Origin of the sequence: Halomonas caseinilytica (genome assembly GCF_001662305.1) — a bacterium.
Taxonomy (GTDB): domain Bacteria; phylum Pseudomonadota; class Gammaproteobacteria; order Pseudomonadales; family Halomonadaceae; genus Halomonas; species Halomonas caseinilytica.
In genome coordinates this window covers 109,736-204,960 of record NZ_BDEP01000007.1, presented here as the reverse complement: position 1 = coordinate 204,960, position 95,225 = coordinate 109,736, and the positions used below count along the sequence as shown (strand labels likewise).

At 64.4% G+C, this 95,225-nt stretch carries 92 protein-coding genes, 1 tRNA gene and 1 pseudogene (1 of these 94 cut by a window edge); 63 read left to right on the top strand and 31 right to left on the bottom strand.

Features of this window, described 5'->3' with window-relative positions:
* The first annotated feature begins 144 nt into the window (after nt 1–144).
* From A9O65_RS05510 to A9O65_RS17160, 10 genes and pseudogenes are all read left to right on the top strand, one after another.
* Nucleotides 145–354 carry a hypothetical protein gene (locus A9O65_RS05510; RefSeq protein WP_064701566.1) on the top strand — a complete coding sequence of 70 codons (210 nt, stop codon included), beginning with the start codon at nt 145–147 and terminating at the stop codon, nt 352–354.
* Nucleotides 355–358: 4 nt separating this feature from the next.
* Nucleotides 359–559 (top strand): hypothetical protein, encoded by a 201-nt coding sequence (locus A9O65_RS05505; RefSeq protein ID WP_064701565.1) that lies wholly within the window; start codon nt 359–361, stop codon nt 557–559.
* Nucleotides 556–900 carry a hypothetical protein gene (locus A9O65_RS05500; protein WP_064701564.1) on the top strand — a complete coding sequence of 115 codons (345 nt, stop codon included), beginning with the start codon at nt 556–558 and terminating at the stop codon, nt 898–900. The genes A9O65_RS05505 and A9O65_RS05500 overlap by 4 nt, the downstream gene beginning before the upstream one ends.
* The gene (locus A9O65_RS05495; RefSeq protein WP_064701563.1) at nt 897–1,292 is read left to right on the top strand and encodes a hypothetical protein; all 396 of its coding nucleotides are present in this window, start codon (nt 897–899) and stop codon (nt 1,290–1,292) included. Before A9O65_RS05500 ends, A9O65_RS05495 begins: the two co-directional genes overlap by 4 nt.
* Nucleotides 1,293–1,372: 80 nt before the next feature.
* Nucleotides 1,373–2,158 (top strand): Rad52/Rad22 family DNA repair protein, encoded by a 786-nt coding sequence (locus A9O65_RS05490; RefSeq protein WP_064701562.1) that lies wholly within the window; start codon nt 1,373–1,375, stop codon nt 2,156–2,158.
* Complete coding sequence (locus A9O65_RS05485; protein WP_064701561.1) at nt 2,151–3,029, top strand: hypothetical protein; 879 nt, start codon at nt 2,151–2,153, stop codon at nt 3,027–3,029. The genes A9O65_RS05490 and A9O65_RS05485 overlap by 8 nt, the downstream gene beginning before the upstream one ends.
* 39 nt (nt 3,030–3,068) lie before the next feature.
* Nucleotides 3,069–3,188: pseudogene (locus A9O65_RS17645) on the top strand (recombination-associated protein RdgC); the annotation flags it as partial.
* Between the two features lie 4 nt (nt 3,189–3,192).
* The gene (locus A9O65_RS05480) at nt 3,193–3,654 is read left to right on the top strand and encodes a recombination-associated protein RdgC (RefSeq protein WP_437438256.1); all 462 of its coding nucleotides are present in this window, start codon (nt 3,193–3,195) and stop codon (nt 3,652–3,654) included.
* Between the two features lie 9 nt (nt 3,655–3,663).
* Entirely contained in the window at nt 3,664–4,173 is a 510-nt protein-coding gene (gene ssb, locus A9O65_RS05475; protein ID WP_064701560.1) for a single-stranded DNA-binding protein, read from the top strand.
* Nucleotides 4,174–4,387: 214 nt separating this feature from the next.
* A complete protein-coding gene (locus A9O65_RS17160; protein ID WP_139180673.1) occupies nt 4,388–5,122 on the top strand; it encodes a hypothetical protein in 735 nt (244 codons plus the stop codon).
* 327 nt (nt 5,123–5,449) lie between these two features.
* Here A9O65_RS17160 and A9O65_RS05465 read toward each other — a convergent pair whose 3' ends face one another.
* Complete coding sequence (locus A9O65_RS05465) at nt 5,450–6,556, bottom strand: histone deacetylase family protein (RefSeq protein ID WP_064701558.1); 1,107 nt, start codon at nt 6,554–6,556, stop codon at nt 5,450–5,452.
* Between the two features lie 442 nt (nt 6,557–6,998).
* Between A9O65_RS05465 and A9O65_RS05460 the strand changes: the two genes are divergently transcribed.
* The 3 genes from A9O65_RS05460 to A9O65_RS05455 all read left to right on the top strand — a co-directional run bounded on the left by A9O65_RS05460 (nt 6,999) and on the right by A9O65_RS05455 (nt 8,700).
* Nucleotides 6,999–7,217 carry a hypothetical protein gene (locus A9O65_RS05460; protein ID WP_064701557.1) on the top strand — a complete coding sequence of 73 codons (219 nt, stop codon included), beginning with the start codon at nt 6,999–7,001 and terminating at the stop codon, nt 7,215–7,217.
* Nucleotides 7,218–7,390: 173 nt separating this feature from the next.
* A complete protein-coding gene (locus A9O65_RS17555; protein ID WP_074749316.1) occupies nt 7,391–7,705 on the top strand; it encodes a helix-turn-helix domain-containing protein in 315 nt (104 codons plus the stop codon).
* Nucleotides 7,612–8,700 carry a tyrosine-type recombinase/integrase gene (locus A9O65_RS05455; protein WP_064701556.1) on the top strand — a complete coding sequence of 363 codons (1,089 nt, stop codon included), beginning with the start codon at nt 7,612–7,614 and terminating at the stop codon, nt 8,698–8,700. The genes A9O65_RS17555 and A9O65_RS05455 overlap by 94 nt, the downstream gene beginning before the upstream one ends.
* Before the next feature lie 7 nt (nt 8,701–8,707).
* Here A9O65_RS05455 and A9O65_RS05450 read toward each other — a convergent pair.
* The 6 genes from A9O65_RS05450 to bioB all read right to left on the bottom strand — a co-directional run bounded on the left by A9O65_RS05450 (nt 8,708) and on the right by bioB (nt 13,345).
* A tRNA-Leu gene (locus A9O65_RS05450) sits at nt 8,708–8,792 on the bottom strand.
* A 45-nt stretch (nt 8,793–8,837) separates the two neighbouring features.
* On the bottom strand, nt 8,838–9,551 hold the full coding sequence (gene bioD, locus A9O65_RS05445; protein WP_064701555.1) for a dethiobiotin synthase: 714 nt from the start codon (nt 9,549–9,551) through the stop codon (nt 8,838–8,840).
* A gap of 1 nt (nt 9,552) precedes the next feature.
* Nucleotides 9,553–10,362 carry a methyltransferase domain-containing protein gene (locus tag A9O65_RS05440; protein WP_064701554.1) on the bottom strand — a complete coding sequence of 270 codons (810 nt, stop codon included), beginning with the start codon at nt 10,360–10,362 and terminating at the stop codon, nt 9,553–9,555.
* Nucleotides 10,359–11,087: an alpha/beta fold hydrolase gene (locus A9O65_RS05435; protein ID WP_064701553.1), complete on the bottom strand. Its 729-nt coding sequence runs from the start codon at nt 11,085–11,087 to the stop codon at nt 10,359–10,361. Before A9O65_RS05435 ends, A9O65_RS05440 begins: the two co-directional genes overlap by 4 nt.
* Nucleotides 11,084–12,241 (bottom strand): 8-amino-7-oxononanoate synthase, encoded by a 1,158-nt coding sequence (bioF, locus tag A9O65_RS05430; protein ID WP_064701552.1) that lies wholly within the window; start codon nt 12,239–12,241, stop codon nt 11,084–11,086. The genes A9O65_RS05435 and bioF overlap by 4 nt, the downstream gene beginning before the upstream one ends.
* A gap of 6 nt (nt 12,242–12,247) precedes the next feature.
* Nucleotides 12,248–13,345: a biotin synthase BioB gene (gene bioB, locus A9O65_RS05425; protein ID WP_064700457.1), complete on the bottom strand. Its 1,098-nt coding sequence runs from the start codon at nt 13,343–13,345 to the stop codon at nt 12,248–12,250.
* Nucleotides 13,346–13,416: 71 nt separating this feature from the next.
* Here bioB and A9O65_RS05420 point away from each other — a divergent pair, with 71 nt between their 5' ends.
* The 5 genes from A9O65_RS05420 to A9O65_RS05400 all read left to right on the top strand — a co-directional run bounded on the left by A9O65_RS05420 (nt 13,417) and on the right by A9O65_RS05400 (nt 17,908).
* The gene (locus tag A9O65_RS05420) at nt 13,417–14,115 is read left to right on the top strand and encodes a ComFC family protein (protein WP_064701551.1); all 699 of its coding nucleotides are present in this window, start codon (nt 13,417–13,419) and stop codon (nt 14,113–14,115) included.
* 63 nt (nt 14,116–14,178) lie between these two features.
* On the top strand, nt 14,179–15,165 hold the full coding sequence (locus A9O65_RS05415; protein ID WP_064700455.1) for a serine/threonine protein kinase: 987 nt from the start codon (nt 14,179–14,181) through the stop codon (nt 15,163–15,165).
* A 188-nt stretch (nt 15,166–15,353) separates the two neighbouring features.
* Complete coding sequence (gene folE, locus A9O65_RS05410; RefSeq protein WP_064700454.1) at nt 15,354–15,911, top strand: GTP cyclohydrolase I FolE; 558 nt, start codon at nt 15,354–15,356, stop codon at nt 15,909–15,911.
* An 8-nt stretch (nt 15,912–15,919) separates the two neighbouring features.
* Complete coding sequence (gene folX, locus A9O65_RS05405) at nt 15,920–16,330, top strand: dihydroneopterin triphosphate 2'-epimerase (protein WP_064700453.1); 411 nt, start codon at nt 15,920–15,922, stop codon at nt 16,328–16,330.
* 105 nt (nt 16,331–16,435) lie between these two features.
* Nucleotides 16,436–17,908, top strand: a complete 1,473-nt coding sequence (locus tag A9O65_RS05400; protein ID WP_064701550.1) for an NAD-dependent succinate-semialdehyde dehydrogenase — start codon at nt 16,436–16,438, stop codon at nt 17,906–17,908.
* 218 nt (nt 17,909–18,126) lie between these two features.
* Here A9O65_RS05400 and purH read toward each other — a convergent pair whose 3' ends face one another.
* From purH to dsbD, 7 genes are all read right to left on the bottom strand, one after another.
* Nucleotides 18,127–19,707: a bifunctional phosphoribosylaminoimidazolecarboxamide formyltransferase/IMP cyclohydrolase gene (gene purH / locus A9O65_RS05395; RefSeq protein WP_064700451.1), complete on the bottom strand. Its 1,581-nt coding sequence runs from the start codon at nt 19,705–19,707 to the stop codon at nt 18,127–18,129.
* 62 nt (nt 19,708–19,769) lie between these two features.
* Nucleotides 19,770–20,102: a DNA-binding transcriptional regulator Fis gene (fis, locus tag A9O65_RS05390; protein ID WP_064700450.1), complete on the bottom strand. Its 333-nt coding sequence runs from the start codon at nt 20,100–20,102 to the stop codon at nt 19,770–19,772.
* Nucleotides 20,099–21,157 carry a tRNA dihydrouridine synthase DusB gene (gene dusB / locus A9O65_RS05385; RefSeq protein WP_073292157.1) on the bottom strand — a complete coding sequence of 353 codons (1,059 nt, stop codon included), beginning with the start codon at nt 21,155–21,157 and terminating at the stop codon, nt 20,099–20,101. Before dusB ends, fis begins: the two co-directional genes overlap by 4 nt.
* Nucleotides 21,158–21,224: 67 nt before the next feature.
* Complete coding sequence (gene prmA, locus A9O65_RS05380) at nt 21,225–22,139, bottom strand: 50S ribosomal protein L11 methyltransferase (RefSeq protein WP_064700449.1); 915 nt, start codon at nt 22,137–22,139, stop codon at nt 21,225–21,227.
* 99 nt (nt 22,140–22,238) lie between these two features.
* Nucleotides 22,239–23,579, bottom strand: a complete 1,341-nt coding sequence (gene accC, locus A9O65_RS05375; protein WP_064700448.1) for an acetyl-CoA carboxylase biotin carboxylase subunit — start codon at nt 23,577–23,579, stop codon at nt 22,239–22,241.
* Nucleotides 23,580–23,607: 28 nt separating this feature from the next.
* The gene (gene accB, locus A9O65_RS05370) at nt 23,608–24,075 is read right to left on the bottom strand and encodes an acetyl-CoA carboxylase biotin carboxyl carrier protein (protein ID WP_064700447.1); all 468 of its coding nucleotides are present in this window, start codon (nt 24,073–24,075) and stop codon (nt 23,608–23,610) included.
* 136 nt (nt 24,076–24,211) lie between these two features.
* Nucleotides 24,212–26,134 carry a protein-disulfide reductase DsbD gene (gene dsbD, locus A9O65_RS05365; RefSeq protein ID WP_082920117.1) on the bottom strand — a complete coding sequence of 641 codons (1,923 nt, stop codon included), beginning with the start codon at nt 26,132–26,134 and terminating at the stop codon, nt 24,212–24,214.
* A gap of 189 nt (nt 26,135–26,323) precedes the next feature.
* Here dsbD and A9O65_RS05360 point away from each other — a divergent pair, with 189 nt between their 5' ends.
* On the top strand, nt 26,324–27,343 hold the full coding sequence (locus A9O65_RS05360) for a DUF2333 family protein (RefSeq protein WP_064701549.1): 1,020 nt from the start codon (nt 26,324–26,326) through the stop codon (nt 27,341–27,343).
* Between the two features lie 104 nt (nt 27,344–27,447).
* Here A9O65_RS05360 and ppa read toward each other — a convergent pair whose 3' ends face one another.
* Nucleotides 27,448–27,978 (bottom strand): inorganic diphosphatase, encoded by a 531-nt coding sequence (gene ppa / locus A9O65_RS05355; protein ID WP_064700445.1) that lies wholly within the window; start codon nt 27,976–27,978, stop codon nt 27,448–27,450.
* Nucleotides 27,979–28,209: 231 nt separating this feature from the next.
* Here ppa and A9O65_RS05350 point away from each other — a divergent pair, with 231 nt between their 5' ends.
* Nucleotides 28,210–29,934 carry a bifunctional protein-serine/threonine kinase/phosphatase gene (locus tag A9O65_RS05350; protein WP_064701548.1) on the top strand — a complete coding sequence of 575 codons (1,725 nt, stop codon included), beginning with the start codon at nt 28,210–28,212 and terminating at the stop codon, nt 29,932–29,934.
* Nucleotides 29,935–30,059: 125 nt separating this feature from the next.
* Here the strand turns inward: A9O65_RS05350 and A9O65_RS05345 are convergent, their stop codons facing one another.
* Complete coding sequence (locus tag A9O65_RS05345) at nt 30,060–31,319, bottom strand: 6-phosphofructokinase (protein WP_064700443.1); 1,260 nt, start codon at nt 31,317–31,319, stop codon at nt 30,060–30,062.
* Between the two features lie 223 nt (nt 31,320–31,542).
* Here A9O65_RS05345 and mpl point away from each other — a divergent pair, with 223 nt between their 5' ends.
* The 3 genes from mpl to A9O65_RS05330 all read left to right on the top strand — a co-directional run bounded on the left by mpl (nt 31,543) and on the right by A9O65_RS05330 (nt 34,217).
* The gene (gene mpl, locus A9O65_RS05340) at nt 31,543–32,925 is read left to right on the top strand and encodes a UDP-N-acetylmuramate:L-alanyl-gamma-D-glutamyl-meso-diaminopimelate ligase (RefSeq protein ID WP_064700442.1); all 1,383 of its coding nucleotides are present in this window, start codon (nt 31,543–31,545) and stop codon (nt 32,923–32,925) included.
* Nucleotides 32,915–33,535, top strand: a complete 621-nt coding sequence (locus tag A9O65_RS05335; protein ID WP_064700441.1) for a flavin prenyltransferase UbiX — start codon at nt 32,915–32,917, stop codon at nt 33,533–33,535. The genes mpl and A9O65_RS05335 overlap by 11 nt, the downstream gene beginning before the upstream one ends.
* A 61-nt stretch (nt 33,536–33,596) precedes the next feature.
* Entirely contained in the window at nt 33,597–34,217 is a 621-nt protein-coding gene (locus A9O65_RS05330) for a LysE family translocator (RefSeq protein ID WP_064701547.1), read from the top strand.
* Between the two features lie 12 nt (nt 34,218–34,229).
* On the opposite strand, the gene A9O65_RS05325 is transcribed toward A9O65_RS05330, so the two are convergent.
* From A9O65_RS05325 to A9O65_RS05315, 3 genes are read right to left on the bottom strand one after another with little or no spacing between them, the layout of a single operon-like run.
* The gene (locus A9O65_RS05325; RefSeq protein WP_064700439.1) at nt 34,230–35,633 is read right to left on the bottom strand and encodes a bifunctional DedA family/phosphatase PAP2 family protein; all 1,404 of its coding nucleotides are present in this window, start codon (nt 35,631–35,633) and stop codon (nt 34,230–34,232) included.
* A gap of 15 nt (nt 35,634–35,648) precedes the next feature.
* Nucleotides 35,649–36,599, bottom strand: coding sequence for a GGDEF domain-containing protein (locus A9O65_RS05320; RefSeq protein WP_064700438.1), 951 nt, complete (start codon nt 36,597–36,599; stop codon nt 35,649–35,651).
* Nucleotides 36,592–37,452: a hypothetical protein gene (locus tag A9O65_RS05315; RefSeq protein ID WP_064700437.1), complete on the bottom strand. Its 861-nt coding sequence runs from the start codon at nt 37,450–37,452 to the stop codon at nt 36,592–36,594. Before A9O65_RS05315 ends, A9O65_RS05320 begins: the two co-directional genes overlap by 8 nt.
* Before the next feature lie 99 nt (nt 37,453–37,551).
* On the opposite strand from A9O65_RS05315, the gene A9O65_RS05310 reads away from it, so the two are divergent.
* The 11 genes from A9O65_RS05310 to lipB all read left to right on the top strand — a co-directional run bounded on the left by A9O65_RS05310 (nt 37,552) and on the right by lipB (nt 47,963).
* Nucleotides 37,552–38,865: a glutamate-5-semialdehyde dehydrogenase gene (locus tag A9O65_RS05310; protein WP_064700436.1), complete on the top strand. Its 1,314-nt coding sequence runs from the start codon at nt 37,552–37,554 to the stop codon at nt 38,863–38,865.
* Nucleotides 38,846–39,535 (top strand): nicotinate-nucleotide adenylyltransferase, encoded by a 690-nt coding sequence (nadD, locus tag A9O65_RS05305; RefSeq protein WP_064701546.1) that lies wholly within the window; start codon nt 38,846–38,848, stop codon nt 39,533–39,535. Before A9O65_RS05310 ends, nadD begins: the two co-directional genes overlap by 20 nt.
* Nucleotides 39,536–39,671: 136 nt before the next feature.
* The gene (rsfS, locus tag A9O65_RS05300; protein ID WP_064700434.1) at nt 39,672–40,043 is read left to right on the top strand and encodes a ribosome silencing factor; all 372 of its coding nucleotides are present in this window, start codon (nt 39,672–39,674) and stop codon (nt 40,041–40,043) included.
* A complete protein-coding gene (rlmH, locus tag A9O65_RS05295; RefSeq protein ID WP_064700433.1) occupies nt 40,040–40,507 on the top strand; it encodes a 23S rRNA (pseudouridine(1915)-N(3))-methyltransferase RlmH in 468 nt (155 codons plus the stop codon). Before rsfS ends, rlmH begins: the two co-directional genes overlap by 4 nt.
* A 33-nt stretch (nt 40,508–40,540) precedes the next feature.
* Nucleotides 40,541–42,436 (top strand): penicillin-binding protein 2, encoded by a 1,896-nt coding sequence (gene mrdA / locus A9O65_RS05290; RefSeq protein ID WP_064701545.1) that lies wholly within the window; start codon nt 40,541–40,543, stop codon nt 42,434–42,436.
* 1 nt (nt 42,437) lies between these two features.
* Complete coding sequence (gene rodA / locus A9O65_RS05285) at nt 42,438–43,598, top strand: rod shape-determining protein RodA (protein ID WP_064700431.1); 1,161 nt, start codon at nt 42,438–42,440, stop codon at nt 43,596–43,598.
* Nucleotides 43,599–43,671: 73 nt separating this feature from the next.
* Nucleotides 43,672–44,727 (top strand): lytic murein transglycosylase B, encoded by a 1,056-nt coding sequence (gene mltB / locus A9O65_RS05280; RefSeq protein WP_064700430.1) that lies wholly within the window; start codon nt 43,672–43,674, stop codon nt 44,725–44,727.
* Nucleotides 44,724–45,620 carry a septal ring lytic transglycosylase RlpA family protein gene (locus A9O65_RS05275; RefSeq protein WP_064701544.1) on the top strand — a complete coding sequence of 299 codons (897 nt, stop codon included), beginning with the start codon at nt 44,724–44,726 and terminating at the stop codon, nt 45,618–45,620. Before mltB ends, A9O65_RS05275 begins: the two co-directional genes overlap by 4 nt.
* Nucleotides 45,621–45,673: 53 nt before the next feature.
* Nucleotides 45,674–46,903 (top strand): D-alanyl-D-alanine carboxypeptidase family protein, encoded by a 1,230-nt coding sequence (locus A9O65_RS05270; protein ID WP_425292855.1) that lies wholly within the window; start codon nt 45,674–45,676, stop codon nt 46,901–46,903.
* Between the two features lie 110 nt (nt 46,904–47,013).
* Nucleotides 47,014–47,328: an HP0495 family protein gene (locus A9O65_RS05265; RefSeq protein WP_064700428.1), complete on the top strand. Its 315-nt coding sequence runs from the start codon at nt 47,014–47,016 to the stop codon at nt 47,326–47,328.
* A gap of 2 nt (nt 47,329–47,330) precedes the next feature.
* Entirely contained in the window at nt 47,331–47,963 is a 633-nt protein-coding gene (lipB, locus tag A9O65_RS05260; protein WP_137055307.1) for a lipoyl(octanoyl) transferase LipB, read from the top strand.
* Between the two features lie 99 nt (nt 47,964–48,062).
* Here lipB and lipA read toward each other — a convergent pair whose 3' ends face one another.
* Both lipA and A9O65_RS05250 read right to left on the bottom strand, forming a co-directional pair.
* Nucleotides 48,063–49,130 carry a lipoyl synthase gene (gene lipA / locus A9O65_RS05255; RefSeq protein ID WP_064700514.1) on the bottom strand — a complete coding sequence of 356 codons (1,068 nt, stop codon included), beginning with the start codon at nt 49,128–49,130 and terminating at the stop codon, nt 48,063–48,065.
* A gap of 153 nt (nt 49,131–49,283) precedes the next feature.
* Nucleotides 49,284–50,273 (bottom strand): LysR family transcriptional regulator, encoded by a 990-nt coding sequence (locus A9O65_RS05250; RefSeq protein ID WP_064700513.1) that lies wholly within the window; start codon nt 50,271–50,273, stop codon nt 49,284–49,286.
* Nucleotides 50,274–50,460: 187 nt separating this feature from the next.
* Between A9O65_RS05250 and A9O65_RS05245 the strand changes: the two genes are divergently transcribed.
* From A9O65_RS05245 to A9O65_RS05220, 6 genes are all read left to right on the top strand, one after another.
* The gene (locus A9O65_RS05245) at nt 50,461–51,273 is read left to right on the top strand and encodes an ATP-binding protein (protein ID WP_064701543.1); all 813 of its coding nucleotides are present in this window, start codon (nt 50,461–50,463) and stop codon (nt 51,271–51,273) included.
* 104 nt (nt 51,274–51,377) lie between these two features.
* Nucleotides 51,378–53,624 carry a DUF3141 domain-containing protein gene (locus A9O65_RS05240; protein ID WP_064701542.1) on the top strand — a complete coding sequence of 749 codons (2,247 nt, stop codon included), beginning with the start codon at nt 51,378–51,380 and terminating at the stop codon, nt 53,622–53,624.
* Nucleotides 53,625–54,014: 390 nt separating this feature from the next.
* On the top strand, nt 54,015–56,651 hold the full coding sequence (gene topA / locus A9O65_RS05235; protein WP_064701541.1) for a type I DNA topoisomerase: 2,637 nt from the start codon (nt 54,015–54,017) through the stop codon (nt 56,649–56,651).
* On the top strand, nt 56,648–57,121 hold the full coding sequence (locus A9O65_RS05230; protein ID WP_064700423.1) for a DUF6586 family protein: 474 nt from the start codon (nt 56,648–56,650) through the stop codon (nt 57,119–57,121). Before topA ends, A9O65_RS05230 begins: the two co-directional genes overlap by 4 nt.
* 204 nt (nt 57,122–57,325) lie before the next feature.
* Nucleotides 57,326–57,970 (top strand): L,D-transpeptidase family protein, encoded by a 645-nt coding sequence (locus tag A9O65_RS05225; RefSeq protein WP_064700422.1) that lies wholly within the window; start codon nt 57,326–57,328, stop codon nt 57,968–57,970.
* A gap of 199 nt (nt 57,971–58,169) precedes the next feature.
* Nucleotides 58,170–58,433, top strand: a complete 264-nt coding sequence (locus tag A9O65_RS05220) for an Lpp/OprI family alanine-zipper lipoprotein (RefSeq protein ID WP_064700421.1) — start codon at nt 58,170–58,172, stop codon at nt 58,431–58,433.
* Nucleotides 58,434–58,545: 112 nt separating this feature from the next.
* Here A9O65_RS05220 and A9O65_RS05215 read toward each other — a convergent pair whose 3' ends face one another.
* Both A9O65_RS05215 and mfd read right to left on the bottom strand, forming a co-directional pair.
* On the bottom strand, nt 58,546–59,613 hold the full coding sequence (locus A9O65_RS05215; RefSeq protein WP_258027401.1) for a L,D-transpeptidase family protein: 1,068 nt from the start codon (nt 59,611–59,613) through the stop codon (nt 58,546–58,548).
* 125 nt (nt 59,614–59,738) lie between these two features.
* Nucleotides 59,739–63,185: a transcription-repair coupling factor gene (gene mfd, locus A9O65_RS05210; protein ID WP_064701540.1), complete on the bottom strand. Its 3,447-nt coding sequence runs from the start codon at nt 63,183–63,185 to the stop codon at nt 59,739–59,741.
* Between the two features lie 182 nt (nt 63,186–63,367).
* On the opposite strand from mfd, the gene A9O65_RS05205 reads away from it, so the two are divergent.
* From A9O65_RS05205 to nqrM, 8 genes are all read left to right on the top strand, one after another.
* Nucleotides 63,368–64,831 (top strand): glyceraldehyde-3-phosphate dehydrogenase, encoded by a 1,464-nt coding sequence (locus tag A9O65_RS05205; RefSeq protein WP_064700419.1) that lies wholly within the window; start codon nt 63,368–63,370, stop codon nt 64,829–64,831.
* 295 nt (nt 64,832–65,126) lie between these two features.
* Nucleotides 65,127–66,476 (top strand): Na(+)-translocating NADH-quinone reductase subunit A, encoded by a 1,350-nt coding sequence (locus A9O65_RS05200; protein ID WP_064700418.1) that lies wholly within the window; start codon nt 65,127–65,129, stop codon nt 66,474–66,476.
* Nucleotides 66,476–67,702, top strand: coding sequence for an NADH:ubiquinone reductase (Na(+)-transporting) subunit B (locus A9O65_RS05195; RefSeq protein WP_064700417.1), 1,227 nt, complete (start codon nt 66,476–66,478; stop codon nt 67,700–67,702). Before A9O65_RS05200 ends, A9O65_RS05195 begins: the two co-directional genes overlap by 1 nt.
* Complete coding sequence (locus A9O65_RS05190; RefSeq protein ID WP_064700416.1) at nt 67,702–68,514, top strand: Na(+)-translocating NADH-quinone reductase subunit C; 813 nt, start codon at nt 67,702–67,704, stop codon at nt 68,512–68,514. The genes A9O65_RS05195 and A9O65_RS05190 overlap by 1 nt, the downstream gene beginning before the upstream one ends.
* Before the next feature lie 2 nt (nt 68,515–68,516).
* Nucleotides 68,517–69,185, top strand: coding sequence for an NADH:ubiquinone reductase (Na(+)-transporting) subunit D (locus A9O65_RS05185; RefSeq protein ID WP_064700415.1), 669 nt, complete (start codon nt 68,517–68,519; stop codon nt 69,183–69,185).
* Nucleotide 69,186: 1 nt separating this feature from the next.
* Nucleotides 69,187–69,804 (top strand): NADH:ubiquinone reductase (Na(+)-transporting) subunit E, encoded by a 618-nt coding sequence (gene nqrE / locus A9O65_RS05180; protein ID WP_064701539.1) that lies wholly within the window; start codon nt 69,187–69,189, stop codon nt 69,802–69,804.
* 69 nt (nt 69,805–69,873) lie between these two features.
* The gene (gene nqrF, locus A9O65_RS05175) at nt 69,874–71,106 is read left to right on the top strand and encodes an NADH:ubiquinone reductase (Na(+)-transporting) subunit F (RefSeq protein WP_064700413.1); all 1,233 of its coding nucleotides are present in this window, start codon (nt 69,874–69,876) and stop codon (nt 71,104–71,106) included.
* A gap of 170 nt (nt 71,107–71,276) precedes the next feature.
* On the top strand, nt 71,277–71,531 hold the full coding sequence (gene nqrM / locus A9O65_RS05170) for a (Na+)-NQR maturation NqrM (protein ID WP_064700412.1): 255 nt from the start codon (nt 71,277–71,279) through the stop codon (nt 71,529–71,531).
* A 54-nt stretch (nt 71,532–71,585) separates the two neighbouring features.
* On the opposite strand, the gene A9O65_RS05165 is transcribed toward nqrM, so the two are convergent.
* The 6 genes from A9O65_RS05165 to leuS all read right to left on the bottom strand — a co-directional run bounded on the left by A9O65_RS05165 (nt 71,586) and on the right by leuS (nt 77,691).
* The gene (locus A9O65_RS05165) at nt 71,586–72,017 is read right to left on the bottom strand and encodes a DUF488 domain-containing protein (protein WP_064701538.1); all 432 of its coding nucleotides are present in this window, start codon (nt 72,015–72,017) and stop codon (nt 71,586–71,588) included.
* Nucleotides 72,007–72,984, bottom strand: a complete 978-nt coding sequence (locus A9O65_RS05160; protein ID WP_064700410.1) for a PA2778 family cysteine peptidase — start codon at nt 72,982–72,984, stop codon at nt 72,007–72,009. The genes A9O65_RS05165 and A9O65_RS05160 overlap by 11 nt, the downstream gene beginning before the upstream one ends.
* Nucleotides 72,985–73,001: 17 nt before the next feature.
* A complete protein-coding gene (locus A9O65_RS05155) occupies nt 73,002–73,391 on the bottom strand; it encodes a PA2779 family protein (protein ID WP_064701537.1) in 390 nt (129 codons plus the stop codon).
* Nucleotides 73,392–73,529: 138 nt separating this feature from the next.
* Nucleotides 73,530–74,585, bottom strand: a complete 1,056-nt coding sequence (gene holA, locus A9O65_RS05150) for a DNA polymerase III subunit delta (RefSeq protein WP_064700408.1) — start codon at nt 74,583–74,585, stop codon at nt 73,530–73,532.
* 10 nt (nt 74,586–74,595) lie between these two features.
* Nucleotides 74,596–75,087, bottom strand: coding sequence for an LPS-assembly lipoprotein LptE (locus A9O65_RS05145; RefSeq protein ID WP_064700407.1), 492 nt, complete (start codon nt 75,085–75,087; stop codon nt 74,596–74,598).
* 21 nt (nt 75,088–75,108) lie between these two features.
* Nucleotides 75,109–77,691: a leucine--tRNA ligase gene (gene leuS, locus A9O65_RS05140; protein WP_064701536.1), complete on the bottom strand. Its 2,583-nt coding sequence runs from the start codon at nt 77,689–77,691 to the stop codon at nt 75,109–75,111.
* Between the two features lie 218 nt (nt 77,692–77,909).
* On the opposite strand from leuS, the gene A9O65_RS05135 reads away from it, so the two are divergent.
* Entirely contained in the window at nt 77,910–78,431 is a 522-nt protein-coding gene (locus tag A9O65_RS05135; RefSeq protein ID WP_064700405.1) for a zinc ribbon-containing protein, read from the top strand.
* A 5-nt stretch (nt 78,432–78,436) separates the two neighbouring features.
* On the opposite strand, the gene A9O65_RS05130 is transcribed toward A9O65_RS05135, so the two are convergent.
* Entirely contained in the window at nt 78,437–79,777 is a 1,341-nt protein-coding gene (locus tag A9O65_RS05130) for a hypothetical protein (protein ID WP_064701535.1), read from the bottom strand.
* A gap of 80 nt (nt 79,778–79,857) precedes the next feature.
* Nucleotides 79,858–80,754, bottom strand: coding sequence for a LysR family transcriptional regulator (locus A9O65_RS05125; RefSeq protein WP_064701534.1), 897 nt, complete (start codon nt 80,752–80,754; stop codon nt 79,858–79,860).
* 156 nt (nt 80,755–80,910) lie between these two features.
* Between A9O65_RS05125 and leuC the strand changes: the two genes are divergently transcribed.
* The 14 genes from leuC to A9O65_RS05055 all read left to right on the top strand — a co-directional run.
* Nucleotides 80,911–82,350 carry a 3-isopropylmalate dehydratase large subunit gene (gene leuC, locus A9O65_RS05120; RefSeq protein ID WP_064701533.1) on the top strand — a complete coding sequence of 480 codons (1,440 nt, stop codon included), beginning with the start codon at nt 80,911–80,913 and terminating at the stop codon, nt 82,348–82,350.
* Between the two features lie 3 nt (nt 82,351–82,353).
* Complete coding sequence (gene leuD, locus A9O65_RS05115; RefSeq protein WP_064701532.1) at nt 82,354–82,998, top strand: 3-isopropylmalate dehydratase small subunit; 645 nt, start codon at nt 82,354–82,356, stop codon at nt 82,996–82,998.
* Nucleotides 82,999–83,202: 204 nt separating this feature from the next.
* Nucleotides 83,203–84,282 carry a 3-isopropylmalate dehydrogenase gene (gene leuB, locus A9O65_RS05110; RefSeq protein WP_064701531.1) on the top strand — a complete coding sequence of 360 codons (1,080 nt, stop codon included), beginning with the start codon at nt 83,203–83,205 and terminating at the stop codon, nt 84,280–84,282.
* A gap of 103 nt (nt 84,283–84,385) precedes the next feature.
* Nucleotides 84,386–85,498 (top strand): aspartate-semialdehyde dehydrogenase, encoded by a 1,113-nt coding sequence (gene asd, locus A9O65_RS05105; protein ID WP_064700399.1) that lies wholly within the window; start codon nt 84,386–84,388, stop codon nt 85,496–85,498.
* A 210-nt stretch (nt 85,499–85,708) separates the two neighbouring features.
* Nucleotides 85,709–86,644 carry a tRNA pseudouridine(38-40) synthase TruA gene (gene truA, locus A9O65_RS05100; protein WP_064701530.1) on the top strand — a complete coding sequence of 312 codons (936 nt, stop codon included), beginning with the start codon at nt 85,709–85,711 and terminating at the stop codon, nt 86,642–86,644.
* Nucleotides 86,637–87,278: a phosphoribosylanthranilate isomerase gene (locus A9O65_RS05095; RefSeq protein WP_064700397.1), complete on the top strand. Its 642-nt coding sequence runs from the start codon at nt 86,637–86,639 to the stop codon at nt 87,276–87,278. Before truA ends, A9O65_RS05095 begins: the two co-directional genes overlap by 8 nt.
* Before the next feature lie 53 nt (nt 87,279–87,331).
* A complete protein-coding gene (trpB, locus tag A9O65_RS05090) occupies nt 87,332–88,546 on the top strand; it encodes a tryptophan synthase subunit beta (RefSeq protein ID WP_064700396.1) in 1,215 nt (404 codons plus the stop codon).
* Between the two features lie 9 nt (nt 88,547–88,555).
* On the top strand, nt 88,556–89,359 hold the full coding sequence (trpA, locus tag A9O65_RS05085; RefSeq protein WP_064700395.1) for a tryptophan synthase subunit alpha: 804 nt from the start codon (nt 88,556–88,558) through the stop codon (nt 89,357–89,359).
* A 78-nt stretch (nt 89,360–89,437) separates the two neighbouring features.
* Nucleotides 89,438–90,469, top strand: a complete 1,032-nt coding sequence (gene accD, locus A9O65_RS05080; protein WP_064700394.1) for an acetyl-CoA carboxylase, carboxyltransferase subunit beta — start codon at nt 89,438–89,440, stop codon at nt 90,467–90,469.
* A 10-nt stretch (nt 90,470–90,479) separates the two neighbouring features.
* Nucleotides 90,480–91,787, top strand: coding sequence for a bifunctional tetrahydrofolate synthase/dihydrofolate synthase (folC, locus tag A9O65_RS05075; RefSeq protein ID WP_064701529.1), 1,308 nt, complete (start codon nt 90,480–90,482; stop codon nt 91,785–91,787).
* Nucleotides 91,784–92,467: an SPOR domain-containing protein gene (locus A9O65_RS05070; protein WP_064700392.1), complete on the top strand. Its 684-nt coding sequence runs from the start codon at nt 91,784–91,786 to the stop codon at nt 92,465–92,467. The genes folC and A9O65_RS05070 overlap by 4 nt, the downstream gene beginning before the upstream one ends.
* A 5-nt stretch (nt 92,468–92,472) precedes the next feature.
* Nucleotides 92,473–93,051, top strand: coding sequence for a CvpA family protein (locus tag A9O65_RS05065; protein WP_064701528.1), 579 nt, complete (start codon nt 92,473–92,475; stop codon nt 93,049–93,051).
* A gap of 59 nt (nt 93,052–93,110) precedes the next feature.
* Complete coding sequence (purF, locus tag A9O65_RS05060) at nt 93,111–94,628, top strand: amidophosphoribosyltransferase (RefSeq protein ID WP_064701527.1); 1,518 nt, start codon at nt 93,111–93,113, stop codon at nt 94,626–94,628.
* A gap of 9 nt (nt 94,629–94,637) precedes the next feature.
* On the top strand, nt 94,638–95,225 hold the beginning of the coding sequence (locus A9O65_RS05055) for an O-succinylhomoserine sulfhydrylase (RefSeq protein WP_064700389.1). The gene runs 639 nt beyond the window's last position; only the first 588 of its 1,227 coding nucleotides appear in the window; its start codon is at nt 94,638–94,640; the stop codon falls past the right edge of the window.

Below are 95,225 nucleotides of genomic sequence, written 5' to 3'. Positions count from 1 at the left end.
GGGCCGGGGTATCGCAGCCCTGAACAACTGGCGGGAAGCGACAGAGCCGGTTTCCCGATGCATCCGCATCCCGGCGAGAGCCGGTCATCGATTCCCCCGATTGCCGCCTCCGGGCGGCTTTTTTGACCCCGAGAGGAGGGCGATATGGAACCGAATCTTCGAGAGCGGCGAGCCCGGGTCATCGAGGCCCGCCGCCAAGCCCGAGCGAAGGGCAAGGTCATCAAGGCGCCAGAGAAGCCCATCATCGGCTGCCGCTGGACCGAGCCCAAAGACCCGGCCAATGCGGCGCGGGCTGCTGATTTCTCCCGGCGCTGGCATGGCCAGGCCGAGCCATTGATCCAGCTCTACAGGTGACGACATGAACATGGACATCAATCTGCATGGCGTCGAGCGAATAACTCTTGTGGGAGTTCGCGAGGGGCGCACGTCGGACGGCGTGTATTACACGGCCACCCTCACCATCGAAGGCCGAGACGGGGAGACGAGCACGCTGACGCTGTTCGCTGACGACCCCGAGAGCCTGGCAATCGACTACCGGGAACAGCAGGAGGCGGCATGAACAGCATTGCACGAATCGGCACCGACACCATCGCTCCACGATTCCCGCATCTCCACCCGGACGCACTCGACGAGCGTGATCGCGAGGATGCGGCCATGAAGGCGTGGGTCGAAAGCTACATCACGGACTGGGCAGACGGCGACCTCTACGACACCGGCACGACGTACAGCGGCCCACAAGACGCTTTCATCGAACGCTATGGCGCCGCCCTGGGCGAGATCATGCAGGCCGTGCGCTCCGGCGATGACGAGCAGATCAAGCACGTCGGCAAGCGGATCGGGCGGGCGATGGAGCAGATCGTCAGAGAGCAGGCAGAAGCGAAAGCAAAGGAGGCGGCATGAGTGACCAGCCCAGCCGGGTCTACCCGGAATATCACAAGGAAGGCGTGCGCTTTCAGCTCTACAGCGACGGCACGGTCATGGTTTGGACCAAGGATCTGGAGCCGCGAGAGCTCGGAAAGCTATCCGTCAGCGGTGAAGACCGGCCTTGGATTCCGAAACACAAGAACTTCAACAGCCTGTGCCGCCAGTGGTTCAGGGAAGGCGACGTGGACGATCTGGTGTCCGAACAGCGCCGCATCTCGGACGCTCGGGGCATGAAGCGGAAGGCTGGCGAGGATCTGTACGAGGCGCTCAACGATTTACTCGCAGCAGTAGAGCGGAGTGTATGCGAAGGCAGCGGCCCAGCACAGGACAAAGCCCGCGCCGCACTAGCCAAGGCCCGAGGCGAATAAAGAAGCCCGCTCACCTGCTGGCACAGGTGGCGGGCCGGGCGATCCGCACTTCCATGAACGAATCGAGAGGAGCATAACGCATGACTCAGAACACTGACTACCTGGAGCTATGGCACCAGGTGGAGAAAACACCGACGAACGTGGTGAAGCAGGCCAACGTCAACGGCCAGCAGATCACCGCGATCGACACCATGCACATGATCCGGCTGGCCACTCAGGTCTTCGGCCCGATGGGCCTGGGCTGGGGGTATCAGATTGAGGAGGAGCGCTACGACCAGGGCGCCCCGATCCTTGACCCACAGACCGGAGAGGTGAAAGCCCACGAACTGACGCACACCGTCCGCCTCCTGCTCTGGTACCGCTGGCACGGCGAGAAAGGCGAAGTGACCCAGTTCGGTCACACCCGGGCGGTCTATCGCACGAACAAAGGATCGTGGATGACCGATGGCGAGGCGCCCAAGAAGTCGGTATCGGACGCCATGAAGAAGTGCCTGTCGCTGCTCGGCTTCGCTGCCGACATCTTTACCGGCATGTTCGACGACCAGGATTACCGGGCCGCCCGCGAGGCCGAGACCCGCATCGCCAAAGCCGAGGATGCCGACGCCGAGATTGAGCGCTACCGCCAGGAGTATCAGGACTGGCTGAGCCGTGAGTGCGACACCCTACGCAACAAGATTCCTCACCCTCGCAGCATCCAGCTTGCCGCCGAACGCATCCTCCAGCGCGTGCCGGATAAGGCCAGCATGGCCCGCGTCGATGGCGCCAAGGGCGCCGCCATGATCCAGAAGGCAGCCGAGGAGGGTATCGAGCGCGCCAGGGCAGAACGTCAACAGCAAACCGAACAGGAGGCCGAGAGCCATGGGTAATGCCGCCGAACAACTGCAAAACGCTCCGCAGCCCTACGCCGCCGAGCTGGTCGAACTCGACAACGCCGAGCAACAGATGGCCGAGCTCCGCGAGAAGTATGGCACCGTGCCGGACTACTCCACCAAGGAGGGCTATAAAGCCGGAAAGCAGGCCATCCAGGCGCTGACCAAGATGCGCACTGGCACCGACAAAGCCCGCCTCGCGATCACCAAGCCCCACCGCGATTTCATCGACATGGTGAATCAGCGTGCGAAGGGACTGATCGGCGAAGTCGAGCAACTGGAAGCCCCGCATCGGGAGGCCAAACGCGAGGTGGACGAGGCCGAACAACGTGCCAAAGAGGCGCGCATCGCCCAACTGCGCGAGCGCCTCGAGAAAGAAGTCACCAGCTACCTCGATACCGCCGAAGGGCTCGACTCCACCGGCCTGGCCGGCCTGATCGACGAAGCCGAGGCCATCGACACCGAGGGCTATTTCGACATCACCAAAGAGGCTGAGGACGAGAAGGCCCGGGTGCTGGCCACCCTGCGCGAACGGCACGCCGCTGCCCTAGAGCGTGAGCGCTTGGCCGCCGAACGCGAGGAGATCGAGTGGGAGCGTGCGGAACTTGAGCGCCTGCGCGCAGCCCAGCCCCCTACCGAGCCCGCACAGCCCACTGAGCCGTCCAATCCCGCAGAGCCTTCTGAACCAGCCGATCTCGACGACTGGGCGGGACTGGGTAGCGCTCTGCAGGACGTGCCGGCCGCCGATCCGTTCGGCGAGGCCTTGGAGGATCTGCAGGCGGTCGCCGGACTCGATGCCAGCCAGGCCGTCGACGTGCTGTCGGCCATCCAGAGCAGTGACATCCGCCACGTCAGCCTACAGCAGTAATCCACACGGGGCCGGCAGGGCCCCGCCAGGAGATAGATCATGTGGTTCCGCAACCTACACTTGTACCGCCTACACGACGCGCCCGGGTTGGACGACGCCTACCTCGAGGGGTTGCTGGCCGCCCAGGCCTACCGTCCGCTCGGCGGCAGCGAGGCCCGACGCATTGGCTGGTGCCCACCCGCTGGCCACCAACACCCTACCCATGCGGGCCATGACCAGTTGGCTCAGCGACCCGGGCACACGGCCCGCCGAGATGGAGATCGGCGACACGGTGGAGCTCAAGGCCAAGGGCGATGATGGCGTGATCCGAGGCCGGCAACTCGACCTGGATAGCGACGAGATCCATAGCCACCTGGAATGCGGTCGTCAGGCCAGCAAGCTCGCCCTGGGCATCGAGAGCATGATTCGGTTCGTTCTCCACGACGGCCTGACCATCAAATCAATCAGGTTCGACGACGCGGTGATTGACGAGGCTGCCCAGCAGGACGATGGCGACGACCCCATTGCTCGCCTCGAGGCTGACTTCACGATCATGACTCATGTTCTCGGCGTCACCGTCGACACCTTGCTCCAGTGGTTGGGTGGCGAAGCCCAGGCTGGTGCCGACTTCCCCTCAGCAGCATAGGAGGCCCTCATGGCTCGAGGCATCAACAAGGTCATCCTGATCGGCAATGTCGGCCAGGATCCCGAAGTGCGTTTCACCCAGGCAGGGACGCCAGTGGCCAATATCGGTCTGGCTACGTCCGAATCTTGGACCGACAAGAACAGTGGCCAGAAGCAGGAAAAGACCGAATGGCACCGGCTGATCCTGTTCCGAAAACTGGCCGAGATCGCCCAGCAGTACGTCCGCAAGGGATCGAAGCTCTACGTCGAGGGGCGACTGCAGACACGGAAGTGGCAAGACCAGAGCGGTCAGGATCGTTACGTCACAGAGATCATCGTCAACGATCTGCAGATGCTTGACTCCCGGCAAGGGCAGCCACAGGGCAGCGCCCAGCCCCAGCCCCAGCACTCACAGAGCGGCTATTTCGACCAGCAACGGCAGTACCAGCAACAACAGGCTGCGCCGCCGAATCCTCCTGGCGGGGACGACTTCGACGACGAGATCCCATTCGCTCCCATGCACCCGCTGATGGGCGGCTGACACCACCAACATCCTCCCCCGACCGTAAACCGAGGCTGCTCGCCAGGACGGGTCGGTCTGATTAGCAGTATCCAATGCCCACACTATAGGCATTGATGCAGATCATCTCTACACTCAGTGGCGCTGCCGCTAATAAACAATACTTCCACGCCTATACGAAATATTAGGCGTCAATGCTAACATAATGCGAGATGCTTACTTCAAGGGATGCAGCATGACGGAGCCGGAAATCTTTCAATTAGCTCAAGCTATAAGCCTGCCTTTTGTTTTTATTTCTTCTTTGTTTGCTATATATCTTGGCTGGACTAAAACATTCAAAAAAGTGGAAGCCGACTATGAGTTATCACATGAAAGAAACAAGCTTCCAAGGATTACAAATCTAACGCTGATCAACAAAAGGGATGCATCAATCCCCATAAATGCAATTTACTTAATAATCAACAATGAGTTGGCCGTTCCTATTAAAAAATACAAAGACCCTAGGGTTTTGCAGGCCCTTGGCTATTTAAGTGAGCATGGAGAAGAGTACTCAAAACTTTTTATAAAGGGAGATGAATTTCACTATCCTGATGATAGAAATGGCTGGATGATTGGGTTGGATACTGGAGGAAAGTTGATCAAATGTAAGACAAGGCCACGATTTAATCCAACCTCAAGGTATCGTGAAGTGAAAGGGAAAAAGCATGAATTTCTAGGGGTAACTATAACAGATAGGGTTAAGTATATTTTGGAGTATGTTGTCGACGGCGAATGTCACATAGCAGTGATTGACGTTGACGGCATGTTCTGCGAAGACTGGATTTTTATCTCAAACTCCATTTCGAAGGAAGATCTTTCTCCAGAAAATATCATGGACTTCCTGGATGATGAACTTGGGGAATCTATAACCAATTACGTTGCTCACGAGCCGCGCGGAATATTTGTTGAAGAAGCCTTTTTTAAAAAATAGAGAAAATGGGAAGTGAATAACAAGGTTTGCATCATGAGATTAGCCCCGCCGCGAACTGCTGGGCGAGGATTCTTAGACTTATCTAAGCCATACATGGCTGATATAGGCCCATGTCGTCCTTGATCTGCTGAAGCTTACCCGGATCGTCGAAGCTGCCTGTTTTGAAAAACTGAAGCGCCCCCTACTCATTGGATTGAGCTTCTCAACCTAGACCAGCGCTATTCGTCTCGGCCACCCCTGATTGGTGGCCTTTTTCATGCCAGGGAGACAGACATGCGATACGGCAGCGTCTGTAGCGGCATCGAAGCCGCCAGCGTGGCCGCCCAGTCATTCCGGGGGTGACCCGACGAAAGCGCCGCGGTGAAAGCCCACTGCGGTCTCGACCTCGGCGATGCCACGCTGGCCGGGTTCCGGCGGCTCGTCGCCGGCCAGCACTCGAAGCACCGACCAGACGCCGCGTGACAACGAGATCAGGTTGTAACCGCCCTCCAGTACGAAAACCAGGCGTCCCTGACAGTGCTGGTGGGCTAGGTCCTTGAGGATACTGGTCATGGCGGCGAAACCGTCATAGGAGACCTCCATGGCTAGGTCATGGCTGTGCGGATCGAAACCGGTCGAGACCAGTATCAGGTCGGGCTGGAACCATTTGGCCGCCGGTACCAGGATCTCGCGAAAGGCCTTGAGGTAGGCGGCATCGCCAGCGTCAGCGGGGAGGGGGACATTGACGTTGGCACCATCCCCCAGGCCCATGCCGATCTCCTCGAGACTCCCCGTGCCGGGATAAAAGGGGGCGGCGCGGTGCAGATCGAAGAACAGCACGTGCGGGTCGGCCCAGAAGATGTCCTGGGTACCGTTGCCGTGATGGGCATCCCAGTCAACGATCATCACCCGCTTGCAGCCCAGTGCCGCGCGGGCATGGGCGGCGGCCACCGCCACGTTGTTGAACAGGCAGAAGCCACGGGCGCGCACCGGCTCGGCGTGGTGGCCAGGAGGCCTCACCAGCGCGAAACTGCTCTCGGCCCTCCCCTCGATGACGGCCTCGACGGCGGCGATCGCCGTACCGGCAGCCACCTCGGCGGCGTCGACGCTGCCGGGCGAGACGGCAGTGGTGTCCACATCCAGCCAGGCGCTCTGGCCGCGAAGCTCGAAGATATGGTCCAGATAGGAACTGGTGTGCACGCGGCCCAGTTGCTCCCGCGTCGCTGCCATGCCTGACTCGAAGGTCACGCCAGCAACTGGCTCGAGTTCCAGCAGATGCCGGATGGCAGTTAGCCTGGCGGGGTGTTCCGGATACTTCCAGGGGACACCCAGCCCCGACAACAGACTGCGGATACGGTCATCCATACGACCCGGCACGAAAGGCACCTCGATATCCGGCTCATGAGCCAGCATCCGCTCGTCATAAAAGGCGATCACGCGGTTCTGTTCGGCCATTGCGAAGGCTCCCTGTTGTGCTCACCCTAGAGACGAGGCAGGTCATACAGCTGACTAGAGAGTATCAGGGTTGTAAGCGGGCATTCCAAGTCAGCCAGCCTCCTTGGCCTGACTCTGTTGCTTATAATACAGCGTTTCTCGCTCGGCCGGCGGTATGTTGCTGATCGCTTCCAGGGCACTGAGGGCCACAGATGTGCGGTGAGAAACGACCGAGATTGGCCGTGCGGACGCGCGAAAAGGCCGCCCGAAGAGGCAGTCTGATGATGGAGTGGATCGGGCGGAAGATCGAGCAAGTGGAAGCTATCTCATAACCAACTACGCCGGGCCGCCCACTGAGGCGGCTTGTTAATTTTTACCGACCTACAGTAGGGCACCAGAAATTAACACGGTACCACCACAGCCGCCCAAGAGGCGGTTTTCTTGTTTTGGGAGGATGCGAAACATGGTGATCCTGCAACTCAAGCTGTGCGGCCTGCGCATCAAGCGGGGATGGATGCACGGCTGCCGCAATAACCCGCCGCTCCGAACCGTGGACTTGCTGCTGATCCGCCTGACCATTCTGGATAGCGACGGCACCGGCAAGCTGATCGAGGCGTCGCGCGCACTATGCCGAGATCCGGCGTGGCTGATCGAGAACAGCGAGGAAATTCGGGAGGCCTAAAAGCGCGCCAGAGAGGAGGCCCAGCAGAGGTATGGCGCGCAGAAGGAGAGTGAGATCGAGAGGTTACGGGAAAGGTTGGACCGCGTAAGCGACGAGAAGATGAAGCTGGCCACCGAAAACCACACGCTGCGCCGGGCTATCGAGATCGTCGAGAACTGATCAAGGAGGTAGGGATGGAGAAGGTACTTCTCACTTACCACGAGGCAGCGGAGGTGTTGGGCGTGACCCATTGGACGGTCCGGGCCTGGGTTCGCCAGGGGCGACTCGTTGCCCGTGGGTCAGGTAAGGGCCGGCGCGTCACCGTCGGCAGCATCCGCCGCATGGGAGGTCTTGACGCCGAGGCACCAGAGGACGACGCTCACATGGCGCCCGGCGTGCAGAGAAAGGAGACTGCATGCCACACAAGAGAAAAGGCTCGCCTTACTGGTGGGCATCGTTCGTTGAGCGCGGCAAGCGAATTAGACGATCTACTGGAACGCCCGACCTGAACGAGGCCAAGGCGCTGGAAGCGAAATGGCGGGCTCAGGCGTACCGGGAGCAGCATTGGGAGGTGAAGCCGCCCAGGACGTTCGAGGAGGTGATGCTAGAGTACCTGCGGGATTCGGCTCACCTCCGCAGCATCGAGACACTCAAGATGCAGACGACCATCCTGCGGCGATTCTTCGGCGGCCGAGACGTCGGCGAGCTGACCGGGCAGGACATCAAGGCCTATACCCGGTGGCGTCGTGAAGCTGGCAGGGCCAATGCCACGATCAACCGAGAGCTGGCCGCGCTCTCGTCAGCGATCAATCACTGCAACAAGGAGTGGGAGTGGGGCCTGCCCAATCCCGTGAAAGGGCGGATGCTCAAGGAGCCGCACCACCGGGAACGCTACCTGATTAGGGCAGAGGTGGGGCGACTGGTGACGGAAGCAAGGAAGCTGCGGTATGGCGATCTGCTGGCCGATTTCATCGAGCTGGCCGTGCATACCGGATGCCGACGCGGGGAGCTGCTGGGACTGGAGTGGCCCAGGGTGACGCTCGAGCGAGGTCGGGAGGCGATCACGCTCAACTCTCGGCACACCAAGTCCGGCAAGCCCCGGCAGGTGCCGCTCAACGCAACCGCCGCCGGCGCCATCCGGCGACGGGCTGCGTGGCGAGCGAACCATGCGCCAGACACACCCTGGGTATTCGCCCGCCAAGACGGCGCCCAGGTGAAGTCGATTCGTAATGGATTCGAGAAAGCTGCCAAGCAGGCAGGGCTCGATGACTTGCGGATCCACGACCTGCGGCACACCGCTGCATCATGGCTGGTGACGGATGGTGTGCCGCTGGAAGTGGTGAAGGAGCTGCTCGGGCATTCTAGCATCACGATGACCGAGCGTTATGCTCACCTGGCGCCGCATCGAGTGCGAGAAGCCGTCGACAGGCTGAGTCACAATCGAGTCACAGAGCAAAATCAAGTGCCTCGACTGGATGACGCCAGAAGGGAGAAAACCCTTTAAAATCAATTGGTGCGGATGGGGAGACTTGAACTCCCACGCCCGAAGGCACCAGAACCTAAATCTGGCGTGTCTACCAATTCCACCACATCCGCACGGGTCAGGCAGGCGTCCATATTTTACGGACCGGCTCCGGCAAGTCAATCGATCGCGGGAAGGCGCAAGTGATTGGCGGCGGCTTCGGCGCGCTCGGCAGGTGTCTCGCCGGCCAGGTGCGGCAGGATGCCGAGGTTCGGGGCCGAGAGGCGGTGCGTCAGTGTCTCGAGGTTGTCGCGATACAGGGCCGGGTCGCCGGTCTCGTCGAAGGATAGGCCCGGCTCGATCAGGTTGCCCACCCAGCCGGCCAACGGCAGGCCGTCGGCACGGATCGCCTCGGCGCTGAGGATGGCGTGATTGAGACAGCCGAGCTTGAGTCCTACCACCAGAATCACCGGAAGCTCGAGCCGCCTGGCCAGGCCGGCGAGATCCTCGTGAGCGTTGAGTGGTACTCGCCAGCCACCGGCACCTTCCACCAGGGTCAGGTCGCGCTGCCAGGCCAGCGGGTCGGCGGTGGCCGCGACCAGATCATCCAGCGTGGGGACATCACCGGCACGCCGGGCGGCCAGATGCGGGGCAATGGCCGGTGCATAGGCGTAGGGATTGAGGACGTCGTACGGTACCTCGGGCGTGCTCTGCTCGCCGAGTGTCAGGGCGTCGATGTTGCGCAGTCCGTGAGGTGTGGCATCACAGCCGGAAGCCACCGGCTTGAGCCCGAGGGTGGTGTGGCCGTGGCGTCGGGCCAGGGCCAGCAGGCCACTGGCCACCAGAGTCTTGCCGGCATCGGTGTCGGTGCCGGTGACGAAGTAGGTGCCCATGTCAGTGCTCCAGGATCAGGGTCAACAGGTGATAGGTGACGGGCAGGCCGGGGGCCTCGCGCAGCCCCTCGTAGCGGTGTCTTGCCCGTGTCAGGTCTTGGCGGGTCAGTCGCTTACCGGGGCGTGCCACCTGGGCGCCGACGCCCTTGATGGAAGCCATCACGGCGTTCAGGTCGGGGTAGTGGAAGCGCTCCTCGCGTTGCTCCAGCACGACCCGACGAAAGCCGGCGCGTCGCGCGGCCAGTCGATGCCGGGCGGCGTCGTGGAAGTCGAGCAGGGCAGCGGGACGCCCGGGTTGCGACCAGGCCTGGTTCACTTCGTGAAGGGTGCCGGGAGCCAGTGTATTGAGCAGGGCGCGCCCTCCCGGCCTCAGCACCCGTCGAATCTCGCCGAGTACGCGGTCCAGGTCCCGGCACCACTGGATCGCCAAGTTGGAGATGACCAGATCGAAGCTGGCGTCGGTGTGGGGAAGCATGCTGGCGTCGCCACAGACCCACCGGATTGGCTCGGAGTGCCGGCGACGTGCCTCGTCGAGCATGCCTGGGGCGAGGTCGAGGCCTTCGATCCGCTGGTGGTCGGCGTAATGACGGGCCAGCCGGACCGTCAGCTCGCCCGGGCCACAGCCCAGATCCAGGAGGCACTCGGCCTTGTCGGGCAGGTGGGGCAGCAGGTGTTCCCCCATGGCGTGCTGGGCGGTGGCGCGGCTCGCATAATGTGGCGCGGCGCGGGAAAAGGCATGGGCGACGCGGGCGCGCCAGTCGGCGGCGTCGGCATGATCGGTTGGTTCGGTCGCCATCGCGACAGTGTTCATGAGATGGACTCCGGTCGCTTGGCATCGGGCGCGGTGGCGACGCTCGCTAGCCGTGTCGCCAGTCGCTGCGGTTGGCTGAGCATCGGGCAGTGTCCGGCGTTCTCGATACGCTGATCGGCTCGCGCGATGACCTCGGGCGCCAGCAAGGGGTCGTCTGCGCCCGCGATGCGCTGCACCGGGCAGGATGCGGCGCTCAGGCAGTGATGGATGTCCAGGTGCGCGAGATGCTCGAGGCCGGCGTCGAGGGTGGCGAAAGGAGCCGGCAGGGCGGTGCCGAGAAGCTCGCGCAGTGCGCGACGCGAGCCGGTCGGATCGGGTTCGCCCGCGAGCTGCCGGCGCAGGAAGTGCTCCCGGGCGATGTCGGGGGAACGTCGCAGGGCGCGCTGGAAGTCGGCCAGCGCCGTGTCGCTCACTCCTTGGGGGTGAACGAAATGTTCCCCGATGCCGAGCAGTACCAGGGCGCGTGGCGCTGGCAGGTGATCGAGCAGGGCGCCGGCCAGTAGCCCGCCGAGCGACCAGCCGACCCAGACGGCATCAGCCGGCAGGTCTTCGGCCATGGCGTCAGCCAGATCGGTCAGCGAGGTGGGATCGGCAAGCGAGGGGCGACCGGCGTACCCGGGCCAGTCTGGCGCCTTGACCTCGAGTCCATGGGGCCAATGGGGCGCGAGAGGGCGCCAGATTCGGGCATCGCAGCCCCAGCCACTGAGCAATATCAACGACGTCATGTGGCTTCCTCGCGTCGACAGGCGTCCAGCGCATCGAGCAGGGCGTCGAGATCCGGCGCCTCGTGGGCGGCGCTCAGGGTGATCCGCAGGCGTGCCTGACCACGCGGCACGGTGGGCGCACGGATGGCACCGACACGCAAGCCGGCCCGGGCCAGGCGCTCGGCCCAACGCATGACGCGGTCGTTGTCACCCAGCACGATGGGCTGAATGGGCGTGCGGGAGTCGGTCAGCGGTAGGCCGAGCCTTGCGGCCTCATGACGAAAGTCGGCGATGTGCTGGTGGAGGTGACCTCGGCGCTCGGGCTCGCGTTCGAGGATGTCCAGGGCGGCCAGGGTGGCCCCCGCCACGCCAGGCGGCTGGGCTGTGGTGTAGATGTAGGGGCGGGCGAACTGGACCAGATGGTCGATCAAGCCCGCATCGCCGGCCACGAAGGCTCCAGCGCTGCCCAGTGCCTTGCCGAGCGTGCCGACCAGAATGGGGACTTGGTGGTGGTCGTGGGCGCAACCCACGCAACCATCGCCATGTTCGCCGAGCACGCCGAGGCCATGGGCATCGTCGACCATCAGCCAGGCGCCTTGTCGCTGGCAGGTGCTGGCGAGGCCGGCGATGTCGGCCGTGTCGCCATCCATGCTGAAGACGCCATCGCTGGCCACCAGTGCCGGGGCATCCTGGGGAGCACGTTCCAGCAGTCGCTCGAGATCCGCGAGATCGCGATGGTGAAAGCGCCGCGAAGGGGCTTCGGCCAGGCGAGCGCCGTCGAGCAGCGAGGCGTGGTTGAGGCGATCCTGGAACACTCGGGTGTGGCGGTCGCACAGGGCTTGCAGCACGCCGAGATTGGCCATGTAGCCGGTCGAGAACAGCAGGGCGCGGGGGCGCCCCGTCAGCTCGGCCAGGCGATGCTCGAGCCGCTCGTGGATCGCCAGATGGCCGGATACCAGATGCGAGGCCTTGGCGCCGGCGCCGAAGCGTTTCGCACCCTCGGCCTGTGCCTCGGCCATTCGGGGGTCTTTGGCCAGACCGAGATAATCGTTACCGGCGAAGTCGATGTAGGTGTCGCCCTCATCCAGGATGGGGCGTTGCCGCCAGCCACCGCTCGTTCGTCGCTGGGTGGCGGCATTCGCCAGGCGCTTCGACCAGAGGTCCGCACGCGACATGACGGCTCAGGCCTGGGCGGCGTCGTAGAAGAGGGCGTCGTCACGCTGGCGCTGAATGGCATGGGCCAGCGCGGTTTCGGCCTGTTCATCGTCGCTGCGGGTGTCGCGCTGCTCCGGGTGCAGGCCGAGCTTGTCGAACAGCGCCCGGTCGCGCTCGACCTGGGGATTGCCGGTCGTCAGCAGGGTGTCGCCGTAGAAGATGGAATTGGCGCCGGCGAGAAATGCCATGGCCTGGGTCGACTCGTCCATCTGTTCGCGCCCGGCGGACAGGCGGACATGGCTTTCCGGCATGAGAATGCGGGCCACCGCGATGGCGCGGATGAACTCGAGCGGGTCCAGATCCTCGACGTTTTCCATCGGCGTGCCCGGCACCTTGACCAGCATGTTGATGGGCACCGACTCCGGATGCGGGTTCAGGCGTGCCAGTTGCTGCAGCAGGGCGGCGCGATCACGCGGTGCCTCGCCCATGCCGAGGATGCCGCCGGAGCAGATTTTCATGCCGGCATCGCGGACGTTGGACAGCGTATCCAGGCGGTCGGCATAGGAACGGGTGGTGATGATCTCGCCATAGTATTCCGGCGAGGTGTCCAGATTGTGGTTGTAGTAGTCGAGGCCAGCCTCGGCCAGCCGGCTGGCCTGATGGGCGTCGACCATGCCCAGGGTCATGCAGGTTTCCAGCCCCAGGGCCTTGACCTGGCCGACCATCTCCACCACTACGTCGAGGTCACGTTCCCGGGGGCTGCGCCAGGCGGCGCCCATGCAGAAGCGGCTGGCACCGGCTTCCTTGGCGGCGCGGGCCTGTTCCACCACCTTCTCGATCTCGAGCAGCTTCTCCTTGCCGAGCCCGGTGTTGTAGTGGCCGGATTGGGGGCAGTACTTGCAGTCCTCGGGGCAGGCGCCGGTCTTGATCGACAGCAGGGTCGAGACCTGCACGGCGTTGGGGTCGAAATGTGCCCGATGTACCTGTTGAGCGCGGAACAGCAGGTCGTTGAAGGGCAGTTCGAACAGCGCCTCGATCTCGTCAAGACGCCAGTCGTGGCGAGGGGCGTGCTGGGCGTCTAGGTTCAAGTCAACCGCATGGACGTCGTGGCGTTGGGCTGGCATGGGAGGGCTCGCTTTTGGTCAACTTTTCGAATTGGTCACGGTTGACCGATAGGGTAAGGCGTCGTCGGATCATGTCAACCATTCATGATTTCAAGGTTGACGATTGGTTGCGGCGGTTGTTGCCGGGTCGTTGCGCGTTCTGTCTTGCCGTCTGCGAGACGACGGCTCCCTGGTGTTCGGCCTGCCATGCCGCTTTGCCATGGAACCTGGCGGCCTGTCCGGTATGCGCCGAGCCACAGCTCGGTGGTCATCGCTGCGGGCACTGTCTGCGCCGAATGCCGGCCTTCGAGGCGGCCCGCGTGCCGCTGCGTTACGAAGGCGAGCTGGCGGTGCTGATGCGACGCTTCAAGTTCCAGGCCTCGCCGCGTGCCGGCAGCCTGCTGCTGGCACTGCTGGAGGAGGCGCTCCGGGAGGCGCCGCGCCCCGAGGCGCTGCTGGCAGTGCCCTTGCACCCGCACCGCGCGCGGCAACGCGGCTTCGACCAGGCGCGCTGGCTCGCCGAGCGGCTGTCGACACGCCTGGACATTCCCTTGGTGGTGGCACAGCGGCGGCGCGATACGCCGAGCCAGCGGGGGCTGGATCGCCAGCGACGAGGCCGCAACCTGCGTGCCGCCTTCCGGGTCGAGGCAGCGCTGCCATCCGAGGTGGCGCTGCTCGACGATGTGATGACCACCGGGGCGACCCTCGATGCCCTGGCCCGTGCCTGTCGTCGGGCCGGGGCCGAACGTATCGAGGCCTGGGCCGTGGCGCGTACGCCCATGACAAACTGACACCGACTCGGCGCCCGGCGCTCTGTTAGCATGCCCGTCATACGATTGAATCAGGAGCGCCGAATGGAAACCTCGATCCATCCCTTTGCCCGTCTCGAACCTGCCCGGGTAGTGGCGGCGGTGGAATCCCTGGGGTTCTGGCTGCCCGGCGAGCCTTTCGCCCTGAACAGCTACGAAAACAGGGTTTATCTGGTGCATGACGACGAGCGCCGGCGCTGGGTGGTGAAGTTCTATCGGCCTGGGCGCTGGAGCGATGCCCAGATCCAGGAGGAGCATGACTTCCTGGCCGAACTGGCGGCGGCGAATGTGGCAGTCGCCGCCCCCTGGCGTGATGAGCAGGGCACCAGCCTGCATCATGACGAGGAATTTCGTTTTGCGCTCTATCCGCAGCTCTCGGGGCAGGCGCCCGAACTGGAGGACCCGGCACATCTGTTCGCCCTGGGCGAGGTCATCGGGGCCATGCACGCCGTGGGGGAAACCGGTCGGTTCGTGCATCGCCGTACCTTGAACCTGGGGGACATGGTGGCGGAGGCATGCGATGGCGTGCTCTCCAGCCCCTGGCTCGACCGGCGCCAGCGGCATGCCTACACGCGGGTGACCGATGCCTTGCGTTCGGCACTGGTGGATCGTGGCTGGGCGCCGGAGCGTAGCATCCGCGTGCATGGCGATTGCCATCTTGGCAACATGCTGGGGCGCGACGAGGCGTTCGGCCTGGTGGATTTCGACGACTGCCTGATGGCGCCGGCGGTGCAGGATATCTGGATGCTGCTGACCGGCCAGGAAGAGGGGGAGTGGCAGATGCAGCTCTCCGAGGTGATCGAAGGCTACGAGCAGCATCGTGACTTCGATCGCGATGAACTGGCCCTGATCGAGCCGCTGCGGGCCTTTCGCCTGATACGGCACAGTGCCTGGCTGGTGGCGCGCTGGGAAGATCCTGCCTTCCCGGTGGCCTTTCCCTGGCTGGCCGATGCCGGTTACTGGGATGACCATATCCGCCAGCTCGAGCAGCAACGCCGGGTGCTGGACAGCGTGACACCCAGGCGCGCGTAACGTATGAAAGCAATCATCGATGCACCGGGAAGGGCAAGATCGCGATGCGGGACTGCGCCGGCGCATGGCATGCGCTAGAATCGTTGTCCTTTGATCCCGGAAACATGACGTCGGGATGACAATTCGATGGCAAAGGCGTGATGGCCGCGCCGACGCACCGCAATAATGACTCTGCATGGGGCCTGAGCATGACCGAACAACTCGCCGACCACTACCGCCAGATCATTCAGGAGATCGGGGAGGACCCCGACCGGGAGGGCCTGCGCGATACGCCCAAGCGTGCCGCCAAGGCCATGCAGTTCCTGAATCGCGGTTATTTCCAGTCCCTGGAAGAGATCGTCAACGGTGCCGTCTTCGAGTCGGATACCGATGAGATGGTGCTGATCAAGGACATCGAGCTGTATTCGATCTGCGAGCATCACCTGCTGCCGTTCACCGGCAAGTGCCATATCGCCTACATGCCGCGTGGCAAGGTGCTGGGCCTTTCGAAGTTCGCGCGCATCGTCGACATGTACGCACGTCGCATGCAGATTCAGGAGAACCTGACTCGCCAGATCGCCGAGGCTGTCCAGCAGGTCACCGATGCCCGTGGCGTGGCGGTGGTCATCGAAGCGCACCACCTGTGCATGATGATGCGGGGTGTCGAGAAGCAGAACTCGAGCATGACGTCCTCGGTGATGCTGGGCGCCTTCCGGGAGTCGCAGAGCACGCGACAGGAATTCCTGACCCTGGTCCATGGTAGGTAGGAGACAATATGGCAATGCTCGCTCTGGGGGATCAGCACCTCGATCACGACCTGGCCACGATACGCATCAAGAACCTGCGGTTGCGGACCTATATCGGCATCAAGGATGACGAGATCCGCAATCGCCAGGATGTGGTGGTCAATGCCGTGATTCGCTATCGCGCCGACAAGGCGCTGGCGTTCAATCACATCGAGCAGGCGCTGAATTACCGCACCATCACCAAGCAGGTCATCGCCCATGTCGAGGATAACCGCTTCCAGCTTCTGGAACGCATGACCCGGGAGGTGCTCGATCTGATCATGAGCTTCGAGCAGGTTCTCACCGCCCAGGTGGAGATCGACAAGCCCCATGCCTTGCGTTTTGCCGACTCGGTGTCGATAACCCTGTCGGATTCTCGGGAGACGAAGCGGGGCGGCTGATTTGCGGCGCCACCACGGCGATGATGAATGGTTGGCGCGCCGGGCGTCATGCGCTTAGCATGGAGATCAACCTTCACCCAAGCGCCTTGAAGCCAGGAGTCGACCATGGAAGCCCTGAAGGAGAACCTGAAGGAAACTCAGCTGTATTGCCCCTTCGCCTATATTGACGGGAGTTGGGTCGCCGCCGACAGCGGTGAGCAGATCGAGGTGGTCAATCCGGCCACCGGTGATGCCGTGGGTAGCGTGCCACGCCTGGGGCGGGCAGAAACCGAACGGGCCATCGCCGCCGCCGAGGCCGCGCTCCCGGCCTGGAGGGCCTTGACCGCGCTGGAACGCGCCGATGCTCTGATGAAGTGGCATGACCTGATGCTCGAACATCAGGACGACCTGGCCACCATCATGACCCACGAGCAGGGCAAGCCGCTCAAGGAAGCCGCCGGCGAGATCGCCTATGCGGCGAGTTTCCTGCGCTGGTTCGCGGAGCAGGCGCGCCGTATCAACGGTGAAACGGTGCCGGCCTCTTCCGCGAACCAGCGCATCGTGGTTACCAAGCAGCCGGTGGGCGTGGTGGGCGCCATCACACCGTGGAACTTTCCTGCCGCGATGATCACCCGCAAGGCCGGCGCGGCGCTGGCGGCGGGGTGTACCTTCGTGGTCAAGCCGGCCAGCCAGACGCCCTTCTCGGCCACCGCCCTGGCCATGCTTGCTGAACGAGCCGGTATTCCGCGCGGCGTGTTCAACGTGGTGCCAGGACGCGCTTCGGAAATCGCCGCCGCGCTGACCGAGTCGCCGGTGGTGCGCAAGATCACCTTTACCGGATCCACTGAGGTGGGGCGCGAACTGATGGCCCAGGCATCGCGTCACGTGCAGAAGATTTCCCTGGAGCTCGGCGGCAACGCTCCCTTCATCGTCTTCGAGGACGCGGACCTGGATGCCGCCGTGGAGGGGGCCATGGCGGCCAAGTTCCGCAACGCCGGCCAGACCTGCGTGTGCACCAACCGCTTCCTGGTGCAATCGAGTGTGGTCAACGCCTTCTGCGAGAAGCTGGCGGTGGCGATGAACAGCGAACTCAAGGTCGGCGATGGCACGAAGGCAGGCGTCAACATCGGCCCGCTGATCGACGAGAAGGCCGTGGAGAAGGTTTCCGAACACGTTCATGATGCCGTCGAGCATGGCGCCGAACTGCTGCTGGGGGGCCACCCACACCCACTGGGCGGCAACTTCTTCACGCCGACGCTGATCACCGAGGCCACTGACAGCATGAAGGTGGCAGGCGAGGAGACCTTCGGGCCTCTGGCCGCTGTCTTCCCCTTCGAGGACGAGGAAGACGCCGTGCGCATGGCCAACGACACCGAATATGGCCTGGCTTCCTACTTCTACTCCCGCGACCTGGGGCGTGTCTGGCGCGTGGCCGATGCCCTGGAGTACGGCATGGTGGGCATCAACACCGGGCTGATTTCCAACGCCGCCGCGCCCTTCGGTGGCGTCAAGGCCTCCGGGCTGGGTCGTGAGGGTGGCCATCAGGGCATCGAGGAATTCCTCGAGACCAAGTACCTGTGTATCGATCTCGGGGACTAAGCTGGAAGCTTGAAGAACGGCGCTACGCGCCTGGAAGCTGAAAGTAAAACACCCCGCCGAGCACGCTCGGCGGGGTGTTGCTTTGTACGATCCTGGGAAAACAGCTGGATGATAGGCTAGGCGAAAATCGGCGCGAAAGCGGAGTTTGCTGTTGCAAATGAGCATTTCAAGCCGATTTTCAACGACGCATGACCGAGTTCCAGCGTTTTCCCCTCGGGTCAGTGCCTGAAGTGCCGCATTCCGGTGAACACCATGGCGATACCGGCCTCGTTGGCGGCGTCGATCACTTCCTGGTCGCGCATTGAGCCGCCGGGCTGGATGACGGCGGTGATGCCGGCTGCCGCCGCGGCGTCGATGCCGTCGCGGAAGGGGAAGAAGGCGTCGCTGGCCATGACCGAGCCGGGGACCGACAGGCCTTCGTCGGCGGCCTTGATGCCGGCGATCTTGGCCGAGTAGACGCGGCTCATCTGGCCGGCGCCGACGCCGATGGTCTGGCCGCCCTTGGCATAGACGATGGCATTGGACTTGATGAACTTGCCGACCTTCCAGGCGAAGGTCAGGTCACGCATTTCCTGTTCCGTCGGCACTCGATCCGACACCACGCGGAGATCGCCGCGCTCGACCATGCCCAGGTCGCGATCCTGCACCAGCAAGCCACCGGTGACACGCTTGAGGTCGTGTCCCTTTTCGCGCTCGCCCGGCCAGTGCTCGGCGACATCGAGTAGGCGCACGTTCTTCTTCTCGGCGACGATCTCGATGGCCGCCGGCTCCACGCCGGGAGCGATGATCACCTCGACGAACTGGCGGTCGATGATCGCCCGGGCGGTCTCGGCGTCGAGGGGGACGTTAAAGGCGATGATGCCACCGAAGGCGCTGGTCGGGTCGGTGGCGAAGGCCTTGTCGTACGCCGACAGTGCACTCTCGCCAACGGCGACGCCACAGGGGTTGGCATGCTTGACGATCACGCAGGCGGTCTCGTCGAAGCCCTTGACGCACTCGAAGGCGGCATCGGTATCGGCGACATTGTTGTAGGACAGCGGCTTGCCCTGCAGGGTGCGTGCCGTGGCCACGCTGGGCTCCCGGCTGGCCGGGTCCACGTAGAAGGCAGCGGCCTGGTGCGGGTTCTCGCCGTAGCGCATGGACTGCTTCTTGTGGAACTGCAGGTTGTAGGTGCGCGGGAAGCCTTCCTCGCCGCCCTCGGTGCGAGCGCCCAGGTAATTGGCGATGGCCGCGTCGTAGCCGGCGGTGTGCTCGAAGGCCTTCACGGCCAGGTCGAAGCGGGTGGCCTGGCTGATGCCGCCTTGATCCAGTTCTTCGAGGATACGGCCGTAATCGTCGGCAGCCACCACGATGGAGGTGTAGGCATGGTTCTTGGCACAGGCCCGGACCATGGTCGGCCCGCCGATGTCGATGTTCTCGATGGCGTCCTCGAGGGTGCAGTCGGGACGTGCCACGGTGGCGGCGAACGGGTAGAGATTGACCACCACCATGTCGATCGCGGGGATATCGTGCTCGGCCATGACGGCATCGTCCTGGCCGCGCCGGCCGAGGATGCCGCCGTGGATCCGCGGATGCAGCGTCTTGACGCGACCGTCCATGATCTCGGGGAAGCCGGTGTGCTCGGAGACCTCGGTGACAGGCACGCCGTTATCGCGCAGCAGGCGGTAGGTGCCGCCGGTGGAGAGCAGCTCGACGTTCCGGTCGCGCAGGCCTCGTGCGAAATCGACGATGCCGGTCTTGTCGGAGACACTGATCAGGGCGCGACGTACCGGCATGATGGAGGAGATGGATTGGGCCATGAAAATCACTCTGTTGCAGGCGTGGGGGCGAAGCGAGTACGAGGGCGCCGGGGCCCTCGTGTTCAGATCAATTCATAGTGCTTGAGCTTCTTGCGCAGGGTGCCCCGATTGAGCCCCAGCATCTCGGCGGCGCGGGTCTGGTTGCCCTGAGCGTGATCCAGCACCGAGGCGAGCAGGGGAGCCTCCACCTCGGCCATCACCATGGCATGCAGGTCGGTTACCTCGCAGCCGTCCAGGTGGGCGAAGTAGCGGCGCATGGCGGCATCCACGGCGTCACGCAGGAGCATATCGTCGCCGGGCGCGGGAGCGCTGTCATCGGCGTTGTCGCGAGAGGCCCGGGGTTCGTCGATCTCGGGCAGCGCGGAAGACTGGGTAAAGGCTTGGCTGCTGGTCATGCGGCACAGGTTCCATCCGATGTCATGCCCCGCTCGAGCTCAGGTGTCGACTCGGCGGGACCATGACGAAACAGTTCGTCGATGAAGCGGCGCTGGTCGTTGGCGTTGACCAGGCCGTTGAAGGTGGCACGAAGGCGCTTGCGCGCGGTGTCGTCGAAGCGAGCATCGCCGGCGAGATACCAGCCGATGTGCTTGCGCGCAATGCGCACGCCCATGTGCTCACCGTAAAAGTCATGCAGGGCCGACAAGTGGTCGCGCAATACGGCGGCACGTTCGACATCGTCGGGAGGTGCCATTCGTCGACCGTGGCGCAGGTAATGGTCGATCTCGCGGAAGATCCAGGGATTGCCCTGGGCGCCGCGGCCGATCATCACCGCATCCGCTCCAGTATAGTCGAGGACTTGGCGGGCTTTCTCGGGCGAATCGATGTCGCCGTTGGCAAAGACCGGAATGTTCACGTTCGCCTTGATGTCGGCGATGGTGTCGTACTCGGCCTCGCCGGTGTAGCGCTGCTGACGATGGCGACCATGGACTGCGAGCGCCTGGATGCCCGTCGATTCGGCCAGACGGGCCACGCGTACGCCATTGTTGCTTTCGGCACACCAGCCAGTGCGAATCTTCAATGTCACAGGGATGTCCACGGCGTCGACCACGGCCTCGAGAATCTCGGCAACCAGGGCCTCGTCGCGCAGCAGTGCCGAGCCGGCCGCCTTGTTGCAGACCTTCTTGGCGGGACAACCCATGTTGATGTCGATGATCTCGGCGCCCATCTCGGCATTGAGCCGGGCAGCCTCGGCAAGCATGGCGGCGTCACCGCCGGCGATCTGCACGGCGCGAGGTCCGGGTTCGCCGCGATGGTCCATGCGCAGCCGCGACTTTCGGGTGTGCCACAGGCTGGGGTCAGAGGTCACCATCTCGCCCACCACCAGGCCTGCTCCAAGACGACGGCCGAGCGCCCTGAAGGGGCGGTCGGTCACGCCGGCCATGGGAGCCAGGATGACCCGGTTGGGCAAGGTATGGCGACCAATGCGCGGCAAAGGGCTGGAATCGGACATGCTCTCGATCAGCTACTGAGAAAGGGGGACACATCATACGCCCCCCGCTATTCAGGGTGAAGGCCACTCAAGTCGAACGTCGTCCAGTGAGCCGTACCCAGCCCTCGCGTATCTCTGGCTCATCCATCGACAGGCCTCGCGCCGCATAGGCGGCCAGCACCTCATCGGCCTGGGTTTCCAGGATGCCGGACAGGGCCAGCCGGCCACCGGGCGCGACGCGTTCGGCAATCTCGTCGGCAAGTTCCACCAGGGGGCCGGCCAGGATATTGGCCACCACCAGCGGGAATCTTGCCTCGGTCTCGAGCGATTCCGGGTATTCGAGGCGCAGTGCCGTCTCGTCGATGCCGTTGCGTTCGGCATTGTCGCGGCTGGCGGTGAGCGCCTGGGGATCGATGTCGGTTCCCGTGGCGTGGCGGGCGCCGAGCCGCAGGGCGGCAATGGCCAGGATACCGGAGCCGCAGCCCACGTCGAGCACCTCTCGGTCGTCCAGTTCGCCGTCCACCGCCAGGCCGTCCAGCCAGGCGAGGCACAACGCGGTGGTGGGGTGGGTCCCGGTGCCGAAGGCCAGGCCGGGGTCCAGCAGCAGATTGACTGCCTGGGGGTCCGGAGCCTTGTGCCAGCTCGGCACGATCCAAAGACGTTGCCCCATGCGCAGGGGCTCGAAGTCGCTCATCCATTCCCGCTCCCAGTCGCGGTCGGCGAGCAGTTCGTGCTCGATCTCGGGGAAGGGCTCGCCGGGCATGGCCTCGGCCCAGGCCGCGGCCAGGCGTTCGAGCATGGCTGAAAGCCCTTCGAGATCGTCATGGAGGCCGGTGAGCACCGTCTCGTTCCAGAGCGGCGTGGTGCCGCGCTCGGGCTCGAAGAGCGGCTCGTCCTGGGCATCCTGCAGGGTGATGGCGGTGGCGCCTTCATCCAGCAACAGCTCCTCGAGCACTTCGGCGTGTTCCGGCGCGATACGGGCCTTGAGTTGCAACCAGGGCATGAAGACTCCCGGGATCTTGGGGCGATGGATTGGCGGATCGTCGAAACGACAACGGGGCGGCGTCCGCCGCCCCGTCGGGGAGGGCACGTCGGCCATGACTTACAGGCCGAGTTTCTTCTCCAGATAGTGGATGTTCACGCCGCCCTGCTGGAAGTAGCCGTCGCGGACCAGATCCTTGTGCAGGTCGGTATTGGTCTTGATGCCTTCGACCAGCAACTCGTCCAGGGCGTTGCGCATACGGATCAATGCCGTCTCACGGTCGTCGCCCCAGGTGATCAGCTTGCCGATCAGCGAGTCGTAGTGGGGCGGTACCGAGTAGCCGGTGTAGACATGGGAATCCATGCGCACCCCGAGGCCGCCGGGCGGGTGATAGAGGGTGACCCGGCCGGGAGAGGGCATGAAGGTCCGGGAGTCCTCGGCGTTGATGCGGCATTCGAAGGCATGGCCGGAAAGCTCGACATCTTCCTGACGGATCGACAGGGGAAGCCCCGAGGCGATGCGCAGTTGTTCACGGACGATGTCGACGCCGGTCACCATTTCGGTCACCGGGTGCTCGACCTGTACCCGGGTGTTCATCTCGATGAAGAAGAACTCGCCGTTCTCGTAGAGGAACTCGAAGGTGCCGGCACCACGGTAGCCGATCTTGAGGCAGGCATCCCGGCAGGCCTGGAAGACCTGTTCACGCGCCTGCTGGTCCAGGCCGGGGGCCGGGGCTTCCTCGAGAACCTTCTGATGGCGACGCTGCAGGGAGCAGTCCCGGTCATAGAGATGAATGGCATTACCCTGGCCGTCGGCCAGTACTTGCACCTCGACGTGCCGCGGATTCTCGAGGAACTTCTCCATGTAGACGGTGCCGTCGCCGAAGGACGAATGTGCCTCGGTGCGGGTCACATTGACCGCGGAGAGCAGATGGCCTTCGGTGTGCACCACGCGCATGCCGCGCCCACCACCGCCGGCGGCGGCCTTGATGATGACCGGATAGCCGATGCGACGCGCGGTGGCCAGTATCTCGCCTTCGTCGTCGCCCAGCGGCCCGTTGGAACCGGGCACCGTGGGAACACCGGCTTCCTTCATGGCATTGATGGCGCTGACCTTGTCGCCCATCAGGCGGATGGTCTCGGCGGTCGGGCCGATGAAGGTGAAGCCGGAGCGCTCGACCTGCTCGGCGAAGTCGGCGTTCTCCGAGAGAAAACCGTAGCCGGGGTGGATGGCGCTGGTGTCGGTGACTTCGGCGGCGCTGATCAGCGCCGGGATGTTGAGATAGGACTGGGCCGAGGGCGCGGGGCCGATGCAGACAGCCTCGTCAGCCAGGCGTACATGCATCAGTTCGCGGTCGGCCTTGGAGTGGACCGCGACTGTCCGAATGCCCAGTTCCTTGCAGGCGCGCAGGATGCGCAGGGCGATCTCGCCGCGATTGGCGATGAGAACCTTGTCCAGCATGATGGAGTCCGCCAGTGTTGTGGGAAGATCAGGAAATGACGACCATCGGTTGCTCGAACTCGACCGGCTCGCCGTCCTCGACCAGGATCGCTTCGACCACGCCGTCACGGTCGGCTTCGATCTGGTTCATCATCTTCATTGCTTCGACGATGCACACGGTCTCACCCTTCTTGACGCTCTGACCGAGCTCGACAAAGGCCTTGGCCCCCGGCGCCGGCGCGCGGTAGAAGGTGCCCACCATGGGCGAGACGATGGCTTGGCCCTGGTATTCGGGGCCTTCGTCGGCCGCCGGGGCTTCAGCAGGTGCCGCCGGTTGCGGAGCCGGTGCAGCGGACGGTGCCGGGGCCGGCCAGGCAGGCGTCGCAGGCTGGGGGTGTTCCGTACCGTTGGGATGACGGCTGATGCGAACCGACTCTTCGCCTTCCTGGATCTCGATCTCGCTGATGTTCGACTCTTCCAGCAGCTCGATCAGCTTCTTGACCTTGCGGATGTCCATGACGTTGTCTCGATCAGTGGGTTCTGGGGTGCCCGGCGCAGTCAACCCGGGCGATTTCTGAATAGATCGCGGCAAGTTGGCGTGCTTTGCCGTCTCTAGGCGCCGTAAAGGCTGATGGAGCGGAGTTTGCCGAAAATCAACGTGGATGTCCAGCCAGCAACGAACGCTGTTCGTTTAGCGGTTTCACGGAGCCTGATGCTACCTGGTCGCGTTGCAACCAGTTGGCCACTTCGTTCAGGTGCGCGGCCAGATCGGGAGCGTCGACTTCCCCCTGGATGCGTGCGTTGCGCAGTTCCCGACTACCGTCGAAGAATAGCAGGCTCGGCGGGCCGAACAGGCCGAAGTGGTCGAGCAGTTCGCGGCTGGTCTTGCCGCTTTCGGTAACATCGACATCGATCCGCCGGAAATCCTCGAGGGCCGCGATCACGCGAGGAGAGGGAAATACCTCGCGTTCCATGACCGTACAGGAGATGCACCATTCGGCGGTGACATTGACCATGGCGGGCGTGTCGCTGGTGGCCAGCGCCGACTGTAGTTCATCGAGGCTCTCGACCACGGTGACGTCCCGTTGCGTGGCTTGCTCGACCGGCGAGGCAGGCAGGGTGGTCGTGGTCGGGGCCAGCGGACGCAGCGGGTCATGGGCGCCGCGCGAGGCGCCGATCACCAGGGTGATGCCCCATGTCAGCAGCAGCAGGCCGGCGGCCTGACGAACCCGGGGCCAGCCCTGGGCCTGGTCGAGGTTCAACGCGCCCAGCGCCAGTGCTGTGCCGATGGCCAGGGCCGCCCACAGCAGCAGGCCGACGGCGCCCGGCAGCAGACGCTCGATCAGCCAGATCGCCACGCCCAGCAGGAGGATGCCAAAGGCAATCTTGATGCCGTTCATCCAGGGGCCGGTGCGCGGCAACAGCGTGGTGCCGAAGGTGCCGACCAGCAGCAGGGGAAGGCCCATGCCTAGGGCAAGGGCGAGCAGGGCGGCGCCACCCATCAGGGCATCGCCGGTGGAGGAGATGAAGACCAGGGCGCCGGCCAGCGGGGCGGAGACGCAGGGCGAGACCACCAGCACCGAGAGCGCGCCAGCCAGGGCCAGGCCGATGGGGCCGCTGCGCTGGGCCTTGTTCTGCCAGGCCTCGAGTCGCTGTGTCAGGCGTGGGGAGAGGCGCAAATCGAAGGCACCGAACATGGCCAGTGCGAAGAGCACGAAAAGCAGGGCAAAGGCGCCCAAAACCGGGGCCGACTGCAGCCTGGCCTGCAGGTTCAGGCCGGCACCGAACAGACCCATGAGGACGCCGACGACGGCATAGGTGGCGGCCATGCCGGCCACATAGCTGGCCGAGAGGGCGAAGGCGCGCGAGCGACTGGGGTTCTGGCCGACGATGATCGAGGATAGGATCGGCACCATGGGCAGCACGCAGGGTGTGAAGGTCAGCCCCAGCCCGGCAAGCAGAAAGAGTCCCAGGACCAGCGGCAGGCTGGCGTTGCCTATCAGTTCGCGGAAGTGGCCATCCTCGCTGCGTGGCGCTTCGCTTGCCTCTGCTGCTGAGGCCTTGGGGGCGGTGGCCCGAGAGTTCGCGCCGTCGCCGCTGGTTGGCGATCGCCAATCGGCGAAGGCTGCCGGGGCCTGGCCTTGCGGCGCCTGCAGCTCGAGGGTCTCGGGTGGATAGCAAAGGCCGGCGTCGGCGCATCCCTGGAAGGTCAGCACCAGATCCAGGGGGCCCTGATGGGGCGTGTCCAGTGGGGCCTCGAGGACCACGCGGTCATAGTAGACGTTGACCTCGCCGAGGAATTCGTCGGTCTTGGGTTCGCCAGGGGGGAGCTCGAGATCGCCGAGGTTGACGTCCGCGTTCCGGGCCTCGACATCGAAGCGGTGCCGATACAGATAATAGCCATCGGCGTTTTCGAAGCCGATCTTCAGGGTGTCGCCGTCATGCCAGACACTGGGTTGGAAGGCTTCCATGACCGGCAGAAACTCCGAATCATCGCCCGAGGCAAACCAGTCGGCCTGGACCGACAGTGGCAGCAGCAACAGGACGAGGCAGGCGAAACGGCGAAGCTGTGGCACGGGATTTCCTTTCTCCGGGGCGTGGATGGCGCGGTTGAGACTCGCGCGATGGCTTGGGGTTCCGCGCCTGTGCCGCTATGCTCAGGTGCGGAGGTATTCATGGAGGCGTCAGGATAACGCACTCGAGCGGGATGGCGTCATGATCATGATCCGTCCGGCTCTTCATCTTTACGGTAGGGAAACACGCAAATGGGATTGACGAGAAAGGGTGAGGCGCGCCGTCGCAGCAAGGTCGAGGTGCTGGAGCGCCCGCAATATGGCTGGATCTGGAAACCGTTGCTGGTGTTGCTGATCCTGTATCTGGTGGTGACGGTGGCGCTGGGTGTGTGGTGGAGCCGGACGCCGGCGAACTTCGATGTGGAAGAGGCTGTCGCCGAGCAGCGGGGTGGCGGCACGGCCGAGCACGGTGCGGTGACGGTTGCCGGCCTGCGGACCACCTTGGCGACCCTGCTCGACAAGCCTGGTGGCTACCTGCGCAACGATATCGCACCGCCGGGGCTGTGGCTCGACAATATGCCGGCCTGGGAGTTTGGAGTGATGCGTCAGGCGCGTGGCCTGATGGCGGCCATGCCAGCGATGTCAGAGGGGGAGGCCTCGTCGCTTGAGTCGGCAGCGACCCGCCTGCGCGGCGATGGTCGGGACTGGTTGTATCCTTCCACGGAACACCATGTCCGACAGGCTATGGAGGCGCTCGATGCCTACCTGGCGCAGCTCGAGGAACCCGGGGCAGTCGGCTTCGGTGATGGCGGACAAGGGCTCGCTGACTGGCTGTCGCAAGTGGCCGGATCGCTCGATGACCTGGGAGGGCGGCTCTCGGCCAGCGTCGGTGACAAGGAGCGCCTCGCCGACCTCGGGGTGCCGGCGTCATCGATGCCTGAGTCGACGCCCTGGTATCGAGTCGACAATGTCTTTTTCGAGGCCCGCGGCCAGGCCTGGGCGCTGCGTCACCTGCTGGCGGCGATGCGTCGCGATCAGGCGGATGTGATTGAAGCGGCCGGGTTGGCCGAGCGTTGGGATGCCTTGACCGTCGAGCTGGAGCGCAGTCAGCGCCGGCTCTGGAGTCCGGTGGTGCTCAATGGCTCGGGGTTCGGTATCTTCGCCAACCATTCCTTGGTGATGGCCAGCCATGTGCTGCGGGCCAGGGATCTCGTGCGCGAGCTGGCCGGGAAGCTGCCCGAGTCGGGCGAGGCGACCGCTCCGGCAACCTAGAGTGCCCCTCGGGGCGACATGGCCTGGCCACGGTCAAGAAGGCTGGGAGCAGACGACGAAGGGCCGCCCGAGGGCGGCCCTTGCGTTCTTGCGTGACGCGTGGATCAGGCCTTGTCGTAGGCGGCCACGGACTTCTCGATGGCCTTGCGAGCGGCTTCGGCGCCTTCCCAGGATTCCACCTTCACCCACTTGCCTTTCTCGAGGTCCTTGTAGTTCTCGAAGAAGTGGGCAATCTGCTGGCGCAGCAGCTCCGGGAGGTCGGTGACTTCCTGGATGTCGTCGTAGAGACTGGAGAGCTTCGCGTGCGGCACGCACACCAGCTTGGCGTCCTCGCCGGCCTCGTCGGTCATGTTGAGAATGCCGACCGGGCGGGCACGGATCACGCTGCCGGGAGTGACCGGATAAGGCGTCACCACGAGGGCATCGAGGGGGTCGCCGTCATCGGCCAGGGTGTGGGGGATGAAGCCGTAGTTGGCCGGGTAGAACATCGGCGTGGCCATGAAACGGTCGACCAGCAGCGCGCCCATGTCCTTGTCGATCTCGTACTTGACCGGCGCATGGTTGGCCGGAATTTCGATCGCGACATAGACGTCGTTGGGCAGATCCTTGCCGGCGGGGATGTTGTCGAAGTTCATGAGGGCGTCCTTCTCTGGCGAGTGTCCGGTTCGAGTGGAGCAAATGCGGCGAATTATACGAAGCCGTCGGGGGGATTACCAATCCCTTCCTGTTGTCGTGGCCTGTCGATGTGGCGATTGAAGCCACTACGGCTTTGGTGGGCGAGCCAGCGTCGCCGACGACGTGTATGATGGCCCCCTGTTGAGCCGCCGGCATGTCCGGCGAGTCGCCGCGAGCCCGAGGAGAATGTCTTGGCATCCGCGCAACTGTCTCTGAGTTACGGTCAGGCCTTCGTGGCGCCGGAGCGGCGTCGGCATCGCAGTTCGATGTCGGTCCTCGTGCCCGAGGCACTGCAATTGTCGACCAAGGGCGCCTGCGCCCTGATTAGCGACTCCACGACTCGCAACACCCTGGCCAAGCAGGCCGGGGACATCAGTGTGCGTGGCTTTTTGGCCGATTACTTTTCGACGCCCGATCACTGGGACGTGAAGACGTCGGTCAACCGAGTGCTGCGTTCGCTCAATGGCTGGTGCTTCGGGCAGAGTCGCCAGCTGAGCGATGGGAGTTATGTGAGCTCGTTGTCCGCGATGATTTATCGCGGGCGGGAAGCCCACCTCTTCCACATGGGCGATACCCTGGTGTTCCGCCTGAGGGGGGCCGAGTTCGAGCAACTCTCGCGTGATCACGTCACCGATCTCGGAGGCTATCGTTACCCGTCCCGGGCGTTGGGCATGGATGCCAGCATCGATATCGATTATGCGCGTATGCCCCTCAAGCAGGGTGACATCTTTCTGTTCACCACCCAGGCGGTGCAGGGCACCCTGATGCCGTCCGATTATGTCGGCCTGATTCGCCAGGATGCCAGTGATCTGGATGCCGCCTGCGAGCGACTGGCCCAGACCGCTCGGGCGCGCGCCCAGGAGCGTGGCTACGGTGGTGACCAGTTCTGCTTCCAGCTGGTGCGCATCGACGAGTTGCCCGAGGAAGAGGAGGACCGGCCCGGCAAGGTCTACGGTGATCTGCCGATACCGCCGGAATTGTCGGTGGGCGAGCGGTTGGACGGGCTGGAGGTGCTGTCGGTACTGTCGCGGACGGCGCAGTCTCGCGTCTATCGCGTGCGCGACTTGCGCAGCGGCCGGGAAATGGTGATGAAGGCGCCGAGCCCCGAGCTGTCCACGCGCAATGCTTACCTGGAGCACTTCTTGTTACAGCAGTGGGTGGTAGAGCGGGTGCACTCGCCCTTCGTGGTCAAGGTCATGGAGCCCTCGCGGCCACGCCGCTTCCTCTACTACCTGATGGCCTACGTCGAGGGCGAGACGCTTACGGCCTGGGCGCGTCGTCATCCCCAGGCGAGTTTGGCGCAGCGCCTCGACATTGCCGTCCAGATGGGCAAGGCCCTGCAGGCGTTGCATCATCGCGATCTGTTGCACCAGCAGGTGCATCCCGACAATGTGCTGATTGACAAGCATGGCCAGGTGGTGCTGGCGGATTTCAGCGCCTGCCATCTTCGCGACGTCGATGGCCATCGGCGCTCTCGTACCCTGGCGCGTCAGGTGGGGCTGACCGAGCACAGCGCCCCTGAGTATGCGCTGGATGATGAAGTGGGCCGTCGTAGTGACCAGTATTCGCTGGCCTCAACGGTGTACTGGCTGTTCACCGGCGAGCTTCCCTATTCGCTGCCGACCAAGGATCTGCTGCGGCATACCGATCTGGAGCAGATGACCTATCGCAGCGCCCGGACCCTCAATCCCGAGGTCTCGCCGGCGCTGGACGATACGCTGCGCCGTGCCTTGGCGCCCCAGCGGGCCCTGCGGTTCCGGCGACTCTCGGAATTTCTGCATACCTTGCGAGAGTCGGCCAGCGACACGAAAGGAGCGGCACAGGATGGCGGGTCGGCCCGTGAGCCGGCCCTGTTCTGGCAGGGCGTGGCGGGGATCCTGCTGCTGTTGCTGGTGCTGTCCTGGTTGTTGCGCTAGAACCAGGCTGCGCCCGGAGCTGAAAGATCGTCCGCTTCGCGGTCGTAAGCTTGAAGCTGGAAGAAAAACCCTTGGCCCCATGCCGTCAGGATTCATGCTGTCTTCCAGCTTCCAGCTTCCAGCTTTTAGAGCTTGAATTCCGGCAGCTTGCGTTCGACGCGATGCTTGGCGAGCTTGGCGACCTTCGGCAGGCCATTCTCGAAGGGCGGGAAGTCCTCGCCCTGGATCAGCGGGGCAAGGTAGCGACGGCATTCCTCGGTGATGCCGAAGCCGTCCTCGCGAATGAAGTCCCGAGGCATGAACTTCTCGCGGTTGGCCACGTCGGCCAGCGGTGCAGCCTCTACGGTCCAGGCATAGGGAGCGTCACTGGTGCGCTTGATGGCGGGCATCTTGGCATTCTGTCCATCCAGTGCCAGTTCCACGGCCTTTTCGCCGACGGCATAGGCCTGGTCGACATCGGTCTTGGAGGCCAGGTGCCGCGCGGCGCGTTGCAGGTAGTCGGCCACTGCCCAGTGATACTTGTACCCGAGGTCCTGCTTGATCATGCCGGCCAGTGTCGGTGCCACGCCGCCCAGTTGGCGATGGCCGAAGGCATCGGTATTGCCGGAATCCGCCAGGAAGGTGCCATCCTCGTAGCGGGCTCCTTCGGAAACCACGATAACGCAGTAGCCGTAGAGCTTGACCGACTCCTCGACGCGGGCCATGACCGCGGCGCGATCGAAGTTGATCTCGGGGAAGATCACCAGGTGTGGGGGATCGCCTTCGCCCTGGCCGGCGAGGGCGCCGGCAGCGGCAATCCAGCCGGCGTGGCGGCCCATCACCTCGAGCACGAAGACCTTGGTGGAGGTCGCGCACATGGAGGCGATGTCCAGGGACGCTTCCAGGGTCGAGGTGGCGATGTACTTGGCCACGCTGCCGAAGCCCGGCGAGTTGTCGGTGATCGGCAGATCGTTGTCCACCGTCTTGGGAACATGGATGGCGGTAAGTGGGTAGCCCATCTTCTCGGACAGTTGCGAGACCTTCAGGCAGGTGTCGGCGCTGTCGCCGCCGCCGTTGTAGAAGAAGTAGCGGATGTCGTGGGCGCGGAAGACCTCGATCAGCCGCTCGTACTGGGCGCGATGGGTTTCGATGTCCTTGAGCTTGTAGCGGCAGGAACCGAAGGCGCCGGCCGGCGTGTGGCGCAAGGCGGCGATGGCTTCGTCGCTCTCCTGGCTGACATCGATCAAATCCTCGGTCAGGGCGCCGATGATGCCGTTATGCCCGGCATAGACCTTGCCGATCCGGTCATCGTGGCGGCGGCAGGCTTCGATGACGCCGCAGGCGCTGGCATTGATCACGGCGGTGACGCCACCGGACTGGGCATAAAAGGCGTTGTGCTGAGCCATGGAGCTATCCTGTTGCTGGGTCGCATCAAGGGGCGCGCGGCCGGCGACGTTCCTGTCGCGTATCGCCGCCGCCGAGGGTTCGGAGCAGGCGAAGATTCTAGCCCATTGACCGGAACGCTGCATCCCATGACCTCGCGCGGCGATGGCTGGAGGGGGCGCGGGTGCCATGCTAGTCTGCCGCTTTCCGCCAGGCGGCCTGGCACGAATTTCCTGCGGAGACGGCATGCATCTTCACATCCTCGGTATCTGTGGCACCTTCATGGGCAGCCTGGCCCTGCTGGCCCGCGAGCAGGGGCTGCAGGTCAGCGGCTCCGACGCCGGCGTCTACCCGCCCATGAGCACCCAACTGCAGGAGGCGGGCATCACGCTGATGGAGGGCTATGGCGCCGACAACCTCGATCCCCGGCCCGACCTGGTGGTGGTCGGCAATGCCTTGTCGCGCGGCAACCCCGAAGTGGAAGCCTTGCTCGACCTGGGCCTGCCGTATGTCTCGGGGCCTCAGTGGCTGGCAGAGCATGTGCTCCCGGGGCGCCGGGTGATTGCCGTGGCGGGGACGCATGGCAAGACGACGACGGCGAGCCTGGTTGCCTGGTTGCTGGAGGAAGCGGGGTTGTCGCCGGGCTTTCTGATCGGGGGAGTGCCGCGCAACTTCGGTGTCTCGGCGCGTCTGGGGGCGCTGGATGCGCCCTTCGTGGTCGAGGCCGACGAATATGACACCGCCTTCTTCGACAAGCGTTCCAAGTTCGTACACTATCGACCCGAGATCGCCATCCTGGGCAATCTCGAGTTTGATCATGCCGATATCTTTCCCGACCTGGCGGCTATCGAGCGCCAGTTCCATCATCTGGTCCGTACCGTGCCCGGCAAGGGGCGGTTGTTGGTCGCCGACGGCGAGCCGGCCCTGGATCGTGTGCTCGAGCAGGGCTGCTGGACGCCGGTCGAGCGCTTCGGCCAGTCGCCGGACAGCGACTGGCAGCTGACCCTCCAGCGAGGCGACGCAGGGCGCTTTGACGTCAGCCATCGGGACGCCGGCGTCGAGGAGCGGGCCGTGGTCGACTGGCCCCTGAGTGGCACCCACAACGCGCGAAATGCCCTGGCCGCGCTGGCTGCCGCCCATGCATGCGGCGTCGGCCTTTCCCGGGGAAGCGAAGCCCTGGCGCGCTTCGAGACACCGCGGCGGCGTCAGGAGTTGCGGGGCGAGGTGGCGGGTATCCGCGTGATCGATGACTTTGCCCATCATCCCACGGCCATCGCCGCGACCCTCGAGGGGCTGCGTGCCACGGAAGGCGGCGGTCGCCTGCTGGCGGTGATCGAGCCCCGATCCAATACCATGCGACTGGGATCCCAGCGTGAGCGACTCGCCACCAGCGTGGCGAGTGCCGACCTGGCCTACTGGTACCAGCCGGCGGAACTGGACTGGTCGCTGGCACCGGTGATCGAGGCCGCCACGACCCCGAGCCGGGTATACGATGATCTGGATGCCCTGGTGGCGGCGCTGGTGGACGATGCCAGGGCCGGGGATCGTATCGTGGTGATGTCCAACGGGGGCTTCGGTGGCATTCACGAACGACTCCTGGCTGCGCTGGAGGCAACCCATGGCCGATGATCTGCACCCCCCCGTCACCGTGGCCATCACCGGCGCCTCTGGCGCCCAGTACGGGCTGCGCCTGATCGAAGTGCTGGTGGCCGCCGACCACGAGGTCTGGGTGATGATCTCCAAGGCTGCTCATATGGTCATCGCCACGGAGACCGATGACGATCTCCCCGCGAGACCCGAGCGACTGGTGGTGGCGCTCACCCAGCGGTATGGCGCGAAACCCGGCCAGATTCGCTGTTTCGGCCGTGAGGACTGGATGGCACCGGTGGCGTCCGGTTCGGGCGCCAGTTCAGCGATGGTGATCTGCCCTTGTTCCACCGGCACTCTCTCGGCCGTTGCCTGTGGGGCCAGCAACAATCTCATCGAGCGCGCGGCGGACGTCGCCCTGAAGGAGCGACGCACTCTGGTGCTGGTGCCTCGCGAGACGCCTCTGTCGGCGATCCATCTGGAACACATGCTTGCCCTGACGCGCCAGGGGGCGGTAGTGCTGCCGGCGGCGCCGGGGTTCTATCATCGCCCGCGTGAAGTGGAGGACATGATCGACTTCATCGTGGCGCGCATTCTCAACCAACTGGGCATCTCGCACCGGCTGGTGCCGCGCTGGGGCGAAGCGCCGTAGCGCAGGCGCCTCGCCCCTGTCATCGTTCGACGGGCTGCCGTTCGACCATAAGGATATGGACATGCTCAACCTTTCCCTGCTTTCGGTCTTCGTACCCACCTTTCTGCTCGTGTCCCTGACGCCGGGCATGTGCATGACGCTGGCCATGGTGTTGGGCATGACCCAGGGCGTGCGTCGTACCCTGTGGATGATGATCGGCGAGCTGGCCGGGGTCGGCTTGGTGGCCGCCGCCGCGGGGGCGGGGGTGGCGACACTGATGTTGCAACAGCCCGCGCTGTTCGCCGTGTTCAAGTGGCTCGGGGGCGCCTACCTGATCTATCTGGGCGTGATGATGTGGCGCTCCCGGGGGCGCATGGCGGTGCCCGAGACGTTGGATACCCAGGCGGCGGGGCGCCGTGAGCTGGCGGTGCAGGGATTCGTCACGGCAGTGGCCAACCCCAAGGGCTGGGCCTTCTTCGTGGCCCTGCTGCCGCCGTTTCTCGATGCTTCCCGGCCCCTGGCGGGGCAGTTGGCCCTGTTGATCGCGCTCATCCTGAGCATCGAATTCCTGGCGCTGGTCACCTATGCCACCGGAGGCCAGACCCTGCGCCACCTGCTGGGCAAGAGCCGTAACGTGCGTCTGCTCAATCGTATCGCCGGCACATTGATGCTGGGGGTCGGGATCTGGTTGGCGCTGGGCTGACCCGGACGTTGTTTACGCTGGCCCCAGCCAGGCCACCCGTGCCGCGCAGAGCGCCAGGGATGCGGCTCCCAGCGCCCACCAGGGGCAGGGCGAGAGCCGGGGCCGTTCCTGGCGCTGCCAGGCAAGCTGGACCAGGGCGCAGACCACCAGTCCCAGCAAGGCGCCGCCGATCAGGTCGCTGAGCCAGTGTACGCCGATCACCAGCCGGGAGAGGGCCATGGGCACGATGATGGCGATCGCTCCCCAGTAGGCCCAGAAACGCTGGCTTGTTGGCAGTTCCCGAGCGATGAAGGCGGCGGTCATCCCGAACAGCACAACGGCCGTGGAAGTATGGGCGCTGGGGTAGGACATCGACCCCACGAGGAAGTCTGGTGTCAGCGGACGGGGGCGGGCGGTCAGGGTCTTGCCCAGGGTGTTGAGCAGGGCGATGCCGAGCAGGCCGCCGCCGACGTGGCCCAGAATGTCCCAGCGTCGTTTCCATAGCCACCAGAGTGCCCAGGGCAGCAGCAGGGCGACAATGCCGAAGAGGTCGCCGACATCTCCCAGGATGTGACCGAATCGAGTCAGGCCGGGTATCGTCATGGTGTCGATCAGGTTGTTGAGACGCTGATCCATGGCCATCGGCCCATCATGCTGCAGAACCACCAGGGTCCAGGCCGAGAGGGCGGCGAGCGATGAAAGCAGCAACAGCCAGGAGGCCAGGGGAGGATCCCGGTCGCGTTGAAGAGACAGGAGTCGCCAGATCATGCGCCCCAGGGCATGGCGCCGAGACAGCCAGGCCAGGATGCGATAGACATGGCCGTCGCGGTAGGTCTGGTGGCGCAGCCAGGAGAAGGTCAGGGCCAGCGCCACGACCAGCACGCCGAGTCCGGCCAGCCAGGACCTGAGCCCCTCGGGCAGTCCCGGTAGTCGTTGCCAGGCGTGGCCGAGCAGGTAGCCGGGAAGTACATAGGCCGGAGCCCACAGGGCCGCCGATATCAGGTTGGCCCAGGTGAAGGTGCGAGGAGGCATGTGCAGCATGCCGGCGATCATCGGGATGATGGGACGCACCGGGCCAACGAAGCGTCCCAGGAAGACCGAGAAGGAGCCATGCGTACGGAAGAAGCGCGCGCCGTGTGCGAGCCACTCCGGATGGCGCGAGAGAGGCCAGAAGGTGGCGACTCTTTCGCGCTGGGCGTAGCCGAGCCAGAAGCTGAGCCCGTCACCGGCCACGGCGCCGAGAAAAGCCGCGAGAATGACCAGTGTCACGGAGATTTCCTGATGGCCGGCCATGGAGGCAACGGCGGTGATCAGGACCACGCCGGGCACCAGCAGGCCGACCAGGGCCAGCGACTCCATCAGCGCGATGCCGGCGACGATCAGCAGCAACACAGGGGGCGAGGGGGAGAGCTGGTAGAGGGCGTCGGTCAGGTTCAAGGCGGTCTCCGTGAATCAGGAATCCCGAGTGGTCGTCAGGCGGCGGGTGGCGGTGTGCAGACGATGTTCGAAAGACGACTGGTCTTCCCCGGCATGGCGCATGACGAGCCGGGTGCGAGTTTCCAGCGGTCCGGTTTCCACCAGTATGATCGGCTCGAAGGCGCGGGACAGGCGCTGTTGCACCAGCAGGGCGCCACTCTCGGTCGTGTTCGGCATGACGAGCCAGAAGACGCTGTCCCCGGCGCGGCCCAGGATGTCGTGGGCGCGACAGCGCCCGGCGGCGGTCTCGCACAGGGCATCGAGCAGTGCTTGGCGGGCCTTGGGGCCGAACTGCTCGTCGGCGATCTCCAGTTGCGGCAGGTGGATCAGCAGGACGGACAAGGACTGGCCGAGCAGCTCGGTGCGGTCGAGCTCGCCGGCCAGGCGCTCATGGAGGTGGCTGCGGCTGACGGCCCGGCATTCCGGATCCCAGGGGTCGGTGGCCCGCAGCAGCGCCTGTTGGCGCAAGCGTCCCCAGGAAGCCAGCGTGGCCATGGCCACCAGGCTCAGATAGGCCAGTAGAACATCGGCATCGGGGCGGGGGTTGTCCAGCAGGGCCATCCAGACGGGTGCCAGGCCGAGGTTGAGCAGTATGGCGGGGACCAGCGGGAGTAGCAGCAAGGCGAGAACCGGCGGCAGGCCGATCCAGAGAGCCGGCAGGCCGGCGGGGCGGGGCAGCTCTGCCGCGATCAACAAAAAGCCGCAGATCAGGACCATGTAGGCGGCGGTGCGGGCATGTCCTCCGCCCAGGGAAGCGAGCAGGGTCGCCATCAGCATGATCGGTGCCAGCAGGGCGGGCAGAGGCATGCGCTGATATTCGCCTGCCAGATAGAACCACAGGGACTGGCCCAGCAGCAGCAAGGTGCCGATGGCCAGTACCAGGGTCAGCGGCCGGTGGCGGGTCTGGCGCGGCTCGATGTCAGGCATTCGTCGCGCTCTCCTTGATCCATAATGGGGGCGACTGGCGAGACAGGGCGTGCTGCTCGGTGGTCAGCGACACCAGATAGGGCAACGGAATGGCTCGGGCCTTGACCTGGGGTTCCAGGGCGTCGAGCAGACGCTGTCGGCGTTGTGCCGACTGCTCGGCATCGCGACTGATCAGCAGGATGCCGAGCGTGCCCCGATCGAGACGATAGCAGTTTTCGAAGCGTTGAAGGTGATGGCGCAGCCGTCCGGCCAGCGGAAACAGGCGCCGCGGCGGCAAGCGCAGCAGCAGCAGTTCGGCATGGACCGACTCGCGGGTCGCGCGCCGGCGTTCGCGGTCCAGGTCGCGCTCGAGCTGGGCGCGTGGCCAGAGCGGCCAGCCGGCGATCAGGCTGGCCCGGTGGCGCGCCGCGAAGCGCCACGCCTGAAGCGCCCTGGAGCGTGATAGGCCAAGCACCATCAAGCCGGCCAGCAACAGGCCCACCAGCCACCATGGCTCGTCTCTCAGCACGTCGTGCTGGGCGTACCAGGTCACGGCCGCCAGTACACCGTGAAGCACCAGCATCCAGGGGGGCTGCGGCCACATCAGCAGTATGGCCCAGGCCCATAGCCAGGTGACATGGCGTTCCGGTGTCGTCCAGAGCAGGGCGGCCAGCAAGAGACCGGGCAACAATTGCCACAGCGTGGCGGTGAATCGCCGGTGGCGAAGTGTCAGGCGCATGGCGGTGACTGCCAGCCAGGCCGTCATTGCCCACAGCAAGGCGGCATCGACTGCCACGTCGGCGGTGATAGCTCGCAGGGCGATGAGGATCGCCGCGACCAGCAGGTTGATCCGCAACAGGCCGGTTTTGTACATGCTCCGCATGGTGACTTAGTATGGGCTCCTTCCCGATTCGACTTGACCAGGGGCGTGGCCGCCTTCGCGGCAGATCCCCTTCAGGAGATACTCTACGGCATGACTGCGCACGCCACACACTCCGTTATCGGCACCGCCGGGGCCGAGGGCATCGACGATGTCGAGGCCTACATGCAACGTCTCGGGCAAGCTGCCCGCCATGCCGCCACCGCCATGCGGCGCGTCGACACGGCCTCCAAGAACGCGGCGCTGGCTGCCATGGCCCGTCATCTGGAGGCCGCTCGGGCCGAGGTGCTGGCTGCCAACGCACGGGACCTGGACCGGGGGCGGGCCAATGGCCTGGATGCCGCCCTGCTCGATCGGCTGGCGCTCGACGATGCCCGTCTGCAGGGCATGATCGACGGGCTCGCCCAAGTGGCGGCACTGCCGGACCCGGTCGGCGAGATCGATGGCCTGCGCGCGCAGCCCAGCGGCATCCAGGTCGGACAGATGCGCGTGCCGCTCGGCGTGATCGGTATCATCTACGAATCGCGCCCCAACGTCACCCTGGAGGCAGCCAGTTTGTGCCTCAAGTCCGGCAACGCCTGCATTCTACGTGGTGGCTCAGAGGCCAGCGAGTCCAATGCCGCCATCGCCGAGTGCATTCGCCGTGGGCTCGACGAGGCGGGGCTGCCGTCGGCTGCGGTGCAGGTCGTGGCGACCACGGACCGTGCCGCCGTGGGCCGCCTGATCAGCATGCCGGAGTACGTCGACGTGATCATTCCGCGCGGTGGCAAGTCGCTGATCGAGCGAATCACGCGTGAAGCCAGCGTGCCGGTGATCAAGCATCTTGACGGCGTCTGCCATGTCTATCTCGACGCCAGCGCCGATCTCGAGAAGGCTCTGGCCATCGCTGTCAATGCCAAGACCCAGCGCTACGGCACCTGCAATACCCTGGAAACATTGCTGGTCGACGAGCCGCTCGCCGCATCGCTGCTGCCCCGGCTGGCCTCGGCCTATGCCGAGCATGGCGTCGAGCTGAGGGGGTGCGAGCGAACCCGTGCGATCCTCGGTGATGGCGTCGTGCCGGCCAGCGAGGCCGATTGGGAGGCCGAATACCTGGCCCCGGTGCTGGCCATTCGCGTGGTCGATGGCGTCGAGGAGGCCATGGCGCATATCGAACGTTACGGTTCGCGCCACACCGATGCGATCGTCACCGAGAACTACAGCCTGGCCCGGCGTTTCATGACCGAGGTCGATTCCAGTTCGGTGATCGTCAATGCCTCCACTCGCTTCGCCGATGGGTTCGAGTATGGTCTGGGGGCCGAGATCGGCATCTCCACTGATCGGCTGCATGCTCGAGGCCCGGTGGGGCTCGAGGGTCTGACCACACGCAAGTACGTGGTGTTCGGCGATGGCCAGATCCGTAGCTGAGGCGCGACGGCCGCCCCGCATCGCCATGCTGGGCGGCACCTTCGACCCGGTGCACCTCGGCCATCTCCGCTGCGCCGTCGAGCTGCGCGAGATGCTGGCGCTGGATCGCGTGCACATGGTGCCGGCGGCCCGCTCGCCCTTGCGCGATGCGCCCCAGGTAGCGCCGGAGGATCGCCTGGCGCTGCTGCGACTGGGGATCGGCGATACGCCGGGGCTTCTTGCCGACGCTCGAGAGTTCTCCCGCCACGGCCCCTCCTATAGTGCCGATACCCTGGCCGAGCTTCGCGAGGCCTATGGCCCCGAAGCGCGACTGGTCATGGCGCTGGGGCACGATGCCTTCATGCGCTTGCCCGAGTGGCGTCAACCACACCGGCTCTTCGAGCTGGCACATCTGGTGGTGGTCGATCGCCCGGACCATGACGCACCGCTTGGCGAGGCGCTCGAGGAACTGGTGGTCGGTCGCGAGGTCGATGAGGTCGCCGGACTGATGGCCGAGCCGCATGGTCGGCTGCTCAGGCTGACGCTGCCGTCGCGCATGGCCATTTCCGCCACCGAGGTGAGGCGCCGCCTGGCCTGTGGCGAAAGCGTTCGCTATTTGCTGCCCGAGGCGGTGGAGTCGCATGTGCTGGCGCATGGGCTGTATCGGGAAGCGGGCAGAGAAGGCGGCTGAGGCAGCCGGACGACGGCTCCGTGGCCCTGCCGGGCACGAATTTCGTGTGTTTCGGTTGTCGGGCGCTGCCATGCTGGCCGTGAGTCGGTACAATGGAAAGATGAATTCCCCGCTGACGAGGGCAGACACGAAGGGTATGCACATCGACGCACTCAAGACTCTGGTGATGGACGCGCTGGAGGAACTCAAGGCCCGGGACATCGTGCAACTCGATGTCTCTCGATTGACCAGCGTAACGGAACTGATGGTAGTGGCCAGTGGCACGTCCAACCGCCATCTCGCTGCTCTCGCCGACAACCTGATCCAGACCGCCAAGGAAAGTGGCGTGCCGCCGCTCGGTGTCGAGGGAGAAAGCGGCGCCGAGTGGGTGCTGGTGGACCTGGGGGATGTGGTGGTGCATCTGATGATGCCCGAGACCCGGGCGCTCTATGACCTGGAGCGTCTCTGGGCGGATCTGCCCTCGGACGGTCTCGAACCCCTGGAGGAAGAGGCGCACGGCACTTCATGAGGGTCCGTCTGCTGGCAGTGGGGACCCGTATGCCGGACTGGGTGACGCGGGGGGTCGAGGAATACCGCAAACGCCTGCCGCGGGATTTCGCCCTCGAGATCGAGGAGATCTCGCCCGGTGCCCGGGGCAAGAATGCCGATACCCGCCGGGCCGTGGCCCTCGAGGCCGAACGTATCCGTGCCCGCCTCAAGGGTGATGAGTACCGCGTGGCCCTTGAGGTGGGCGGCCGGGCCTGGAGCACCGAGCAGCTCGCCGAGCAGACCGAGCGCTGGCGTCTCGAGGGGCGGGATGTAGCGCTGTTGGTCGGAGGCCCGGAAGGGCTGGACCCCTCGCTTTCCGCCCAGGCCGACCAGCGTTGGTCGCTGTCTCCCTTGACCCTGCCGCACCCATTGGTGCGAATCCTGCTGGCGGAACAGCTGTACCGTGCCTGGACCCTGATGGTCGGCCATCCCTATCACCGTTGAGCGATCCCAAGTGTCCCGAGGGCAGCACCGAGCATGCGTCAGCAACGCGACACCCTGAAGAATCCCGAACAGGAACTTCGCGTCTTCCGCATGCGAGCCTTGCTGGCGGTGGTCGTGGTCATTCTCCTGAGCGGGGGACTGGCCGCGCGCCTGTTCTATCTGCAGGTGGTGCAGCACGAGGTCTTCACCACTCGGTCCGAGAAGAATCGGGTGCGTGTCGAGCCGCTGCCGCCGACCCGTGGCCTCATTTATGATCGCAACGGCCAGTTGCTGGCCGAGAATCGTCCTACCTACAACCTGACCCTGGTGCGTGAGCGGGTCGATGACCTGGACGAGACGCTCTCGCTGCTGGTCGACCTGCTCGATCTGCCCGATGAAGAGGTCGAGGCCTTTCGCGAGCGTTCACGCCAGCGCCAGCGTCCTTTCCAGCCGGCACTGTTGATGAGCGACCTGACCGAAAAGCAGATCGCCCGTCTGGCGGTGAATCGTTACCGCCTGCCCGGCGTCGAGGTGGAAGCGCAGTTGCTACGCTATTACCCGGATGCCGACTTGCTGTCTCACGCCTTGGGGTATGTCGGGCGTATCAATGCCGAAGAGCTCGAGCACCTGGACAGCGGCAACTATGCCGGCACCCATTTCATCGGCAAGACTGGCGTCGAGAACTTCTACGAGAAGGAGCTCCATGGGCAGGCTGGCCTGCGCAAGGTCGAGACCAATGCGCGTGGCCGTGTCCTGAGGGAGCTGGATCATACCGATCCGGTACCCGGCAAGGATCTGACGCTGACCCTGGACAAGCCGCTCCAGAAACTGGCTGTCGACCTGCTGGACGGACGGCGTGGCGCCATCGTGGCCATCGCCCCGCAGACCGGCGAAATCCTGGCCATGGCCTCGGTCCCCGGCTTCGACAGCAACCAGTTCGTCACCGGCATTGATGTGGCCTCCTATCGCGCCCTGCAGCAGGATCTCGACCTGCCGCTGTTCAATCGCGCCGCTCGTGGCAGCTATCCGGCCGGCTCGACGATCAAGCCGTTCATGGCCATGGCCGGCTTGCGAGAGGGCGTGATTACTCCGGAAGAGACGATCTACGATCCCGGCTACTATGAGTTGCCCAACGATGATCGTCGTTATCGCAACTGGCTGCGCTGGGGGCACGGGCGCGTGGATCTCGAGCGTGCCCTGGAGGTGTCCAACAACACCTATTTCTACTCCCTGGCCCATGATCTGGGCATCGATCGGATCCACGACAACCTGGCCCGTTTCGGTTTCGGCCAGCGCACCGCCTATGACGTATATGGGCAGGGAGCTGCCTTGCTGCCCTCCCGTGAGTGGAAAAAAGAGCGTTTCAATCAGTCGTGGTATCCAGGCGAGACGCTGTCGGTAGGCATCGGTCAAGGCTATCTGCAGATTACGCCCCTGCAGCTGGCGACCGCCACGGCAGTGCTGGCCAATCGCGGGGACTGGGTCCGCCCGCGCTTGGCCCTCGAGGTCGGCGATGAGCCGGTGCCGACCGACTTGCCGGATACGCCACCGGATATCCAGGTCAACAACGAGAACTGGTGGGACCGGGTGTTTTCGGGCATGGAGAAGGTGATGTCCGGCAATGAGGGAACGGCACGCCGCAGCGGCAGAGGGCTGGAGTATCGCATGGCGGGCAAGTCGGGCACCGCTCAGGTGTTCTCGCTGGGCCAGGACGAGAAGTACAACGCTGAAGAACTCAAGGAACGGTTGCGCGACCATGCGCTTTTCATGGCGTTCGCACCGGTGGAGGATCCGCAGATCGCCGTGTCGGTGATCGTCGAGAACGCGGGGGGCGGCAGTAGCCATGCTGCCGGCCTGGCGCGCGCCATGACCGATTTCTGGCTGCTCGAGCGTCATGGCGGTGACGCCGCGGACGACAAGGCCGAGGGTGACGAGGCGCAAGGAGACTGAAATGGCGAGGTTCGATCTACCCATGGGCATGCGTGGTCACCCCGTTCGTCCGCCACGCAGCGGCATGTCGCGTCGGCGCAGCCTGTGGGAACGTATCCACCTGGATCCCTGGCTGCTGGGATTGCTGCTGCTGTTGATGCTCTCGGGGCTGGTGGTGCTCTATAGTGCCAGTGGGCAGAATCTCGACATGGTGATTGCCCAGGGGCTGCGTTTCGGCGTGGCCTTGGGGGTAATGGTGGTGATCGCTCAGTTCTCTCCGGCCACCTTGTATCGCTGGGCATTGCCGGCCTACCTGGTGGGCGTGTTGATGCTGGTAGCGGTGGAAGTCATGGGTGACATGGGCATGGGAGCCCAGCGCTGGCTGGAGATCCCCGGCGTGATCCGCTTCCAGCCCTCGGAGATGATGAAGCTGGCGATGCCGTTGATGGTCGCGGCCTGGCTGAGTCGACGCCCCTTGCCGCCAGGATGGCGGGAGCTGGTGGTGTGCGCCCTGCTGATCGGGGGGCCGGTGCTGCTGATCGCGCGGCAGCCCGATCTTGGCACCTCGTTGTTGGTGGCCACGGCGGCGATCTTCGTGATCCTGCTGGCGGGGCTTTCCTGGCGCATCATCTTCGGTCTGATCCTGCTGGCTGCCGCCGCGTTGCCCTTGCTGTGGATGAACATGCACAACTATCAGCGCCAGCGCGTATTGACCTTCCTGTCTCCCGAGACCGACCCGCTCGGCGCCGGCTGGAACATCATCCAGTCGACCACTGCACTCGGTAGCGGTGGGCTCTGGGGCAAGGGATGGCTGCACGGTACCCAGTCGCAGCTGGAGTTTCTGCCAGAGCGTCATACTGACTTCATCGTGGCGGTACTGGGCGAAGAATTCGGCCTGGTGGGCATGCTGGCCTTCATCTTCCTCTATCTGCTGATCGTCTGCCGCGGGCTGTGGCTGGCGGGCACGGCGCAGGAGACCTTCGGGCGCCTGCTGGCCGGGAGCATCATCCTGACATTCTTCATCTATGTCTTCGTCAATATCGGCATGGTGAGCGGTATCCTGCCGGTGGTCGGCGTGCCGCTGCCACTGGTCAGTTTCGGTGGAACCTCCAGCGTGACCTTGCTGGCCGGTTTCGGTATTCTCATGGCGATTCATGCGCATCGCCGTCTGCTGCCGCGCTAGGCGTTGCCTGATCGGTGTTGTCTGAACAGTCGACGAGCGCAGGCGTGGGTTCAGGGTTCAAGGAGAAGAGACGATGACGAGGACGTCACGGAGCGTGGGACGGATCCTGATGGCGAGTGGCTGCCTGATGCTGGCCAGTGCCACGGCGCTGGCTGGAGACTTCGACCCGCGGAATGGCGAGGTCAAGCGGCTGGTCGACGAGGTGAGCGCCGAGGGCGTCGACCGAGCCTGGCTGGAAAAGGCCATGGGCGAGGCGGATTTCAGCCAGGAAGTGCTGGATGCCATGTCCGGTGCGGCGGAGCACCATCTGGTATGGCACGAATATCGCGATATTTTCCTGGACGAGGCACGTGTTGCCAAGGGCGTGCGCTTCATCGAACAGCATCGTGATGCCTTTGAACGCGCAGAGCACGACTACCAGGTGCCGCCCGAGATCATCGCGGCCATTCTTGGTGTCGAGACGCGTTATGGAGAGGTGACAGGACATCATCGCGTGCTGGATTCGCTCTCGACGCTGGCGTTCCACCATGACACCCGAGGCGATTTCTTCCGCGGCGAGTTGGCCGCCTTTCTGGAGATCGCCTATGAGCAGGATGTCGAGCCGGGCGATCTCGAAGGCTCCTATGCCGGCGCCATGGGCTATCCGCAGTTCATTCCCACCAGCTATCGCGCCTACGCGGTGGACTTCGATGGCGACGGAGCGCGTAATCTGTGGACCGACCCGGTGGATGCCATCGGCAGTGTCGGCAACTATTTCGCTAAGCATCGCTGGCAGGGCGATGCCCCGATCTATCGGAATGCCGAAGGGCCAGCTGAACCGCCCGCCGATCTCGACTTCAATCAGGCGCGCAAGCCCTATGTCTCGGTCGATCGACTGCGCGAGGCCGGCATCACGCCGGTGGCGCCGTTGCCCTCGGATACTCGGGTGATTCCGCTGGCGCTGGAGCAGGCCGATGGCAGTTACCGTTATCGCCTCGGTCTCGATAACTTCTACGTCATTACCCGCTACAACCACAGTTACCTGTATGCCATGGCCGTCACCGAACTCGCCGAGGCGATCGCCGAGGCGCGCGGTGCGCCGACGCACTGGTTCGAGTCGACGGCGGTCGAATCCGAGGAGCGTCCATGAAGTCTTGGTGGAGCATCGTGTGTGTCGGCCTTCTGCTGGCCGGGTGTGCCGGCGATGGTGGGCACCGCGCAGTGAAGGAAGCAGGCGGAGAGGCCGCGTCGGCCGACGAGGCCGGAGGCCGTTATGCAATGTCCAGCGATGCCTATCCCCAGGAACCGCCGGATGTCAGCCGAGTGCCTGATGCCGTGCCACGCCCTGAACCGCGCTCGCGTGCCGGCAACAAGGCCACCTACGAGGTGTGGGGCAAGACCTATCATGTCCTGCCCGATGCCAGCGGTTACGAGCGCCGGGGGACGGCCTCCTGGTATGGCAAGAAGTTTCATGGCTACGCCACGTCCAATGGCGAGATCTATGACATGTACAAGATGAGCGCCGCTCATCGCAATCTGCCATTGCCGTCTTACGCTCGCGTGACCAACCTCGACAACGGGCGTTCGGTGATCGTCAGGGTGAATGATCGTGGCCCCTTTCACAGCGAAAGGGAGATCGACCTGTCCTATGCGGCGGCGGCGCGCCTGGATATTCTCGACCGAGGAACCGGCCGCGTCAGGGTCGAGGCCATCGATCCCGAAACCTGGCAGGCCGATCAGGGCGGGGAGGCAACCGCCTCGCCAGACAGTGCCGAGCGGCGCCCGGTGGCGAAGGCTGCCGACCGAGGCGCCTCCGAGCCCATCTACCTCCAGGTGGCGGCGCTCGGTTCGGCGGACAATGCCGAAGCACTCAAGGACCGGCTGGAAGGGACCTTGTCTCAACCGGTCCGGATCGCCAGTGCTGCCGGGCTTTATCGTGTTCAGGTCGGTCCCCTGCAACACACCGATCAGGTCGGACCCGTGCGCGGCCAGTTGCGTCGCGTCGGCTTCGACAAGGCCTTTATCGTCAACGGCGCTGACTGACCGGCGCCATAGCCAGTGATTATCCTGTGATGCACCCGAAGAGATTGCCATCCATGAAAGTGTCGTGCTTGTTTTCCTTCCGCCGGCTGATGCCGGCCCTGTTGGCATGCTGCTCCCTGGTCGCCGCGCCGACGCAGGCGCAGGAGGCATCGCCGTCTCCCCAGCCACAGGTACAGCCTCAGCCGCAGACCATGATTCCCGCGCCGCCGCGCCTGGCCGCGACCTCTTGGATCCTGATGGATGCCGGCAGCGGCCGGGTGATCGCCCAGCACAACCCTGACGAGCGATTGCCGCCGGCGAGCCTGACCAAGCTGATGACCGCCTATCTGGTAGAGCGCGAACTCAACAAGGGCAATATTTCTCCCGATGACCTGGTGCCGGTCAGCGAGAAGGCCTGGCGTACCGGCGGCTCGAAGATGTTCATCGAGGTCGGTGAACGGGTGCCGGTCAGCGAGTTGCTGCATGGCATTGTCATTGTCTCGGGCAATGACGCCAGTGTGGCCATGGCCGAGTATCTGGCGGGCGGCACCGAGCCTTTCGCCGATATCATGAACCAGCATGCGGCACGGCTGGGCATGGAGAACACCCATTTCGTCAACCCCACCGGCCTGCCGCACGACAATCACTATTCCTCCGCCCGGGATCTGGCACTGCTGTCGCGTCACATCATCAACGATTATCCCAAGCACTACAGCATGTATCGCCAGAAGCACTTTACCTATGGCGGTATCGATCAGCCCAACCGCAATAGCCTGCTGTGGCGCGACAGCAGCGTGGACGGCCTGAAGACCGGCTGGACCGAGGCGGCAGGCTACTGCCTGGTATCGTCGGCCAAGCGCGAAGACATGCGCCTGATCTCGGTGGTCATGGGGACCGACTCGGCAGAGGCGCGGGTCCAGGAGTCCCAGAAGCTGCTGAGCTATGGGTTCCGTTATTTCGAGACCCTCAAGCTCTATGACAAGGGCGCGGTGCTCAATACTTCACGCGTCTGGGGCGGCGACAAGGACGAGCTGAAGATCGGCGTCGACAAGGACGTCTTCATGACGGTTCCCCGGGACCGTAACGAAGAACTCACTGCCAAGCTCGACATTCGCCAGGATCTGACGGCGCCGATCGAGGCCGGAGAGACCATCGGCACCATGGAAGTGCGCCTGGGCGACGAAGTCGTCGGCAAGCGTGACTTGCTGGCGCTGGAAGATGTCGAGGAGGGCGGTTTCTTCAAGCGCCTCATCGACAAGATTCATCGCTTCTTTGCCAACCTGATGGGCGGCTTCTTCGACTGAGTCAGGTGAGATGCCGGAGCTTCCCCATTCCTGACCAACCCGTGTCTCGCTCTTGGTGGCGGGGCACGGGTTGCGTAGAATGAGCGCAGATACTTTCATCAAGGTGCGGGATGAACGACAAGCCCCTGCGCGATTTGCGCCAACCGAGTGCTGCCAGCCCCAGAGGCGAGCCACCGAAAATCACCTTCCCCTGCGACTACCCGCTCAAGGTGGTGGGCGATGCCGACGAGGAATTCGTCGCCATGGTCTGCCAGACGATCACGCGGCATGATCCGACATTCGACCCGAAAGACATCCAGGTCGTGGATAGCCGCAATGGTCGTTTCCAGTCGGTGAGGCTGACGATGCGGGCCACCAGCGAAGAACAGCTCCAGGCCTTGTTTACCGAGCTCAAGGGCAGTGGCCTCGTGCACATGGTGGTTTGAGCGTGGAGGCCATTCAGGTACACCGCCTGGGGCGCCGCCCCTATGAACCCGTCTGGCGGGCGATGCGGGATATCACCGATCAGCGGGATGCCTCGACGCCGGATCAGCTCTGGCTGGTCGAGCATGATCCGGTCTTCACCCAGGGGCGGGCCGGCAAGCCGGAACATGTGCTGATGCCCGGCGACATCCCGGTGGTGGAGACCGACCGAGGCGGGCAAGTGACTTATCATGGCCCCGGCCAGATCGTTGCCTATCCGCTGCTGGATGTGCGGCGTGCTGGGCTGGGTGTGCGTGACCTGGTCAGTTGCCTGGAGCGGGCGGTCATCGCCTTGCTCGCCGAGTGGCATGTGGAGGCACATGCCAGGCCCGATGCGCCTGGTGTCTACGTGGGCGAGGCCAAGATCGCGTCATTGGGGCTGCGCATTCGGCGCGGTGCCAGCTTCCATGGCGTGGCCCTCAACATCGATGGTGATCTCTCGCCCTTCGAGCGTATCAATCCCTGTGGCTATGCCGGCATGGCGATGACGCGCGTGGCGGATGTGGTCGCGGATGCCCCCGATGTAGCGACGGCCGGGACACGCCTTGCCTATTGTCTGGCTCGGGAGCTCGGTCGCGAGCTGTCATTCGTCGACTGAGTCGGCGAATGCCGTGCTTCGGCAAGAGGCGTTTTTCGGTGGTTGTCATGCAAGACGCCGGCTCTTCGGGCCGGCGTCTTCGTCGTGCGAGAGGGGCGATCAGCCGACGTTGAGGGTCGGGATCAGATTTGGGTCCGCTTCCTGCTTCGACTGGCCGGGCACCTTGCCTGGCGAGGCCAGCTCGAGCCCCAGATTGTTATTCTCGAAGACCCGATCGGCGCGGTAGCTGGAACGCACCAGCGGTCCGGAGGGGACTTCCATGAAGCCTTTCTCGAGTCCGAGTTGACGGTAACGCTCGAATTCCTCGGGTGTCACCCAGCGTTCCACCGGCAGGTGGTTGCGGGTGGGGCGAAGGTATTGCCCAAGGGTGACGATGTCGACGCCGATGGCACGCAGGTCATCGAAGGTCTGGAGGATTTCCTCGTCGGTCTCGCCGAGGCCGAGCATCAGGCTGGTCTTGGTGATCACGCCGGGGCGGTGGCGCTTGGCATGAGCCAGTACATCCAGCGTCTTGCGATAGCCGGCCCGGGGGTCGCGGACCCGGTGGGTCAGGCGTTCCACGGTCTCGACGTTCTGGGCGAAGACCTCGAGACCGGAATCGACGACGCGCTCGATGGCGTCGGGTACGGCGTCGAAGTCGGGCGTCAGCGCCTCGACCGCGACCTCGGGGGTGCGGGCCTTGATGGCGCGGATGCAGTCGGCGTAATGGGTGGCGCCGCCATCGGGAAGGTCATCCCGGTCCACCGAGGTCAGCACGACATAGCGCAGCCCCATCAGCTCGACCGACTTGGCGGTGTTCTCGGGCTCCTCGGCATCCAGCCAGCCCTTGGGATTGCCGGTATCCACGGCGCAGAAGCGGCAGGCGCGGGTGCATACCGAGCCCATCAGCATGATGGTGGCGGTCCCGTTGCTCCAGCACTCACCCATGTTGGGGCAGTGCGATTCGGCACAAACGGTGCTGAGCCGGTGTTCATCGACGTTGCGTTTCACGGCGTCGAATCTTTCGCCACCGGGTATCTGCGCACGCAGCCACTTCGGCTTGCGGCCGAGGCTGGCATTGTCCTCTTGCTGACTGCGTTGCTTCATGCCGTCCTTGATCGCGGTCGCACCGTGCTCGTTACGGTACTTTTCTCCGCTGGACACCTTATTGACGGTCCTGTTGCTCATGATCTGCAAGCCTCTCCATTCGGCGGCTGTGCGTCACGCCCATGCGGTCGTGGGGTGTCCGCGTCAACGAAGCGGGACGGCCGGCGTCGGGCATGGCGTGTATACATGTTGGGCGCTAACTTACCATATTCGCCACTGGCCTGGACAGGAGGGTCAGGAACGAGCGGTATCCGGTAGACAGGCGACGCCGTGACTGGGCAATGGCGAGGGGGCGGCAGTGAAATGCGCGTGCAGTTCGTCGAGATGGTCGCGCACGAAGCGCAGGAAGAGCTCGGTGACCGGTGTAGGAAAGCGCTCGCGGTGATAGACGGTACACCAGGAGTGGCGCAGCGGAAAGCCTGGCAAGGGCAAGTGCTCGAGCAGCCCGGCCTCGAGTTCCAGGCGCACGGCCAGGCGCGGCAGGACGGCAACGCCGAGCTGCGCCATGACGCCCTGCTTGACCGCTTCGTTGGTCCCCATCTCGATGATGTGGGGCAGGTCGACGTCTTCGGCGGCGGCATGCTCTTCCAGCGCTCCGCGAACCCCGGAGCCGGATTCGCGCATCAGAACGTAGTGGCGCGCGAGATCCTCGAGGCTGGGGTGTCGGGTCTTCAGCAGTGGATGGCCGGGCCAGACCACGGGGATCATCTCGTTGTCGAGAATCGGCATGAACACCAGGTCGTCGTCTTCGGGCACTCGCGCCATGATGACCAGGTCGTCGCGTTGCTCGGTCAGGCGTGCCAGGGCCTGGGCGCGATTGCAGACCTGCAGGCGAATCTGGACGTTGGGATAGTGGGCGCGGAAACGGGCAAGCAGGTGGGGCACCACGTATTGTGCCGTCGAGACGGCGGCCAGGTTGAGCTCTCCGTGGATGGTGCCGGCCAAATCGGAGAGGCTCATCTGCAGCCGTGATACCTGCTCGAAGATACTTTGCGCCGAGTTGGCCAGAGCGTCAGCGGCGGGCAGCATGTGCAGTGTACGGCCGGCGTACTTGAACAGAGGTTGGCCGAGGGCCTGTTCGAGCTGGCGAATCTGAGCGCTGACCGCCGGCTGCGTCAGGCCGAGGGTCTCTGCTGCCCGGGAGTAGGATTGTCGTTCGTAGACGGCACGAAACACCTGGAGCTGGCGGAAGGTGAGGCGGTTGAGCAGCTTGGGGGTGGTCATGGTGTCGTCCATCGAGCCGGGACGCGGAGGCGTCCAGTCTGTCGGCCCATCATGCTAGCATCGCGGCTCGTTGTACGGCTATCCAGGAGCGTCCACGCCCATGCGTCTCTCACCGTTTTCTTGCCCTCTTGTGGCAGGCCGCGGCGTTGCCGCTCTGCGAGTGCGACAGGCCTGCGCCGAGCGGGGCATGCAGCCTGTGGCCGCGCGTGGTACCGAGAGCTCGCTCATCGAGGAGGCGCGAGCCGCGGGGTGCGACGCCTTGCATCCCGGAGAGTGCGATGCGGCCCGGCAGGCGGCGCTTGCCGAACGTTGCCGACATCTCGGGCTGCGTTTTCTGGGGGGCGAGCCCAGGTTGCTGGATGCCATGGCGGAAGGGCGGGTCATGCGCCAGAAGATGCGCGAGGCGGGGCTTCCCCTGGCGGCTTCGGAGCCAGGCGGTGAGGTCATCGCGATTTCCCTGCTGGCCGACCGCTTTGGGCGGGTTCTCTATCTGTCTCCCCGCCGGCATCGTGACCACATCTCAATGGCGCCGCTGGGTGAGTTGACGAAGGAGCGTTATCGCTATCTGGGGGAACTGGCGGCGCGTGGCATCGCCAGGCTCGGTGTGGTCGGGCTCGTCGAGGCACGCTTTCGCATCGAGGGCAATCGTCTTGGCTTCCTGGACATGCGCCCCGGCCCGACCGGCGACGAGGCGCTGGACGAGGTCTTGATGGGGGTGGACCCGCTGGTCGAACAGTTGCGCGTGCTGTCCGGGGAGAGACTGCGGGAACGGCAGTCGAGATTGGCCGTCAACGGGCAGGCTCGCCTGTGGCGGCTCGTGCCGCCCTCGGGGGGCGTGCTCACTGGCGGTCCCGGCGTGCGCCTGGATCGCTGCGAAGAGGGCGGCGAGGCCAGGTTGGTGGTCTGGGGACGTCGTTCGGGAGATGTCGAGACGCGTGCCCGGCGAGTCTTTGTCGAATGGTGGGGAGAGTCGGAAGCCCGGCGCTGGCTGGCCATCTGACGCAAGGAGTGCGTGTCGGCATTTCCCTTGTGGCAGGGGATTCGCTATATTGCATTGCAGCAATCGGGTTGTCCGCCGGTTCCGCCCATGCCAGGAGTCCCGCGATGTATGCCATGATGCCTCCCTCACCATCCACGGCGATGTTTCTGCTGGATCCGTTCGGTTTCAACCGCGCTGCCTGCGATTACTGGGGCGATGCTCTGGAACGGGCCACGCTCTACCTGGATGTCATGCGCCAGCGTGGCAACCAGTATCTCGAGCATATCGAAAAGACCAAGCCCAATGTGCTCGGCTTCGAGGCTGAGGTGCTGCTCGATGGCCGCGATCTGCCAAGCCCGGTGAACTATGAGCTGTTGCGGATCCAGCCGCCGGACGGCGTCGAGGTCGATCCAACCAGCCGGCCTTTCGTCGTGGTCGATCCGCGCGCCGGGCATGGTCCGGGCATTGGTGGCTTCAAGCCCGACAGTGAGGTCGGGGTCGCGTTGCGGGCCGGACATCCATGCTATTTCATCGGCTTTCTGCCGTTCCCCGTGCCGGGCCAGAAAGTCGAGGACGTGGTCGAGGCAGAAATCGCCTTTCTGCGTCATGTCATCGACTGCCATCCCGACACCTCCGAGAAACCCATGGTGGTGGGCAACTGCCAGGCGGGCTGGCAGATCATGATGGCCGCGGCTCTGGAGCCCGAGGTGTTCGGCCCGATCCTGATTGCCGGCGCGCCCTTGTCGTACTGGGCCGGCGAGCGAGGGCGCGCTCCGATGCGCTATACCGGCGGGCTGGTCGGGGGAAGCTGGATGACCGCGTTGCTCGGTGACCTGGGCGCCGGCCTCTTCGATGGTGCCTGGCTGGTACAGAATTTCGAGCGTCTCAATCCGGCCAACACCTGGTGGGACAAGCAGTATCGCCTCTATGCCAACGTCGACACCGAAGCCGGTCGCTATCTGGACTTCGAACGCTGGTGGGGTGGGCATGTAGTGCTGGGGGCCGACGAGATTCAGTACATCGTCGACAATCTCTTCATCGGCAACCGGCTGTCCACCGCGCAACTGGTGACCTCGGACGGGCGGCGCATCGACCTGCGCAACCTGCGCTCGCCGGTGGTGGTGTTCTGTTCCCGCGGGGATGACATCACGCCTCCGCCCCAGGCGCTGGGATGGGTGCGTGATCTGTATGAAGACACCGAAGACCTCGTCGCCAACGAGCAGACCATCGTCTACTGCGTGCACGACAGCACCGGCCACCTCGGTATCTTCGTCTCGGGCAGCGTGTCGCGGCGCGAGCACACCGAGTTCACCGCCAACATGGACTATATCGATGTCTTGCCGCCGGGGCTTTACGAAACCACGGTGACGCCGGCCGAGGCGCACTCGGACGCCGAGCTGATCGAGCGGGACTATCTGCTCGAGTTTCAGCGTCGCGAGGTCGAGGATCTCGACCGTGAGGTGCAGCATCGTCCGGACGACGACCGTCGTTTCGCCACGGTGGCAAGGCTCTCCGATATCAACCTGGGGCTGTATCGACTCTTCTGGCAGCCCTGGGTGAAGGCGCTGGCGACGCCGGAGACAGCACGCTGGATGCGGAGAATGCATCCGAATCGGTTGGGCTATCATCTGTTGTCGGATCGCAATCCCATGATGGGAGCGGTCCCGGTGCTGGCCGACCGAGTGCGGCGCGAGCGCCATCCGGTCGGCGACGACAATGTCTTCCGAGGTCTGGAAGGCATCATGTCCAGCGGTATCTCCCAGGGATTGGAGACCTGGCGACTGTATCGCGACGGCCTCATCGAGCAGAGCTTTTTGGCATTCTATGGACAACCCGTGCTGCAGGCGTTGGTGGGCCTGAATGGCGATGCCCAAGCGCTGCGTCGTCGGCCCGGTGCCGAGCCCGAGCATCGGCGTTTCATCGAGCAGCGACGTCGTGCCACTCGCGACAGGATCGCTGAAGGAGGGGATCACGAAGCGGTGATGCGTTCGGTGATCTATGTGCTCGGTGGTGCGCCGGCCAGTGACGAACGCAACTTCAAGCGGCTGCGTGCGTCGCGGGCCGAACTCGAGCCTGGTATCCAACTCGCCGAGTTCAAGCATCTGGTGCGGGAGCAGTTCTTCATTCTCAAGCAGGATCGTGACGCCGCGCTGAACGCGATTCCGACATTGTTGTCGGGCAAGAGCACCAAGCAGATCGAGGCCCACCTGGAACACATCGAGCATGTGCTGGCTGCCAGTGGAGAGCTTTCCGAGCGTGCCGCGGCGCGCTTCGAACGGGTGCGTGAGCTTTTCGAGTCGGCCAAGCCAAAGCGTAGCGGCGGACGCGCGCGAGCACGGCGACCGGAGACGCCCGCTGGACGCGAAGGCTGAACGCATCGGCATCTAGCCTGACACCCCCGCCGGCTTGCCGACGGGTGTGTTTCGTTGACAACGCTACCCGACTTCGCTTGTGATTCCCTTCGGCCTCGGGCTAGGTTCTAGGTTCATAGGTCGCGACTGGCGTGAAGACGAGCGCTGGGGTAGGGTAAGCGCATTTTTCACCGCTGAAGACGAAGGGAAACACTGCTCGAATGCCTGCGCGTGTGAGTCGCTGTGTGGCGTGGGGCTCGAAAGCTCACCTAACGATCTGTTAAGTCCTGCTTTCTGTGCTCCGTGCGTCTTGCGCTTCACGACGCCCGGCGGTTCATTCAGTGTCTCTCGAGGCGGGCCGAAACCGTTCGGCGCCAGTTCTGGCTGGCGCCAATAGCATTGTGGAGCACTATGGGCAAGTCACTGGTCATCGTCGAGTCGCCGGCCAAGGCCAAGACGATCAACAAGTATCTCGGCAACGACTACATCGTGAAGTCGAGCGTGGGACACATCCGTGACCTGCCGACCAGCGGCTCGGGCAAGGCGACCTCGGATCCAAAGGAACGCGCCCGTCAGGCGGCGGCGACGCGCAAGATGTCTGCCGAGGAGAAGGCCGAGTACCGCAAGCGGAAGGCGCACGACCAGCTCATTCGTCGCATGGGGATCGACCCCGACCATGGTTGGAAAGCCGATTATGTGGTGTTGCCCGGCAAGGAAAAGGTAGTGGCGGAGCTGAAGAAGCTCGCCGACAAGGCCGATCACGTCTATCTGGCCACCGATCTGGATCGCGAGGGGGAAGCCATTGCCTGGCATCTGCGCGAGACGATCGGAGGCGATGAGTCGCGCTATCGCCGGGTGGTGTTCAACGAGATCACCAAGAACGCCATTCAGGAAGCCTTCGAGGACCCTGGGCAGTTGAACATGCCGCGGGTGGAAGCCCAGCAGGCGCGGCGGTTCCTCGATCGCGTGGTCGGCTTCATGCTCTCGCCGCTGCTGTGGGCCAAGATCGCCCGTGGCCTCTCCGCCGGCCGTGTGCAGTCGGTGGCCATGCGCTTGATCGTCGAACGCGAGCGAGAGATCCGGGCTTTCGTGCCGGAGGAATTCTGGGACGTGCATGCTGACCTGACGCCGAGCAATGGTGAGGGGGAGACGGTACGCTTCGAACTGGTCCGCCAGGATGGCAAGCCCTTCCGGCCGACCAGCGAGGCCGAGACCCTGGAGCGGATCGCCGCGCTGCGCGAGGCGAACCTGGCCGTCACCGCCCGCGAGGACAAGCCGACACGCTCCAGGCCGAGCGCGCCCTTCATCACCTCGACCCTGCAGCAGGCCGCCAGCGGTCGCCTGGGATTCTCGGTGAAGAAGACCATGACGCTGGCCCAGCGCCTCTACGAAGCCGGCTACATCACCTACATGCGTACCGATTCCACCAACCTCTCGCAGGAGGCGGTGGCCAGTGCGCGCGATTACATCGGCGAGTCGTACGGCGAACGCTATCTCCCCGACTCGCCCAATCGCTATTCCAGCAAGGAAGGTGCCCAGGAGGCCCACGAGGCGATCCGGCCTTCCGATGTGCAGCGTCAGGCTGGCGACCTTGCCGGCATGGAACGTGATGCCGAGCGTCTCTATGAGCTGATCTGGCGTCAGTTCGTGGCCTGCCAGATGACGCCGGCCGAATATCTGTCCACCACCCTGACGGTGGAAGCCTCAGGCTACGAGCTCAAGGCCAAGGGGCGGGTGCTGAAGTTCGACGGCTACACCCGGGTCATGAAGCCAATGGGCCGCAAGGACGAGGACCAGTCGCTGCCCGACATCGCCGAGGGGACCGCGCTGACGCTCGAGGCACTGGACCCGCAGCAGCACTTCACCAAGCCGCCGGCACGCTACACCGAGGCCAGCCTGGTCAAGGAGCTCGAGAAGAAGGGCATCGGTCGGCCATCCACCTATGCCTCCATCATCTCGACCATCCAGGATCGAGGTTATGTGCGGCTCGAGAATCGGCGCTTCTATGCCGAAAAGCTGGGCGATATCGTCACCGAGCGACTCAAGGAATCCTTCCCCGACCTGATGGATTATTCCTTCACCGCGCGCATGGAGGACAGTCTCGACGAGGTCGCCGAGGGCCAGCGTCGCTGGCGTGAGTTGCTCGATGCCTTCTATGCCGAGTTCCGGGCGGAGCTCAGCGAGGCCGAGAGCGAGGAGGGCATGCGGCCCAACCAGCCGGTGCCCACCGATATCGAGTGTCCTACCTGTGGGCGCGAGATGCAGATTCGCACCGCCTCGACGGGGGTCTTCCTCGGCTGCAGCGGCTACAACCTGCCGCCCAAGGAGCGCTGCAAGACCACCATGGACCTGCTGCCGGGTGACGAGGCCGTGGCCGCCGACGCCGGTGAAGAGGCCGAGACCGACGCACTGCGTGCCAAGCATCGCTGTCCGAAGTGCGGCACCGCCATGGACAGTTACCTGATCGATGAACAGCGCAAGCTGCATATCTGCGGCAACAGTCCCGATTGCGATGGCCATGAGATCGAGCGGGGACGATTCCGCATCAAGGGCTATGACGGGCCGACCATCGAGTGCGACAAGTGCGGCAGCGAGATGCAGCTCAAGTCCGGGCGCTTCGGCAAGTACTTCGGCTGTACCAACGAGACCTGCAAGAACACGCGCAAGCTGCTCCGCAACGGGGAAGTGGCACCTCCCAAGATGGACCCCATTCCCATGCCCGAACTGGCCTGCCAGAAGGTCGATGACCACTACGTGCTGCGCGATGGCGCCAGCGGCCTCTTCCTGGCGGCCAGCAAGTTTCCCAAGAATCGCGAGACGCGGCCCCCCCTGGTCGCGGAGCTCAAGGCCCATGCCGATGAGCTGCCCGAGAAGTACCGCTACCTGCTCGATGCGCCGAGTGTGGACCCTGACGGACGTCCAGCCCAGATCCGTTTCTCGCGCAAGGCCAAGGAGCAGTTCGTGATGACCGACGATAACGGCAAGGCGACCGGCTGGAAGGCCACCTTCGCCGATGGTCGCTGGCAGGTGGAGGACAAGCGCAAGTGACACCTCGTGCGCGCACCAATCAGTTGCTCTATCAGGCCGAGCTTTTGCTGGCCGTGGCCCCGGGAGATGACGAGCACGGCGAGGCCCGACGCATGGCTGCCGAGGAGGGCGCCCTGGCGTTGCTCGAACTGGCGCTGGCGTCTCTGGTGCGGGAGCTCACCGAGCTGACCGAACATGCTGTGCAGTCGGGCGAGGACTGGCGACACCTGCTGTTGTCCGATGACGTGCGGCTGGCCGAGCTCGAGCGGCTGCGCAGTCTCGCCGAGCGCCCCGACAGTTGGCTGGCCCGGTTGCTGGCACGACTCGAGGCGTTGCACTCCAGCGACGGCGTGGCGCGTCGCTCGAGCGGCGCGGCCCAGGGGCTGATAGCTGTTGGGGGCGTCGACGATCTGGGCGCTGAACTGCTCGAGTGCCTGGGCGAGGCCAAACGCGAGATCGGCGATCTGCGGCAGACCAGTGAGGAATGGTAGCCGGGCCACATGGTGGGCAAGCCCGTGATGTCGCCATGTCGCGACATCGTGGGTTGCTCCGGACGGTGTGTCCGGGTGATGCGCCCGGGGGGAGAAGGCGGTGAGATTGAGCGATGAGAAAGAAGCGTGGAACTGACACTCGCTGCCAGGTGAGGTATAAACGTCGTCGGTTTCATCGCCCATCGTCGACGAGTTCCGCCTACCATGACATTGCTTTCCCGACGCCGCTTCGCGTTGCTGCTCGCGAGCCTGTGCCTGGCCCTGCTGACACCCGTTCTGGCTCATGCCGACCTGATGAGGGCCATTCAGGCGCGTAGCGGACTGATGGACGAGATTCTGCTGCAGGCTGACCAGCCCCGTTACAGCAATGAAGTCTGGGTCTTGATCGACAAGCAGGCATCGAGCCTGAGCCTGTATCGTGGCAACACGCTGCTGGAACGGTTCTCACCGATCTCGCTGGGGCGAGGTGGGGCCGAGACCCAGCGCCTGCGTGGCGGCCGTGTGACCCCCCTGGGCGAGTTTCGTGTCACTCGATTCAATTTCGACAGCAAGTTCCACACCTTCATCGGCCTGGACTATCCGACGCCCACTCATGCACGCATGGCGCTGCAGACCGGTATCTACAGCCAGCGAGAATACGACGACTACTTCGCCTATTACCGCCGGCATGGTCGGCCGCCCCAGGATACGGTGCTGGGCGGGTATATCGGTATCCATGGCGTCGGGGTGGCGGACGCGGATATCCATCGCCGTTTCGACTGGACGGATGGCTGTGTCGCGGTCACCGATGGGCAGGTTGATACCCTGTCGTCGATGATCGACATTGGCACGAGGGTCGTCATCCGCTAGGCTTTACATGCGCTAGGGACGTTCTCGTCTGGAAGCGGGCGCTGGGCGTTCACGAACAGCGTTTGACTTCTACGGCGCGCAGCGTAATGTTGCTAACAGAAGTGCTGACGTCAGCACTTCCTCGAAGTCCCGCCCTGCGGGAAGCCTGCTTCGGCAGGCGTCGCCAATGCAGTTCCAAGGAAGATCCAAGGAGAACATCATGACTCTCAAGACAACTCTGAAGCTGACCGCCGCTGCTGCTTCTCTGGCCGTTCTGGCCGGCTGTGCCTCTTCCGGCGCTCTGGAAGAAGTGCGTACCACTGCCGAATCCGCTCAGGCCGATGCCGCTGAAGCTCGCAGCATCGCGACCGAAGCTCAGAACACCGCCAACCAGGCGCAGCGCGACGCTCAGCAGGCTCTGCAGATGTCTCAGCAGAACCGTGAAGAGATGAACCGCATGTTCGAGCGTTCCATGCGCAAGTGATCGTGCCTCGCCGCCCATGGGCGGCGTATTGACACGATAGACAAGGGCCCCGCCATTCGGCGGGGCCCTTGTCGTTGATGGCGCCACCGGCGCGTGCCGGTGGGGGGCGGTATCAGCTGCCGAAGGAAAGCTGGTTCATGAAGCCGGGCTCGGCGAAGACCAGCTCCAGGCGATCGTAGAGGGTCTTGGGTGCTGGCGTGGGCTCGGGAGCTTCCGGCGTTTCCGAGGCCTTCAGCGCCACCGGGATGCCCGTGGGAACTTCGACGACTTCACGCAGCCGGCCGTAATCTACGGGGTAGTCATCGGCGTCGATGCTGGCTTCCACCTGGGCGAGCGCCTCGGTAACTCGCTGGATGGTGGTGCCCTGTTCCTCGTCCAGATAGGGGTAGGCCTGGACATAGAGGGTATCGTCGGCCCAGCCGAGCTTGAAGCTGTCGTTGACCAGGTTCACCTGAGTGCCTCGGGGCAAGCGGGGGAAGAGGGCGTCGATGTCCTCGGGCAGCATGCGGATGCAGCCATGAGTGACGCGCATGCCCACCCCTTCCGGCTTGTTGGTGCCGTGGATCAGATAGCCCGGGATACCCAGGCGCATCTTGTAACGGCCCAGGGGATTGTCGGGGCCGGGCGGCACCACGCTGGGCAGCGATCGACCGTTGGCTGCGTGTTCCTTGATGATCGACTGGGGCGGATACCAGGCGGGATCCTTGATCTTCTCGGTGATCGTGGTGGTGCCCAGCGGTGTCTTCCAGTCCATGCGGCCCACGGCAATGGGGTATGTCTCGACCGTGGCGGGCTCGCCCTCGGCGTGGGGAGGATAGTAGTACAGGCGCATCTCGGCGACGTTGACCACGACCCCCTTGCGTGGCGCATCCGGCAGGATGAAGCGACCGGGGATGGTGACCTCGGTGCCCTCGCCGGGATACCAGACGCTGACGTCGGGATTGGCGCGTACCATGGCCTCGTAGCCGATGCCGTGTTCGTGGCCGATGTCGATCAGGGTGTCTTCCTCATCGGCCACGACGGTGGTGACTTCGCCGATCAGGTCGCCATCTTCGGGAAGTCGATAATGCCCCGGAGGCAGATCGCCGTCGGCGGCCTGGAGCGGAGCGGCGAGCACGCCGGTCAGGCTCAGGGCCAGGGCGAGGCGGGTGGTATGCCCGAGAAGGGCGGAGGAAGTCATCGCTGTCATCGTCTCTGATTGCCGTTCGTTCGGGGCCATGGCCACATCCTTGTGCCGAAGGCCTGTGTATTGGAGTGATTCGCCGGCCAGAGGTTCGCCGGCCGGCGTCGAGTGACCGTTGAGCCTCATGCGGCTTCGGCCTTGCGATTGAGTGAATCCAGAAGTCGCTCCACGAAGTCGAAGCGTGATGTCTCGTCTCCCAGGTCTGCCGAGAAGCGCAGGGTATCGGCGCCTTCGAGCCGGTAGGTCTGTGGATCGTGCTGGATCAGCTCGACCAGAATCAATGGGTCGACCCGAGTGTGCCGGGAAAAGATCACGCGGCCACGCTCGGCGCCGGCCTCGAGCTTGACGATGCCCAGGCGCTCGGCGCGCTGGCGCAACCGGGTCTGGCGCAGCAGGGTCTTGACCGGTGCCGGCAACAGGCCGAAGCGATCGATCATCTCGACCTGGAGCTCCTTCAGCTCGGCCTCGGTTTGGGCATTGCTGATGCGCTTGTACATGACCAGGCGTTGCTGAACGTCGTGGAGATAATCATCGGGAATCAGTGCCGGCAGGTTGAGGCTGATCTCGACTCCCTCGTCGAGGGGAGCTTCGATATTGGGTGTCTTGCCGTCACGTATCGCTTTCACCGCACGATCCAGCATCTGCATGTAGAGACTATAGCCCAGGGCCTCCATTTGTCCGCTCTGTTCGTCGCCGAGCAGCTCGCCGGCGCCGCGGATCTCCATGTCGTGGCTGGCCAGCGTGAAACCGGCGCCCAGGTCCTCGGCCTGGGCAATCGCCTCCAGGCGTTTGGTGGCATCGCGGGTCATCGCGCGCGGTGGCGGGGCCAGCAGGTAGGCGTAGGCCTGGTGGTGGCTGCGCCCGACACGTCCACGCAGCTGGTGAAGCTGGGCCAGCCCGAACTTGTCGGCCCGCTCGATGATGATGGTGTTGGCACTGGGCACGTCGATACCGGTCTCGATGATGGTGGAGCAGACCAGCACGTTGAAGCGCTTGTGGTAGAAATCGGACATCACCCGTTCCAGCGAGCGTTCGGGGAGCTGGCCGTGGGCCACGCCGACCCGGGCCTCGGGAATCAGCTCGCGCACAGTCTCGGCGGCAGTCTCGATGGTCTTGACCTCGTTGTGCAGGAAGTAAACCTGTCCGCCACGCAGTATCTCGCGCAACACCGCTTCCTTGATCACCGATTCGTCACGCTGCTGGACGAAGGTCTTCACTGACAGGCGACGCGCCGGCGGGGTGGCGATGATGGAGAGGTCGCGGATGCCGCTCATGGCCATGTTGAGGGTGCGGGGGATGGGCGTGGCGGTCAGCGTCAGGATGTCCACCTCGGCCCTCAGCTGCTTGAGTCGCTCCTTCTGGGCGACACCGAAGCGGTGCTCCTCGTCGATGATCAAAAGGCCCATGTTGGCGAAGCGCATCGACTTGGAGAGCAGCTTGTGGGTGCCGATGACGATGTCGGCGCGACCATCTTCGATGCGTTGCTTGGCGGCGCTCTGTCCCTGGCCGCCAGTGAAGCGCGAGACGAGCTCGATGTTGACGGCGGTATCGGCGAAGCGATCGCGGAAGTTCTCGTAGTGCTGGCGAGCGAGCAGGGTGGTGGGCACCAGTACCACGACCTGGCGTTCGGAATGCACGGCCAGGAAGGCGGCGCGCATTGCCACCTCGGTCTTGCCGAAGCCGACATCGCCGCACACAACGCGATCCATCGGCCGGGGAGCCGTCATGTCACCGACCACGGCCTCGATGGCGGCCTGCTGGTCGGGCGTTTCCTCGAATGGAAAGCTGGCGGCAAAGCGCGCGTATTCGGCGTCCGGCATCTGGCAGGCGAAGCCTTCCCGGGCTTCGCGACGCGCATAGATGTCGAGCAGCTCGGCGGCGGTGTCGCGAATTTTCTCGGCGGCTTTCTTTCTAGCCTTGTCCCATTGTTCGGAGCCCAGGCGGTGTAGCGGAGCCAGTTCGTCATCGGCGCCAGCATAGCGGGAGATCAGGTGAAGGCTGTCCACCGGCACGTAGAGCTTGGCACCGTCGGCGTACTCGAGGGCAACGAATTCGGCGGCCTGGCCACCCGTCTCCAAGGTCTCGAGCCCCAGGTAGCGCCCCACACCGTGCGCCTGATGCACCACCGGCGCCCCGGGGCGAAGCTCGGAGAGATGGCGTATGGCCAGTTCGCTATCGTCGGTGGCCTTCTCCCGACGGCGACTCTGGCGGACGACCTCGCCGAACAGTTCGGTCTCGCTGATGACCGCCAGGTCCGGGGCGTCGAGCCACAAGCCGGCGTCGATGGCCCCCTCGGTGATGGCCAGGCGCTGCCCGCTTTCGAGAAAGGTCGGGAAGTCGTCGACATGAGGCAGCTCGAGTCGCAGGGGCGCCAGGGTCTCTTCGAGGGCTTCACGACGCCCTCGGGATTCGGCAACGAACAGCACCCGGGTGGGGTGATCCTTGAGGAAGCGGGAGAGCGCGGCCAGTGGCTCCTTGGCTCGGGCGTTGACCGTCACTTCCGGTACGCTGCGCGCCGCCGGCGCGATGGCATGGGGGTGATCCTCATCGTCGGTGAGTTCGACGCGAGGATATTGCTTGATGGCGGCGAAGACCTCGGGAACCGGTACGAAGGCGCGATGGGGAGGCAGCAGGGGGCGGGTCGGGTCGACGCCCAGGTTGTCATAGCGGCTCTCGATGGCTGCCCAGTGATGTTCGGCCGCCTCGAATACGCCCGGTGTCAGGGCGACTTGCGTGGTGTCGGCGAGATGGTCGAACAGCGTTGCCGTCTCGTCGAAGAACAGCGGCAGGTATTGCTCCAGGCCAGGCGAGGGAATGCCTTTCAGGGCATCCAGGTACAAGGGGCACTGGCGCGGGTCGACGTCGAACAGCGTCTCGAAGCCCTCCCGGAAGCAGGCGATGGCGCTACGCGACAGGGAGTATTCGTGGGCTGGCAGCAGCTCGAGGCGCTCCACCTTGTCCTGACTGCGCTGGGTGTCCGGATCGAAACGGCGCAGGGTGTCGATCTCGTCATCGAACAAGTCGATGCGCAGGGGCGCTTCGCTGCCCATGGGGTAGAGGTCGATGAGGGCGCCGCGAAGGGCATATTCGCCGGGTTCATAGACCGTTTCGACGGCGCGGTAGCCGGCTCGCGACAGGCGATCGCGGAAGCTTTCACGCTCCAGCGTCATGCCGACCTCGAGCGTCATGACCCGACCGGCGATGTAGTCGACCGGCGGCAGGCGTTGCATCAGGGTGTTGATCGGCACCAGCACAATGCCGTGTTCGCCTTCCTGCAGGCGGCGCAGGGTGCGCAGGCGGGCCGAGACGATGTCCTGATGGGGCGAGAAACTATCGTAGGGTAGCGTTTCCCAGTCGGGGAAGGGCAATACCGGCAGGCGCGAGTAGAAGGCCAGATCGCCCTCCAGACGCTGGGCGGCGGCGGTGTCGGCCGTGATCACCAGCAGCGGGGCGTCCACGGCCAGGTGCGCCAGGGCCAGTGCTGTGGCACTGCCGGGCGGTGTCTGCCAGTAGAGGGTGTCACGCAGCCCCTTGGGACGACGGGGGTCGAGTGGTGAAAAAGTCGGCATGGCGTCGGTCGCGTCGTGTCGAATGGGATAACTGCGGGCATCATACCAGTCCCGTGTGTCATGTAGTGAGAAGCCGGTTGTTGTAATCCGTCTACACCAGTTGCGACCATCCCGCGATTGCTCTTGGAGGGTCGGCTTCGGATAATATCGCCGAATCTCAATCCCCCACAGAGAGGCCTCTCGTGAGTCAGGAATCCCTCGATACCGTCTTCCAGGAATGGCACGACGACCAGGCAATCGCCGAGCAGATGATCCCGTTGATCGGCAGCCTCTATCGTTGCAACAACGTCGTGACCACCATGTTCGGACGTTCACTGTTCAATCGCAGTGTCATCCGGATCCTCAAGGACCACCGTTTCGTCCGCAAGATCGAGGGGACCGAACTCTCCGTTCGGGAGACTTTCCCGCTGATCCAGGCCATGCAGTCGCTCAACCTGGGGCCGGCCCACGTCGATGTCGGCAAGCTGGGCGTGGCCTTCAAGAAGCGGGGCGGCGGTGATGCCGAGGCGTTCCTGCGCGAGGAGCTGGCCGAGATCGTCGATGCCCACGACCCGGATGCGGGCACTGGCGAGCCCAAGGACGTGGTGCTGTATGGCTTCGGCCGTATCGGGCGTATCCTGGCCCGTGTATTGATCGAGAAGGCGGGCGGCGGCAACCTGCTGCGCCTCCGGGCGATCGTGGTGCGCGGACGGGGCGATATCGCCAAGGATCTCGAGAAGCGAGCGAGCCTGCTGCGCCGTGATAGCGTGCATGGCCCCTTCGATGGCACCATCAGCGTCGATGTCGAGTCCCGAACTCTGATCGCCAACGGTAACGTCATCAAGGTGATCTACGCCGATTCGCCTGCCGAGATCGATTACACGGCCTATGGCATCGACAATGCCGTGGTGGTCGACAACACCGGCATCTGGCGTGACGAGGCGGGCCTGGGCCAGCATCTGGAATGCAAGGGCGTTTCCAAGGCGCTGCTCACGGCACCGGGCAAGGGGGATGTCAAGAATATCGTCTATGGCATCAACCATCAGGACATCACCAGCGATGACCGCATCATCTCGGCGGCGTCCTGCACCACCAATGCCATCGTGCCGGTGCTCAAGGTGCTCAACGACGAGTTCGGCATCGCCCATGGCCATGTCGAGACGGTGCACTCCTATACCAATGACCAGAACCTGATCGACAACTACCACAAGGGCGACCGGCGTGGCCGTAGCGCACCGCTCAACATGGTGTTGACCGAAACTGGTGCCGCCAAGGCTGTGGCCAAGGCGTTGCCCGAGCTGTCGGGCAAGCTCACCGGCAATGCCATTCGGGTGCCCACGCCCAATGTTTCCATGGCGATTCTCAACCTGACGCTGGATCGGGATACCGATGTCGCCTCGCTCAACGACTACCTGCGCCGCATGTCCATCGGCTCCGACTACCAGAAGCAGATCGACTTCGTCGATTCGCCCGAGGTGGTGTCCACCGACTTCGTCGGCAATCGTCACGCCGGTATCGTCGATGCCCAGGCGACCATCGCCAACGGCAAGCATGTGGTGCTCTACGTCTGGTACGACAACGAGTTCGGGTACAGCTGCCAGGTCATTCGTATCCTGCAGCAGGTATCCAATGTGAGCTTCCTCAAGTTGCCCCGCGCCCAGGCGTGAGCCTGCCTGCCGCCCCGGCGCTTGACCGGGGCGGCAATTCCCGCCAAGTCTCGCCTCTCTCGCCGACCAACGTTCTTTCTACTGCTTGGGCTGCCATGCGCGAGGAGCGTCAGCCCCCCGTCTTGCGACCTTCGGTCGGTAGTCATCGCATCGGCTTCTCTTTATAATATCCGGGATTTTCGGGGTGGTTCGAGCTTGTCTCGAGCCCGACTGGTAACATTCCGACAATTAAAAGAATCTGAACCCATTCGTACCCCTTTCCTTCGTATATCCGATCCATCAACTGGGCGAGACTATGATCGAAGTCAAGAAAGGCCTGGATCTCCCCATCACGGGTGCCCCGGAGCAGCGTATCGAGGATGCGCGTCCGGTGCGTCACGTGGCCGTCCTAGGAACCGACTATATCGGCATGAAGCCGACCATGGAGGTCCGGGAGGGGGACAAGGTCAAGCTGGGCCAGCTGCTCTTCACCGACAAGAAGATCGAAGGCGTGCGCTTCACCGCGCCGGCGGCGGGCGAGGTCGTGGCCATCAACCGTGGCGAGAAACGCAAGCTGTTGTCGGTGGTGATCAAGGTCGACGACACCGAGGATGCGGTCTCGTTCACGGCCCATGGTCGTGACAAGCTGGCATCCCTGGAGCGCCAGGCCGTGGTCGACCAATTGGTCGAGTCGGGCCTGTGGACAGCGCTGCGCACGCGCCCTTATTCGCGGACGCCGGCCCTGGATGCTAAGCCGGAGAATATCTTCGTCACTGCCATCGATACTCACCCGCTCTGCGCCGACCCCGCCGGTATCATCAACGAGCAGGCCGAGGCCTTCGAGGATGGGCTCAAGGTCCTGACGCGACTGACCGAGGGCAAGGTGTTCCTGTGCAGCGCACCGGACGCTTCCCTGCCCGGCGACAATGTCGACGGGGTCGCGACGGAAACCTTCTCGGGCCCCCACCCTGCGGGGCTGGTCGGTACCCATATCCATCACCTCTCGCCCGTGGCGCTGCACAAGTCGGTGTGGCACATCGGCTACCAGGATGTCATCGCGTTCGGCAAGCTGTTCGCCGAGGGCAAGCTGGACGTCAATCGGGTCGTCGCCGTCGGTGGGCCGCGCGCCGAGCAGCCCCGTCTGCTGCGCACTCGCCTCGGCGCCAGTACCGAAGAGCTGCTGGACGGGGAGGTCGTGAATCCCGAGGACACTCGGGTGATCTCCGGTTCGGTGTTTTCCGGTTTCACCTGCGAGGGCAGTCTGCGTTTTCTCGGTCGTTTCCACAATCAGCTCAGCCTGCTTGAGGAAGGCAACAAGCGAAGCCTGATGGGGTGGCTCTCGCCGGGGGCCAACCGCCATTCCGTCATGGGGATTTACCTCTCCAAGCTCAAGGGCCTGCGTAACTACGCGCCGACCACTTCCACCAACGGCTCCGAGCGGGCCATGGTGCCCGTCGGGGTGTACGAGGAAGTGATGCCGCTGGACATCCTGCCCACCCAGCTGCTGCGTTCGTTGATCGTCGGTGACATCGAGACGGCGATGCAGCTTGGTTGCCTGGAGCTGGATGAGGAGGACCTGGCGCTGTGCACCTACGTGTGCCCCGGCAAGTACGAATACGGTCCCATCCTGCGCGATAACCTCACCACGATCGAGAAAGAGGCCTGATGATGGGTATCCGACAGACACTCGACAATCTCGAGCCGCACTTCCACAAGGGCGGGAAGTACGAACAGTTCTACCCGCTCTATGAAGCGGTCGACACCATCTTCTACACGCCGCCGAACGTGGCCAAGACTACCGCTCATGTGCGCGACGGCATCGACCTCAAGCGCATCATGATCACGGTGTGGCTGTGTACCTTCCCGGCGATGTTCTTCGGCATGTGGAATGCCGGCTGGCAGGCTAACATGGCCATCGCCGATGGCTTCGGCGCGGCCACCGGCTGGCGCGAGGCCATCGTGATGACCCTGGGCGGAGGCCATGATCCGGGCAGCCTGTGGGGCAACTTCGTGCTTGGTGCCACCTATTTCCTGCCCATCTATCTGGTGACCTTCGTCGTCGGCGGCTTCTGGGAAGTCCTGTTCGCGATCAAGCGTGGCCACGAGGTCAACGAGGGGTTCTTCGTCACCTCCGTGCTCTATGCCCTGATTCTGCCAGCGACCGTTCCGCTGTGGCAGGTAGCGCTCGGCATTACCTTCGGTGTGGTGATCGGCAAGGAAATCTTCGGCGGTACCGGCAAGAACTTCCTCAACCCGGCATTGACGGGGCGGGCCTTCCTGTACTTCGCCTATCCGGCACAGATCTCCGGCGATTCCGTGTGGGTAGCAGCCGACGGCTTCACTGGAGCCACGGCACTGTCCACCGCCTACCAGAGCGGCATGAGCGCCCTGAGCGATCAGCTCAGCTGGTGGGATGCCTTCCTCGGCTTCATGCCGGGCTCGATCGGTGAGACGTCCACGCTGGCCATCCTGATCGGCGCGGCGGTGCTGCTGTGGACCAAGATCGCCTCCTGGCGGATCATGCTCGGTGTCTTCCTCGGCATGGTCGCGACCAGCGCGCTGTTCAACCTGATCGGCTCCGACACCAATCCGATGTTCGCCATGCCCTGGTACTGGCACCTGGTGATTGGCGGCTTTGCCTTCGGCATGGTGTTCATGGCAACCGACCCGGTGTCCGCCTCCATGACCAATCCGGGGCGTCTCATCTTCGGGATCCTGATCGGCGTCATGACCGTGCTGATCCGCGTGGTGAACCCGGCCTTCCCGGAAGGCATCATGCTGGCGATCCTGTTCGCCAACCTGTTCGCCCCGCTGATTGACCACTTCTTTGTTCAGGCCAACATCAAGCGCCGCCAGCGGCGTACCGGTGATCTGGCCGAGGAGAATGCCTGATGGCACAGAGCAACAACTCCATCAAGAAGATCCTGACGGTGGCGTTTGCACTCTGCATCGTGTGCTCGATCATCGTCTCCACCGCCGCGGTGGCGTTGCGCTCGAAGCAGCAGCTCAACCAGGAACTGGACCGCAAGACCAATATCCTCAACGTGGCCGACCTCTACGAGCCCGGCGACGATGTGGCGGAAGAGTTCCAGAAGGTGACGCCCAAGGTCGTGGATCTGCGCAGTGGCGAATATACCGATGAGTTCGATCCCGACAACTACAGTGGCTTCGAGGCGGCCAGGGACCCTGCGCAGTCGCGGACGCTGTCCGGTGAGACGGACATCGCCGGGTTGTCCCGTCAGGAGAATTACAGCACCGTCTACCTGGTGGGTGATCCGGACGATCCCGAGCAGGTGATTCTGCCGATCCGCGGCCAGGGCCTGTGGGGGCTGATGCGTGGCTACCTGGCAGTCGAGGGCGATGGCAATACCATCGTCGGCATCACCTACTACTCGCATTCCGAGACGCCGGGTCTGGGCGCCAAGGTCGACACGCCGAAGTGGAAGGCGCAGTGGAAAGGCAAGCAGATCTATGGCGAGGGTGACGGTGTCGAGCCGGAAATTGGCCTGGTCAAGGGCGGGGCGAGCGAGAAGACCGAAGTCGACGCGCTCTCCGGCGCCACGCTGACCAGCAACGGCGTGACCAACATGCTGCAGTTCTGGCTCGGGCCGGAAGGCTTTGGTCCCTATCTGGCCAAGTTCCGTGGTGGCATCGACCAGGAAGCCGTCAACACTACGTCCACTGACGAGACCGAAGGAGCCTGAAGATGTCTGCACCGACTGCCAAGGGCGTCCTGACGACGCCAATCTTCAAGAACAACCCCATCGCATTGCAGATCCTGGGGATCTGTAGTGCGCTGGCGGTGACCAGCAGCATGAGCGTCTCGCTGGTCATGTCGCTGGCGGTAATCTTCGTGACGGCCTTTTCCAACTTTTTCGTCTCGTTGATCCGCCATCACATTCCGTCCTCCATCCGCATCATCGTGCAGATGACCATCATCGCCTCGCTGGTGATCGTGGTGGACCAGATTCTCAAGGCCTATGCCTATGAGATGTCCAAGCAGCTGTCGGTCTTCGTGGGCCTGATCATCACCAACTGCATCGTGATGGGCCGCGCCGAAGGCTTTGCCATGACCAACTCTCCGGGGCTGTCCTTCCTGGATGGCGTCGGCAATGGCATCGGCTATGGCTTCATCCTGATGACCGTCGGCTTCTTCCGTGAACTGTTCGGTTCCGGCAGCGTGTTCGGCTTCACCGTGCTGGAGACAGTGTCCAGCGGTGGCTGGTACGTGCCGAATGGCTTGATGCTGTTGCCACCCTCGGCCTTTTTCATCATCGGTCTGATCATCTGGGTGTTGCGTGCCATCAACCCCGAGCAGGTCGAGGAAAACGAGTTCGAGATGAAGGCCAATACCCAGCCGAAGGAGGCCGTGTAACATGGAACATTATCTGAGCTTGTTCGTTGCCTCGGTCTTCGTCGAGAACATGGCCCTGGCATTCTTCCTGGGCATGTGTACCTTCCTGGCGGTGTCCAAGAAGGTTTCCTCGGCGTTCGGCCTGGGCATCGCCGTCATCGTGGTGCTGACCATCACGGTGCCGGTCAACAATCTGATACTGACGTATCTCCTGGGCGAGGGCGCCCTGGTCTGGACGGGCATCCCCGGGGCCGAGAACATCGATCTGACGTTCCTCGGCTATCTGAGCTATATCGGCGTCATTGCCGCTATCGTCCAGATTCTGGAGATGTTCCTGGACAAGTACGTGCCGGCGCTCTACAACGCCCTGGGTGTCTTCCTGCCGTTGATCACCGTGAACTGCGCGATCCTCGGTGCGACCCTGTTCATGTCCGAGCGCAACTACAATCTCGGCGAGTCCGTGGTCTATGGTCTGGGCGCCGGTGTCGGTTGGGCGCTGGCGATCACCGCCCTGGCCGGCATCCGCGAGAAGCTCAAGTACAGCGACGTGCCCGCCTCCCTGCAGGGCCTGGGCATCACCTTCATCACTGTCGGTCTGATGTCGCTGGGCTTCATGTCCTTCTCCGGCATCCAGCTCTGAGGTGGGTCGTGTTCTGCCGGTGGCCGAGGGCCACCGGTAACCAGGCAACGCAAGCAATAGGAAACCGACATGGTTGATACAACAGTCATCTTGCTCGGTGTGGTCATGTTCACCGTGGTCATCATCGGTCTGACGGCGGTGATCCTGGCCGCCCGGAGCAAGCTCGTGAGCACCGGGGACGTCGCCATCGAGATCAACGGCGATCCCGAGCACACCTTGACCACCCAGGCGGGCGGCAAGCTGCTCAACACCCTGGCCGCCAATGGCATCTTCCTGTCATCCGCCTGCGGCGGTGGCGGCTCTTGTGCCCAGTGCCGGTGCCGTGTGGAAGAGGGGGGCGGCTCGATCCTGCCCACCGAGGAATCGCACTTCACCCTGCGCGAGAAGAAGGAAGGCTGGCGCCTGTCCTGCCAGGTGCCGGTGAAGCAGGACATGAAGATCGAGGTGCCCGAGGAGGTCTTCGGCGTCAAGAAGTGGGAATGCGAGGTCATCGAGAACCCGAACGTCGCGACCTTCATCAAGGAGCTCAACCTGCGTCTTCCCGAGGGCGAGGATGTCGCCTTCCGTGCCGGCGGCTACGTGCAGCTGGTGGCACCTCCCTACGACATCAAGTTCTCCGACTTCGATATCGAGGAGGAGTACAGGGAGGATTGGGAGAAGTTTGGCCTCTTCGACATCTCCCACAAGAATACCGAAGAGATCATCCGGGCCTACTCCATGGCGAACTATCCGGAAGAGAAAGGTATTCTCAAGTTCAACGTGCGTATTGCCACGCCGCCGCCCAACACCAGCCATCCCCCCGGCGTGATGTCGACCTATGTCTTCAGCCTGAAGCCGGGTGACAAGGTGACCGTGATGGGGCCGTTCGGTGAGTTCTTCGCCAAGGATACCGACGCGGAGATGGTCTTCGTCGGCGGTGGCGCTGGCATGGCGCCGATGCGCAGTCACATCTTCGATCAGCTCAAGCGCCTGGATACCAAGCGCAAGATCTCCTTCTGGTATGGTGCCCGTTCCTGGCGGGAGACCTTCTACAATGAGGAGTACGACAAGCTGGCCGAGGAGCACGACAACTTCGAGTGGCACCTGGCGCTTTCCGACCCCCTGCCCGAGGATAACTGGGACGGGCCGACCGGCTTCATCCACAATGTGCTCTACGAGCAGTATCTCAAGGACCATCCGGCGCCCGAGGACTGCGAGTACTACATGTGTGGGCCGCCCATGATGAATGCTTCGGTGATCAAGATGCTGGTGGACCTCGGCGTCGAACCGGAAAACATCATGCTGGACGATTTCGGTGGTTGACACCGAATAAACCTCAGGGCCGGCCTCAGGGCCGGCCCTTTGCGGTCTGTTTGTCCGGTATGCCGATCACCGGTGTCGGCATACCGGACAAGGAGTCCGATAGGGATCACATGACCGGCTTCATGGTCATAATGAGTGAAGGCCCATCCTTTTCATTCTGGAGTATCGACATGAGTACCTTTCTGGTCGTTCTGGCCCTGATGCTGTTGATCGTGGCAGCCATGGCTGTGGGTGTCATCCTGGGGCGCCGACCGATTCAGGGATCCTGCGGCGGGTTGAACAACCTGGGACTCAAGGAAGGCTGCGAAGTCTGCGGTGGCAAGGATGAGGTCTGCGAAGAGGAAAATCGCAAGCGAGGCCGTGCACGTCGCAGCAGTGACGAGAACAGCGGTGCCGACCTCGGCTATGATGCCACGCGGCGTTGATCGGACGATCTCTGCCTGGAGGTCGTGCACCGGGTTTCATGCAGCGCCTGGACGTCATGTGTCACTGGAAGGTGGCTCATGTCCGAAACAGGGCGGCGAGGCAGGTTCGCTGTCTGCTGCGTCCTCTTCCTGCAAGGCGGTGAGCACGGCCTCCCTGAGTATCGGCAGGTGAGAGGCGTCGAGATCGCGCGCTGCCGAAAGCAGGGTCAGGCGTCCGCTGCGTGCGTATCGCATCAGTGGCAACAGGCTCTCGGGGGCGTCGCGTAGCTCGCCCCGATAACGGCTGGCAAAGACGCCGGCGCTGATTTCCCCTTCATGATACTGACGGCGCAGGGTCAGGGACGGAGAGGCGTCCCGGTACCAGTCGGTCAGCGCCAGCGATTCGCGTCGTTTGCCGCGAGGCCAGAGCCGATCGACCAGCAGGCGGGCGCCGTCGTCGGACTCGATGGGCTGGTAGACGCGCTTGAGCACGATGTCATAGCTCACGATACGCTCTCCTATCCTGTTCGAGTGATGCCAGTTCCTCCCGGGCGCGCGATTGCCAGGGGCCCGGCAGCATCGCTGCCTGCTCGAAGGCGTGCCGTGCGGGTTCGATGTCGTCCCGCCCCTTGAGCAGCAGGCCGAGATTGAGCCAGGCCGGAGCCAGCTCGGTATCCGCACGGGTCGCGGCGCGAAAGGCGGCGATGGCGCCATTCGTGTCGCCGGTCGCATGTCGGGCGTTGCCCAGTGCGAAGTGCGTCATGGCAGAGTCGGGATAGCGTTCGGCCAGGGCGTTCCAGGCTGGCAGGGCTGCTTGCGCCCCTTGTGCGGATTCGAAGTCGGTGATGGCCCGGATGGCGCTGTCGGCATCGCCACTGGCCGGAAGTTCGCCGGGGGCCAAGGCGATGAATCCCCAGCGCTCGCTGCGTGCCCAGGTCGCATCGAAACGATCGAAGGTCACCCGCCGCTTGGCGGTTGTTCCGCTGTGCAGGATCAACTCTTCGGCCGGTCGATCGTAGCCGATGGCGACCGCGTAATGCCAGACAGGCCACACGGGGAGCGACAGGTTCTGCATGACCACCACCGGATGGTTGGCATCGAGCTCGGCCAGCAGTGCCTCGAAACCGCCTTCCAGTGGAAAGGGGATGCGCCCATGGCGGCGTATCGTTGCCAGCATCTCGGGCTGTACGCTTCCCTTCCGGCCGGGCAGGAAAACCTGAGGAATCAGGGTGTCCACGTCCACTGACACGCCGCTGGCACCAAGCGCCATGGCCAGGGAGGCGGGGCCGCACTGGTAGTCGCGTTGTGCGTGGAAAGGCACATCATCGATCAGCGTGCGTTGGGGAAGGACGCGGGCGGCCTCGGGAGACAGGGTCGGTGTCGAGGCGCAGCCCGTCAGTACCAGCAGAAGACATGCCAACGCGAAAACGCCCGCAAAGCGGGCGTTTCCTGGCTGCCGAAGCAGGCGGTTCATGTGGTGTGCCTCTCCGATCAGCGAGTGAAGGGATAGACATCGGTGAGGCCGAGAATATCGGTCACCAGCAGGATCACGAAGACGGCGAACAGGGCGCCGACGATACCGGCCCCGGCGGGCATCTGGTCGAGCCGGTCGGCCATCTCGCTCACCTCGGCATCGGAGAGTGCCGCCACGCGGGCCTCTACCTCATCGGCATCGACGCCTTGCAACTGCAGTTGACGCTGTACATCGTCACGAGCGAGGACATCGCGAATGCGCTCGCGATCCTGCTGGATGGTACTGGCATCGAGTACCGCGGCGGTACCCACCAGATCGCTGTTTGGCGCGGCGGCGACGGCCGGCAGGCTGCCGACGACCAGAGTGGCAATCAGCAGGGGGATGAGGAGACGGCTGAGTCGTTTCATGGGGAAGTATCCTTTGATGGAAAGTGGTTACGACGGCTCGTGTCGGCTCCGCGTGTGCATCCTTGCGTCACGACGATGGCGTTGTCGTGTCATTATAGCGGATAAGTGCCTGACATTTCACGAATCGCTGACCCCTTGTCAGCCGATTCGGTAGGACGAGGGCAGTTCAGCCAGTAGTCCACGACCGCCGGCCAGCGTCAGCGCCAGGTCGTGCAGGCCGTCCCACAGGGGGATGGCACCGGCCCCCTTGATAGTCAGGTCGAGACGCTGGGCGAACAGCAACAACTTGTGCAGTCGCTTCATGGGCAAGCGGCTGATGGCCTGCTGGTAGGCGGGGCGCCGCTTGTCGAAGATCGGTGGTTTCTGCGCCTTGCAGGCGTGCTCGAGGCTTTGTCCTTGATCCAGGTGCTGGTGGATCGACAACAGCAGGCGCAGTTCGCGGGTCAGGGCCCACAGTACGATAGGGGGCTCGACACCTTCGCCACGCAAGCCGGCCAGGATCCGCGAGACGCGCACGCGCTCTCCCTTGAGACAGGCATCCAGCAGGGTGAAGACATCGAAGCGGGCGCTGTCCTCCACACCACCGGCGATCTGCTGGGGGGAGACGCGTGACCCCGGCGGCAGCAGCAAGGCCAGTTTCTGCAACTCCTGGTCGGCGGCCAGCAGATTGCCTTCGATACGCTCGCCGAGCAGCCGAGCGGCATCGAGATCCAGGGTTAATCCGTGTCGCGAGGCGCGGTCGCGCAGCCAGAAGTGCAGCCGCGAGGTATCCACCGGCCATACCGGCACGAAGAGGCCGGCCTTGTCCAGTGCCTTGAACCAGGCGCTCTTCTGTTCGCGGTAGTCGAGCTTGCCGGAGGTGACCAGCAGGACATTGTCGCTCCCGGCCATGCCCTCGGCATATTCCTTGAGAGCCTTGCCGCCCTCCTGGCCGGGCTTGCCGTTCAGGCGCAGCTCGATGAGCTTGCGGGAAGCGAACAGAGAGAGACTGGCGGCGCTTTCGAGCAGGCGGCCCCAGGCGAAGTTGGCTTCCACATGGAGCACTTCGCGTTCCTCGATGCCGGCGTTGCGAGCCGCATGGCGCACGGCATCGCATGCCTCCATGTGCTGCAGCGGCTCGTCACCGGCGACGATCACGGCCGGCGGTAGGGACTTGGCCAGGGCAGCCTCGAGCTTGTCGGCGAAGACCTTCACGGTTGCTCCCTCATTGCCCGTCGAGAGCTCGCAGTCGGTCGAGCAGTTGATCGACGGCTTTTTGACGCAGGCGACGACGTACCGCCTCGCGACGGTCGTCTTCCGAAAGCAGGTTGTTGCTGCTCAAGGTGAAGCGTTCCTGGACCTCGACGTGCTGCTGAGCGAGTCGGTAGGCGCCATCGTCGCGCCGCTGTATCGAGAAGGGCACGCTGAGGCTCATGTCGTATTCCTGGCGACCGGAATCCAGTACGCTCAGGCGTTGCTCGCCGAAGGCTTCCGGTCCCAGGTTCAAGACCTGTGGAGCCGCCTCGTCGACGCTGACCCCCGCCGCCTGGAGCCGCTCGATCGCGAGCCGGGAGACGTCATCCCCGGTGCCGTCCACGGCGAGCGAGGTGAAGGGCAGGGCGGCGCTCCCTGTTCCTCTCAAGCGGAAGCCGCATCCTGCCAGCGCCAGGGAGACGCCGGTGGCCAGGGTCAGGCGAAGGAATGTTCGACGCTGCATGGAAACTCCTTGGGCGGCGGATCAGCCGACGACGATGTTGACCAGCTTGCCGGGCACTACGATCACCTTGCGGATCGGCTTGTCCTCGATGTGGCGCTTGACGTTCTCGGTGGCCATGGCCTGGGCCTCGATGGCCGCCTTGTCGGCATCGGCGGGCACCTGGAGGCGGGCGCGCAGCTTGCCGTTGACCTGGGCCACCAGTTCGATGGTGTCACGGGCGAGCGCCGATTCGTCCAGTGCCGGCCAGCGTGCGTCGATGGCCGGCTCGTCATGGCCGAGTTCGGCCCAGAGAGCATGGCAGACATGCGGGGTGATGGGCGCCAGCAGCAGCACGCAGGCTTCCACGGCCTCCCGCGCCACGGCCAATCCCTGCGGTGAGGTGTCGGGGAACTTGCCGAGTGCGTTGGCGAGCTCCATGACGGCGGCGATGGCAGTATTGAAGGTGGTGCGACGACCGATGTCGTCGCTGGCCTTGGCGATGGTCTCGTGGGTCTTGCGGCGCAGCTCACGCTGGGCGTCGTCGAGCGCCTCGGTATCCAGGGTGCCGGGCGTGCCGGCCTCAAGGTGCTCGGCGACCAGACGCCACAGGCGCTTGAGGAAACGGTGAGCGCCCTCGACACCGGAGTCCGACCACTCCAGAGACTGTTCGGGCGGTGCGGCGAACATCATGAAAAGGCGCACAGTATCGGCGCCGAAACGGTCGATCATCGCTTGAGGGTCGACACCGTTGTTCTTTGACTTGGACATCTTCTCGATGCCGCCCATCTCCACCGGCTGGCCATCCGCAACCAGGGTGGCGCTGACCGGCCGTCCCTTGTCGTCGCGGCTGACCTCGACATCGGCGGGGTTGAACCATTCCTTGCCACCGTTGGCGGTGGGGCGGTAGTAGGTTTCGGCGATCACCATGCCCTGGGTCAGCAGGCGCTGGAAGGGCTCGTCGGTCTGCACCAGGCCGAAGTCGCGCATCAGCTTGGTGAAGAAGCGCGCGTAGAGCAGGTGCAGGATGGCGTGCTCGATACCGCCGATGTACAGGTCCACCGGCAGCCAGTAGTCGGCACGCTCGTCGAGCATGGCCGTGGGGTTGTCGGCACAGCAGAAGCGCGCGAAGTACCAGGACGACTCCATGAAGGTGTCGAAGGTATCGGTCTCGCGTGTCCAGCCGTCGCCCAGATCGCTGAAGTCGGGCATCTTCTTCAGCGGCGAGCCGGAGGCATCGACGGTGACCTCGAGTGGCAGCTCCACCGGGAGTTCGTCGTCGGTGAGCGGTACGGTCTGGCCCTCGGGGCCGTACTTGACGGGGATCGGCGCGCCCCAGTAGCGCTGGCGTGCCACGCCCCAGTCGCGAAGTCGGTAGTTGGTCTTGACCTCGCCGCGCCCCTGTTCGGCAAGCCGGGTGGCAATGGCGTCGAAGGCTGCCTCGAAGTCGAGACCGTCGAATTCGCCGGAGTTGATCAGGGTGCCGTATTCGGTATGAGCGCCGGCCGAGAGATCCGGGGTATCGCCGTTGGCGTCGGCGATCACCGGCTCGATGGAAATGCCGTACTTGGTGGCGAACTCCCAGTCACGCTGGTCGTGGGCCGGCACCGCCATCACCGCCCCGGTACCGAACTCCATCAGCACGAAGTTGGCGACATAGACCGGCAACTCGCGACCGGTGAGCGGGTGAAGGGCTGAATGCCCGGTGGGCATGCCTTTCTTTTCCCGGGTTGCCAGTTCGGCCTCGGAGGTGCCGCCGCGGGCGCATTCCTCGAGAAAGTCGGCCAGGGCCGCATCGTCTTGGGCGGCAGACTTGGCCAGCGGGTGGTCGGCGGCCACGGCCAGGTAGGTCACGCCCATCAGGGTGTCGGGGCGCGTGGTGTAGACCGATAGCGGCTCCATCGACGTGCCGTCGGCGGCCCGCGTATCGAAGCTCAGCTCCACGCCGCGCGACTTGCCGATCCAGTTGCGCTGCATGGTCTTGACCTGTTCGGGCCAGTCGATCCGGTCGAGATCGGCCAGCAACTCCTCGGCATAGTCGGTGATCTTGAGGAACCACAGGGGAATTTCCTTGCGCTCGACCAGCGCGCCGCTGCGCCAGCCGCGGCCCTCGATGACCTGTTCGTTGGCCAGCACGGTCTGGTCGACCGGGTCCCAGTTGACCGTGGACATCTTCTTGTAGACCAGGCCCTTTTCCACCAGCTTGGTGAAGAACCACTGTTCCCAGCGGTAGTAGTCGCTGTCGCAGGTGGCGAACTCGCGACTCCAGTCATAGGCGAAGCCCAGCGACTTGAGCTGGTCGCGCATGGTGTCGATGTTCTGGTGGGTCCAGCGGGCCGGGGGAACCTGATTCTGGATGGCCGCGTTCTCCGCCGGCATGCCGAAGGCGTCCCAGCCCATGGGCTGCATCACGTTCTTGCCTTGCATGCGTTGGTAGCGGGAGACCACATCGCCGATGGTGTAGTTGCGCACATGCCCCATGTGTAGCTTGCCGCTGGGATAGGGAAACATCGACAGGCAGTAGAACTTCTCGCGATCGGCATCTTCGATCGCCTTGAAGCACTGGTTCTCGTCCCAGAACCGCTGGGCATCGCGTTCGATATCAAAGGGCTTGTATTGTGCGTCCATCGCTGTATTCGGGTACCTTGCTGGTCGAGGGCAACGCGGGCGGTGCTGCAGATGTCAGCGGGTCGGCGCAAGGCGTCGCCTCAATGAGGCGAAAGGTGCTTGATTCGCCGACAGCGTGCCGTCTAAATGGAAGAAGCGTAGGCTCGCAAGGATACCCCAGCACGACGGGTTCCGGCTACGGGCCGGCCCAATGTCGGGCGCCAGACGAGGAGAAGCAGATGAGCGAGCAACAGGAGCCGAAATCCCGGGATCATCGTCTGAAGGCGGCGTATGAGCGTATGCTCGACCGCCTCAAGGAAGGTGCCGGAGAGTTGAACCGCGATGCGCTGCAGCGCGAACTCGACGAGGCCGTCGAGTTCGAGGCCGAGGTGGAAGAGTTTACCCGTGATGAGCTGTCATTGTTGCGTGCCTGGGTCGAACGCGACCTCAAGGAAATGCGTCGCTACCTGGGCGCCGGCGGCGAAGGGGTGGCCAGCTGGCTGGGTATCGACCTGTCGGTGTTGTCGCGCAAGGTGACCGAGTCCCTGTTTTCCATTGCCGATCGCAGCCTCATCGAGCGCGAGCGCCTGGAAGATGACCTGGAGGCCTCGCGGGCCGATTACACCGCCGGTGAGATGGCGGTGCCCGGTCGCATGGCTTGCGTGCATTGCGACGCCGTCGTCGAGCTTCCCGGTGTGGCGCGCATCGAGCCTTGTCACCAGTGCGGACATCGTTATTTCGTGAGGGCGCCGAAGGACTGAGCCGCTCAGCCGTCGAGCAACCAGAGGGTGCCGACGACCAGAAGCGCCATGACCAGGGCATACCCTAGGTTATGGCGCATCATGTGGGTGCCGGTGACACCATAGCGGCCTTGCAGGGATAGGTTGATGCCCGACAGCGGGCCGACACTGGTACCCACTGCCCAGGCGCTCAGGGCGACGAAGGCGAACAGCGTCTGATCCCCGGGAGGCAGGTCGAGTACCGAGGCCAGGACGGAAACTCCGATGATGGGGTGCAGGCCGACCACGGCGCTGGCCACGATGGCCAGGAAGCTCAGCGAAGCCTGAGGCACACCGAAATGGGCGAACAACGTCCAGTCGCTGCCGGTGGCGGCGTCGACCAGTGTCGACAGGCCCAGCGTCAACAGGCCGGCACAGAGGAACAGCGAGATCTCGCCGCGCATGGCTGGCAGGCGGGTCACGGTATGCTGGCGCACTCGTCCCAGGGTCCAGTGTGGTCCCCGGAAGAGGTTGGTGGCCAGGGCCACGGTTGGCATGAGGAAGGTGATGATGCCAACGATCGACAGCTCGGGGGTCAGCACGTAGTGGAAGAGCATCACCAGGCCGGCCATGGCCACCGGCATCAGCAGGCTGCGCGGTGACATCGAGAAACCGGCGGTTTCGGTCAGGTCGAAGCGGCGGGGCAGCTCAATCAGCGTCAGCAACCCCGAGCACAATGCCAGCGGCAGACCATGAGCGAGAAGGGTGGCGTAGTCCATCGCCGGGGCGAGGGTCATCACGACCCCCATGGAGGCGAAGAAGGGCGACCAGAAGGCTGCGCTGGACAACCCGCGATTGAGGCCCAGCAGTTGTGGGGTGGTAAGCGGCGCACGGCGTTCCAGTCGGTCGCCGATCATGAACACCGTCGACAGGTTAAGGATCGTTCCGAGCAGGTGCACACCGAGCCATGTACCGGCGAGCCCTCGGCGGCCTGTCACGGCACGGCCGCCGGGCGGTCGTGATTGGCCGCGCAGGTTGCCGATCAGGCCGATGAAACTCACCCCCACCAGCATGGCCACGACATAAGTGTTGCCGTCGAGCACCGCCCACCAATCGATACCTGCACCGAAACCGAAGCGTGCCGTCAGCAACAGACCGAGCCCGATGGCGGCCAGCCAGCCCGCCTGCCGACGATTCCGGGACGGGATATCGCGCCACAGCAGGGCGGTGCTCAGCCAGAAGGCATAACCGACCAGGTGCGGGCTGAAGGGTGAGGCGCCGCTGAACTGGGTGATCTGGATGACCAGGCCGGCCAGTATCGTCAGTCCGGCCAGGGCGCGCCGGCGCCGGGTGGCCTCGTTGGGGGCGTTGTCTCGCTCAGGCTGCATGTGGGAGGTTCTGGGGAAATTCATAGCATCCTAAGCAAGCACGCCGACGGTCACAAGTCAGCGCATGGCTATCGCATCGCTCATTCTCGCCAGGCGAGCGCTTCGGGGGTGCGAGCGGCATCGAACATGTCGAGCATCGCTCGGGCAGCGTTGGAAAGCGTGCGACTACGGTGGACCAGATATCCCAGGGGGCGATGGATGGGGGGGTGGTCCACGTCGAGTTCGTGCAACTCGCCGACCACCATGCTTTCGGGCAGCAGGCTCCAGCCCAGGCCGATGCTGGCCATCATCTTGAGGGTCTCTAGGTAATTGGTGGAAATCGCCACCGGCAGGTCCAGGCCGGCGGCCGCGAAGCGCGATTCGATCAGGGTGCGGGTAAAGGTCAGTGGGCCGGGCAGCACGGCATCGTGATCGCACAGTTCATGCAGGGCCAGATGGCGGCGCCGGGCCAGCGGATGATCCTCGGCGCAGACGAAGCAGAGGCGGTCGATCCAGACCGGCACGGTTTCCAGCTGGGCATCGGGATGTGGTGCCAGGGTCGCCGCGGCGATCTCGAGTTCTCCGTCGAGCACGCCTTGGTAGGCCTGCTCGGAGTCCAGGAAATGCAGGTCCAGACGCACTTCGGGATGACAACGGGTATAGCGCTCGAGCAACGATGGCAAGCGATGCAGCCCGAGGTGATGACTGGTCGCCAGAGTCAGGCGACCAGCGACGTCGCCTCTGAGGTTGCCGAGCGCTCGGCGACTGTCGTCGACCATCACCAGGATGCGCCGGGCTCGGGGCAGCAGCAGTCGACCGGCTTCGGTCAGCGCAACGCGCCGGCCGATGCGATCGAAGAGCCTGGCGTCGATCTGCCCCTCGAGCACGGCAATGCGCTTGCTGACTGCCGGCTGAGTCAGGTGCAACTGCTCGGCGGCCCGGGAGAAGCTGCCGCTGTCGGCCACGGCCAGGAAGGCCTGCAGGCTTTGCGTGTCCACGCCGTCTCTCCTTTAATTGCATTCCAGAAAGGAATCCAATAAATAAATAACATGAATTGCTTTTATGTGCGCGCCGCGTGACACTCGAATCAACGATATAACGGCAAGCGAATTGCCGACCGTGACGCCCAGACAGGCCCTGCCCGGGAGGATGACATGCCAGGCCAGACACTCTATGACAAGCTGTGGTCGCAGCATCTGGTGAAGGAGCGCGACGATGGTACCGCGCTGATCTACATCGACCGGCATCTGCTGCACGAAGTGACTTCGCCCCAGGCCTTCGAGGGGCTGCGACTGGCAGGACGCCGGCCCTGGCGGCTGGATGCCAACCTGGCGACCCCGGATCACAACGTGCCGACCACCTTGCTGGAACGTGCCGAGGGCAACGCCGGGATCAAGGATCCGGTGTCGCTGATCCAGGTGCAGACTCTGGACGACAACTGCGAATCCTTCGGCATCGAGGAATTCCGCATCAATGACCCGCGCCAGGGCATCGTCCATGTGGTGGGCCCGGAACAGGGGGCGACCCTGCCCGGCATGACCGTCGTCTGCGGGGACTCCCACACGGCGACCCACGGCGCCTTTGCGGCGCTTTCTCATGGCATCGGCACCTCCGAGGTGGAGCACGTGCTGGCTACCCAGTGCCTGCTGGCCCAGAAGATGAAGAACATGCAGGTGCGAGTGGAAGGCGAGCTTGGCGAGGGCGTTACCGCCAAGGACGTGGTCCTGGCCATCATCGGCCGTATCGGCACCGCCGGAGGTACGGGTTACGCCATCGAGTTTGCCGGTAGTGCCATTCGTGGGCTCTCCATGGAGGGCCGGATGACGGTCTGCAACATGGCCATCGAAGCCGGTGCGCGAGTCGGACTCATCGCCGTGGACGACACGACCATCGATTACCTCCGCGATCGCCACTACGCCCCCCGGGGCGAACAGTGGGAGGCGGCGGTGGCCGATTGGCGGAACCTGGTGTCCGATGCCGACGCCGAGTTCGACAAGGTGGTGACCCTGGATGCCGCCGAGATCGAGCCTCAGGTCTCCTGGGGCACCAGCCCGGAGATGGTCACCGGTATCGGCGGCGAGGTGCCCGATCCGGCCGATGCCGAGGACGACACGACGCGCACCGGCATCACGCGGGCGCTGGAATACATGGGGCTGGCGCCGAAGCAGAAGATCACTGATATCCGGCTCGACAAGGTCTTCATCGGCTCCTGCACCAATTCGCGCATCGAGGACCTGCGCGCGGCGGCCAAGGTTGCCAAGGGCCACAAGGTCGCCGACTCGATTGCCCTGGCCATGGTGGTGCCCGGCTCCGGGGTGGTGAAGCGCCAGGCCGAGGAGGAGGGACTCGACCGGATCTTCATCGATGCCGGCTTCGAGTGGCGCGAGCCAGGCTGTTCCATGTGCTTGGCCATGAATGCCGACAAGTTGGGTGCCGGCGAGCATTGCGCCTCGACCTCGAATCGCAACTTCGAGGGGCGCCAGGGCTATGGCGGCCGGACCCATCTGGTGAGCCCGGCGATGGCCGCCGCGGCTGCCATCGCTGGTCACTTCGTAGATGTTCGCCACTTCGATGCCGAAGCTCAGGAGGCTTGAGCCATGCAGAAATTCGAACGTCTCGACGGCCTTGTTGCGCCGCTGGATCGCGCCAACGTCGACACCGACCTGATCATTCCCAAGCAGTTCCTGAAGTCGATCAAGCGCAGCGGCTTTGGCGTCAACCTGTTCGATGAGCTGCGCTACCTCGACGAAGGTCAGCCCGGCCAGGACGTCTCGGGGCGTCCGCTCAACCCGGACTTCGTGCTCAATCAGCCTCGTTACCAGGGGGCGAGCATCCTGCTGGCGCGCCAGAACTTCGGTTGCGGCAGCTCCCGCGAGCATGCGCCCTGGGCGTTGGCCGATTATGGCTTCCGGGTGGTGATTGCCCCGAGTTTCGCCGACATCTTCTACAACAACGCCTTCAAGAACGGCATCCTGCTGATCAAGCTTTCCGAGGCCGAGGTCGACCGGTTGTTCGAGGAAGTGGCGGCGAACGAGGGCTATCGCCTCGACGTGGATCTGGAGCAGCAGCGCGTCATTACACCGTCGGGAGAGGTGCTCGAGTTTGAAGTGGATGCCTTTCGCAAGCACTGCCTGCTCGAAGGACTCGACGACATCGGCATCACCCTGCAGGACGAAGACGCCATCCATGCGTTCGAAAAACGGCACAGGGCGGAGCGCCCCTGGCTGTTTCGGGAAGCCTGAATCGGCAAGAGAGGCGCTCCGCCTTAACGGCCGGTGCCGATCAGGGTCGGCTTCTCAACGCATATGGCAGCGGAGCGTCGGGAGCAGGCCGGAGAGGAGGTCCGACGCCAGGGATGGCGTCGGTAGCGCCCACGGATGGGTTTACAGCGCCTCCTCGACGGCCTGCCGCCGAATCAGCTCCGCCCACTCAACAAGGAAAACACGATGACACGCAAGATTCTGGTTCTCCCGGGCGATGGCATTGGCCCGGAGATCACCGCCCAGGCCAGCCGGGTGCTGGCCGCCTGCCAGGCGCAGGGATTGGATGTCGAGGTGGAAGAGGCGCCGGTTGGCGGTGCCGCTTATGATCTCGAGGGCTCGCCGCTGCCGGAAGGCACTCTGACTAGGGCCAAGGCCGCCGATGCCGTGCTGCTCGGGGCCGTGGGCGGTCCCAAGTGGGACAAGCTCGAGGACATCAGCAAGCGTCCCGAGAAGGGCCTGCTGGGCCTGCGCAAGGAGCTCGGCCTGTTCGGCAACCTGCGACCGGCGCTGCTCTATCCGCAGCTGGCCGGGGCCTCGAGTCTCAAGCCCGAGCTGGTCGCCGGCCTCGACATCATGATCGTGCGCGAGCTGACCGGTGGCATCTACTTCGGTCAGCCGCGCGGCATCGAGGAGCGCAACGGCCAGCGGGTGGGCTACAACACCTATGTCTACGCCGAAGCCGAGATCGAGCGCATCGGTCGCATGGCCTTCGAGATGGCCCGGAAACGCGGCAAGAAACTGTGTTCGGTCGACAAGGCCAACGTGCTCGAGGTGACCATGCTGTGGCGCGAGGTCATGGAGCGCCTGGCGCCGGAATATCCGGACGTCGAGTTGTCGCACATGTACGTCGACAATGCTGCCATGCAACTGGTCCGCGCGCCCAAGCAGTTCGACGTGGTGGTCACCGGCAACATGTTCGGCGACATCCTCTCCGATGCCGCGGCCATGCTGACAGGGTCGATCGGCATGCTGCCCTCGGCGTCACTCAACGAGAGCGGGCAGGGCATGTACGAGCCCTGCCACGGCAGCGCGCCGGACATCGCCGGCCAGGGACTGGCGAACCCCCTGGCGACCATTCTCTCCGTGGCCATGATGTTGCGCTATTCGCTGGGCGAGCCGGCGCTGGCCGAGCGTATCGAAGCCGCTGTCGGCAAGGTGCTGGATGATGGCCTTAGAACCGCCGATATCGCCGCCGAAGGCGAGCGCGCGGTGTCGACCGCCGAGATGGGCGATGCCGTGCTGGCAGCCTTCGAGACGCCGTAGGAACGTCGACCGGACATGAGCCCAGAGGCTGTCCGGATGCCGCGTCGATGCTCGGCGCAGCTTGCTGTATACTAACAGGTTCACTTTTTCTGGAGGACTTCACATGTTGAAAGTCGGTTTTGTCGGATGGCGTGGCATGGTGGGCTCCGTGCTCATGCAACGCATGGTGGAAGATGGAGACTTCAATGGCATCGAGCCGGTCTTCTTCACCACCTCCCAGGTCGGTCAGCCTGGCCCCGACGTCGGCGTGGACGTGCCTCCGCTGAAGGATGCCTTCGACCTGGAAGCGCTGAAGGTCCTTGACGTGATCGTCACCTGCCAGGGCGGCGACTACACCAAGAAGGTCTTTGATGATCTGCGCGGCGGCGGCTGGAAAGGCTACTGGATCGATGCCGCCAGCACCTTGCGCATGGCCGACGAGGCCACCATCGTGCTGGACCCGGTCAACCGCAAGGTCATCGACGAGCAACTGGCCCGTGGGGCCAGGACCTTCGTCGGCGGCAACTGCACCGTCAGCCTGATGATGATGGGCCTGGGTGGCCTGTTCGAGGCCGATATGGTCGAGTGGATGACCTCCATGACCTATCAGGCGGCTTCCGGCTCCGGCGCCAAGCACATGCGCGAGCTGCTCAACCAGATGGGAGCGCTGCGCGACAGCGTTTCCACGGAGCTGGCCGACCCCGGCAGCGCCATCCTCGACATCGACCGCAAGGTCACCGCGGCCATGCGCGGCGGCGACTTCCCGGTCGACAACTTCGGTGCGCCGCTGGCCGGTAGCCTGCTGCCCTGGATCGACTCCAAGCTCGACAACGGCCAGAGTCGCGAAGAGTGGAAGGGCTCGGTGGAGACCAACAAGATTCTCGGTCGGCAGGACAATCCGGTGCCCATCGATGGGCTCTGCGTACGCATCGGTGCCATGCGCTCCCACAGCCAGGCCTTTACCATCAAGCTCAAGCAGGATGTGCCGCTCGACGAGATCGAGGAGCGCATCGCGACCCACAACGACTGGGTCAAGCTGATTCCCAACGACAAGGATGCCACCAACGACGGCCTGACACCGGCCGCTGCTACCGGCACCCTGACCGTGCCGGTGGGGCGCCTGCGCAAGCTGGCCATGGGCGGTGAATACCTTTCCGCCTTCAGCGTCGGCGACCAGTTGCTGTGGGGGGCGGCGGAGCCGCTCAAGCGGATGCTCAAGATCCTGCGCGAACAGTAAGGTCCTGGACGGTGGCGCCCGAAGGCGGACATCGTCATTGCGAGGCCACGGAAGGGGCGTCCCGGAAGGGGCGCCCTTGTGTGTTTTTGTTGCCCATTCCCCGGCGTGGGTGGCGTTCCTCCCGCTCGGCGGGGATAATGCCCCGGCATCGTCCATGCCACTGTCGGCACACTGCCGGCGGATTTTGCCAACCACCGACCCGACAGCGCCATGAGTCTCTTTCAACGCCTCGACGAGCACCATCCCTTGACCGGCCGCCTGGCCATGGCCGTGGAGTATGACGGCAGCCAGTATTGTGGCTGGCAGCGTCTCAAGCACGCCGCCTCGGTGCAGGCTTCGCTCGAGGCGGCGCTGTCGCGGGTGGCCGGTGCCGCGGTGCGGGTACATGCCAGCGGACGTACCGACTCCGGCGTCCACGCGACCCGCCAGATCGTGCATTTCGATCCGCCGGCTGCTCGCTCCCAGAAAGCCTGGGTGTTCGGCACCAATGCCAACTTGCCGCGTGATATTGCCGTACGCTGGATCAAGCCGGTGGGGGATGACTTCCATGCCCGCTTCAAGGCGCTGGCGCGGCGTTACCGCTATGTGCTGCTCAACCAGCCCAGTCGCCCCGTTCTGGAGCGGGCCAATGTGACCTGGTGCCGCGACCCGCTGGACGCCGAGGCGATGCACGAGGCGGCCCAGGTCCTGGTGGGCGAGCACGACTTTTCGAGCTTTCGCGCGGCCGGCTGCCAGTCGAAGACGCCCTGGCGGCATCTGCATTTCATCGAGGTTCATCGTCACGGCCCCCTGGTGGTGGTGGACGTACAGGGCAATGCCTTTCTTCACCACATGATCCGTAACATCGTCGGCGCCCTGGTGACCGTGGGGCGGGGCGAACAGGGCACCGACTATCTGGCTCGGCTGCTGGCGCTCAGGGATCGGACCCGGGGTGACGTGACGGCGCCGGCCTGTGGCCTGCATTTCGTCGACTCTCTCTATGATCCCGGCTGGGCGCTGCCCCGGGAGCCCCTCGGGCCGAATCTGCTGGCTTTCCTGGGGGAGTGGTCCGGCGAGCGCCCCTTGCCGGACTGCCCCATGATCGAATTCCGGCGAGGCCGCCCCGTGGCGGAGGCAGAACATGCCGAGGAGAGCGATGATGCTTGATCATGCCACGCCCAAGCGGCGGACCCGTGTGAAATTCTGTGGGCTGACTCGGGCCGAGGATGTGGATGCTGCCGTGGCCCTGGGAGCCGATGCCCTGGGATTCGTGCTCTGGCCCGGCAGCCGGCGAGCCATCGATCTCGAGCGGCTGGCGTCGCTTGCCGCCCGGGTGCCGGCCTTCGTCACCCGGGTGGGGTTGTTCGTCGATCCCGACACTGCCTTGGTGGAAAGGGCGGCCGAGCATCTCGATCTTCTGCAGTTCCATGGTGACGAGTCATCGGCGTGTTGCGCATCCTTCGGTCGGCCCTGGATCAAGGCGCTGCGCATGCGAGATGGCCTGGATCTGGAGACCGCCGCCCGGGACCATGCCGGTGCCAGGGCCTTGCTGCTGGACGCCTATCGTCCCGGGATGCCCGGTGGAACCGGCGAGACCTTCGATTGGTCGCGAATCCCCGCAACCCTGGCAAAACCTGTTATCCTCGCCGGAGGCCTCACGCCGGCCAATGTGGCCGAGGCCATCGCGACGGTGGCGCCCTTCGCGGTGGATGTTTCCGGCGGTATCGAGACTGCGCCCGGATGCAAGGACGTCGATGCCATGACGGCCTTTCTGGACGCGGTGCGACGCGCCGACGCCTGATCGCCTTTCGCGCTTCACCTACAACCCTACACCGATCCTGTGAGGTGTCTTTCGTGAGCAAGTTCAGTGACCTGACCCGACTGCCGGACGACCGTGGCCACTTCGGCCCCTATGGTGGCCGGTTCGTTTCGGAGACCCTGAGCTTCGCCCTGGAGGATCTGGAGAAGACGTATCGACGTCTTCGCGAGGACCCGGATTTCCAGGCGGAATTCGACTATGACCTGGCCCACTACGTGGGGCGCCCGTCACCGCTCTATCATGCCGAGCGATGGTCGAAGCAGCTCGGTGGGGCGCAGATCTGGCTCAAGCGCGAGGACCTCAACCACACCGGCGCCCACAAGGTGAACAACACCATCGGCCAGGCGCTGCTCGCCAAGAAGAGCGGCAAGCCCAGGGTCATTGCCGAGACCGGCGCGGGACAGCATGGCGTGGCCACGGCCACCGTGGCCGCACGCCTGGGATTGGCGTGCGAGATCTACATGGGCGCCGAGGATGTCGAGCGCCAGAAGCTCAACGTCTATCGCATGCGCCTGCTGGGGGCCGAGGTCATTCCGGTGGAGTCCGGCACCCGCACCCTCAAGGACGCGATGAATGAGGCGCTGCGCGACTGGGTGACCAACGTCGATGATACCTTCTACATCATCGGCACCGTGGCGGGGCCGCATCCCTATCCGATGCTGGTGCGCGATTTCAACGCCGTGGTCGGCCGCGAGGCGCGTCGTCAGTCCCTGGAAGAGTTCGGTCGCCTGCCCGATGCCTTGATCGCCTGCGTCGGGGGAGGTTCCAATGCCATGGGGCTCTTCTATCCCTTTGCCGAGGATGACGACGTTGCCATGATCGGCGTGGAAGCCGGAGGCGATGGGCTGGCGACCGGCCGTCACGCGGCGCCGCTGGCGTCCGGCGCGCCGCGCGGGGTCCTGCATGGCAATCGCACCTACTTGATGTCCGACGAAGGCGGGCAGGTGTCCGACACTCACTCGGTCTCGGCGGGCCTGGATTATCCCGGTGTCGGGCCGGAGCACGCCTTCTGGAAGGATGTGGGGCGGGTCGAGTATGTCGCGGCCGATGACGCGGAGGTGCTCGAGGCCTTCCGCGAGTTGACTCATGTGGAAGGCATCATGCCGGCCCTGGAATCGGCCCACGCCCTGGCCCATGCCAAGCGGCTGGCGCCGACCATGCGACCCGACCAGCATATCGTGGTCAATCTCTCCGGACGTGGCGACAAGGACATCATGACCGTCGCCAAGCTCGACGGCATCGAATTCTGAGGCAGTCTGATGAACCGTATCGATCAACGTTTTGCCGATCTCAAGGCACAGGGCCGCCGCGCGCTGATTCCCTACATCACCGCGGGTGACCCCGCGCCGGCGCATACGGTGGACTTCATGCATGCCCTGGTGCGTGCCGGTGCCGATATCATCGAGTTGGGGGTGCCGTTTTCCGACCCGATGGCCGATGGCCCGGTGATCCAGAAGGCCTGCGAGCGCGCCTTGCGCCATGGCGTGCGCCTGGGGCACCTGTTCGAGATGGTCAGGGAATTTCGCCGTGACGACGCCGAGACGCCGGTGGTGCTGATGGGCTATCTCAATCCCGTGGAGCGGTTCGGCTTCGAGGCGTTCGCCGACCAGGCCAGCGAGGCCGGTGTCGATGGCGTGCTGCTCGTCGACATGCCGCCGGAAGAGGCGGATCTGCTGGGGCCGGTGCTCGAGTCGCGGGGCCTGTCCTCGATCTTTCTGGTGGCCCCTACCACTTCCCGCGCCCGGGCCGCTACAATATGCGCCCATGGCGAAGGGTATCTCTACTATGTTTCGCTCAAGGGCGTGACCGGCGGGGCCGCTGCCGATGCCGATGACATCGCGGCCCACCTGGCGCCGCTTCGCGAGATGACCGACCTGCCCCTGTGTGTGGGCTTCGGCATTCGTGACGGGGCTTCGGCCGCCGCCGTCGGACGTGTGGCCGACGGGGTGATCGTCGGCAGTGCCCTGGTCAGCCGCATCGCCGAAAACGCCGAACGACCCGAGGCGATTCCCGCCGCCCTGGAGGCGGTCCTGGGTGAGATGCGCCAGGCACTGGACGCCTAGCGGCAGCCTGGCCTGCCAACTGATTCGACTTGGCCCCCGCCATGCGGGGGCGACAGCACAAAGGGAAGCGATTCTGACATGAGCTGGCTAGACAAGATCGTGCCCTCGGTGGGGCGCATTCAGCGCAAGGAGCGGCGTACGAGCGTCCCCGACGGCCTGTGGCGAAAGTGCCCGAAGTGCGAGTCGGTGCTTTATCTGCCGGAACTCGAAAAGCACCACAACGTCTGCCCCAAGTGTGATCATCATCTGCGACTGACGGCACGCAAGCGGCTGGACTGGTTCCTCGACAAGGAGGGGCGCGAGGAAATCGCCGCCGACCTCGAACCCGTCGACCGTCTCAAGTTCCGTGACTCCAAGAAGTACAAGGATCGCCTCAGTGCGGCCCAGAAGGCCACCGGCGAGAAAGATGGCCTGGTGGCCATGCGGGGGACCCTGGAAGGGCTGCCGGTGGTGGCCGTGGCCTTCGAGTTCACCTTCATGGGTGGCTCGATGGGGGCCGTGGTGGGCGAGAAGTTCGTGCGTGCCGCAACCCAGGCCCTGGATGAAGGCATTCCGCTGGTGTGCTTCTCCGCTTCGGGCGGGGCGCGCATGCAGGAGGCGCTGTTCTCGCTGATGCAGATGGCCAAGACCTCTGCTGCCCTGGAGAAACTCAAGCAGGCCGGCGTGCCTTACATTTCGGTGCTGACCGATCCGGTGTTCGGCGGCGTATCGGCGTCATTGGCCATGCTCGGCGATCTCAATGTCGCCGAACCCAATGCGCTGATCGGCTTTGCCGGCCCCCGGGTCATCGAGCAGACGGTTCGCGAGCAGTTGCCCGAGGGCTTCCAGCGCAGCGAGTTTCTGCTCGAGCATGGTGCCGTGGACATGATCGTCCATCGCCAGGAGATCCGCGAGCGGCTTGGCGGCGTCTTGCGCAAGCTGACCCATCAACCGGCCAACGGGCCAGCGGTGACCGGGTCCGGCGAGCCGGATCTCGTCGATGCGGCGCAGCAAGCCGAGCCATCGCCTGAGGAGCCGGCGACGACCGAACCCGAGGCGCCGAGCGACGAGCGAGCCGGGACGGATAGCGAGGAAGCCGACGAGCCGCCACGCCGCGACGACAATCGTTGAGTTCGCAGACATGCGAGACGCTTCTCCTTCCCCGCTCGATGCCTGGCTGAGTCGACTGGAGGCAGCTCATCCGGTGGGTATCGACCTCGGCCTCGAGCGGGTGGCCGAGGTCGCTCGTCGCATGGGGTTGCTCGACGGCCCGGTGGCCGGACGCGTGATCACCGTGGCCGGCACCAATGGCAAGGGCTCCACCGTGGCCATGCTCGATGCGCTGGCCCGACACCATGGCCTGTCCGCGGCCACCTATACCTCTCCTCATCTACTGCGCTACAACGAGCGATTGTGCCTGGACGGCCACGAAGCCGATGATGCGACCCTGATCGCCGGCTTCGAGGCGGTGGAAGCCGCACGCCTCGATGGCGAGCCGATCAGCCTGACCTACTTCGAAGTCGGCACGCTGGGAGCGCTGCACGCCATCCGCGCTTTCTCCCCGGAGGTGGCGATCCTCGAGGTAGGGCTAGGCGGACGCCTCGATGCGGTCAATGTTCTCGATGCCGATGTGGCGGTGGTGACCACCATCGCCCGTGACCACGCGGCTTTTCTTGGTGACGATCTCGAAGGCATCGGCCGTGAGAAGGCAGGCATCATGCGTGCCGGGCGGCCCGCCGTGCTGGGCTCTTCCGATCTGCCGGCCAGTGTGCGCTCTACCGCCGAGGCGTTGTCGGCATCGGTGCATGCCCTGGGCACGGCCTACGGGGTCGAGCGGGAGGCGGCGTCGTGGCGCTGGTGGTGCGACATCGGACAAGCGCTGCGGGGGCTGCCCGATCCGGGACTGCCGCTGGATAATGCCGCCACCGCCCTGATGGCCTTGCAGCTGGCTGGTGTCGAGCTTGACGAGACTGCCAGCCGGCAGGCCCTGGGAAGCGTCGTGCTGCCTGGTCGGATGCAGTGGCGCGGAGCCTGGTGCCTGGATGTGGGGCATAATCCTCAAGCGGCGGCTTATGTGGCCGGCCGACTCGCCGAGCGCCCCGTTGCGGGACGAACCTTCGCGCTGCTCGGCATGCTGGGCGACAAGGATGCTGATGGGGTGATCGAAGCGCTGGCGCCGTCGATCGATGCCTGGGTGCCGGTGACCCTGGAGGGGGAGCGGGCACGCAGTGCCGACGAGCTGGCGATACGTCTCGAGGCGCTTGACCAGGAGGTCGTGCACTGCGACGTCTCGCCGGCCCAGGGGGCGGCCTGGCTGGAGGCGCATCTCGCGCCGCAGGATCGTGTGCTGGTCTGTGGCTCCTTCTTCACCGTTGGAGGCGTGCTGGCGGCCTGGGCGGCACGGGCGCAGACTGAAACGGATGACAGGCCGAGCGAGGGAATGACATGAAATACGGTATGCGCGAGCGGATCAGTGGTGCCTTGATTCTCATTGCCCTGGCGGTGATCTTCGTCCCCCTGCTGTTCGACGATCCGGCACCGCGCGAGGACCGTCCCGAACCCGTGCTGACCATCGAGCAACCGATCGAGGTCGAGCGTCGCGACCTCGAGGAGCCGGCGCCGCCGGAGAGCCTCGACGAAAGCGCCTCCGCGGAGACCGCGACCGAGGTGGATCAGGCGCCCGTGGAACGCGTGGTGACTGACGGCGACACCGCGAGTCAGGCGCCGGTGGCGAGCGAGGAGACCGAGGCGGCGGACGCTGATGAGGTGGCATCGAACCGCCAGACGACAAGCGACGATGAAGCCGCTGCCGACGACGAGCGTGCGGCGGCCGGCCAGCAAGAGGATCCCATCGCCGAGCTCGCTCGAGCCGCCGATGAGCGCCAGGCGGAGGCGACGCCGGGCGGTGACTGGGCGATTCAGGTTGGCAGCTTCGGGCAGTCCGGCAATGCCGAGCGCCTGCAGGCACGCCTGGAAGAACAGGGCTATCCCGCCTATCACCGTGCGCGCGACAATGACCTGACCACGGTTTACGTCGGCCCCTATGCCAGTTCGGAAGTGGCCGAAAACGTGATGGGCAAGCTCAAGGCCGGGCTCAATCTGCAAGGCCTGCTGGTGAGGACCGAGTGAACGGGATGGCGCTGACCTGGCTCGACTGGCTGTGCATTGGCGTGCTGGCCGTGACCACTCTGACGGGGTTGTTCAGAGGGCTGATCCGCGAGGCTCTGGGGCTTGCCTCATGGATCGTCGCTCTGCTGGCGGCGCGTTGGCTGTCCGCACCGGTGGCCGATGTGTTCTCGGGCATGATCGAAAGCCCTGATGGCCGCCTGGTGCTGGCGTTCGTGCTGGTGGTCTTCGTGGTCATTCTGGCCTGCGGACTGATCATTCGCCTGATGCATGCGGCGGTGGAGTGGGTCGGCATGGGCCTGTTCAATCGTCTCGCCGGTGCCGCCTTCGGCTTGGCCAAGGGAGCGGCGGTGCTGGTGCTGGCGACCATCCTGATCGGCCTGACGCCGTTGTCACAGTTGCAGGCCTGGCAGCAGGCTGAGCTACGACCCGAGCTGGAGCGACTGCGGGATTGGTCGGTAGGCCAGCTACTGGCCTGGGAAGACCGTCTGCCCGCTTCGGCATCGTCCCTGGAGGCGTTGTCCACGCCGGACGAGCCAACGACATCGCGGCAGGTGCAGGGAAGCGCGGAGCCGGATCCAGAATAGTGTGAATATCGGGATGGTGCGTTGCCATCCCTTCCTTACGGCAAGCGAGGTAAGCAGTAATGTGCGGGATCGTGGGCCTGATGGCCAAGCAGGCGGTGAACCAGGGGATCTATGATGCCCTGACGGTGCTGCAGCACCGCGGCCAGGATGCCGCCGGCATGATGACCTGGAATGAGGGTCGCTTCCTGCTGCGCAAGAGCAACGGTCTGGTCCGGGATGTCTTCCATACCCGTCACATGGCGCGTCTCAAGGGGAACCTGGGGATCGGCCATGTGCGTTATCCCACCGCCGGCTCCTCCAGCGAGGCGGAGTCCCAGCCGTTCTATGTCAACTCTCCCTTCGGCATCACCCTGGCCCACAATGGCAACCTGACGAATTCCGACCAGCTAAAGCAGGAGCTGTTCTCCTCCGACCTGCGTCACATCAATACCAGTTCCGATTCCGAGGTGCTGCTCAATGTCTTCGCCCATGAGCTGGGCAAGCAGGGGCTTCACCTGGCCCCGGGCGACATCTTCGATGCCGTGCGACGCGTGCATCGCCGGTGTCGTGGCGGCTATGCGGCCGTGTCGATCATCAATGGCGTCGGCATGGTGGCCTTCCGGGATCCCAACGGTATTCGTCCGGTGGTCTTCGGAACGCGCGACGAGGGGGAAGGCCAGGAAGTGATGATCGCTTCCGAGTCGGTGGCGCTGGATGTCGGCGGCTTCGAACTGCATCGCGATCTGGCGCCCGGCGAGGCGATGTTCGTCGACATGGACGGCAACATCCATACCCAGAGCTGCGCGGATCACCCGCGCCTGGCGCCGTGCATCTTCGAGCATGTCTACCTGGCGCGCCCCGACACCCTGCTCGATGGGGCTTACGTCTATGGCACGCGCATGCAGATGGGGCGCAAGCTGGGGGATCGCATCAAGAGCGAATGGCCGGATCACGACATCGACGTGGTCATCCCGATTCCCGATACGTCGCGGACCTCGGCCCTGGAACTGGCCCAGCACCTTGGCGTGACCTTCCGCGAAGGCTTCATGAAGAATCGCTACATCGGCCGAACCTTCATCATGCCGGGGCAGACCCAGCGCAAGAAGTCGGTGCGTCAGAAGCTCAATGCCATCGATATCGAGTTCAAGGGCAAGAACGTGCTGCTGGTGGATGATTCCATTGTACGGGGCACGACCTGTCGCCAGATCATCCAGATGGCCCGGGAGGCCGGTGCCCGCAAGGTCTATTTCGCCTCGGCGGCGCCGCCGGTTCGCTATCCCAATGTCTATGGCATCGACATGCCGGCGGCCAGCGAATTGATCGCCCATGGCCGTAGCGAAGTCGAGGTCGGTGAGCTGATCGGCGCGGACCGGATGGTCTATCAGGATCTGGATGACCTGAAGGCAGCGTGTCGCGAAGTGAACCCGGCTCTGGACGAATTCGACTGTTCGGTGTTCGATGGGCGCTACATCACCGGCGACATCGACGAAGCCTACCTGGCCGAGCTGGAGGCGATGCGCAACGACGAAGCCAAGCTGTCGAGTGCCGGCGACCATGCGCTGGTCGGCATGCATAATCAGGAAGACGACATCGACTGAGGGGGTGCCATGCACGATGACGACCAGGTCGGCGAGGACTGGGGGCTGTCCACCCTGGCAGTGCGTGCCGGTCACCGGCGGACTGCCGAGCAGGAACACAGCGAGCCCATCTTTCCGACGTCCAGCTTCGTCTACGGCAGTGCGGCGGAGGCGGCACGCAAGTTCGGTGGCGAGGAGCCGGGCAATATCTACTCCCGCTTCACCAATCCCACGGTGCATACTTTCGAGCGTCGCCTGGCCGCGCTGGAGGGCGGAGAGCGCTGCGTGGCCACGGCTTCGGGCATGTCGGCGATTCTCTCCACGGCGCTGGCGCTGCTGTCCGCCGGCGACGAGATCGTCGCCTCCCGTTCCCTGTTCGGCTCCACGGTCAGCCTGTTCGACAAGTATCTGGGCAAGCTGGGCATCACGACCCGGTATGTCGAGCTGTCGAATCTCGAAGACTGGGAAGCGGCGCTGACGCCGGCGACCAAACTGCTGTTCGCTGAGACGCCTTCCAACCCGCTGTCCGAAGTGGTCGATATCGGCGCCTTGGCCGAGATTGCCCACCGGCATGACGCCTGGCTCGCCATCGACAACTGCTTTCTGACGCCGGCACTG

Coding starts and splice junctions, on each gene's coding strand:
- bioB (WP_064700457.1), bottom strand. CDS start 13,345: ATGCCAGCCCAACGCCACGACGTCCATGCGGTTGACTTGAACCTAGAC.
- A9O65_RS05275 (WP_064701544.1), top strand. CDS start 44,724: ATGAAGTCTTGGTGGAGCATCGTGTGTGTCGGCCTTCTGCTGGCCGGG.
- accD (WP_064700394.1), top strand. CDS start 89,438: ATGAGCTGGCTAGACAAGATCGTGCCCTCGGTGGGGCGCATTCAGCGC.
- A9O65_RS05250 (WP_064700513.1), bottom strand. CDS start 50,273: ATGACCACCCCCAAGCTGCTCAACCGCCTCACCTTCCGCCAGCTCCAG.
- A9O65_RS05490 (WP_064701562.1), top strand. CDS start 1,373: ATGACTCAGAACACTGACTACCTGGAGCTATGGCACCAGGTGGAGAAA.
- A9O65_RS05505 (WP_064701565.1), top strand. CDS start 359: ATGAACATGGACATCAATCTGCATGGCGTCGAGCGAATAACTCTTGTG.
- A9O65_RS05225 (WP_064700422.1), top strand. CDS start 57,326: ATGACATTGCTTTCCCGACGCCGCTTCGCGTTGCTGCTCGCGAGCCTG.
- A9O65_RS05185 (WP_064700415.1), top strand. CDS start 68,517: ATGTCTGCACCGACTGCCAAGGGCGTCCTGACGACGCCAATCTTCAAG.
- A9O65_RS05135 (WP_064700405.1), top strand. CDS start 77,910: ATGAGCGAGCAACAGGAGCCGAAATCCCGGGATCATCGTCTGAAGGCG.
- bioF (WP_064701552.1), bottom strand. CDS start 12,241: ATGTCGCGTGCGGACCTCTGGTCGAAGCGCCTGGCGAATGCCGCCACC.
- A9O65_RS05465 (WP_064701558.1), bottom strand. CDS start 6,556: ATGGCCGAACAGAACCGCGTGATCGCCTTTTATGACGAGCGGATGCTG.
- A9O65_RS05455 (WP_064701556.1), top strand. CDS start 7,612: ATGCCACACAAGAGAAAAGGCTCGCCTTACTGGTGGGCATCGTTCGTT.
- A9O65_RS05195 (WP_064700417.1), top strand. CDS start 66,476: ATGATGGGTATCCGACAGACACTCGACAATCTCGAGCCGCACTTCCAC.
- A9O65_RS05095 (WP_064700397.1), top strand. CDS start 86,637: ATGCTTGATCATGCCACGCCCAAGCGGCGGACCCGTGTGAAATTCTGT.
- A9O65_RS05495 (WP_064701563.1), top strand. CDS start 897: ATGAGTGACCAGCCCAGCCGGGTCTACCCGGAATATCACAAGGAAGGC.
- trpA (WP_064700395.1), top strand. CDS start 88,556: ATGAACCGTATCGATCAACGTTTTGCCGATCTCAAGGCACAGGGCCGC.
- rlmH (WP_064700433.1), top strand. CDS start 40,040: ATGAGGGTCCGTCTGCTGGCAGTGGGGACCCGTATGCCGGACTGGGTG.
- fis (WP_064700450.1), bottom strand. CDS start 20,102: ATGACCAGCAGCCAAGCCTTTACCCAGTCTTCCGCGCTGCCCGAGATC.
- A9O65_RS05420 (WP_064701551.1), top strand. CDS start 13,417: ATGTCAACCATTCATGATTTCAAGGTTGACGATTGGTTGCGGCGGTTG.
- A9O65_RS05345 (WP_064700443.1), bottom strand. CDS start 31,319: ATGGCTCAGCACAACGCCTTTTATGCCCAGTCCGGTGGCGTCACCGCC.
- A9O65_RS05240 (WP_064701542.1), top strand. CDS start 51,378: ATGTATGCCATGATGCCTCCCTCACCATCCACGGCGATGTTTCTGCTG.
- rodA (WP_064700431.1), top strand. CDS start 42,438: ATGGCGAGGTTCGATCTACCCATGGGCATGCGTGGTCACCCCGTTCGT.
- ssb (WP_064701560.1), top strand. CDS start 3,664: ATGGCTCGAGGCATCAACAAGGTCATCCTGATCGGCAATGTCGGCCAG.
- A9O65_RS05130 (WP_064701535.1), bottom strand. CDS start 79,777: ATGCAGCCTGAGCGAGACAACGCCCCCAACGAGGCCACCCGGCGCCGG.
- mltB (WP_064700430.1), top strand. CDS start 43,672: ATGACGAGGACGTCACGGAGCGTGGGACGGATCCTGATGGCGAGTGGC.
- A9O65_RS05215 (WP_258027401.1), bottom strand. CDS start 59,613: ATGACTTCCTCCGCCCTTCTCGGGCATACCACCCGCCTCGCCCTGGCC.
- lipA (WP_064700514.1), bottom strand. CDS start 49,130: ATGAGCAACAGGACCGTCAATAAGGTGTCCAGCGGAGAAAAGTACCGT.
- mpl (WP_064700442.1), top strand. CDS start 31,543: ATGCATCTTCACATCCTCGGTATCTGTGGCACCTTCATGGGCAGCCTG.
- A9O65_RS05510 (WP_064701566.1), top strand. CDS start 145: ATGGAACCGAATCTTCGAGAGCGGCGAGCCCGGGTCATCGAGGCCCGC.
- topA (WP_064701541.1), top strand. CDS start 54,015: ATGGGCAAGTCACTGGTCATCGTCGAGTCGCCGGCCAAGGCCAAGACG.
- folE (WP_064700454.1), top strand. CDS start 15,354: ATGACCGAACAACTCGCCGACCACTACCGCCAGATCATTCAGGAGATC.
- rsfS (WP_064700434.1), top strand. CDS start 39,672: ATGCACATCGACGCACTCAAGACTCTGGTGATGGACGCGCTGGAGGAA.
- A9O65_RS05485 (WP_064701561.1), top strand. CDS start 2,151: ATGGGTAATGCCGCCGAACAACTGCAAAACGCTCCGCAGCCCTACGCC.
- A9O65_RS05200 (WP_064700418.1), top strand. CDS start 65,127: ATGATCGAAGTCAAGAAAGGCCTGGATCTCCCCATCACGGGTGCCCCG.
- A9O65_RS05500 (WP_064701564.1), top strand. CDS start 556: ATGAACAGCATTGCACGAATCGGCACCGACACCATCGCTCCACGATTC.
- bioD (WP_064701555.1), bottom strand. CDS start 9,551: ATGGGCACCTACTTCGTCACCGGCACCGACACCGATGCCGGCAAGACT.
- accB (WP_064700447.1), bottom strand. CDS start 24,075: ATGGACATCCGCAAGGTCAAGAAGCTGATCGAGCTGCTGGAAGAGTCG.
- A9O65_RS05320 (WP_064700438.1), bottom strand. CDS start 36,599: ATGCCTGACATCGAGCCGCGCCAGACCCGCCACCGGCCGCTGACCCTG.
- A9O65_RS05245 (WP_064701543.1), top strand. CDS start 50,461: ATGCAGCCTGTGGCCGCGCGTGGTACCGAGAGCTCGCTCATCGAGGAG.
- A9O65_RS05310 (WP_064700436.1), top strand. CDS start 37,552: ATGACTGCGCACGCCACACACTCCGTTATCGGCACCGCCGGGGCCGAG.
- A9O65_RS05190 (WP_064700416.1), top strand. CDS start 67,702: ATGGCACAGAGCAACAACTCCATCAAGAAGATCCTGACGGTGGCGTTT.
- A9O65_RS17555 (WP_074749316.1), top strand. CDS start 7,391: ATGGAGAAGGTACTTCTCACTTACCACGAGGCAGCGGAGGTGTTGGGC.
- A9O65_RS05330 (WP_064701547.1), top strand. CDS start 33,597: ATGCTCAACCTTTCCCTGCTTTCGGTCTTCGTACCCACCTTTCTGCTC.
- purH (WP_064700451.1), bottom strand. CDS start 19,707: ATGGCCCAATCCATCTCCTCCATCATGCCGGTACGTCGCGCCCTGATC.
- asd (WP_064700399.1), top strand. CDS start 84,386: ATGTTGAAAGTCGGTTTTGTCGGATGGCGTGGCATGGTGGGCTCCGTG.
- leuS (WP_064701536.1), bottom strand. CDS start 77,691: ATGGACGCACAATACAAGCCCTTTGATATCGAACGCGATGCCCAGCGG.
- A9O65_RS05460 (WP_064701557.1), top strand. CDS start 6,999: ATGGTGATCCTGCAACTCAAGCTGTGCGGCCTGCGCATCAAGCGGGGA.
- A9O65_RS05415 (WP_064700455.1), top strand. CDS start 14,179: ATGGAAACCTCGATCCATCCCTTTGCCCGTCTCGAACCTGCCCGGGTA.
- leuB (WP_064701531.1), top strand. CDS start 83,203: ATGACACGCAAGATTCTGGTTCTCCCGGGCGATGGCATTGGCCCGGAG.
- leuD (WP_064701532.1), top strand. CDS start 82,354: ATGCAGAAATTCGAACGTCTCGACGGCCTTGTTGCGCCGCTGGATCGC.
- nadD (WP_064701546.1), top strand. CDS start 38,846: ATGGCCAGATCCGTAGCTGAGGCGCGACGGCCGCCCCGCATCGCCATG.
- accC (WP_064700448.1), bottom strand. CDS start 23,579: ATGCTGGACAAGGTTCTCATCGCCAATCGCGGCGAGATCGCCCTGCGC.
- mrdA (WP_064701545.1), top strand. CDS start 40,541: ATGCGTCAGCAACGCGACACCCTGAAGAATCCCGAACAGGAACTTCGC.
- A9O65_RS05440 (WP_064701554.1), bottom strand. CDS start 10,362: ATGAACACTGTCGCGATGGCGACCGAACCAACCGATCATGCCGACGCC.
- A9O65_RS05070 (WP_064700392.1), top strand. CDS start 91,784: ATGAAATACGGTATGCGCGAGCGGATCAGTGGTGCCTTGATTCTCATT.
- A9O65_RS05335 (WP_064700441.1), top strand. CDS start 32,915: ATGGCCGATGATCTGCACCCCCCCGTCACCGTGGCCATCACCGGCGCC.
- A9O65_RS05145 (WP_064700407.1), bottom strand. CDS start 75,087: ATGCAGCGTCGAACATTCCTTCGCCTGACCCTGGCCACCGGCGTCTCC.
- folC (WP_064701529.1), top strand. CDS start 90,480: ATGCGAGACGCTTCTCCTTCCCCGCTCGATGCCTGGCTGAGTCGACTG.
- A9O65_RS05400 (WP_064701550.1), top strand. CDS start 16,436: ATGGAAGCCCTGAAGGAGAACCTGAAGGAAACTCAGCTGTATTGCCCC.
- nqrM (WP_064700412.1), top strand. CDS start 71,277: ATGAGTACCTTTCTGGTCGTTCTGGCCCTGATGCTGTTGATCGTGGCA.
- leuC (WP_064701533.1), top strand. CDS start 80,911: ATGCCAGGCCAGACACTCTATGACAAGCTGTGGTCGCAGCATCTGGTG.
- ppa (WP_064700445.1), bottom strand. CDS start 27,978: ATGAACTTCGACAACATCCCCGCCGGCAAGGATCTGCCCAACGACGTC.
- truA (WP_064701530.1), top strand. CDS start 85,709: ATGAGTCTCTTTCAACGCCTCGACGAGCACCATCCCTTGACCGGCCGC.
- purF (WP_064701527.1), top strand. CDS start 93,111: ATGTGCGGGATCGTGGGCCTGATGGCCAAGCAGGCGGTGAACCAGGGG.
- A9O65_RS05160 (WP_064700410.1), bottom strand. CDS start 72,984: ATGAACCGCCTGCTTCGGCAGCCAGGAAACGCCCGCTTTGCGGGCGTT.
- dusB (WP_073292157.1), bottom strand. CDS start 21,157: ATGTCCGATTCCAGCCCTTTGCCGCGCATTGGTCGCCATACCTTGCCC.
- A9O65_RS05270 (WP_425292855.1), top strand. CDS start 45,674: ATGAAAGTGTCGTGCTTGTTTTCCTTCCGCCGGCTGATGCCGGCCCTG.
- A9O65_RS05065 (WP_064701528.1), top strand. CDS start 92,473: ATGGCGCTGACCTGGCTCGACTGGCTGTGCATTGGCGTGCTGGCCGTG.
- nqrF (WP_064700413.1), top strand. CDS start 69,874: ATGGTTGATACAACAGTCATCTTGCTCGGTGTGGTCATGTTCACCGTG.
- A9O65_RS05220 (WP_064700421.1), top strand. CDS start 58,170: ATGACTCTCAAGACAACTCTGAAGCTGACCGCCGCTGCTGCTTCTCTG.
- prmA (WP_064700449.1), bottom strand. CDS start 22,139: ATGCCCTGGTTGCAACTCAAGGCCCGTATCGCGCCGGAACACGCCGAA.
- mfd (WP_064701540.1), bottom strand. CDS start 63,185: ATGCCGACTTTTTCACCACTCGACCCCCGTCGTCCCAAGGGGCTGCGT.
- A9O65_RS05435 (WP_064701553.1), bottom strand. CDS start 11,087: ATGACGTCGTTGATATTGCTCAGTGGCTGGGGCTGCGATGCCCGAATC.
- A9O65_RS05155 (WP_064701537.1), bottom strand. CDS start 73,391: ATGAAACGACTCAGCCGTCTCCTCATCCCCCTGCTGATTGCCACTCTG.
- A9O65_RS05315 (WP_064700437.1), bottom strand. CDS start 37,452: ATGTACAAAACCGGCCTGTTGCGGATCAACCTGCTGGTCGCGGCGATC.
- A9O65_RS17160 (WP_139180673.1), top strand. CDS start 4,388: ATGACGGAGCCGGAAATCTTTCAATTAGCTCAAGCTATAAGCCTGCCT.
- A9O65_RS05360 (WP_064701549.1), top strand. CDS start 26,324: ATGGGATTGACGAGAAAGGGTGAGGCGCGCCGTCGCAGCAAGGTCGAG.
- nqrE (WP_064701539.1), top strand. CDS start 69,187: ATGGAACATTATCTGAGCTTGTTCGTTGCCTCGGTCTTCGTCGAGAAC.
- folX (WP_064700453.1), top strand. CDS start 15,920: ATGGCAATGCTCGCTCTGGGGGATCAGCACCTCGATCACGACCTGGCC.
- A9O65_RS05265 (WP_064700428.1), top strand. CDS start 47,014: ATGAACGACAAGCCCCTGCGCGATTTGCGCCAACCGAGTGCTGCCAGC.